Source organism: Rhodoferax sp., from assembly GCF_018780565.1.
In the GTDB taxonomy this organism is placed as follows: domain Bacteria; phylum Pseudomonadota; class Gammaproteobacteria; order Burkholderiales; family Burkholderiaceae_C; genus Rhodoferax.
The window spans coordinates 509935-625277 of sequence record NZ_JADMJN010000002.1; the positions used below are offsets into that span (position 1 = coordinate 509935).

A 115343-nucleotide genomic window follows, 5' to 3' on the forward strand; every position below is an offset into this window, starting at 1 on the left:
TCCAGCAAAATCTGGTGGGCGTGAGCATTAATCCGCTGATGAAGGACCTGGTTAACAAGGATCTTCTGGAAGGACGCGGCAATGTACAAGTGGACCTGAGCAGCCGGGGCGATACCGTGAGCGCGATGAAGAAGGCTCTTGCGGGCACTGCGTCGCTGAGCCTGAAAGATGGCGCGATCAAGGGCATTAACCTGGCGCAAAGCCTGCGCGACATCAAAGGCAAACTGGGCGGACAGTCCGACTCGACCCAGCAGGCCAAGGCGGGCGAGAAAACCGATTTCTCCGAGTTGACGGCTTCGCTCAAAGTAGCCAACGGTGTGGCGCACAACGACGACCTGGCCATGAAGTCGCCGTTTTTGCGGCTGGCGGGGGCTGGCGATATTGATATTGGCGCGGGCCAGATGAACTACCTGGCCAAGGCCAGTGTGGTGGCCAGCGGTGAGGGGCAGGGCGGCAAAGGCCTGGACCAGTTGAAGGGGTTGACCGTGCCGGTGCGGGTGAGCGGGCCGTTTGAGAGCTTGTCTTACAAGCTCGAATTCAGCAGCATGGTGAGTGACCTTGCCAAAGCCCGGGTGGAAGAGAAGAAGCAGGAGATCAAGACCCAGGCCGAAGACAAGGCCAAAGGGTTTTTGAAAGGCTTGCTGGGTCGCTGATCAGGATTTCTCGGACTTCTGGCGCTCGGCCAGGTGTTTGCGGCAACTGGCGTTGATGACTCGCAACTCGGCCAGCGTCTCGTCGATTTGGGCACGCTTTTTCTCCAGCTCGATGATTTCGGAATCGGTTCGTTCGATCACGAAGCTGAGTTGCTGCACACGGCCTTCGCCCTGATCGCCATATAAATCCAGATAGCGCTTGATCTCTGACAGCGATGAGCCAATGGCTTTGGCGCGCAGGATCAGTGCCAGGCGGGCGCGGTCCCGGCGGGTGTAGACGCGGGCACCGTTGACGCGCCGTGGCGACAACAGGCCTTTGTCTTCATAAAAGCGCAGCGCGCGCAGGGTGATACCGAACTCGCGGCATAACTCGGTAATGCCAAAGAGCTCGGCAGTGTCCACGTCCCGATGGGAGTCGACAAAGGCCTGGGCGTCGCTCACCGCCATCAGATGACGCGCTGCAGGCGCATGGCCACGCTCATGTCGCCAGACACTTTGAGTTTGCCTGCCATGAAGCCAGTAGCAGGCTCCAGATCGCCACTGAGCATGGCGTTCAGATTGTCCAGCGTGATGCCCACGGTGCAATCCACGTCGGTGTTCTCATTGCTCACCGTATTGGGGGTGGACTTGCCGTCGATCACGATCACGCCGTCAGCGCCGCAATCGAATTTCAGGGTAGCGGCCAAACCGCTGTCAGCGCCCACTTTGGTACGGATCGCTTGTGTGCATTCTTCGAGGTTCATATGGATTTCCTTGGGGTAAGAGTGTTGGGAATAAAAAAGGCGTACTCCGGACGACACGGATGCTAACAGCCTTCGATGACGTTAAGCATAGTATAAACACCTATACGATATTAAGTTGACGTTAACGTCACCTTGATTTCTAATGGGGTAACTTTAAACAGAGGACCCGTCCCGATGCCTGCACTCCGTTCCAAGATCAATGTCCGAGCCGATGGATTTGCTGCCAATGCCAAGCGCATGGCTGACCTGCTTGCCGAAGTGCAGCGCCTGGAAGGCCAGGTCATTGCCGAATCTGAATCCAAGCGCGACAAGTTTGAAAAACGCAAGCAACTGCTGCCGCGCGAGCGTTTGGCCCGGCTGCTGGACCGTGGCACGCCGTTTCTGGAAATCAGCCGCCTCGCTGGTTTGAACATGCACGATGACGACGGGAAAAAGTCGGTGTTGGGCGGTGGCTCGATCGTGGGCATTGGCGTGGTGGCAGGCAAGCGCTGCCTGATTTCAGTGAATGACAGCGCGGTCAAGGGCGGTACCGTGGCACCCATGGGCTTGCGCAAAGGTCTGCGCGCGCAGCAGATCGCCCAGGAGAACAAGCTGCCCCTGATTTCCCTGGTGGAGAGTGGCGGCGCCAACCTGATGTACCAGAGCGAAATTTTCATCGAAGGTGGCCGTACGTTTGCCAACCAGGCCCGTATGTCTGCGATGGGGCTGCCGCAAATCGCCGTGGTGCACGGCTCCAGCACGGCCGGTGGGGCGTATTTGCCGGGCCTGTCGGACTATGTGATTCTGGTGCGTGGGCGCTCCAGCATTTACCTGGCCGGCCCGCCGCTGGTGAAGGCGGCGATTGGGGAGGACTGCACCGACGACGAACTGGGCGGTGCTGAGACCCATGCCCAGGTCACCGGTTTGGGCGAGTACCTGACCGAGGACGATGCACACGCGATTGCGATGGCGCGCGAAGTGATGGACAAGCTCAACTGGGATACCGCGCCAGTGGCTGCAAGCCACGCCGAGCCGCTGTTCGACGAGCAGGAGCTGATGGGCATTGTGCCCGCGGACGAGCGCGAGCCCTACGATGTGCGCGAGATCATTGCCCGCCTGGTTGATGGCTCTGATTTCCTGGAGTTCAAGGCGTCTTATGCGCCCGAGATGATGTGCGGCCATGCCCGCGTGCAAGGCCATCTGGTGGGCATTCTGGGCAACAACGGCCCGATCCAGCCGGCCGGTTCGACCAAGGCGGCGCAGTTCATCCAGCTCTGCGACCAGAGCGGCACGCCTTTGGTGTTTTTGCAGAACACCACCGGCTACATGGTGGGTTCGGTGGCCGAGCGCAGCGGCGCCATCAAGCACGGCTCCAAGATGATCCAGGCGGTGGCCAATGCGCGGGTGCCCAAGTTCACCTTCGTGCTGGGCGGCTCCTACGGTGCCGGCAACTACGGCATGTGCGGACGTGGTTTTGATCCGCGCTTCATCTTTGCCTGGCCCACGGCGCGCACTGCGGTGATGGGCGGAGCACAAGCTGCCAAGGTGATGGACATCGTCAACCGGGCCAAGATCGAGCGCATGGGCATGGAGGCCAATGACGAGGCGCTCAAGACCATGTCCGATGGTCTGCGCCTGCGCCTGGACAAGGAGTCCGCCGCCCTGTTTGGCACGGCCCGCTTGTGGGACGACGGCATCATCGACCCGCGCGACACACGCCGCCTGTTGGGCTTGTGCCTGGCTCTGGCCCAAGAGGCCGAGCAACGCAAGCTGCGCCCCAATACCTTTGGCGTCGCCCGCATGTAAGCCCCCACTGTCTAACTATTCAACCTCAAGAGTACACCCATGAAATTCACACCCGAACACGAACAGATTTCCGACACCGTGCGCAAGTTTGTCAAGAATGAAATCAACCCCAACCTGCCCGTGTGGGAAAAGGCTGGCATCTTCCCGGCCCACCAGCTGTTCAAGAAGATGGGCGACCTGGGCCTGCTGGGCATCAAGTACCCCACCGAGTTTGGCGGCATGGGGCTGGACTTCAGCTACTCGATGGTGATGGCCGAGGCCTTGGGCGACTGCGCTGCCGGTGGCGTGCCCATGGCGATTGGCGTGCAGACCGACATGTGCACCCCGGCACTGGCGCGCTTTGGCTCGGATGCTTTGCGTCACGAGTTCCTGGCGCCCAGCATCGCCGGCGACATGGTGGGTTGCGTCGGTGTGAGCGAGGCCGGCGGCGGCTCCGACGTGGCCGCACTCAAGACCACGGCGCGCAAGGATGGCAGCGACTACGTCATCAACGGCTCCAAGATGTGGATCACCAACGGCATGCAGGCCGACTGGTGTTGCCTGCTGGCCAACACCTCCGAAGGATCGGCGCACAAGAACAAGTCGATGATCATCGTGCGCCTGGACAGTCCGGGTGTCACGCGCCAGAAGATCGAGAAGATCGGCATGCATTCCAGCGATACCGCCCAGCTGTTTTTTGACAACGTGCGCGTGCCGCAATCCAACCTGATCGGGCAAGAAGGCATGGGCTTCATGCTGCAGATGCTGCAGTTCCAGGAGGAGCGTCTGTACGGCGCCGCCGGTTGCCTGCGCTCGCTGGACAACCTGATCGACCAGACCATTGACTACACCCGCCAGCGCCAGACTTTTGGCAAGCCGATCCTGCACAACCAGGTGGTGCATTTCCGCCTGGCCGAGTTGCGCACCGAGGTGGAAGCCCTGCGCGCCTTGACCTACCGCGCGGTGGAGTCGTATGTGGGGGGCAAGGATGTGACCAAGCTGGCATCGATGGCCAAGCTCAAGGCCGGTCGTCTGAGCCGCGAGGTGGCGGACAGCTGCCTGCAGTACTGGGGTGGCATGGGCTTCACCGCAGACAACCCGATTTCGCAGTCGTACCGGGATGGTCGCCTGATTTCGATTGGCGGTGGCGCCGATGAAATCATGCTGGGCATCATCTGCAAGCTCGAGGGCACGCTGCCCGGCAAGGCCTGATCGTGGATGCTATGAATTTGGAAGCTATCCGGGCAGATAAGACGGGGGCTGTACTTCATATTACCTTGAACAGGCCGGAGTCCCGCAACGCCATGTCGCTCAAGATGGTGGCCGAGCTGCGCCAGGTGCTGCAAGCCGCACAAGCCAGCGCGGGCAAGCCCGATGCCGTGCGCGTGCTGGTGTTGCGCGGTGCTGGCGGCCATTTCTGCGCCGGGGCTGATCTGAAAGACATGGCCGGCGCACGCATGCGTGCCATGCAAAACAGCGATGGCGCACACGACCCGATCGCTGAAGTGAACGCGGAGTTTGGCCAGTTGTGCGTGGCTTTTGCCCACACGCCGCTGGCGGTGGTGGCGGTGCTGGAGGGCACGGTCATGGGTGGCGGCTTTGGGCTGGCGTGCGTGGCCGACGTGGCCATTGCCAGCGACACGGCGAATTTTCGTCTGCCAGAAACCGCCCTGGGCGTGATCCCCGCACAGATTGCTCCGTTCCTGGTCGAGCGTCTGGGCTATTCGCAGGCCAAGCGTCTCGCAGTAACGGGTGGACGGTTGGACGCGCGCGCCGCGCTGGGCCTTGGCCTGGTGCACGCCGTCAGCAACACCGAAGGCTTGCAGGCCGAACTGGACAAAGTGCTGGCCGATATATTGGCCTGTGCACCGGGGGCGCTGGGTGCCACCAAGGCCCTCATGGCCCGAGCCCGTCTGAGCGCACCACAAGATCTGGTGCTCGACGCTGCCGCCATTTTTTCGCGTGCCGCCCAAGGCCCCGAGGGCCTGGAAGGCATGACCGCGTTCATGCAGAAACGCAAACCAAACTGGGTAACTCAATGACTTCGGCAATGACTTTCTCCAAAATTTTGATCGCCAACCGGGGCGAGATCGCCTGCCGCGTCATCCGCACCGCGCGCAATCTGGGCTACCAGACCGTGGCCGTGTTCGCCGATGCCGACCGCGAGGCACCCCATGTGGCGCTGGCCGATGAAGCCGTGCACATTGGTGCATCCCCTGCGGCAGAGTCCTATTTGCGCTTTGACGCGATCCTGGAGGCAGCCCGCAAGACGGGCGCTGACGCGGTTCACCCCGGCTACGGCTTCCTGAGCGAGAACGCTGCGTTTGCGCAGGCCTGTGTCGATGCGGGGCTGGTGTTCATCGGACCCCCGGCTTCGGCCATTGAAGCCATGGGCGACAAGGCACTGGCCAAGCGCCGCATGATTGACGCCGGCGTGCCGTGTGCCCCGGGTTATCTGGGCGAGCAGCAAGGCGATGCACAACTGATTGAAGAGGCTGAAAAACTGGGCTTTCCGCTGCTGGTGAAAGCGGTGGCCGGTGGTGGTGGGCGCGGCATGCGGCTGGTGCGTCATTTCGCCGAATTGCAGCAGGGCATTGACGGTGCGCGGCGCGAAGCGACCAGCGCTTTCGGGGATGGCACGCTGATGCTGGAGCGGTTGATTGACAACGGCCGCCATATCGAGATTCAGGTGTTTGCAGATGCCCATGGCAATGCCGTGTACCTGGGCGAGCGTGACTGCACCGCACAGCGCCGCCGGCAAAAAGTGATCGAAGAGGCACCGTCACCGGTGGTCACACCCGCCATGCGCGAAGCCATGGGCAAGGACGCGGTGGCTGCTGCTTTGGCCGTGGGTTACCGCGGTGCCGGCACGGTCGAGTTCATTGTCGATGACAAGCTCAAGCACTACTTTCTGGAGATGAACACCCGCCTGCAGGTCGAGCACCCGGTGACCGAGATGATCACAGGCTATGACCTGGTGGAATGGCAATTGCGTGTGGCCGCGGGTGAGCCCTTGCCCGCGAAGCAGTCCGACATTCAGCTTACCGGCCACGCCATCGAGGCACGCTTGTATGTGGAAGACCCCTATGCGGGCTTTGCACCGCAAACCGGCAAGGTGCTGTGGTGGCAGCCTGCGCGCGCGCTGCATGCGGGGGTCCGCATTGACGATGGCATTGTGCAAGGCAGTGTGATCTCGCCTTTTTATGATCCGATGGTGGCCAAGGTGATCGTGCACGGGCGCGACCGCAATGACGCGATTCGCCGCTTGCGTGCGGCCCTGGCCAACACGCCGCTGCTCGGTTTGCGCAACAACGGCCGCTTCTTGTCAGACCTGGTGGACCACCCGGCCTTTCGCAATGCCGGGATGACCACCACCATGATCGACCAGTGGATGGAGCAGGGCGAGCCTCTGTTGCAGGCCGCAGTGCCCAGTGACGATGTATGGCGTGTGGCCGCCATGGCCATGGCCATGCGCCACGGCAATAGCTGGCGATCGGACAGTGTGGCCGCATTCGACATGAACGTGCAGTGCGGCGACCTGGTGCGCAGTGTGCGTGCGCGCCCCGACCGGCTGGGTGGCATTTCGCTCATTCTGGACGGCGTGGCGGTGCAGGCCCGGGTGTTGACCTTTACCGAGGGTGTGCTGCGCTTTGAAATCCATGGTGTCGTTCAGTCAGCGGTGGTGGTCGCCAGCGGCACCGAAGTGCACATGGCGCTCAATGGCCACAGCTTTGTGTTTTCCGAGGTATCGGCCTTCCCCAATGCCGATGCCTTGAAGGACGCCAGCCGCGCCCGCTCGCCGGTGGCGGGCAAGGTCACCCAGATTCTGGTGGCCGCCGGTGACGCGGTGCAGGATGGGCAAGCCATGGTCTGCGTCGAAGCCATGAAGATGGAAATGTGGCTCACGGCGGAGGCCATAGGCACGGTCCAGGCGGTGAACGCCAAGGTGGGCGATCAGGTGGAATCTGGTGCTCTGCTGATAGAACTTGAAATCGAACTGAAAACAACCAAGGATGCATGATGGAAAAAGCAATACTGACCTGCGCGCTGACCGGCGTGCTGACCAATCCCAAGCAGCACCCCGTGCCGGTCACCCCGGCACAAATGGCGGCCGAGGCACGGGATGCGTTCAATGCAGGCGCATCCATCATGCACGTGCATGTGCGCAACCAGGAAGAGGGCATGGGCCATATGCCCTCGTGGGACCCGGAGGTGATGGCCTCGGTGGTTGATGCCATTCGCGAAGCCTGCCCCGGCGTCATCATCAACCTGACCACCGGCGTGGTGGGCAAGGATGTATCGGGCCCCCTGGCCTGTATTCGCCGCGTCAAACCGGAAATTGCGGCTTGCAATGCCGGCAGCCTGAACTACCTGAAACTCAAGGAAGACGGCAGCTGGGCCTGGCCACCCATGGTGTTCGACAACCCGGTGTCCAAAGTGCAGCAGTTTCTGGATGTGATGGGCGAGTGCGGCACTCACCCCGAATTTGAATGCTTTGATGTCGGCATCGTGCGCTCCGTCACCATGTATTTGAAGAACGGCATGCTCAAACCCGAGATGGGCCGCCCTGAATACAATTTGGTGATGGGCGTCGCCTCCGGCATGCCGTGCGATGCCGATTTGCTGGCCTTGCTGCCGCAGTGGATGGCGCCCAGCAGCGTCTGGCAAGCCACGCTGATTGGCCGTCAGGAAATCTGGCCGGTGCACCAAAAGACGGCGGATCTGGGGGGCATGTTGCGCACCGGTCTGGAAGACACGTTTTACCTGCCCAGCGGTGAGCGGGCCAAAGGCAATGGCGAGTTGATCACGGCCCTGGCCCAATGTGCACGCAACGCTGGCCGCTCAATCGCCAGTCCGGCTGAAGCGCGCACCTTGTTGGGTTTGCATTGACGGGCAGGAATCAAAATCTTTTCTGAATTTTCTGAAGACTGCGAGCTTGGTGCTATAATTTAAAGCTTAGCGGCTGTAGCTCAGTTGGATAGAGTACTTGGCTACGAACCAAGGGGTCGTGGGTTCAATTCCTGCCAGCCGCACCAAAAGTAAAGGCCTGTAACTGTAAAGTTACAGGCCTTTTTCTTGTCTACCGTCCAGGGCGTAGTTGCGCAAGCTATTTGACGAAATCGTCATGAACAAGGCGTTCACCAAAGAAGTTGACGATGCGGACGATGATGATCCGCAGCTTCCCGCATTGCCGTCTGGCGGGAAAAATTACATCACGCCACAAGGCTACGCCCGCATCCGCGCCGAACTGCTGGAGCTGATTGACAACGAGCGCCCCAAAATTGTTGAAATCGTCCATTGGGCGGCCAGCAACGGCGACCGGTCCGAGAATGGGGACTACATCTACGGCAAACGGCGCTTGCGCGAGATTGACCGACGAATCCGCTTCCTGACCAAGCGACTGGAAATCATGGAAGTCACCGATCCGGCGGTTCACCACGGCAGCGAGCAGATATTCTTTGGCGCCACCGTTGTTTATGTGGATGACAAGGACGTGCAGCGTACCGTCACGATTCTGGGTATTGACGAGGCTGACAGTTCAAAAGGGCAGGTCAGCTGGGTTTCGCCAATCGCCCGGACATTGCTCAAGGCACGGACCGGCGATGTACTCCAGTTGGTGACGCCTGCTGGCATCGTCGAAATCGAGGTGATGGATGTTCAGTATCCGTCGCCTGCGGATGGGTCGACTCACTGATTGATTTTGGTCCGATGTGCTTCGAGGACGGAGGGTGTCCGCCGCAGATTACGCAGTGCTGTTTCAACATGATTGCGGTCGCGCACTGCAATAACAAACCGTAAATCGGTGGCATCCTGGGCGGATTCGTCTGCCATATCGATGTGGGTGATGTCTGCTTCGGCCGCTGCCAATGCCGAGGCGACGCGGGCCAGTACGCCCTTGCCGTTGCTTACCGTCACCACGACCTCGGTTTCAAAGGTGCGAACCGGCTCATCCGACCATTCCACGCTGATGAAGCGTTCACTATCCTTGCTTTTGAGCTTGCGCGCAACAGGGCAATCGTGTGCATGCACGATCAAGCCTTCGCCGCGGCCCAGGTAGCCCACGATGGTGTCTCCAGGGACTGGTCGACAGCAGCTTGCAAACCGGACCGATGCGTTTTCGCTGCCGTCCAGTGTGACGCCTCCTTGTGCCACCGATTCGCTGGCTGCGTAACGCTCGCGCGTCAGAAGCAGGGCGTCCGGTCTTTCTCCGCTGTCAATCAGCAGTGTCAGCAGACGCTTGGCGACAATGCTGGCAATCCGCTTGCCCAGGCCAATATCGGTTAAAAGTTCGGATCGGCTCTTGTTGCCGCTAAAACGCAATAACTTTTCCCAAATTGCCTGATTTTTTCCAGCTTCGTCTGGCAGCTTGTCAATTCCCTCGGCCCGAAGTGCCTGTGCCAGCATCTGCTCGCCGAGTCTCTCCGACTCGGCATGCGCCCGCGTTTTCAGGTGGTGGCGAATTTTGGAGCGTGCGCGTGCGGTGCGCACAAAACTGAGCCAAGCTGGATTGGGCGTGGACACTGGCGCCGTCACAATCTCGATGACGTCGCCATTTTTGAGTTCGGTGCGCAGTGGTACCTGTTGACCATTGATTTTGGCAGCGAGCGTGCGATCCCCGATGTTGCTGTGAATGGCGTAAGCGAAGTCGACTACCGTGGCACCTCGCGGCAACGCCATGATCCGGCTTTTCGGTGTGAAGACGTACACCGCATCCGGAAATAAATCCACCTTGACGTGGTCCCAAAATTCGGCGGCATCACGCGTCTCGTCCTGGATGTCCAGCAGTGACTGCAGCCATTTTGAGCCTAAACGGTCGCCATTTGTTGCTTCCTGTGGGTTATTGACCTTATAAAGCCAATGAGCGGCAACCCCGGATTCTGCAACGATGTGCATGGCCTCGGTACGGACCTGGAATTCCACGTTCACGCCAGAGGGGCCAACCAGGGTTGTGTGCAGAGACTGGTAGCCGTTGAGTTTGCCAATGGCAATGTGATCCTTGAACTTGCCCGGCACCGGTTTGTAGAGTTGATGCAGGGTGCCCAGGGCCGTGTAGCAATCCAGCACGGTAGGCACAATGACCCTGAGTCCATAAATGTCGGTAACCTGGGCGAAACTCAAGTGTTTTTCATCCATCTTCTTGTAAATGGAGTACAAGGTCTTTTCGCGCCCGTCAATTTTCACCTTCATGCCATTGCTGGCGAAAGCAGCTTCGACTTCTCGTTGTACTTTCTGAATCAGATCCCTGCGTCTGCTGCGGGCCTTTGCCACTGCTTTGGACAAAACGGCATAGCGCCATGGGCGCAAGTGACGAAATGCCAGGTTCTGCAGTTCGCGGTAGGTCTGGTTCAAGCCTAGGCGGTGCGCAATCGGCGCGTAGATGTCCAGGGTTTCAGAGGCAATGCGCGTCCATTTGGTCTGTGGTACATCGGACAGCGTACGCATATTGTGTGTTCGGTCCGCGAGTTTGATCAAAATCACGCGCACGTCACGCGCCATGGCCAAAAGCATTTTTCGAAACGATTCGGCCTGATTTTCTTCGCGGGTATTGAATTGCAGCTTGTCGAGCTTGGTCAGCCCATCCACCAGTTCAGCCACTGGAGAGCCGAAGCGCTCGATCAGCTCGATCTTGGTAACGCCACAGTCTTCCATGGCGTCGTGCAACAGTGCGGCCATAAGGGCCTGTGCATCCAGTTTCCATTCCGCACATTGGGCGGCAACAGCGATCGGGTGGGTGATGTAGGGCTCGCCATTGTTGCGAAGCTGCCCCAAGTGTGCTTCATCGGCAAATCGGTAGGCTTGGCGTACCTGTTCCAGATCGACTGGCGACAGATAGTCCAGAATAGCCGTCAGATTGGCGAAGCTGGCAGCTGCTGCATTGACTGCGGCCGGGCTCGGCACGGTCGCCGTTTGACGATGACCGACCGCACTTATGCCATTGCCCGATGAAGATTTAATTGCTGTACCCACCCATTTAATATAACGTGCGTCTGTCGATTTGCCAGAGGGCAATAAAAAAGCACCGCAAGCGGTGCTTTTTCCAGTGCTGGCAAGTACTTAAAGTGGTACTTTTTTCAGCATTTCCAGGCCAATCTTGCCAGCTGCTATTTCACGCAGGGCGGTGACGGCGGGTTTGTTCTTGCTTTCAACTTTGGGTGAGTGACCTTGGCTCAGCATGCGCGCACGGTAAGTAGCGGCCAACACGAGTTGGAAGCGATTGGGAATCTGCTGAAGGCAGTCTTCGACGGTAATACGAGCCATGAAATTCTCCGAAAGACCAAAGGGGAGGCACTAAGGAATGGAAAGTGCTTTGAAGGTCTCAGCCCTGGCGCGCCGTTGCGCTAAAAACTTGAGACGCTGAGAATGAACGATCGCTTTCAGGTCAAAAAGCGCGCGGTCAAACAACTCGTTGATTATAACGAAGTCAAAATGATGTACCTGGGCGACCTCGATGGCTGCATTTTTCAACCGCAATTCAATGACTTCCGGCGAATCTTCCCCGCGGCGCTCCAGCCGTGAGCGCAACTCTTCCCAACTCGGTGGCAAGATGAAAATGCTGATGGCGTTGGCAAAGATTTTCTTGATCTGGATGGCACCCTGAAAGTCGATTTCAAGAATGACGTCAGCACCTTGTGCCATACGATCTTCAATCGCTCTTTTCGAAGTGCCGTAGCGGTGGTTGTGGACATGGGCCCATTCCACAAAGGCATCGGCCTTCACCATGGCGTCGAATTCCTGCTCGGACACGAAGAAGTACTCCCGTCCGTGTTTTTCCTGCCCTCTAGGCGCTCGCGTGGTGTGTGAAACCGACGGCTGCACATGGGAGTCAAGTTCCAGCAAGGCCTTGACCAGGCTGGATTTGCCGGCTCCGCTGGGGGCCGCAACGACGAACAAATTTCCGGGATAGTCCATGAAGAGACGGCTCTAGGCGGTGATTGAGGGGCGCCCTATTCTATGTTCTGCACCTGCTCGCGCATTTGCTCGATCAGTACTTTCATGTCCACCGAAATGTGGGTCAGCTCCAGCGCTGCCGATTTCGAGCCCATGGTGTTGGCTTCCCGGTGCAGTTCCTGGATCAGGAAATCAAGCCGCTTGCCGAGCTCGCCCCCCTTTTTGATCAGGCGTTCAAGCTCATCCAGATGGGAATTGAGGCGTGTGATTTCCTCTGCAACGTCAATGCGGATGGCAAACGCGGTGGCTTCGGTCAGGGCCCGGTCCTGGGCCGCTTCCGGCAAGGTGGCGCCATCGCTCAGGTCCATGGCCTCTTTCCAGCGATCCAGAAAGCGCTGGCGCTGCTGCGCAACCAGCTGGGGCACCAATGGCACCGCCTGTGCCGCCAGCGTGCGCAACTGGCCGATGTGTTCCGTCAGCATGCTGGCCAGGCGGGCGCCTTCACGCTGACGCGCTGACAGCAGTTCCTTCAAGGCTGTTTCGGCCAGCGGGAGGATCTCCTCGCGCCAGTCCTGGGTAGATGTTTGCTCGTTGGCCGCAAGGCGGATCACGTCGGCCACGCTCAATGGGGCTGCGTTGGGAAGCCAGGCTTTCACGTTGTCCTGCACGGCATTCAAACGCTGCAACAGTCTCGTGCTCGGATCCTGCACTGTGTTCTGGGTGTTGGATTCGATGGCGGCGCGCACTTCAACCTTGCCACGTTTGAGTCGTCCAACCAGAAGCTCCCTCAACGCGGGCTCAAACTGCCGAAGCTCCTCCGGGAGCCGGAAGGAGAGATCCAGAAACCGGCTGTTGACAGACCGTATTTCCAGTCCCAGATGGCTCGCTGGCGCGCTTTTGGATTCGGTGTCGGAAACGGATTTGGCTGTGCTGTGCTGCGCACTGGCATAGCCGGTCATACTGTAAACTGGCATCTCGGCTCTTTGATCAATGGAATGGGCCTGAGAATAACCCGGTTCAGGCAGATCAGACGAGAGCTCATCCGAAAATTATGTCAAAGGTCAAACCCGCACCGCTCCCTCCAGACACCATGATTGGTGGCTACCGCGTCATCCGCAAGGTGGCTGCTGGAGGATTTGGCGTGGTGTATCTGGCGATTGATCCGGAAGGGCAGCAGGTTGCAGTCAAGGAGTATCTGCCTTCCTCCCTGGCATCGCGTGCCCCGGGTGCGCTGCTGCCTCAGGTGCAACCCGAGAAGCTGTCGTTGTACCGCTTGGGTCTGAAGAGCTTCTTTGAGGAGGGGCGTTCACTGGCCCAGATTTCACACCCCTCCGTGGTGAGTGTGATGAACTTCTTCCGGGAGAACGAGACGGTTTACATGGTGATGAATTACCTGGAGGGTGCGTCCCTGCAGGACTTCATCATCACGGCCAGGGATCTCAAGCAGGCGAAGGTGTTCCGGGAGTCCACCATCCGTTCCCTGTTCGACGAAATTCTGCGTGGTTTGCGAATCGTTCACCAGCACCGTATGCTGCATCTGGATATCAAGCCGGCCAATATTTTTATCACCGACGACAACAAGTCGGTGCTGATCGACTTCGGTGCGGCGCGTGAGGTCCTGAGCAAAGAAGGCAATTTCATCCGGCCGATGTACACCCCCGGTTTTGCCGCGCCCGAAATGTACCGGCGGGATGCCTCGATGGGCCCCTGGACCGACATTTATGCCATCGGGGCCTGTATTTATGCCTGCATGCAGGGCTATCCGCCCAACGAGGCCCCGCAGCGACTTGAAAACGACCGGATTGCCATCGCACTGGCGCGTCTGAGGGGGGTCTATTCCGACAACCTGATCGAGGTGGTGGAGTGGTGCATGTCGCTGGATCCGCTGTCCAGACCACAGTCGGTTTTTGCCCTGCAAAAAGAGCTTAGCCGTGAAGGTGAGCGTCGCTACACCAAGCTCAGCGTGACTGAGAAAGTTCGCCTCCAGTTTGACACCATGGTGTCGGACACCAAAAAAACCGCCCAAAAAGCGACCGGTATCGGCGGAAAAATTAAATGAAATTCTCTGTTTTTCAGGTGAGTCGCAAGGGCGGACGGGAAAAGAACGAAGATCGCATGGGGTATTCCTACACCCGCGGATCGGGCATTTTCATACTGGCCGATGGCATGGGTGGACATCCCGAAGGGGAAGTTGCGGCGCAGCTTGCCTTGCAGGCCATCTCCGCCATGTTTCAAAAAGAGGCCCGGCCGGAAGTACCCGACGTCAACGTGTTTCTGGAGGCCGCCTTGATGGCTGCCCACCGACAGATCCTGCGGTATGCAATTGAAAAAGGCATGCTGGATACGCCTCGCACCACCATCGTGGCTGCGGTGGTGCAGGCCGGGGCCGTGTCCTGGATTCACTGCGGCGATTCCCGGCTTTATCTGGTTCGTCAAGGTGAGCTGCTGGCACGAACCCGTGATCATTCTTTTATCGAGCAGCACCAGAGTACCGGTTCAACGGCCAAGTTGCCGGACCGTTTCAATCGCAACGTTCTGTTCACCTGCCTCGGTTCGCCGACCAAGCCGGTATTCGACTTGACAGGGCCTGTCGTACTGCAGCAGGGCGACAAAGTCATGCTGTGTTCAGACGGTCTGTGGGGGACCCTGAACGATGCAGACATTACCTATGACCTGAGCCACAAGCCGGTGGGTGAAGCCGTTCCCGATCTGGTGGAAAAAGCCTTGCGCAAGGCCGGTGACAGCAGCGACAACGTCACCATGATCGCGCTGGAATGGGAGACCCCCGAGGGCTTTGAAACCACACGGGGCAGTATCTCCACCGACACCATCAGCGACGGTGTGTTCGCGTCCACGGTGCAGGCCGGCTGGCTGGACTCCGGCATGGAAGATCTGGATGACGCCGCCATTGAGCGCTCGATCGCTGAAATCAACGAGGCTATTCGCCGCTCTGCCGCCAAGAAGGGCTGAGGCAGCGATCGGATTCCCGGTATTCGGGAGCGGGCGCAAAGCTCGCTCCATCAAAAACATTATTTGCGAGAACGCACCATGAGTGAATTTTTTAGAAGCGGCGCGCGTGCTGTGGATCAACTGCGACCAGTCCGTATCACACGGGCTTACACCATCCATGCAGAGGGTTCGGTGCTGATTGAGTTTGGGCACACCAAGGTCTTGTGCACGGCATCGGTCGAAGAAAAAGTACCGGGCCACAAAAAGGGCAGCGGTGAGGGCTGGGTAACGGCCGAATACGGCATGCTGCCGCGCGCCACACACACCCGCAGCGACCGCGAGGCTGCGCGTGGCAAGCAGAGTGGGCGCACCCAGGAAATCCAGCGCCTCATTGGCCGCTCCATGCGCGCCGTGTTTGATCTCACCAAGTTGGGCGAGCGCACGATCCACCTTGACTGTGATGTGTTGCAGGCGGACGGTGGCACCCGCACTGCCGCCATTACCGGTGCTTTTGTGGCCGCGCAGGATGCGGTAGCCAAGCTGATGGCGCAAGGCAAGTTGCAGACGTCGCCGATTCGCGACCATGTGGCCGCCATTTCGGTAGGCATCGTGCAGGGCACGCCTTTGCTGGACCTGGAGTACACCGAGGACGCGGCTTGCGATACCGACATGAACGTGGTGATGACCGGGGCGGGCCATTTCGTTGAAGTCCAGGGAACCGCCGAGGGTGCCGCGTTTTCCCGCCAGGAAATGAATGCCTTGCTGGCACTGGCCGAAAAGGGCATCGGTGACCTGGTTGTGCTGCAGAAGAATTCACTATCAAATGCATAGCAATTCAAGCTTGTACGACAAAGGCAAGGGCCTGATTTCATGAAGATTGTTCTGGCATCCAATAACAAGGGCAAGCTGGCCGAGCTGCGCGCCATGTTTGCGCCGCTCGGGCTGGAGCTGGTTGCGCAAGGTGAACTTGGCATTCCCGAGGCCGCCGAGCCTTTTCATACGTTTGTTGAAAATGCGCTGGCCAAGGCCCGCCATGCGGCGGCGCACAGCGGCTTGCCCGCGCTGGCTGACGACGCGGGTTTGTGCGTTGACGCCTTTGGGGGCTTGCCAGGCGTTGATACGGCCTACTACGCCACGCAGTTCGGGTACGACAAGGGCGACGACAACAATGTGCGAGCCCTTCTGGAACAAATGCGCGATGTCGACAATCGCCGCGCGGCGCTGGTGAGTACGCTGGTGGCGGTGCGCTCGGCGCAGGATCCGGAGCCGCTGATTGCGGCTGGCCGCGTGGTGGGCGAGATCAGTCGCGAGCCGATGGGCAGCAACGGATTTGGTTTCGATCCGGTGATGTACATCCCCGAGTTCGGCAAGACCTTTGCGCAGCTGCCCGTGGAGGTTAAAAATGCCAACAGCCACCGCGGTCGGGCTGCGCGTGCGATGCTTGAGCTGATCCGTGAGCGGTGGCTGTAAGGCCTTTGGTATTGACCATGATTCCCATCGCACCTGCATCGCCCGCACCGCAGCCATCCACACCCCGGGATGTACAGCACTACATGCGCCCCGGCCTGTTGCAGCTGGCCGCGCTGCCACCGCTGTCACTTTATGTGCATCTTCCCTGGTGCCTCAAGAAGTGCCCGTATTGCGACTTCAATTCCCATGAGATGCGCGCTGCCGACATGCCTGAGCAGCGCTACCTGGATGCCGTCATGGCAGACCTGGAGGCGGCCTTGCCGCTGGTCTGGGGGCGCACGGTGCACAGCATTTTTATCGGTGGTGGCACGCCCAGCCTTTTCTCGCCCGAGGCCATTGACCGGCTGATTGGTGGCATCCGTGCCCGCCTGCGGCTGGAGCCCGATTGCGAGATCACGCTGGAGGCCAATCCCGGCACCTTTGAGCGGGATCGTTTCCGGGCTTTCAGATCAGCGGGTGTGACGCGCCTGTCCATCGGGGTCCAGAGCTTCAACGACGCGTACCTGAAGGCGCTGGGCCGGGTGCACGATCGCGCGCAGGCGCTGGCGGCGGTGGAGGAGGCGGCGCAGGCCTTTGACACTTTCAACCTGGACATCATGTACGCACTGCCGGGTCAGACCCTGGCTGACCTGAAAGAGGACATGGCTACCGCCCTGGCTCTGGCGCCACCCCATATTTCGATCTACCACCTCACCATAGAGCCCAACACTTATTTCGCCAAGTACCCGCCCGTGATCCCGGAGGAGGATACGGCATACGACATGCTGGACCTCATCACCGATATGACGGGCGAGGCGGGACTGTACCGCTATGAAGTGTCTGCCTACGCGCGTGATGGGCACCGATGTTTTCACAACCTGAATTACTGGCAGTTCGGCGACTATCTGGGCTTGGGTGCTGGAGCCCACAGTAAGCTCAGTTTTGCCCACCGCGTGGTGCGTCAGGTGCGTTTTCGGGACCCCAAGCTGTACATGGAAAAAGCGCTGGCCGGCTATGGCGTGGCGCAGGACGACGAAGTCAGCCGTGCTGATTTGCCGTTTGAGTTCATGCTCAATGCCCTGCGTTTGAAAGACGGTTTTTCCCTGCAGCAGTTCCATGAGCGCACCGGCCTGGCGATCAATGCCATCCAGCAGGGGCTGGATGAGGCAGAACGCAAAGGCTTGATCGAGCGTGACTTTGGTCGAATCAAGCCCAGCCTACGGGGTTTTGACTTTCTGAACGACCTGCAGGCCCTGTTTTTACCGCCGTCCCGCTGAATCTCCCGGGCACCGGGATTCTGCTCGCGCTATAGTCTGGCGAACTGGAGAGGGTCTGGACCATGTTCTCTGTCTATGGTGTGTCGGGGCAATTGTTTCGCGGGTCGATGGAGCAGCTGCGTCAGATCGGCGGTGTCGGTGCGGCTGCGCGCACCCAGGCAATCCAGCCGGTTGGTCGCGATGGGCAGGATGCGCGTGACAACATTTTTGCTGCTTTCACGCGGCAGGCCCCGAGCGACGAGGCGCATCGCACTGCGTTGACGGCGTATGCGCAAACCCAAAAAGTGGTGCTGCCGCGCCATCCGCTGCGTCAGGTTGATGCGCTGATGAGCCGTGATGTGATCACCTTACCCGACACCGTCACCGTTCTGGAAGCCTGGCAGCTGCTGGCGCGGCATGGCGTGGGCCAGGCTCCGGTGGTGAATCAGGCTGGCACTTTGGTGGGTTTGCTGTCTCGCGCGGATTTGCTGCGCCCGGATCGCCTCCCGACGCCTGACACCAATGTATTGGTATGGCGAGCCCTGCTGGCGCAAAGCGTTTCGGACATCATGTGGACGCCTGTGCCCAGTGTTGCTCCGGACACGGATATCCGCCGCGTGGCGCATGTTTTGCTGGATACGGGCCTGCCCGGGCTGCCTGTTGTGGATGAGCAGGGTCTGGTGACCGGTTTTGTGTCTCGATCGGACATTCTGCGTGCCGTGGTGACAGACCCGCCGCTGGACCTCTGGGGCTAGGGGCGGTTTTTCGGTGATTTTTCAGGCGGCTCGGGCAGCAATTCGGCCGGCATGGTGTTGTCGTACGTGGTGTCCGGCGCATCTTTGGGTGGCGCGATGGAGTCTTCCCACAGGCCCCAAGCGGTATCGGTATTCGATTCGACGGCTTCAGGTATCGGTATCGGATCGTTCACCGAATACAAATGAATGGTTGTTGAAGGCTTGCGCTCAGTTGGCGGAATTTTTGAAACTTCCTTGACCATGTGACCTCCACTCCTGTTTCGAATTGACTTTTTGCGGTGCACTTTCTTCCTCACCACCGAAGATCGGAGATGGCACGCACAAGATCGATTTTAAAGCGCAAATTGTTCTTTGGGGTATTTGCCATTCAGCGGCCTTCGGATGGCCTTTGGTCATGCTGAACATTGACTTTCATGAATAATGCGCCTGTTGACTTGCTTGCGCGCTGGTCCACGGATGTTCTTACGCACAATGACATTGACTACAAGGGATCGCATGACCATTCAAACGCAGCAGGCACCGGCCATCCGGCTGGAAACCCATTTCCAGAATCGTGTCCTGCGCTGTTTCGTTGACCGGCCCGCCAATATCAATCAGATGTTAACGGCGGCGGCAAGCCGGCGGCCCGCCGCCGAGGCGCTGGTCTGTGGTGAGCGGCGCCTGTCCTGGGCGGCGATGCAGGAGCAGGTCATGCGCGCCGCTGGCGGGCTGATGGCGCTGGGTGTGCAACCCGGCGAGCGTGTAGCGCTGCTGCTAGGCAACGGGATCGAGTTCGTGATTGCGACCTTTGCAATCCAGGCGGTGGGGGGTATTGTTGTCCCCTTGAGCATTCGCGATCAGACCCCGGGCCTGACCTACATCCTGCAGCACTGCGGAGCATCGGTGCTGGTGTCCGATGCGGTGCTGCAGCCGCTGTGGCCAGCACAGAAGGATGTGCCGGCCATCAGAGACATTCTTCTGGTTGGTGCTGCGCCGGGTCATGCCAACGGATTTGAACAATTGCTGGCCAGCGAGCCGCTGCCTGAATGCGTTGCGGTGCACGAGGATGATGTTGCCATCATCATGTACACATCTGGCACCACAGGCTTTCCCAAAGGTGCGATGCTGACGCATCTCAATGTGGTGCACTCGGTGTTGCACTTTGCACAGGGCTTGTCGCTGAGTGCCGAAGAGCGTGGCGCTGTGGCAGTGCCATTGAGCCACGTTACCGGGCTGGTCGGACTGATGATGGTGACCCTGGGCCTGGGTGGTACGCTGTTGATTGTCCCGTCCTTCAAGGCGGCCGAGTTTTTACCACTGGTTGCACGCGAACGCATGAGCTTCACCATCATGGTGCCGGCGATGTACAACCTGTGCCTGTTGCAGACTGATTTTGCGAAACACGATCTGTCAGCTTGGCGTGTGGGTGGTTTCGGTGGTGCACCTATGCCGCCGGCCACCATTGACCGGCTGGTGCAGCAGTTGCCGGCCTTGCGTCTGTCCAACTGCTACGGAGCGACCGAAACCGCTTCGCCAGCCACCGCCATGCCGCCCGACCTGACTCGGACCCATCTGGACAGCGTTGGTCTGCCGCTGATCTGCGCCGAGGTGGCGGTGATGGACGAGGCGGGCCGGGAGCTACCGCGTGGCGAGGTGGGCGAGTTGTGGATCAAGGGCCCCATGGTGGTCAGTGGCTACTGGAACAACCCGCAGGCGACAGCTGACAATTTCATCGGTGGCTACTGGCGCAGTGGTGATGTCGGCCGCGTAGACCCCGAAGGTTTTGTGTACGTGATGGACCGGCGCAAGGACATGTTGAATCGCGGTGGCTACAAGATATTCAGTGTTGAAGTCGAGAACGTGCTGTGCCAGCATCCCGATGTGCTGGAGGCCGCCGTGGTGGCCAAGAGTTGCCCGGTGCTGGGTGAACGGGTGCATGTCTTCGTGGCCGCGCGTGAGGGCCGCACGCTGGATGCCGAGGTGCTGCGCCATTTCTGCGCCACACGCCTGTCTGACTACAAAGTGCCCGAGAGCTACACGCTGAGTACCGAACCCCTGCCGCGCAATGCCAATGGCAAAGTCATCAAGCTGGAACTGCGCCAACGTCTTTCGGCCGAGCTGGCCGCCGGACCTGGTGGCTGAGTTGTGGGTGGATCAATGAAAAACGGGCCGTGAAGGCCCGTTTTTCATTGTCGTTTTGGCGGAAGCGGTGAGATTCGAACTCACGGACGGTTTCCCGTCGCCGGTTTTCAAGACCGGTGCAATCGACCACTCTGCCACGCTTCCCAAGCCCAATATTCTAACCGGCTTGCAGCATGCCCCGGGTTTCGATGAAGGCAATCACCTCGGCCAGCCCGGTCTGGGTCTTCAGATTGGTCATGACAAAGGGTTTCAGGCCCTTGGGGCCGGTGCGCATGCGGGTGGTGTCTGCCGCCATGACCGCCAGGTCGGCACCCACGTAGGGGGCAAGGTCAGTTTTGTTGATGACAAACAGGTCGCTCTTGGTGATGCCGGGGCCGCCTTTGCGGGGAATTTTTTCGCCGGCAGCAACGTCAATCACGTAAATCGTCAGGTCGCTGAGTTCGGGGCTGAACGTGGCCGCCAGGTTGTCGCCGCCGCTCTCTACAAACACGATATCGGCGTTCGGGTGCTCAACCAGCATACGGTCAATGGCTTCCAGATTGATGGAGCAGTCTTCGCGGATGGCGGTGTGCGGGCAGCCGCCGGTTTCCACGCCCATGATGCGGTCGGCGGGCAGTGCGCCGCTCACCGTCAGCAGGCGTTGGTCTTCCTTGGTGTAGATGTCGTTGGTGATGGCCACCAGGTCATACTTTTCGCGCATGGCTTTGCACAGCATTTCCAGCAGCGTGGTTTTGCCAGAGCCCACGGGACCGCCGATGCCCACGCGCAGGGGAGGTAGTTTTTTGGTGCGGCTGGCAATGTGGTGCAGGGTCATGATCGGAACAGTCGTGAGTATTGAACTTCATGCTGGGCACTCAGGATGGCCAGCATGGGGGAAAAGGCCTGGCGCTCGCTCTCCCTCATGGCCAGGGCGTGCGCCACAGCAGCAGGAATTTCAGCGGTCAGGGCCGACAGGATGCGTTGCCCGGCGCTCTGCCCCAGTGGCACTGACTTGATGGCCGCCTGCACCATGTTTTCAGCCCAGCCGAAAGCGTAGGTCAGCAAACAATCGTGCAGGGTAGCCTGGCAGGCGCTGGCCGCCAGGGCAAAAGCCACGGGGTAGGTGGGCTGCAGGACCGCTAGCACTTGGATTTGCTCTGGCCTGGCGGTGGTGTGGTTGCGCAGCCACTCCAGCAGGGAGCGACCCATTTGTTCGGCCTGTGCCCGCAATTCGCTGCTTTCGCGGGTTTGCAGCACCCAGGCGTTGAGTTCCTGAATACGGTCATGGTCACCCCGCTGCCAGGCCGGCACGGCCTTGGCCAGAACCGCCAGATCGCTGCGCGCCAAACTCAGGTGCAACTGATCCAGCAGCCAGTCAGATGCTTCTGATTCTGTAGCTACATGTCCTTTATCCACGGAGGATTCAAGGCATTCCGAGTAAGAAAATCCGCCAATGGGAAGGGCTGGTGAGGCCAGCCACATGAGCTGCATCAGGCTGGTGCCGCTGCGTACCTCGGGCTCAGTGCGACGTCGGCGAATACCGCTGCGCAGATTGCGTTGCATGGCGCCGGGGTGATGCATCAGTGGGAGTGACCGTGACCGTGGGCGTGGGCGTGGTCGTGACTGTGGCCAGAGGACGCGTAAGCGCCACCCTCCGGCTCAAACGCCTCAGTGGCTTCACGCACGGTCAAGTGCATGGCGCGCAGCATATCGGCCAGCACATGGTCGGGCTCGATTTTCAGATGATCGGGTTTGAGTTCGATAGGCACATGCCGGTTGCCCAGGTGGTAGGCGGCGCGGATCAGGTCGAATGAACTGCCGTGTTCGGTGCAGGCCGTGATCACCAGCACCGGCTGTGCAGCAGCCAGCACCTTGATCAGTGAGCCGTCTTCGGCAACCAGCACATCGCCACCACGCACCACGGTACCACGCGGCAGGAAGATGCCCAGGGTACGCCCCATCGAGTCGGTGGCGTCAAAGCGGCTTTTCTGGCGCACGTCCCAGTCCAGTTCGATGCTGGATGCGCGTTTGACCAGCACCGGGGCCAGTCCGGCGCCTTGCGACATGAGTTTGGAGATTTGGAGCATCAGAACAAAAAGTAACGTTGTGTCAGGGGCAGACTGACAGCGGGCTCGCAGGTCAGCAACTGGCCGTCGGCACGCACGGTGTAAGTCTGGGCGTCGATTTCCATTTTAGGCAGGTAGCTGTTGTGCACCATGTGCTGCTTGCGCACGCCCCGGATGTTCTTGACCGCACTCAGTGGTTTGGCCAAACCAAAGCGCTCTTTGATGCCGGCGTTCAGCCCCGCCTGCGATACAAAGGTCAGCGAGCCCCGCGCCAGTGCGCCACCGTAGGCGCCAAACATGGGGCGGTAATGCACCGGTTGCGGCGTGGGGATGGAGGCGTTAGGGTCGCCCATGGCGGCCATGGCGATGAAGCCACCTTTCAGAATCAGAGCCGGTTTGACACCAAAGAAAGCCGGCTTCCAGACCACGAGATCAGCCCACTTGCCGACCTCAATGCTGCCGACCTCATGGCTGATGCCGTGGGCAAGGGCCGGGTTGATGGTGTACTTGGCCACATAACGCTTGACGCGGAAGTTGTCGTTGCGGGCGTTGTCTTCGGAAAGCTTGCCACGCTGCGCTTTCATCTTGTGAGCCGTCTGCCAGGTGCGAAGGATCACCTCGCCAACGCGCCCCATGGCCTGGCTGTCGCTGCTCATCATGCTGATGGCGCCCATGTCGTGAAGCACGTCTTCGGCGGCAATGGTTTCCTTGCGGATGCGGCTTTCGGCAAACGCCAGGTCTTCGGCAATGGCCGGGTCCAGGTGATGGCACACCATGAGCATGTCCACGTGCTCGTCAAGCGTATTCACCGTGTAGGGCATGGTGGGGTTGGTGGAACTGGGCAGGAAGTTGTCATGCCCCACCACCCGCAAAATATCAGGCGCGTGACCACCGCCCGCGCCTTCGGTGTGGAAGGCACACAGTGTGCGGCCCTTGGTGGCCGCAATCGTGTTTTCCACAAAGCCTGACTCGTTGAGCGTGTCAGAGTGGATGGCGACCTGCACGTCAGCCACTTCCGCCACGTCCAGACAGTTACTGATGGCTGCTGGCGTGGTGCCCCAGTCTTCGTGAAGCTTGAGGCCGATCACGCCCGCATTGACCTGCTCGTGCAATGCGCCGGGCAGGCTGGCATTGCCTTTGCCGAGAAACCCCAGGTTCATGGGGAAGGCGTCGGCGGCCTGCAGCATGCGCTCGATGTTCCAGGGTCCGGGCGTGCAGGTGGTGGCAAAGGTGCCGGTGGCCGGGCCGGTGCCGCCGCCCAGCATGGTGGTGACACCGCTGGCCAGAGCCTCTTCGATTTGCTGCGGGCAGATGAAATGGATGTGCGAGTCGATGCCCCCCGCTGTGACAATGTTGCCTTCGCAGCTGATGACTTCGGTGCCGGGGCCGATGACGATGTCCACGCCGGGTTGGGTGTCGGGGTTGCCGGCCTTGCCGATGGCCACGATACGTCCGCCCTTGAGGCCAATGTCCGCCTTAACGATGCCCCAGTGGTCCAGAATCAGCGCGTTGGTCATCACGCAGTCCACTGCGCCTGCGGCCTGCGGGCCGGTGCCCGAGCCATCGCGGGTGCGCTGGGATTGCGCCATGCCGTCGCGAATGGTCTTCCCGCCACCGAATTTGACTTCTTCGCCGTACCCGCCAGCAGCCAGGGTGAAGTCTTGCTCCACCTCGATCAGCAGGTCGGTATCAGCGAGTCGTACGCGGTCGCCCGTGGTGGGGCCAAAAATCTCGGCGTAGGCGCGTCGTCCAATCGTTGCCATGTCAAAGCGCTCCCTTGACGCTTGCGTCAATATGTCCGTTGGTGAGGCCGCGAAATCCGTAGACGGCGCGGTCGCCTGAATAGTCCACGAGTTCCACCGTGCGTTGCTGTCCCGGCTCGAACCGCACGGCCGAACCTGATGCAATGTTCAGGCGCATGCCCAGGGCCATGGCCCGGTCAAAGCCGAGAGCGCCGTTGGTCTCGGCAAAGTGATAGTGGGAGCCCACCTGGATCGGGCGGTCTGCGGTGTTTTTGACCACCAGCGTCAGGGTGCGTCGCCCGGGATTGAGGGCGTGTTCGCCCTCATCGGTGATGATTTCGCCGGGGGTCATGACCGTCTCACTTGCCGTTGTGCGACAGCCAGATGGCCAGCGCAATCATGCCGCCCACCGTCACAAAGCCCCATACGTCCGTGGCGTGCCAATGGGTGTCTGTCATCCCATGCCCGTCATGGGAAAATGCGGTACTGGCCCCCGTCGTTACTGCGACAGTAGCTATCATTTTAAGAGCATTTTTGATTTTCATGATGTGGATGGTGAGGGGTGGATGAAGGGGGATTTCAGACGATCGGCTGGTGCACCGTCACCAGCTTGGTGCCATCGGGAAAGGTGGCTTCTACCTGGATGTCGGGAATCATCTCGGCAATGCCGTCCATCACGTCGGCGCGGGTCAGGATGGTGCGGCCCTCGCTCATGAGCTGGGCCACGGTCTTGCCGTCACGCGCGCCTTCCATCACGGCGGCACTGATCAGTGCCAGTGCTTCCGGATAGTTGAGCTTGAGGCCGCGCGCTTTGCGACGCTCGGCCAGCAAGCCGGCGGTGAAAATCAGCAGCTTGTCTTTTTCGCGGGGTGTGAGTTCCATACGCTCATCCATGCAAATCCCGTGCCGTGGCATGAAACCTGCACCATAAAGGTGTGACTTCAGATGCCAAACCACCGTCCCCACCCGAAGCGGTCCAGCGCATCACGCTGGTCCGGCGTGATTACAACGCCTGGGTGGCGAGTGAAACCATGGAAGATTACGCACTGCGTTTCGCTCCGCAGCGTTTTCGCAAATGGTCTGAGTGGCGGGTGGCCAACACCGCATTCGGCGCGGCGTCCTTCCTGATTCTGGAAGCCGTGGGTGCCACGCTGCTGGTGCAGTACGGCTTTACCAACGCGTTTTGGGCCATCCTGGCCACCGGGCTGATTATTTTTCTGGCCGGCCTGCCCATTAGCATCTACGCGGCCCGCTACGGGGTGGATATGGATTTGCTCACTCGTGGCGCGGGTTTTGGCTACATCGGCTCCACGCTTACCTCGCTCATCTACGCCTCGTTCACATTCATCTTCTTTGCGCTGGAGGCCGCTGTCATGGCCTATGCGCTGGAGCTTGCCCTGGGCATTCCCCCAAGCTGGGGCTACCTGCTGTGTGCCCTGGTGGTGATTCCCCTGGTGACCTTTGGCGTGTCGACCATCAGTCGCCTGCAAGTGTGGACCCAGCCGCTTTGGCTGCTCATGCTGGTGGTGCCCTATGTGTATGTCTTTGTGCTCGATCCCGGTGCGTTCTCGGGCGTTGTGCACTACAAAGGGGAAAGAGGTGTTGATCCGGGCTTCAGTTTGCCCTTGTTTGGTGCAGCGCTGACCGTCGGCATTGCCCTGATGACGCAAATGGGCGAGCAGGCTGATTTCCTGCGCTTCATGCCCGTCAAGACGGCCTCCAACAAGGCGCGCTGGTGGTTGGGGGTGCTGGTGGGGGGGCCGGGCTGGGTCGTGCTGGGCGTGCTCAAGATGCTCGGCGGCGCTTTGCTGGCGTTCCTGGCCATCAGTCACGCCGTGCCCACGGATCGGGCGGTGGACCCGAATCAGATGTACCTGGCGGCCTATGAGTATGTGTTTCCCAAATATGGCTGGGCCGTGGCCGCCACTGCGCTGTTCGTGGTGATCTCCCAGGTCAAGATCAACGTGACCAATGCCTATGCCGGGTCGCTGGCCTGGTCCAACTTTTTCTCGCGGCTCACGCACAGCCATCCGGGCCGGGTGGTGTGGGTGGTGTTCAACACCCTGATTGCTTTCATGTTGATGGAGATGAATGTGTTCCAGGCGCTGGGGGATGTGCTGGGTTTGTATTCCAACATTGCCATTGCCTGGATGATGGCGGTGGTGGCAGACCTGGTCATCAACAAGCCGCTGGGTCTGTCGCCGCCGGGCATCGAGTTCAAGCGTGCCCATTTGTACGACATCAATCCTGTGGGTGTGGGGGCCATGGCGCTCGCATCCGTGCTGTCGGTCACAGCGCATCTGGGACTGTTTGGTGCCACGGCGCAGGCTTTTTCGGCGCTGATTGCACTGGGTACGGCCTTCGTCACCTCGCCGTTGATTGCTTGGGCCACCAAAGGCAAGTACTACATCGCACGAACCAGCGAAGTGAAGGTCAAGTACTGTGTGATTTGCGAGCGTGAGTACGAAGGGCCTGACATGGCGCACTGCCCGGCTTACCAGGGCCCCATCTGCTCGCTGTGCTGTACGCTGGATGCCCGCTGTGGCGATCTTTGCAAGCCACACGCCAACCTGGCCTCGCAGTGGACGTCCACTTTGCGCTGGCTGCTGCCCAGACCCTGCTGGCCGTATCTGGATACCGGGTTGGGTTATTTCCTGCTGCTGATGCTGGTGATTGGGCCGCTGCTCGCCAGTGTGTTCGGTCTGCTGTATCACCAGGAGCTCAACGCGCTGGTGCGCACGGTTGCAGATTTTGAAATGTTGCAGGCCCCCCAGTCCGCGCTGCGTTCGGGCTTTCTCAAGGCCTACATGGCTTTGCTGGTGATTGCCGGGCTCGTGGCATGGTGGGTGGTTCTGGCGCACAAGAGCCGCCAGGTGGCCCAGGAGGAATCAAACCGCCAAACCAATTTGCTGATGCATGAGATCGAGTCGCACCGCCAGACCGACCAGGCCTTGCAGTCCGCCAAGCTGGTGGCAGAGCAGGCCAGAAAAGCCGCCGACCACGCCAACCAGGCCAAGAGCCGCTACATCAGTGCCATCAGCCACGAATTGCGCACGCCACTCAACAGCATCCTGGGTTATGCGCAGTTGATGGGGGAAGACGCCTCCATTCCGGCGCATCGCAAGCAGGCGGTCAGCGTCATCAAGCGCGGGGGGGAGCATTTGCTCTCGCTGATCGAAGGCACGCTGGATATCGCCCACATCGAGAGCGGCAAGCTCACCCTCAATGTGCGCCCGATGCCCTTCGCCGAATTTGTGCAGGAGATCGCCAGCATGTTTGAGCTTGAAGCCCATGCCAAGGGCCTGGTCTTTCACTATGCCGAGGAAGGTTCCCTGCCGGCCGTGGTGCGCGCCGACGAAAAGCGGGTGCGTCAGATCCTGATCAACCTGCTGGGCAACGCCATCAAGTTCACGACGCAGGGGCAGGTGACGTTTCGCATTCGTTACGCGCGCGAGATGGCCGCCATCGAGATTGAAGACACCGGGCCGGGTCTTTCCACCCAGGAGCACGAGCGAATTTTTGAGCCCTTTACGCGGGCCAACACGCCAGGTACCACGGCGCCGGGCTCGGGTCTGGGATTGACCATTGCCAAAATGCTCACCGACCTGATGGGTGGGCAACTGAGCGTGACCGGCACACCGGGCGTGGGCTCGGTGTTCAAGGTGAAGCTGTTTTTGCCCGAGGTGCATGTGGCGTCCGGTCCCTTGTCGGGGCGCTCGCCGGCTTCTGCACGCCCGTCCCGCCACGGCTATGCCGGCGTGCGCCGGCGCGTGCTGGTGGTGGACAACGAGGAGGCCGACCGTGAGCTGCTGGTGAACCTGTTGCAGCCGCTTGGCTTTGAGCTGCGAACCGCGGCCAGCGGCCATGATTGCCTGGACTTGATCGCCAGCGGCTACCAGCCCGACGTCATCTTCATGGACCTGGCCATGCCCGGCATTGATGGCTGGGAGACGATCCGCCGTTTGCGCGTGCTGGCGCCCGCTCGAGCGCAGGCGGTGGCCATCGTATCGGCCAATGCATTTGACAAGGGCCTGGAGAATGATGTGGGCATTCCGGGTGAGGACTTCATCTTGAAGCCGGTACGCCACTCCGAACTTCTGGATTGGCTGACGCTGCGACTGTCGCTTGTCTGGACGGAAACCGCCCGCCCCGCGGCAGCTGTCGATGCGCCGGTGATGGATCTGGTGCTGCCAGCCAAGTCCCACCTGGATGGCTTGCGCGAGCTGGTGAGTCTGGGCTATTACCGGGGCATCATGAACAAGCTGGACGAAATTGAAGCGGCGCAGCCGACAAGCGCAGCCTTTGTGGCGCAGATGCGCGGCCTGGCGCGTCAGTTTCAATTTGAAGCCATGGGCCAGCAATTGAGCGAGAAGTCCAATGAAAACTGAGTCGTCGAATCCGCAACTGGACCAGACCTTGGACCGCGCCAACAGCGACGTCGTGCTGATTGTGGATGACGTGCCCGACAACCTGTCGGTGCTGCATGACGCGCTGGACGAGTCGGGCTATACGGTGCTGGTGGCCACCCATGGCGAGGCGGCGCTGCAGCGCGCTGCACAGGCCTTGCCGGACATTGTGTTGCTGGACGCCATGATGCCCGGCATGGATGGCTTTGAAGTCGCCCGGCGCCTCAAGGCCTCGCCCGCCACGGCGCACATTCCCATCATCTTCATGACCGGCCTGACCGAGACTGAGTACCTGGTGGCAGCGCTGGAATCCGGCGGTGTGGACTACGTGACCAAGCCCATCAAACCCAAGGAAGTCCTGGCGCGTATCAGTGTGCACCTGCAGGGTGCTCGTGAAAAGCGCCAGGCCCGCAACGCGCTGGATGCCTTTGGCTATGCCAGCATCACCGTGCGGGTGAGCGATGGCCGCCTGATGTGGCAAACCCCGCTGGCGCGTGAACTCCTGTTGCGCTACTACGGGACCGAGGCCCCGCACATGCCCGAGCTGGTGCTCAAGTGGCTGCGCCGCCATGTGGTGGAGGCCGCCGCGCTGGCCGAGCCTCCGCGCCTGAGCATCGAGCAGGGCTCCAAGCGATTGACGTTTCGGCTGCACCAGCAAATTGGCGACAGTGAGGGTGGCGGTGACTGGCTCATCATCATGCGCGAGGAGTCGGACGAGAGCGTCATTGAGGCCATCGCCTTGAGCTTCAAGCTCACCCCGCGTGAGGCCGAGGTTTTGTACTGGGTGGTCAAGGGCAAGATCAACCGCGACATCGGCGATATTCTGGGCTCAAGCCCCATGACCGTGAAAAAGCATCTGGAGCGCGTGTTCGCCAAACTCGGGGTAGAGACGCGAACGGCCGCTGCGGGCATGGCCATGAGCCGCATCCGGCAGCTGCATCCGCAGTTCGAGGGCTGACGTCGGTCAGCTCATCTCACCTGGCTGGGTCGGGGCAAAGCCGCTGCTGCGATGGTCGTAGTCTGAGGTGGGCAGGTCAAACTTTCTGGCGGGTGACCCGGCGGTTGGGCCCGTGGCTTTGGCTGTCCAGAATTCCGGCTCGGGCATGGCCATGGCCGGATAGCTGCCTTCCGGCGCGTAGCTCCAGTAAAACACATACCTGGCGCGATGGGTACCCGCGTCGAATCGGGCCAGACCCTGGCCCAGAAGTTGTTGCAGAGCGGGGGCATAGCGCATCAGGTTCTCATTGCCCTCCCTGATGGTCAACTGGACGAGGTGCGAGTCCTTCTCGCCATCGGCTGCTGGTGTGACGGTTTTCAAGGCGATCCACGTGACGGGGATCCCGTTTTTTTGAAGCGTGTCGCGCAGCACGGTTCGAACCAGTTCGCGCCGGGTGGTCATTTGCTGGGCGTCACTTTCGGCGACGCTGTCGGGTGGCAAGGTGCTCGGACCTTCCCGTGTGGTTTTCCTGGACTTGCCGAAACCCAAAAACTCGAACATGCCGCGCCATCCCCATAAGTTGCCACGAGGTGGCTCAGAAGCTTCCTAGGATATCGGGATGGCGCTTTTTGTCAAACAGCCGTCAAGCAGGCACAGCCTCCAGCGCGTGCATGGTAATGGCCACGCCGCCCAGTACCGCATTGCCTGACAGGGGGTCGCGCAATTGATCGTCCAGCAAGGCGTTGAGGTTGGCACCCGGGCGCTGGGCGGCCAACTGCAGCTGTGTGCCGGGCAGGTTGTGCCCCCAGCCGTGCGGCAAGCTCACCACGCCGGGCATCATTTCGTCGCTGATCTGCACCTGGGCTTGCAGGCTGCGTGGGCCGTTGGCAATGTGGGCCATGGCGCCATCCTGCAGGTTCAGGCGCTTGGCGTCGATGGGGTGAATCAGCGCGGTGCAGCGAAACGGTCCTTTTGCCAGCACGGGCAGGTTGTGCATCCAGCTGTTGTTGGTGCGCACATCGCGGCGCCCGATGATCATCAGCCCGGGCGCCGGGCGCGCCAGATCGGCGGCGGGGCGCTGCATGTCTGCCAGCAGGCTTGGTGGTGCCAATTCGATCTTGCCGCTGGGGGTGCGCAGCATTTCAGGGACGCGGGCTTTGAGTTCGCCCAGGTCAATGCCGCCAGTGGCGTTGGAGGCCATCACCTTGGCCAGCGTCAAGCCTTCAGGCCGTGTGCCAAAGCCGTCGCCATAGGGGCCGGTGCGCAGGGCCACTTCAAGCGTGCGGTGCGGGCCGCGCAGGCCACGGGTGGCCTGGATGATGGCCTCGGCCTGATTGCCAAACATGCGCTGTGCATCCTCGGCAAACTGGGCATCGTCCAGGGCGTTGGCGTCCACGCCTGCTCCTTGACCGCGCACAATGGCTGCCAGCTTGAGCATGGTTTGCCATTCTTCGGGCTGGTCTGCTTCGCGCGGCAGGATGGGCGGGCTGTAGCGTGCGTGGTTGCGCCACGAGAGCTGTGGAAAGGCCACGTCGTAATGAAAGTCTTCCAGGGGTGACACGCCGGGCAGGATCACGTCCGCATGGCGCGTGGTCTCGTTCAGGTAGATGTCCATGCTGACCATGAAATCGAGTTTGTCCAGGGCCGCCGCCAGGCGCGGACCATTGGGTGAGGAGAGCACCGGGTTGGTGGCGACCGTGAACAGGGCACGGACCTGGCCGGTGCCGGGGGTCTCGATTTCTTCGGCCAGGCAGGTGATGGGCAATTCGCCATAGACCTCGGGTGCGCCACTGACCCGTGCCGTGTGGCGCCCGGTGACGACGCCTTTGCCGGTGCCTGGCTTGCCGCTGGTGTTGGCGCCAAAGGCCGCAGACTTGGGGAACATGGCGCCGCCCGGCGCATCCAGATGGCCGGTGAGTACGTTGAGCACATCCACGAGCCAGCTGGCCAGCGTGCCGTATTCCTGGGTGCAAGTGCCTATGCGTGCGTACACCGCGGCGCGCTCGGTGGTGGCGAGGTCGCGCGCCAGTTGGCGGATGGTGTCGGCTGTCATGCCGCAGCGCTCGGCCACCACCTCGGGTGTGAATGGGGCCACCGACTGCTCCACGGCCTCCACGCCCTGTACCCAGTCGGCCACGGTGCCCAGGCGCACCAGCTTCTCTGTGAACAGCGTGTGCACCATGGCGGCCAGCAAAAACACGTCTGCGCCCGGGCGGATGAAATGGTGCGCATCGGCCATGGCAGCGGTTTCGGTACGGCGTGGGTCAATCACCACCAGCTTGCCGCCGCGCCCCTGCATGGCCTTGGCCTTGCCCTTGAAATCCGGCACGGTCCACATGCTGCCGTTGCTGGCCAGGGGGTTGGCCCCCAGCACCAGCAGCAGGTCAGTGCGCGCAATATCGGGCACCGCCACCGACAGCCAGTGGCCGAACATCAGGCCGCTGGCGAGCTGCTTGGGCATCTGGTCCAGGGTCGAGGCAGAAAATACATTGCGCGTGCCCAGGGCACGCGCCAGTTTGCCAAAATAGGTCAGCAGTCCGATCTTGTGGGCTGATGGATTGCCGACCGCCACGGCCGTGGCATCACGTCCATGGGCCGCGATCAGTGGCGGCAGGCGGCGCTCAATCTCTGCAAAGGCCTCATCCCAGCTGGCTTGTACAAACACGCCATCGCGCTTGATGAGCGGCGTGCGCAGCCGGTCGGGATCCTCGTGCAGGTCTTTCAGCGCCACGCCCTTGGGGCAGATATAACCCTCGCTGAACACATCCTGCGCGTGGCCCCGGATACTGATCACCTGTTGGTCACGGACTTTGATTTCCAGTCCGCAGCAGGCTTCGCACAAGGGGCAAATACGGTGATGGGTTGTTTCAAGCATGGCGTTCTCGCAGAATGGATGGAAGACTTTGCCGATTTATGCCTGGGTGAGCATCGATTGTCGAGCACGCACGCGACAAGGCCGCCATGTGCTGCACCATTGTGCCGGTTGCGTGTAGTGTCAAAATCACAACATGCAAGCCCCCCCTTCAAACCCTGATCAGCCGCCCAATCCGCCATCCAGCCCGCCAGCCAGCCAAGCCCGCAACCCCTTGCACGGCCTGACGCTGGAAGCCATCGTGACGGCCTTGGTCGCGCACTACGGCTGGGCCGGCTTGGGTGAACGCATACCGGTACGCTGCTTTACCAGCGACCCCAGCATCGCCTCCAGCCTGAAGTTCCTGCGCAAAACGCCCTGGGCCCGCGAGAAGGTGGAAGGCCTGTATCTTTTCATGTTGCGCGACGCCCGTCGCAAAGGCCCATGAAGCCCCAAGCTCATCACCGCGCCGACCTCGTTCGCATCGCCAGCCGGGCCATGGTCGAGCGCGGGCTCGAACCCGAGTTTTCCGAGCGTGTCGAGCAACAATTGGCCACGATCACTGGCCCCCAGGTGGAAGCCGGCGCCGAGATACAGGATCTCACCCATCTGCTCTGGTGCTCCATTGACAACGATGATTCGCTGGATCTGGACCAGCTGACGGTGTGCGAGCCACTGCCCCTGGGCGCGGTTAGGTTGTGGGTGGCCATTGCCGATGTGGATGCGCTGGTGAAGAAGGGCACCGCCATTGACGAGCACGCCCTCATCAACACCACGTCGGTCTACACCTCTGCGCGCATCTTCCCGATGCTGCCCGAGCGTTTATCCACCGATCTGAGTTCGCTTAACGCCAATGAAGACCGGTTGGCGCTGGTGACCGAGATGGTGTTCAACGCAGACGCGTCGCTGGCAGGCTCCACGGTCTACCGCGCCAAGGTGCGCAACAAGGCCAAGCTGGCCTACGACGCTGTCAGCGCCTGGATCGATGGCGCAGGTCCATTGCCACCCGTTGCGGCATCCGTGGCAGGCATGGATGCGCAATTGCGCACCCAGGACGCCGTGGCCCAGCAACTGCGTGCGCGCCGCCGTCAGGAAGGCTCGCTGGAACTGGAAACTTTTCAGCCCCGGGCCGTATTTGAGGGTGAGAAGGTGGTCGACATTCGTCAGCAAGTGCAAAACCGTGCGCGCCAGTTGATCGAGGAGGTGATGATCGCCACCAACGGTTGCACGGCACGCTACCTGGCCTCCCACGGCGGTGCTTCGCTGCGGCGCGTGGTACGTTCACCCGAACGCTGGCTGCGGATTGTGGGCGTTGCCAAGGAGTACGGTGAAACGCTGCCCGAGGAGCCTGATTCCAAAGCCCTCGAAGCTTTTTTAGCCAGGCAGCACCAGGCGGACCCGGTGCGTTTTCCTGATCTGTCGCTGGTCATCGTCAAGCTCATGGGGCGCGGCGAGTATGTGGTGGAAACACAGGGGGGCATGCCGATCGGCCATTTTGGCCTGGCGGTGCGTGACTACACCCATTCCACCGCACCCAACCGGCGCTTTCCCGATCTGATCACCTCGCGCTTGTTGAAGGCGGCGCTGGCCGACCAGCCGCCGCCTTACTCGAACGCCGAGCTGGCCGAGCTGGCGCTGCACTGCACGCAGCAGGAAGATGCCGCACAAAAAGTGGAGCGGCGGCTGCGCAAGTCGGAGGCCGCACTGTTGCTTGAGTCGCAGATTGGCCGCAGCTTTGACGCCATCGTGACGGGCAGCGCCGCCGATGGCGTTTGGGTCAGGGTGTTCTCGCCGCCAGCCGAGGGCAAACTGGTGGGTGGCGGTTCCGACCTCAAGGTCGGAGAAAAAGTGCGCGTCAAGCTTCTTGCCACGAACGTGGAGCGTGGGTTTATCGACTTTGGCATGGTTGCGCATTTCGCCAGCAAGGCGGCCTAATCACCCGCTGTTTGTTTTGCATCAAAGTTCGGCTGGACTTTGGGAATAGCATCTGGCCCGTCGGGTCAGTGTTTTCACTTTGAGGAGAGAGCTATGAACATGACTCACTATATGGAGTTGCTGGCGGTCAATCAGCCCTGGAATTTATTGATTTACATGGCCATTCCCGTGGTGCTTGCAGAGACTTTGGCCATCACGGAGTTGTACCTGCTATTTACCCGGAACTGGTCTGGCGCAATTCACGCCGTGAATCGCTTTGTTGGCATTGCCGTGGGACTGTATTTCTGTGGGGTCATTGCGTATCTGACAATCAATGCCGTAGTGCCCATCACAAAAGCGGGCGAATGGCGTTCCATCATTGATGTGGTTGCGGTTGGTTGCTACCTGATCGGAGGTTTGCCTTTGATCTGCATCGCCTTGCAGGAGTTGGGGTTGATCAACCGCGGCGCAAGCCAGAACCAGAAGATCAAGGTTCATGCGGTGTGCGTAGCCTTGTTCCTGGTATTTGGTCATATTGCCATGATCGCCGGGATGCTGGACCCGGCGCTATTCGGCTATGTGCCCGGTGCAGCGAACGCGATGCCGGTGCATCACTAGCCGTCAAGAGCTTCAGAGTTGGCCAGGCGCGGTACGGACTAGTCGGTGCTGAGCAGTGCAAAATCTATGGCGCCTTCCCGGCTCATGGCTCTTCCGGCCATGACTTCCTGCTCAAACTGGGGTTTGTCCAGTGCAGCACGGGCTGCGTCGACCGCGTCCTCGTAGGCTTTTTGAACCCGGCCGGAGAGTTCGATCGGTGCGGTGCGAATTTCGGTATCGAGACTGCCCACCCGGCCCAGGACGCCGGCCAAGCGTGCCGCACTGCGCCAATGGCTGCAGGCCGCGAATGCGATCAACAACTGCGCGAGACCCCGCGTAACACCCGGTGACGTCGGGTAGTTGCGATGCAGTGGCAGGCTTTGCCGGAACAGTTCCAGTGCACCCGCCGGGTCGCCCTGGCGCAGTGCCAGGAAACCTTGTTGCGCCAGACTGCCGGCGATGTCGAACATCGACTCCACGGCACGGTAGTGCGCCAGACTGTCAATGAGCAGTTCACGGGCCCGTTCGAAATGACCAAGCCGGATGGCGATGGTGCCCAGCAACGCGCGGCCGTGCCCGACGTAGAGCCGATCACCGCCAATTTTCGCCATCTCTGTTTCACACTCTGCCACCATGGCCTCGGCCGAAGCGTCCCGTCCCATGATCGCCTCGTAGCCGGCAAAGCAGATCAGCGCCTGCGCCAGCAGGAAGGCCTGACGCCATGGGTCCTGGATACGGCGGCCGTGTTGCATGCTTTCCTCAAACAGCAGGCGGGTCGCCGGGTTGCGCTGCCGCGTGTCGATGTAGCCCATCCACATAAGTCCCCAGGCCAGCCCCTCGTCGAAGGCGAGAGGGCGCGATGCTTCAACGCAGGCCTCACACAGCCGACGACCCAGTGAAGTGTCGAAATTGGTGGCGAGCATGGCCGCACCATAGAACGAGCGCGCACAGTGGAGGGACGGAGTGCGCCCGTCGCGCAGGGCGGCGGCGGCCAGGCGCTCCTGCCAGCCGGTCATTTCCTTCCAGTGCATGTTCTTGTACCAAAAGCGTGTCAGCGAACTGAACAGGCGCAATCCCAGCTCGGGCTCGCCGGTCGTCAGGGACCATTGCAGTGCCAGTCGGAAGTTGTCCAGCTCGGATTCGGCGCGCGCATGCCACTCCAACTGCTCGGGCCGTGTGAGCATGGGCCGTATGACTTCCGCGAGTTCGACGAAGTGGTCCAGGTGGCGGCGTCGCACAGTCTCCAGCTCGTCGGCCATCAGCAGCTTTTCCAATCCGTACTGGCGGATTGTTTCGAGCAACCGGTAGCGCGGTTGGGCGGCATGCCCGTCCAGCACGACGAGTGATTTTTCGACCAGAAGCGTCAGCAGGTCTACCACGTCCTCGCGCGCGATCGGGCTGGCGCTGCACACCACCTCGGCTGCCCCGATCGTCCAGCCGCCCGCAAATTGTGACAAACGTCGCAGCAGCACGCGCTCCGGCTCACTTAGCAGCTCGTGGCTCCAGTCGATCAGCGAACGCAGTGTCTGGTGGCGCTGCAGTGCCGTGCGCCGGCGGTGTGTCAGCAGCGTGAACCGGTCGTGCAGGCGTTCGGCCACCTGTTCAACCGTCATGGAGCTGACTCGCGCCGCCGCAAGTTCCAGGGCCAACGGAATTCCGTCCAGCCGGTGACAGATCATCGCCACTGCGGCCATGCTCTTGGTCGTCACCTGGAACGTGGGCAGGACCGCCTGCGCGCGCGCCACAAACAGCCGGATGGCGGGGTAGTCGAGCAAGTCATGGACCGAGGCGGTGGTATCGGGTGGGGCCGTGCGCAGGGAGGGCAGTCGCCACGCCACCTCACCCGCAACCTTCAGTGCCTCGCGGCTGGTGGTCAGGGTGCGTGTGCTGGCGCTGGCGCGAAGCACCTGCTCGGCGAAAGCCGAGCAGCACTCGATCAGGTGTTCGCAGTTATCCAGGATCAGGAGCAGGCTTCGGTGGCGCAAGTAGTCCAGCAAGGTGTCCAGGAGAGGGCGCGAGGGCTCCTCGTGTACGTTCAGCGCGCTGGCCACCGTACGGATCAACAGTGACGGATCGGCTATCGGTGCCAGCTCCACGAAGCAGACGCCGTCGGGAAAATCGGCTTCCACGCGATCCGCCACCTCCAGGGCCATGCGGGTCTTGCCCACCCCTCCTGCGCCGACGAGCGACAGCAGGTGTGTATCGACCAGCAGCCGCAGAACCGCATCCAGATCGGCTTCGCGCCCGATCAGCAAAGGCTTGTTCGCCGGGCGCTGGTCAGCCCCTCCTGGTGCACGCTGAGCTGGCAGTTCAGTCGCTCGGCCGAGTGGCGCGCCGTCGACCTTGTACAACTCCGCACCGAAGCGGTAGCCGCGCCCCGGCACTGTCAGTACCAGCGCGTTGCCCAGAAGCTTGCGCAGGCTGGAAACGTGCTGGCGCAGGTTGTTCTCGTCAACAACAAGACCCGGCCAGACACGCGCGAGCAACTCGTCGTGCGACAGGAGCCGGTCACGGTGCTCGATCAGCACCCACAAGAGGTCGAACGCCCGCCCACCCAGCGCGACCGGCTCGCCGTCAGCGAGCAACAGCCGCTGTGCCGGACGCAGTTCGTAGCGTTCGAAGCGGTAGCAGGGGTTTGTCGAAGTGTTCATTGACGAAGATCGATTATGGGGTATCGGGCCCCGGATTCACAACGATTCACAACCGCGTTATGGCGTCAACGTGCAGCCTGACAGACACTGAATGCACCCCAACCAAGCAGAAAGAGGAGACCTCCCATGAATGCCCCAACCGACCTGAACGCCCTGAAAACCCGCCAGCAAGCGGCCTGGGCCAGCGGCGACTACGCCGTCATCGGCACGACACTGCAGATCGTCGGCGAACAGCTGGCCGAAGCCTGCGATCTCAAGACCGACGAGCTGGTGCTCGATGTTGCCGCCGGCAACGGCAATGCCACGCTGGCTGCAGCGAGGCGTGGCTGTCGCGTGACCTCTACCGACTATGTGTCCGCGCTGCTGGAGCGCGGCGCCGAGCGTGCCCGCAGCGAACGACTGCATGCGACGTTTGAGGTCGCCGACGCCGAGGCGTTGCCTTACGCCGACGCGAGCTTCGATGTCGTCCTTTCGACATTCGGCGTGATGTTCTCGCCCGACCAGGCCAAGGCCGCCGCCGAGCTTGCCCGCGTATGCCGACCGGGTGGCCGCATCGGCCTGGCGAACTGGACACCCGAGGGATTCATCGGCCAGGTGTTCAAAACCCTGGGACGGCATCTGCCGCCACCCGCCGGCGTGCAGCCGCCCTCCCGCTGGGGCGTGGAGGCCAACCTGCACACCTTGTTTGGCAACGCCGCAGGAGCTATCTCAGTCAGGCCTAGCATCTTCAATTTTCGTTACCGTTCGGCCGCGCACTTCATCGACGTGTTTCGCACCTGGTACGGGCCTATCCACAAGGCCTTTGCCGCGCTGCCGGCAGCGGGCGCACAGGATCTTGAGCGTGACCTGACGGACTTGTTGAACAGCATGAATCGGGCGTCGGGTGGCTCTCTGGTTGTTCCCAGTGAGTACCTGGAAGTCGTGGTTACCCGGAGCTGATGATCATGTCGACCGCCAACGCATCCATTCGCCCGGCCCTGCCGACGCCTAGCCTGTTTTTTCGGGAAGCCGGTGATGGCCCCGGCGTCGTGTGCATTCACTGCAATGGGAGTAGCTCGGCCCAATGGCGCGGGCTGACGGACCGCCTGGCATCGCGTCACCGTGTGCTGGCCCCGGATACTCATGGCGCAGGCAAGGGGCCGTCATGGCCCACAAGCCACCCGCTCTCCTTGCGCGACGAGCTTGTGTTGCTCGAGCCGGCGTTCGCGCGCGCTGGCAATCGGTTTGCGCTGGTGGGGCACTCTTACGGTGCGGCGGTGGCACTGATGGCGGCACTGCAGTTTCCCGATCGTGTGAGCGCGCTGGTGCTTTACGAACCAACGCTGTTTTCCCTGGTGGATGCCGCATCACCGCCACCCAATGATGCCGACGGTATCCGCCGAACCGTGGAGACGGCCAGCGCCGCCGTGGCCGCGGGCGACCTGAACAGGGCGGCGGAGTTGTTCATCGACTATTGGATGGGTGCCGGCGCGTGGCAGGCGAAGCCTGAGGCCCAGCGCGGAGCCATCGCATCGGCCGTGATCAATGTGCAGGGTTGGGGGCAGGCGCTCTTCGGAGAGACAACACGGCTAGCTGCCTTCCGTCGCCTGACGATGCCTGTTTTGCTCATGCTGGGTCGCGAGACAAGGCCATCTGCCAGAGCCGTGAGCGGGCTGCTGGGGCAGACCTTGCCGAATGTAGAAACGCTGACGCTCGATGGCTTGGGCCATATGGGGCCCATCACACACCCGGAAGTCGTCAATTCGGCGATTGACGACTTCTTCCGCCGAGTCAATGCCGACAAGAGCCCGGGCCCCGGCACCGGATCTGCCGGCGCTGCTCAAAATTCACGCCACTGAGTAACGGGGGGGGGCGGGCGGGCGAAAGCCCCGCCGGGTTGTAAAACAGTTGGCACATTCTTTGCGTTAGATCTTGTATACAAGATTGGATGCTTTGAAATGGTGCATACACAATTCCCCGCTGCCGGCCTGGCGCCACAAGCCTGGATATCGCAGTTTTCCGAGCCACTGGTCCTCAATGCCGCTGGCCCTCTTGCGGGCATGCGCTTCGCGGTCAAGGACAATATGGACGCCAGGGGCCTGCCGACCACGGCTGCCTGCCCGGCTTTTGGCCACATGCCCGAGGCGCATGCCAGCGTGGTGCAAAAGCTGCTCCAGGCTGGTGCGTCTCTGTTAGGCAAGACCAACCTGGATCAGTTCGCCTGCGGGCTCAATGGCACACGCTCTCCCTATGGCGCTGTGCCCAATGCCTTCCATGCGGACTATGTGTCTGGCGGTTCCAGCTCGGGCTCGGCCTACGTGGTGGCGACGGGGCAGGCGGATTTTTCTCTGGGCACCGATACCGCCGGCTCGGGACGCGTGCCGGCCGGCTTGAACAACATCGTGGGCTTCAAGCCCAGCAAAGGCTTGATCAGCACGCGTGGCGTGTTGCCGGCGGCGCAAAGCGTGGATTGCATCTCGATCTTTGCGCGCACGGTGGATGTTGCCGCCAGAGTGCTGCAGGCCGCCATGGGGCATGACCCGCTGGACCCTTACTCACGCAAGCTCAAGCTTTTGAGCACGCCTTGGTCGGGACGCTTTCGCTTTGGTGTGCCGTCCATCCTGGAGTTCTTTGGCGATGCTGCATCCGAAGCCGCGTTTGCCCAGGCGCTTGCACGGCTCAAGGAGATGGGCGGAACGCCTGTGACCATTGATTACACGCCGCTGGCCCAGGCTGCTTCGCTCTTGTATGAGAGTGCATTGGTGGCAGAACGCTATGCCGCCATTCGTGCCTTTTTTGACGCGCATGAAGACCAGGTGATGGAGCCCGTGCGAAGCATCATTGCCAAAGGCCGGGACTACAGTGCTGCCGATCTGTACGAGGCGCAGACCCGGCTGGCGGCGCTCAATCAGCAGGTTGCTGCCATGTGGGAGGGCATTGACTTCCTGCTGGTGCCAACAGCACCCACGCACTACACCATTGCGCAGATGCAGGCGGACCCTGTTTTGCTCAATCGCAACCTGGGCGCGTACACCAATTTTGTCAACCTGCTGGACTATGCCGCCATTTCGGTGCCCAGCTCGATCCGTGCCGACGGTTTGCCATTTGGCATTACCTTCATTGGTCCTTGCGCAAGTGATTGGCAGTTGGCCGAAATCGGGCAGCGCTATCACCATGCCTGCGGACTGACGCAAGGCGCCTTGGGCACACCCATGCCAGCGCCGCAGCCCTTGCCCGGCATTGCTAAGGAAAGCTCTCGCATGCGCTTGGCAGTGGTCGGTGCACATCTCTCAGGCATGCCGCTGAACGGCCAGCTGATCGAGCGCGGCGCCCGCTTGCTCAAGTCCACCACCACCGCCACGCGCTATCGCTTGTATGCATTGCCGGGAACAGTCCCCCCCAAGCCTGGCCTGCGCAGAGTGGCCGACGCAGGTGCCGCCATCGCACTGGAGGTGTGGGAGATGCCGCAGGAGCATGTTGGAAGCTTTCTTGCGCTCATCCCTGCGCCATTGGGGTTGGGCAATGTGGAGTTGGCCGACGGTAGCTGGGTGACCGGCTTCATCTGCGAAGGCCATGCCCTGGACAGTGCGCAAGACGTGACGCCACATGGTGGCTGGCGTGCCTACATCGGCTCGCTATCCAAATGAAATGAAACGCCCGAAAAATTACCTACTCAACCCGAAAGGAAAATACCATGACTGACTCGAACAACGCCACGCCCATCAGCGCCACCTCTGCAAACACCGACGGCACCTCCCGCCGGCAGGTATTGCAGCGCGCTGGTCTGGCACTGGGCGCCCTGGCAATGCCTGCCCTGGTACGCGCTCAAAGTGGCCCCAAAATTCGCGTGGGGTACTGGCCCATCGCTGCCGGACTGCCGTTTTACGCCGCTGTGGAACTGGGCTACTTCAAAGAGGCCGGGCTGAACGTCGAAGTGGTGCGCTTCGCTGGCGCCCAGCAGATCATGGAAGGCATGCTGGCCGACCGGGTCGACGGCAGTGCCAATGGCACGGGCTCGGCCAACATTGCGGTGGGTGAAATCGCCGCGCCCGGTTCTTTCAAAATCTTTTGCTCCAACCCGAGCAATGTGAAGAATGTTCTGGATGAAATCATCGTGCCGATTGGCAGCACGGCCAAAACCATTGCCGATCTCAAGGGCAAGCGTGTGGGCTCCGGCCCCGGTATCCAAAACGTGACCCTGGCCAAAACCGTCCTGGAGCGCGCCGGCGCGACCGGGGCCACCGTGGTTGAGCTGCCCATCGGTCAACACGTTGCCGCATTGGCGGCGGGTCAGCTGGACGGCTGCTACACCCTGGAGCCCACCGGCACCATTGGCCGCTTGAACGGCACCACCCGCGTGCTGGAAGCCGGCGTGATCTCCAAGTATGTACTGGGCGACCCGATGGCTCCCTGGTTTGGTGGCTCCGCCTCACTCACGGCCAGCTTCATCAAGGCCAATCCAGAGGCCGCCAAGAAATACATCACAGCCTACGGCAAAGGTGTGGCTTATGTGCGCAGCAAGCCGGCCGAGGCGCGTCAGTTCCTCAAGGGCTACACCGCCATTGAAGGCGCACTGACCAGTGAGGTGCCGCTGGCGGCCTACACCATGTACAACGAGTTCACACCGGCTGACATCGGGCACTTCCAGAAATTCTTTGACCTGTTCTCGGAAAAAGGCGTTTTCTCGTCGCGCCTGAAGGTCGACTCCATGCTCTACAAGGGATAAGCATCATGGCTGCATCCACCACCACTGAAGCGCCGGTTGCGGGCACGCCCTGGGCGCCACCCCAAGCTGCGCCGCAGGCCAGCGTACCGCGCAAGCCGTCCTGGGACCGGGCGCTTCCCTTTATCGGCCCGGTTCTGCTGTTCATTGTCTGGGACGTGGTGGTGCGCTTTGGCTTCATCAAGCCAATTCTGCTGCCGCCGCCCGCGGACACGGTCACTTCCCTGATCAATGGACTGGCAGGCGGGCCTCTTCTGAAGGATTTTGTCGTGACGCTGTGGCGAACCTTCCAGGCCTTCATGATTGCCGCCGTTGTGGGCGTGCCGCTCGGTGTGGTGTTGGGTAGCAATGAGAAAGCGTATCGCTCGGTCGAGTTCCTGGTGGACTTCTTTCGCTCGACACCGTCGTCAGCGCTGATTCCGCTTTTTCTCATGATCTTCGGCGTTTCGGATATCAACAAGGTGGCGATCGCCGCTTTTGGTGCGCTGCTGATTGTGGTGTTCAACAGCGCCTACGGCGTGATCAACGCCCGCAAGCAACGCGTGATGGCGGCCAAGGTGATGGGGGCCTCGAGGTGGCAGACCTTCAAGGACGTGCTCATCTGGGAGAGCTTGCAGCCCAGCTTTGTCGGGCTGCGCTCCGCAGTCTCGATGGCGCTAGTGATCGTGATCGTGGCGGAGATGTTCATTGGCTCGGACAGTGGCCTGGGCAACCGCATCATCAATTCGCAGCAGGTGATGAATGTGCGAGACATGTACGCCTCCATCCTGGCCGCGGGTGCCATGGGCTACACGCTGAATGTTCTTTTTCTCATGGCCGAGCGCCGCATTGTTCACTGGAGTGGAAGATGACTGAAGTACGCAATGGGCCGGTGTACGCCGATGTCCCCGCACCGATATTCAAGCCGGGACCGGCTGGCACCCACATCACCATCCGCGGGCTGACCAAATACTTTGCCGGTTGGCCGCTGTATGAGAACTTTGACCTGGACATCCCGAAGCACAAGATTGTGTCGGTGTTTGGGCCCAACGGCTGCGGCAAGTCCACCTTGATCAACATGATTGCCGGGCTGGTGCCGATCGACTCCGGCGAGATTCTGTTCGACGGCAAGTCGCTCAAGGACACCAAGATTGGCTACGTATTCCAGAACTACCGAGAGGCCATGTTCCCCTGGATGCGCACCATCGACAACATTGCCTACCCGCTCAAGCTGGAGGGCAAGTCCAAGGCCGAGGTGGACCGCCGCATGGCCGAGTTGGTGGCTTCGTTTGACGTGAAGTTTGATCTGAACCGCTATCCCTATGAGCTGTCGGGCGGCCAGCAGCAAACCGCCTCCATCATGCGGGCCCTGGCCCCCAACCCCGAGGTGCTGTTTCTGGACGAGCCGTTCTCTGCGCTGGACTTTGAGATGACACTGTTCATTCGCGAAAAGCTGCAAGAGGTCTTCATGCAAACCGGCACCACCATGCTGCTGGTGTCGCATGACCTGGAAGAAGCGGTGTACCTGGCCGACGAAGTGCTGCTGCTCACCAAGCGCCCGACCCGGGTGGCAGAGATTTTGCGCTACGGCGACCCGCGACCCCGCACGGTGGAGACGCTGAGTGAACCCAGTTTCATTCGCACCAAGAAACAAAGTCTGGAAATCTTCCAGAGAGAGGTTCGGCGATGACCGATGCTGACATCCTGGCCTATGTGCGAGCCAGCGCAGCCTTGCAAGGCCTGGCGCTTGACGAGGCGCGTGCTCTGCGCGTGGCGCAACACATGGCCCGCACGGCCCATCTGGCGCAGCTGCTGGACGGTGTGGCCATGGAGCCGCATGATGAACTGGCCGAAATATTCAGGCCTTTGGGCACTGAGCCTCCGTCAATAAACACTTTATAGCTATGAATAAAATAGCATTTCGAGGCATGACCGGGATTGACCTGGCGCGGGCAATCGCCACCGGGGAGGCCAGTGCGGCGGAGGTCGTCGAGGCCTGCATCGCCCACATCGACGCCAGCGATGGACGCATCAATGCGTTCACTGGCAAGAGTTACCGGCGCGCCAGGCAAGAGGCTGCGGCCGTCGATGCTCGACGTGCTCGGGGAGATGCGTTGCCACCTCTCGCGGGTGTGCCCTATGCGGTCAAAAACCTGTTTGACATGGAAGGTGAAGTGACCCTGGCGGGCTCGACGGTGAACCGCACCCATGCGCCGGCCGCTCAGGATGCCTTTCTGGTGGCGCAGATGAAGGCCGCCGGTGCCGTGTTGGTGGGCGCGCTGAACATGGATGAATACGCCTATGGCTTCACCACCGAGAACACGCACTACGGACCGGTCCGCAATCCGCATGATCTGAGCCGGATTGCCGGTGGCTCCTCGGGCGGTTCAGGCGCAGCCGTGGCTGCAGGCCAGGTGCCGATCACTCTGGGCTCAGACACCAACGGCTCGATCCGCGTGCCTTCGTCGCTGTGCGGCGTCTGGGGATTGAAGCCCACGTTCGGTCGACTGTCGCGCCGTGGCTCCTACCCCTTCGTTCACAGCATCGACCATCTCGGTCCGTTTGCCGACAGTGTGCAGAGCCTGGCACTGGCCTATGAGGTACTGCAAGGTCCCGACCCGCTGGATCCCGGTTGCCACGTGACGCAGATTCAATCCGTGGGTTCGCTGGCGCGTGGGGTTGAGGGGCTGCGCGTGGGTTTGCTGGGGGGCTACTTCCATGAGAACGCCACACCGCCGGCTCGCGAAGTGGCCATGCTTGCGGCCAAGGCGCTGGGGGCCGTGGACCTGGTCGAGTGGCCCGATGCGGCGCTGGGCAGGGCGGCGGCCTTCATTGTCTCCGCCAGCGAAGGCGGCAGCCTGCACCTGCCAGATTTGCGCACCCGGGCCGACGAGTTCGAACCGTTGTCGGTGGACCGTTTCATCTCCGGCGCTCTGCAACCGGCCTCCTGGTACTTGCGCGCGCAGCGTTTTCGCCGAATCTACCGGGATCGGGTCAATGCCTTGTTTCAGCAATGGGATGTGCTGCTGGCCCCGGCCACACCGGTCAGTGCCCCGGTGATCGGCACCGAATGGCTGGACATCAATGGCCAGCAACAGCCTTGCCGACCCTCTCTGGGCTTGCTCACGCAACCTATTTCTTTTGCGGGCTGCCCGGTGGTCGCTGCACCGATGTGGCCCACCGGCACGGGCGGCATGCCCATTGCGGTGCAGATCATCGCGGCGCCCTGGCGCGAAGACCTGGCCTTGCGTGCTGCATCCGCCTTGCAGCGGGCCGGGGTGGCGCATCTCAAACCTGTGGAGCTTTAGCATGGACATCAATATTCCCGAGGTGCTGGCCGAAGTCGTGCACCAATCCGATCGATATGAGCAGGCCCTCGTCACCAACGACGTGGCGGTGCTTGACGAACTGTTCTGGCGCAGTCCGCACACGCTGCGCTATGGCGCCACAGAAAATCTGTATGGCTATGACGCCATCTGTGAATTTCGCGCAGCGCGTCCGGCGCAAGGCCTGCAGCGCCAGGTCCTGCGCACGGTGATCACCACCTACGGGCGCGACATGGCCACCGTCAACATCGAGTTCCAGCGCATGGGTAGCGACCGCACCGGGCGCCAGAGCCAGACCTGGGCGCGCACGGAGCAGGGCTGGCGCGTGGTGGCTGCGCATGTGAGTTTGCTCACGATGCCACAGTCCTGAAATCCGGCACACATATTGCATCCATTCTTGAATACAAGATGGGTTTCTGCAAATCTGCACCATCTTGACGCAATTCATCCACTGTCCTGATCCTCGGAGAACCTAACATGAGCCTGAGTAAATTGAACCGTCGTGACACCCTCAAATCCCTGGCTGCGATCGGCGCCGCGGGTACGCTGGGTGCCTGGAGCCAACACGCGCTGGCTCAAAAGCCATTAACGGTTGGCATCATCTACGTGGGCCCACGCGATGACTACGGCTACAACCAGGCACAGGCGCAGGCGGCCGCCGAAATCAAGAAGATGCCCGGCGTGAAAGTGGTGGAAGAAGAAAACGTGCCAGAGACCGCCGCCGTCCAGAAAACCATGACCGGCATGATCATGCAGGACGGCGCCGCCTTGGTGATACCGACCTCTTATGGTTACTTCGATCCGCACATTCTGGCCCTTGCGCCCAAGCACCCCACGGTGCGTTTCGGTCACTGCGGTGGCTTGTGGACCGAAGGCAAGCATCCCAAGAATGTGGGCAGCTTCTTTGGCTACATCGACGAATGCCAGTACCTCAATGGCGTGATTGCCGGGCACATGAGCAAGAGCGGCAAGATCGGTTTTGTGGCGGCCAAGCCGATCCCTCAAGTGCTGCGCAACATCAACGCCTTTCTGCTGGGTGCGCGCTCGGTCAAGCCGGGCATTACCTGCAGCGTGATCTTTACCGGTGAGTGGTCCATGGCCATCAAGGAGGCCGAGGCCACCAACAGTCTGGCCGACCAGGGGGTGGATGTGTTCACCATGCACGTGGATGGCCCCAAGGTGATTGTGGAGACGGCGGCCAAGCGCGGCAAAATGGTCTGTGGTTACCACGCCAGCCAAGCCAAACTCGCACCTCAGGCTTACCTGACCGGTGCCGAGTGGAACTGGACCACCGCCTACAAAACCCTGATCGAAGCCGCACAGTCGGGCAAGCCGCATCCCAACTTCATCCGTGGCGGTTTGAAAGACGGTTACGTGAAAACGTCGCCTTATGGTGCCATGGTGAGCGATGCCGCCAAGAAAGACGCAGAGGGCATCAAGGCCAAGATGATGTCAGGCACCTTCGATATTTTCAAGGGCCCGATCAAGGACAACAAAGGCAACGTCGTCATTGCCGCGGGCAAGAGCTACAAGCAAACGGATCTTGCGCTGGAAGGCATGAACTACCTGGTTGAAGGCGTGATCGGCTCCGTCTAAAGCAGCCCCCATCGGCCACCAGCCACCATGCGCGACACCCTGAACGACTTCGGCCTGCCGGTGCTTGCCATCGCTGCGGCGCTGGGGGTGTTTGGTGTGTTCGTGAGTTTTTCGGGGGTCAACCCGGTCGATGTCTGGGTCTTGTTGTTCAAGGGTGCCTTTGGTGACTGGTTTTCCTGGCAGAACACCTTGCAGCGTGCAGCACCGCTGATGCTCACTGCGCTGTGTGTGGCAGTGCCTGCGCGTGCCGGGCTGGTGATCATTGGCGGGGAGGGCGCGCTGGTGCTGGGCGGGCTGGCCTGCGCTACCGTGGCCTACGCCGTGCCCTTGCCCGATGGGCTGGCTGGAACGGTCGTCATTTGCGCAGCAGGTGCCGTGGTCGGGGCCTTGTGGGTTGCGCTGGCGGGCTGGCTGCGCCAGTACCGCGGTATCAATGAGACGATCAGCAGCTTGCTGCTGGCCTATATCGCCCTGGGCCTGTTCAAACATCTGGTGGAAGGCCCGCTGCGTGATCCGGCGAGCCTGAACAAGCCCTCGACGCCGGCCGTTGCAGAGGCGCTGCGCATAGGTGGCATCGCGGGCTCCGATGTGCACTGGGGCTTGGTGCTGGGTGTGCTGGCCTGCACCGCGCTGGCGGCATGGATGCGCTGGACCGCATCGGGCTTTTCTGTGCGCGTGGTGGGGGGCAATCCGCGTACGGCCCAACTGGTGGGCTTGCCTGCATCGCGCCTGATCCTGATGGCCTGTGCCCTGGGCGGCGCCTGCGCAGGGCTGGCAGGCGCTGTGGAAGTGGCCGCTGTGCACACCAGCGCCAACACTTCTTTGATTGCGTTTTATGGCTATGCGGGCATTCTGGTGTCCTTCATGGCGCGGCACCATCCGCTGGCCATCATTCCGGTGGCGATTTTGTTTGGCGGCTTTGGTGCCGCCGGCAGCCTGCTGCAACGCAGGCTGGGCCTGCCCGATGCCTCGGTGCTGGTGCTGCAGGGCATTGCGTTTGTGATGATTCTGGCCAGCGAGGCCCTGCGTGATGTGAACTGGAAAGCGTTGGCCACCAAGCTCACCCGCCCGGCCGGGCCGACCAGCGCCCAAATGGCCATGGGAGACAAGCTGCTATGACTGCGGACCAATGGCTTGCCCTGTTTTCCGGCATTGTGGGCGGGGCCCTGCGGGTCGGCACGCCGTTTTTGTTTGTGAGTCTGGGCGAATGTTTGACCGAGAAATCGGGCCGCATCAACTTGGGGCTCGAAGGGGTGCTGGTGTTGTCGGCCATGGCGGCCTTTGGTGGCGCCTACCTGGGGGGCTCGGCATGGATCGGTGTGCTGGCCGCCGTGCTGGCCGGTGGCCTGCTGGCTGCGCTGCATGGCGCCTTGTGTTCGCTGGCGCGCGTGAACGACATTGCCACCGGCATCGCCCTGATGCTGCTGGGCACCGGGCTGGCCTTCTACCTGGGCAAGCCCCTGATCCAGCCGCAGGCACCGCAGCTGCCCGCCATCGAGCTGGGGCTGTGGAGTGATTCTTCGGCTGTGCGCTCGGCGCTACAGATCAACATCCTGCTGCCGCTGGGCCTGCTGCTGGCGGTGCTGATGGGATGGGCGTTCAAGTACACCCGCCACGGCTTGCTGGTGCGCATGGTGGGTGACTCGGCCCATGCCGCGCGGGCACTGGGCTACTCGGTGGTGGGCGTTCGCATGGCGGCCACCACGCTGGGCGGCATGGTGGCCGGCCTGGGTGGGGCATCGCTGACGCTGTTCTACCCGGGTAGCTGGAACGAGGGCATCTCCAGCGGCCAGGGCTTGATTGCCGTGGCTCTGGTGATCTTTGCACGCTGGAGCCCTTTGCGCTGTGTCGCAGCCGCGGCCCTGTTCGGTGGTGCGGGGGCTATTGGCCCGGCGCTGCAGTCGGCCGGTATCGGCTGGGGCTACCACCTGTTCAACACCGTTCCCTACGCGCTCACGCTGCTGATCCTGGTGCTGACCTGCAAGCCCGGCAGCGTGGCCCGGGGCAGTCCGGGTGAGTTGTCTGCGAACCGGTAAACCAATGCTCAAGGAATTTCGAATGCCTCGCCATGTCAATGCCAACCCCTATGCCTGGCCCTGGAACGGTGATCTGCGCCCGGACAACACAGCGCTGATTGTCATCGACATGCAGACCGACTTTTGCGGGGTCGGCGGTTATGTGGACAAGATGGGTTACGACATCTCGCTGACCCGCGCACCGATTGCACCGCTCATGACGCTGATGGCCGCCCTGCGCGCGGCGGGCTACCCGGTCATGCACACCCGCGAGGGGCATCGCCCTGACTTGTCGGACCTGCCGGCCAACAAGCGCTGGCGCTCCCGGCAGATTGGGACCGATGGTGTGGGCATTGGCGACGCCGGACCTTGCGGGCGCATTCTGGTGCGGGGCGAGCCGGGCTGGGAAATCATCCCCGAACTGGCGCCCTGGCCTGGCGAGGTGGTGATCGACAAGCCCGGCAAGGGCTCGTTTTATGCAACAGATCTGGAACTGGTGCTGCGCACCCGCGGCATCAGCAATCTGATACTGGCCGGCATCACCACCGATGTGTGTGTGCACACCACGATGCGCGATGCCAACGACAGGGGCTTTGAGTGCCTGCTGCTGTCCGACTGCACCGCCGCCACAGACCCTGGCAACCACCTGGCGGCACTGAAGATGGTCACCATGCAGGGCGGCGTATTTGGCGCGCATGCCCCCTCTGCTGCAGTCATTCAGGCGCTGGCTGACAAGGCCTGAACCATGCCCTCCGCCGCGCTCATTCCTCCCCCCAGGCCGGCCACCGGTGCACTGGCGCTGGAGACCTACCTGCTGACCAAACGCTTTGGCAGTTTCACGGCAATGGATAAGGTGAGCATGAAGGTAGAGCCCGGCACCGTGCATGCCCTGCTGGGTGAAAACGGTGCGGGCAAGAGCACGCTGGTGAAGTGTGTGGCGGGTTTCCAGCAGGCCGAAGAAGGCAGCATTCTGATTGATGGCCGGGAGCAGACCATCGCCAACCCGGTGGTGGCACGCGCCTTGGGTATTGGCATGGTGTACCAGCACTTCACCCTGGCACCCGGGATGACGGTGGCCGAGAACCTGCTGCTTGCTGCGGACCGGGTGCCGCAGGTGATTGACTGGCGGACCAAGCGTGCCGAGCTTCAGGCGTTTCTGGCCACCACGCCCTTCCAGCTGGATCTGGATGCGTGTCCGTCGGAACTGGCCGCTGGCGAAAAACAGAAGCTGGAACTGCTCAAGCAGTTGTACCTGAAACCACGCTTGCTGATACTGGACGAGCCCACCTCGGTCCTCACGCCGCAAGAGGCTGATGAAGTGCTTGGCCATGTGCGCGCGTTTGCGCGCAGCGGGCAGTGCACGGTGATCATCATCACCCACAAGTTTCGCGAGGTCACGGCTTACGCGGATACGGTCACGGTGTTGCGGCGCGGCAAGGCTGTACACCATGGCCGTGTGGCCGACACAACCCCCGCGCTACTGGCTCAGGCCATGATGGGCGTGGCACCTCAAGGCGCCGGAGATTCAGATGAAAATGTGCTTCCAGCCAGCGCAGAATATAAGCAAATAGCTACAAATAAAGTAGCAACGTCGCGTCAACCGGCCTTGCTGGTCAGCAGCCTCAAAGCCATGGGAGACCGCGGCACGCTGGCGCTGCATGGTGTGGATCTTGCGGTGGCGTGCGGCGAGATTCTGGGTGTGGCCGGGGTCTCGGGCAATGGGCAGCGTGAGTTGGTGGAGGCACTGGTGGGACAGCGTCCGCGGTTGTCAGGCCAGGTCAGTGTCATGGGGGTGCCTTATGCGGCCACCCGTGCGGAAAACCACCACCTCAAGGTGCGCAGCCTGCCAGAGGAACCCCTGCACAACGCCTGTGTGGGAGCACTCAGCGTGGCTGAGAACATGGCCCTTCGCGACTTTGACCAGGCGCCGCTGGTGCGCGCTGGTGTGCTGCGGTTTGGCGCATGGCGCCAGCGCGCGCGCGCCTGGATTGCCGAGTACGGCATCAAGACCCAGGGTGAGAACGCCCCGATTGCCAGCCTGTCGGGTGGCAACGTGCAGCGGGCCGTGCTGGCACGCGAGCTTGCGGGCGAGATCAATGTGCTGATTGCCGCCAACCCGGTCTTTGGTCTGGACTTTGCAGCGGTGGACGAGATCCACCAAAGGCTGCGCCAGGTGCGAGGCCAGGGCGCGGGCGTGTTGCTCATCAGTGAAGACCTGGATGAACTGCTGGAACTCTCTGACCGCATTGTCGTGATGAGCGAAGGCCGCATCGTGTTTGAAACCCGCACAGCGCAGGCGGACCGCAAGGTGTTGGGCGCCCACATGGGGGGCGGCACCCATCACGACAAAGCAAACCATCAAGAAGAGGCGCCAGCATGACTCAGACAGCGATCACCCTGGCTGCACAGCCATTTGACTTCTCTTGCGACTTAGCCAGCACCGCGCTGGTCATCATTGACATGCAACGCGACTTCATCGAACCCGGTGGCTTTGGCGAGACCCTGGGCAACGATGTCTCGCTGCTGTCGGCCATCGTACCGGCCTGCCAGGCGGTGCTGTCAGCATGGCGTGCGGCCGGCGGCCTGGTGGTGCACACCCGCGAGTCGCACCGGGTAGACCTGTCGGACTGTCCGCCCGCCAAGCGCAACCGGGGCAACCCGCGCCTGCGGATTGGCGACACAGGCCCGATGGGCCGCATTTTGGTGGCGGGTGAACCAGGTAACCAGATCATCCCGGCGCTGTCTCCCATGCCTGGCGAAATTGTGATCGACAAGCCGGGCAAAGGTGCCTTTTACGCCACACCGCTTCATGTGACGCTTCGCAAAAAAGGTGTGACGCATTTGATCTTCATGGGTGTGACGACCGAGGTGTGCGTACAGACCTCGATGCGCGAGGCCAATGACCGTGGCTACGATTGCCTGCTATTGACGGACTGCACCGAGAGCTACTTCCCGCAGTTCAAGGCGGCCACCGTGGACATGATTCACGCCCAGGGCGGCATCGTGGGCTGGACATCACCCAGCCAGGGTTTGCTGTCGGCCCTGACGCCCGGCCCGGCCTGAGGCACGCTGGTAGAGTTCGTGACTATGCAAACCTCAAGCCGACCGCCCGCTACTGCCAAAGTGCCCGCTGCAGCGCGTCGCTCACGCGCTGACGAAGTCTACGAGCAGCTCAAACGCGATATCGCCGAATTCAGTCTGGTGCCCGGGGACCGGTTCACGGAAAACGAAATCAGCGAACGCCTGGGCGTATCGCGCACACCCGTGCGCCAGGCCCTGGTGCGGCTGCAGCAGGAAGGTTATGTAGAGGTGCTGTTTCGCAGTGGCTGGCGGGTGCTGCCGTTTGACTTTGCCAAGTTTGAACAGCTTTACGACTTGCGCATGGTGCTGGAGACAGCCGCGGCGCACCGGCTGTGTGAAGACGCACCCAGCAGCCAGACCCCGCCGCACCGCGCCATGCTGGATGAACTGGCGGCCATCTGGCTGGTGCCGGTGGTTCGCAGAAGCACCGACACCGCGCAGGTCAGCCAGTGGGACGAATCCTTTCATTGCGCGCTGGTGGAGGCCGCAGGCAATGCCGAGATGGCCCGGGTGCACCGCGATGTGACCGAGCGCATCCGCATCATTCGCAGTCTTGACTTCACCAAGCAGGCGCGCATTGAAGCCACCTACGAGGAACATGCCAAGATTCTCAAGGCCATTCGCGCCAAGCGTGGCGACCAGGCGGCGATGCTGCTGCGCGCCCACATTGAAACCAGCCAGGCCGAGGTGCGAAAAATCACCCTGCACCAGGTTCATCTGGCACGCCAGGCCGGACGCTGAGCCGCCGACGCCCCGGCGCGGGGATTCAAGGCATGAGGTTCTCAGTAGAATCAGCCAAAAACTGCCGGGTTTCACGGCGCATTCAACGGGAGAGAAGATATGCCGATTTCAAGGGAATGCAGGCTGCATACGGGCTGTGGCGGAAGCAGTCATCCAAGTCCGGTTGCGGTGTATTGGGATACACCTCAAGCTGCACGGTGTACATCACGTTAGCTCTACTTGGGATGCTCGTATGAATCGTGCTCTTGTCATTCTTATATTTATCGCAATGGCTGGCGCAGCCCTCGGCGCAGATACTGAGGTTGCCCCTAAGGTCGTAACGATCTCGCTAAATGAAGATGTAATTTCTTTGGTAAAAGGCGCGATTTGGGTTGGCGGCATTTTTCTGGCAATTTTTGCCTTTATAGGGGTCGCATTTTTTGGTTGGGACGTACGTAAGGCGCGTTCAGTGATATCAGAAGCACAAAAAGAAATTCAAGACAGCATGGAAGTGATGAGAAAAGATGCTGCCGCGCTTAAGGAACTGAAAGAACGGTTGGAGCAAACGGGCGCAAAAGTTCAAGAGGACATTGAAAAAATTCAGCCGCCTCCCGCTCTTGTCCAAGGAACGCGCAGCAATATCGACCTTATCCGTGAAATTCTCAGAACGAGTGATTACACTTGGACGACTATTGGCAGAGTTATGAAACGAACTGGGTTAGATCGAGCAACGGCTCTCCAAGAAATTCGTGCAGCTCCTGATATTGAAATTTCTTTTGGTAAGGAAAGTCAAGATCAAATATTTCGCTTTAAGGAATCGAGCTAACTCCTCGTATATGGACTCCCCCACAAGCGCAAGAGACTGACTGATGTTTTGGCTGTTGGGGATGCGCCTGCAGTCGTATATCCGGCATCTAAAGTGGACTCTCTTAACGTCCGTGCCGACATGGAATCTGCGTCACCGGTGCGCCAGTCGGTACGAACGGCAGGCAAGCTGCCGGAAGAGTTATCGGCGTCTATCGGTGTGGGGTGAACCCGGTTGGCCATTGAATGGTCGATCAATCTCGTCGCAACGCGTGACGGCTGTTCTGGATGTTGGCGGTCAAGCTGGCATCACAAAACCCTCCCTGTTGATCTTCTTGCCAAGGCGCACGGTGGGTTCACCAAACGGTTCTTTGTCCCTGAGCGTGGCATAGCAAATGCGCGCCAGCTTGTTGGCCAGCGCGCACGCCGCCTTGTTGTCATTACCTCTTGCCTGCACATCCAGCGCCCAGCGCCGCACCCCGCAGACCTCACGTCCGGCGTTGTCCGCCAGCTTGGCCGCGCGCAATACGCTCCTGGCGCCATGCGTGAGCAGCATGCGCAGATAGCGATCCCCTTTCTTGGAGATGCGCCCCAGGTAGCGGTTGTTGCCCGAGCTGTACTCCTTGGGCGTCAGTCCAAATCAACTGGAGAAATGCCTGGCATCTTTGAAGTGACTCACATCACCCGATGTGGCTGCCACCATCGCAGTAGCTGTTAACAGGCCGATGCCTGGGATCGACAGCAGAGTGGTGCAGGCTGGATTGAGCCTGGCTAATGCTGCAAGTTCGCGCTCCAGCTGTGCGACCCGACCTTCGAGCAATCGAATCTCTTCAATCAGCAACTTGGCTGTGCCACGGATCAAATCTGGCACTGCCGTACCCGGATCGGCCAACACCCGGCTGATCGCTTCAATGCCGGTGCGTGCACCCACGGGGATGGCGATGCCAAATTCGCGGCAGAAGCCACGCAGCGCGTTGATGCGTGAGGTGCGCGTACCCATCCAAAGGCTACGGATACGGTGCATGCCCTGAAGTGCTTGTTGCTCTACAGACTTCACGCGTACCGGGCGCATGTCAGATGCACGGGCCGCTTCCAACAACGCAGCGGCATCTGCTTCATCGGTCTTGTTGCGCTTGACGTAAGCACGGATGTATTGGGTCGGCAACAGGCGCACCTCAATGCCTAGGCCATTGAGCCAGCGACCCCAATGGTGTGCCGAACCGCACGCTTCCATGATGACCAGATTGACATCCCGGTTGGCAAACCAGCGCTCGAACTGGGTGCGTGTGAGGCGCTGGGTTTCTACAATACGCCAATGTTCGTCGGCAACGGCGAGTTGAAATACGGACTTTGCAAGATCGACGGCAACGGTAGTAGCATTCATGTCGGACTCCTTTCGTTTAAAGAACTGTTCCCCACGCCAATGAAGACCAGTACGCAAATATTGCGCAAGAAGACGGGGGAGTCCATCCCATCAATCGACACGGACGTCCTATCGGCGGGTTTCGCCCGCCTACTGGCCGCCGGTCATTTCCGACGATAGGCCCCGGAATGCCACACCTGCGGCTGATCGCCCTCTTTAGCCTTGTGTGTGCGCACGGGGCGCTGGTCGTGCTGGGTCCACTGCTGCCCGAGAGCGTGGCGCCGGTGGTCGCGGGCACCATCTACTTGCCACTCTGGCCTTTAAGTTCCATCGGGCTGCCGGTTTTCGGACGAGCGGAGTCAGGTGGTTGGCCGGGGCCGAGCATGCTGGGCTGGCTCTTCGTGGCGGTGATCTGGTCCGCGCTCTGGTGGACAGTGCTTGCAGCCATAGCCAAAATTCGCACATGGCGTTGGCGGTAAGCTCGCAGGTTCATGCAAGCCCTGCTCGACACCATCGCAACGATGGAACCTTCCACCGATGCCCAGCGGCTTTTTCACGGCCGGGGCGGACTTCATCCCGGCTGCGAGCACCTGGCGCTGGATGTTTTTCCGCCGGTTTTTGTGCTGACCAGTTTTCAATCGATGGACGATGAGGCGCTGGCCATTGTCCAGTCCGCATTGGCCTCGCGCTGGCAGCAGATCGCACCGGGCCAGCCACTCAACTGGGTGTACCAGTGCAGAGCAGAGCGGCAGACCGAAACCCGGCTGATGTCTGGCGCGGTACCTGATCCGCATGAGGTCAGTGAAAACGGAACGCGCTTTCGGGTGCATGTGCTCAAGGGCCAGAACCACGGCTTGTTTCTTGATATGGCCGAGGGGCGGCGCTGGGTGCGCACGCATGTGGCAACGCATCCGGGGCTCAGGGTGCTCAACCTGTTCGCCTACACCTGTGCGTTTTCTGTAGTTGCACTGCAGGCCGGTGCGCGGCATGTGGTCAATGTCGATATGAGCCACGGGGCCATGGGCATCGGACAGCAAAATCACCAGCTCAACGGCATCACTTCCGGCGCCAGCTTTTTGGCGCACGACATTTTTACCAGCTGGGGGAAGATCTCGCGCGCGGGTCCCTATGACTTGATCATTCTGGACCCGCCGAGTTATCAGAAGGGTAGCTTCGTTGCCACCAAGGATTACGCGCGCCTGCTGCGCCGTTTGCCGGACTTGCTGATGCCTGGCGGGTATGCGCTCATCTGCCTGAACGCCCCGGAATTGGGAAGCGTCTTTGTGCACGATCAGATGCGTGAGCTGGCCCCCGAGGTGAGGTTTGTCGAGCGCATAGCCAATCCAGCGGTGTTTGCCGACGTGTCGGATGAGCGTGCGCTGAAGGTGCTTCTCTACAAACAATGATGTTGCGTTTTTGGGGAAAGGCCCTTACCCTTGCCAAAAAATGCATGGCATCGTACGCGAGCCTGTCACCAGCTTCAGGAGCCATCATGCAGACAAAGCCGATCAAGGGCCTTCGCCATTTTTCACGCATTCCGTTCAGTGCGGAAGCGATGTTGCACCTGCATGACCGCGTGTTCAGCGTGCAGCTGGTTGACATTGCGCTCAAGGGCGCGCTGGTGCAGGCTGCAACGCCCCTGGCACTGGTACCCCAGGAACAGTGTCGCCTGGTGTTGCCCCTGACCGACGGCGGTGACCCGATCGAGATGGCAGGACGGATTGTTCATTTGAACGATCTGTTGATTGGCATCGAATGCCAGGACATTGATGTGAGCAGCCTGACCCAGTTGCGCCGCCTCGTTGAATTGAACATGGGCGACGCAGGGTTGATGAACCGGGAGCTGCTGCAGCTGTTTGCAGGCCGATAGCGATCGGACGGCGCGAGCCATCACATCTGCCCGGCCGGTTCAGAACACGCTGCCCGAGGCCAGTGCCGCAGCCGCGGCGCGCGTTTCGACGCCGAGCTTTTCAAACACGTGTTCCAGGTGCTTGTTCACCGTGCGATGACTCATGCCGAGAATGTCGCCGATGTCGCGGTTGGTCTTGCCTTTGGCAAGCCATGACAGCACCTCGGTTTCGCGTGGCGTCAGGGCCGCGTTGGTCAGGCGGGACGGCGCGCTTGCGTGGGCAGCGTGCTGTTCCAGAAGCAGCATGGTCTCGCCAATGCCCACGCGCCCCATGTTGCGTACCGAAAGCTGGAAGCCATCGAGCGTCAGCAGCGACTGTGCCGCATCCACGTCCAGCGCTGTAGAGACCGAATCAGGCAGACGCCCATCTTGCGTTGCGCCGTCGATCATCTGGAGCCACAGCGCGGCTTGGGGGGAGCGCCAGGCGACCCGGCCCCTGGCATCAACCAGCACCACGCCGAAGCCGGCAACATCCACCGCGTCGCGGGCCAGTCGGGTCATGCGCGCGTTGCGGGTATGGGTATGCAGGCGGGCCACGACCTCCTGCGCGCGCAGCGGCTTGACGACATAGTCCACCCCGCCGCAGGCGAACCCTTCCAGCACATGCGGTGTTTCGGACAGGCCGGTCATGAAGATCACGGGAATGTGTGCCCATGCCGGATTCGCCTTGATTTGCCGGCAAGTGTCAAAGCCTGACAGGCCCGGCATCACGCCGTCCATCAGAATGGCGTCGGGCACGACCAGTTCAAGCCTTTGCAATGCGGCGTCGCCGTCCCGGGCCACCAGCACGGTGTAGCCTTCATTCTCCAGTGTGTCGCACAGCATGCCCAGGCTGCTGGGAGCGTCATCCACCACCAGCACAACGGGGCGTTGTGACTCAGGTGTCGCCAGCATTCTCCGCCTCCGTCAAATAGTCCAACAGGGATTCAAGCTCGTAGCGGCTGACGAAGGCGCGCAGCGTTGTGCAGACCGCATGCAGCGTCGGGTCGTCCGTGACGAAGCGGTCCAGGGCGCGGTGCACGCCATGCACGTGGCCCAGGCGTACCAGCCGGATGAGTTCAGCGCGGGCCTCTTCTGGCAAGCCGGCGCTGTTGTCCGCAGGGTTGACCGGGGTCGCTACCGGCAGCACGCCCGAGGTCACCCATTCCAGTCCGATATGGCGTTGCAAGGCATCCATCAGCTCGGATTCCAGCACTGGCTTGCCGACAAACGCCTGGCATCCGGCGGCCTTCAGGCGTGCTGGCTGGTTCTCAAAGACGTTGGCCGACACCAGAATAATGGGCAGGGTGTAGCCCTGCTTGCGGATCTCGCGCGCTGTTTCCCACCCATCCAGGTCATCCATGCTGATGTCCAGCAGGATGGCATCGGGCAAGTGGTCTTTGAGACTGCCGATGCATTCGGTACCGCTGGCCGCTTCATGCACTGTGAAACCCACGGGCGCCAGCATGCCTGCCAGCATCTGGCGCTGCACCGGCTGGTCGTCCACCACCAGCAGCGTTCTGCGCTTGCCAAAAAAGCCGGCGATCTGGTGCGGTGGGTCAGCCTGAGGGCCGGGGTCGTCAATTTCCCGCAGGTACAGGCGAACGCTGAAGGTGCTGCCCTGGCCGGGCGTGCTGTGCAGTGACAGGTCGCCCCCCATCAGCGAGGTGAGCAGCGCGGTGATGGTCAGGCCCAGGCCGGTGCCCGGCTCGCCCCGCCTGCGGCCGGCCGCGCCGCGCTCGAAAGGCAGAAAGATGCGTTGCTGATCCTGCGTCGCGATGCCGATGCCGGTATCCACCACATCAAAGCGGATCACGTCGCTGCGGCAGTCCACATGCAGGGTGACGCTGCCCCTGTCGGTGAAGCGAACCGCGTTGCTCAGCAAATTGATGATGATCTGGCGCAGTCGCTTGGCATCGGCCTGCACCCAGGCGGGCATGCGGCCGCTGTGGGTGTAATTGAAGGCAACATGTTTGGCCTCGGCCTGGGGGCGCACCATGTTGACCAGACCTTCCAGAAAATCGGGCAACGAGAGGTGGCTTGGCTCCAGCCGCAACCGGCCGGCTTCGATGCGGGCCAGGTCCAGCAGGCCGTCCACCAGCGCCAGCATGTGCTCGCCACTGCGCTGAATGGTTTGCAGGGCGTCGCGTGGCGTCGGGAGCGATGATTCACCCTTCAGCAGGATTTGCGAGTAGCCCAGAATGCTGTTGAGCGGTGTGCGCAACTCATGGGTCATGCCGGCCACGTAGCGGGTCTTGGCCTGGTTGGCCGACTCTGCCAGCTCTTTGGCGGTTTGCAGTGCCGCATCGGTGCGTCGATGGGCCTCGATCTCACGGGACAGCAGCTGGTTTTGCCGGTTCGATTCGTCTTGTGCCATGCGCCGGCTTTCGCTGCCCAGAACCACCCACCAGCTGCACACGGCAACAATCAGCAGCAGCATGGCGAACACTTTCACGAAGGCGGACCGCAGCATGGCCTCTGCATCGGCCAGCAGGGGAAAAGCGGTCTCCTGGGAATAGACCATGCCCATCACGGTGGCAAGCAGTGCGCACAATGAAAGTGTGACGATCAAATAGTGGCCGGCCCGGAAATTGACGCGGCGTGACAGGGCATTCGGAAGCAGCGCACTGAGAAAGTGCTCGGCCTGTTCGGCCGCGCGCGAGCCGGTCTTGCAGCGGTCATGGCACCGGGACTCCAGTGTGCAGCACAGCGAGCAGATGGGGGCGCCATAGACCGGGCAGCCCGCCATGTCTTCGGCTTCGAAAGAGTTTTCACACACATGGCATTTCACCATTTGGCCCGGGGCGCCCATGGCTTCGGGCTGGCGGGCAATGTAGTAGCGTCCTTGGGTGACCCATGCCAGAAATGGCGACAACACCAGTGCCGTGAACAAGGCGATGAAAGGGGAGAAGGCCTCGGCCAGCGGGCCCATGGCGCCGGAGTAGGCGACGACGGCAAGCACTGCGGCAATCAGCATGGAACCCAGGCCAACCGGGTTGACATCGTACAAGTGGGCCCGTTTGAACTCGATGCCGCGCGGGCTCAAGCCCAGGGGCTTGTTGATGACCAGATCCGCGACCAGGGCACCCACCCATGCAATGGCGACATTGCTGTAGAGGCCCAGCACTTTTTCCAGCGCAGAAAATACGCCCAGAGTCATCAGCATCAGGGCAATGGCGACATTGAATACCAGCCACACCACCCGCCCCGGGTGGCTGTGGGTAAGGCGCGCAAAGAAGTTCGACCACGCGAGTGAACCCGCGTAGGCATTGGTGAGGTTGATCTTGAGTTGGGACAGCACGACGAACAGGACCGTGGCCGCCAGCACCCAGGCCGGGTCGGTAAACACGTAGGCGAACCCGGCCAGGTACATCTGGGTGGGCTCCACGGCCTTACTGACGGGCAATTCGTGTTGCAGCGCCAGAAACGCCAGAAAGGCCCCGCCCAGCATCTTGAGCATGCCCAGCACAATCCAGCCCGGGCCGGCCATCAGCACGGCGCCCCACCAGCGTTTGCGGTTGGCATGTGTTTTTTCGGGCAGAAAGCGCAAAAAGTCCACTTGCTCACCAATCTGCACCACAAGAGAGAATGCCACCGTCGCGGCTGCACCAAACATGAGCGGATTGAAGTCGCTGCTGCCCGAGGTGTGGCCGACCAGCCCGGTGAAATCAGAAAAAGCCTGGGGATTCTTCCACAGGACGGCAAGGTAGGGCAGCAGCAGCAACAGGCCCCACACCGGCTGCGTCCACATCTGCAGTTTGGAGATCAGGGTAATGCCCCGTACGACAAAAGGCACGATCACCAAGGCGCTGATGACATAGCACCAGGCAATGGGGATGGCGAGGTACATCTGCAGCGCCAGCGCCATGATGGCCGCTTCCAGCGCAAAGAAGATGAACGTGAAGCTGGCATAGATCAGGGACGTGATGGTGGAGCCCAGGTAGCCAAAGCCAGCGCCTCGGGTCAGCAAGTCCATGTCCACGCCATAGCGGGCAGCGTAGTAGCTGATGGGCAAACCGGTCAGAAACGTGACCAGCCCGACCATCAGAATCGCCCACACCGCATTCGTGAAGCCGTAGTTGAGCGCAATGGCGCCGCCAATGGCCTCCAGCGCCAGGAACGACACGGCACCAAAGGCGGTATTGGCCACCCGCCATTCTGACCACTTGCGAAAGCCGCGTGGCGTGTAGCGCAGGGCGTAGTCTTCAATCGACTCGTCGGCGACCCAGGAGTTGTACTCGCGGCGGATTCGAAATATTTTTTGCGTGGCAAGGGTCAATGGGCTCTCCCGGGGGGACAGGCATTAAGCGCAAGAACCGTGCCCGGCACTTTCGGCATCAGGCACGCAGCTTGACTACGTTGATTGACGTATTGGGCGAATGCGTCGTTGTGCAGATGATTCATCTCACCAAACGCAATTTCTTCCATCTTTTTTCATCAACCGCAGGAGCTCACCATGTCAAACGACCATCGCGATACACCTTCATCCAACAGCCGGCGTCGCCTCATGCAGGGCATGGCCGCGCTGCCCCTGGCCTCACTTCCCATGTGGGCCATGTCTCAGGCTTCGCAGTTCCCCACTGCCAAGGTCAATACGACCAAACTGGCCGTCACCGATACCGAAGTCACCGTGGGCCAGTTGCATTCGTCCAGCGGCACCATGGCGATCTCCGAAACGGGCTCCATCCAGGCCGAGCAACTCGCCATCGATCAGATCAACGCCATGGGTGGCGTGCTGGGGCGCAAGATCAAGGTGATCAAGGAAGACGGCGCATCCGACTGGCCCACATTCGCTGAAAAAAGCAAAAAATTGCTGGTCAACGACAAGGTGGCCGCGGTGTTTGGCTGCTGGACCTCGGCCTCGCGCAAGGCTGTGCTGCCGATTTTCGAAAAAGAAAATGGCATGTTGTACTACCCGACTTTCTACGAAGGCCTGGAGCAGAGCAAGAACGTGATCTACACCGGCCAGGAAGCCACGCAGCAGATCCTGTACGGCCTGGATTGGGCATCCAAAGAGAAGAAGGCCAAGACCTTCTTCCTGGTGGGGTCCGACTACATCTGGCCCCGTACGTCGATGAAGATCGGGCGCAAGCACATCGAAGGTCACCTGCCAGCGGGCAGCAAGGTGGTGGGGGAGGAATACTACCCGCTGGGCAGTACCAACTTCAACTCGCTGATCAACAAGATCAAGGTTGCCAAGCCCGACTGCATTTTCATTGCCGTGGTCGGTGGCTCCAACGTTGCGTTCTACAAGCAGCTCAAGGCCGCAGGCGTTACCGCCAAGACGCAGTTCCTGCTGACCATCTCGGTGACCGAAGACGAGGTACTGGGCATTGGCGGCGAGAACATGGAAGGCTTCTATGCCTCCATGAAGTATTTCCAGTCGCTGGACAACGCCAACAACAAGGCCTTTGTGTCCGCCTTCAAGGCCAAGTACGGCAAGGACGCGGTGATTGGCGACGTGACCCAAGCCGGCTACCTGGGCCCCTGGCTCTGGAAGGCTACGGTAGAGAAGGCGGGCAGTTTCGATGTGGACAAGATCGCCGCTGCATCCGCTGGCATTGAGCTCAAGACCGCACCGGAAGGCTACGTCAAGCTGCACGAGAACCACCACCTGTGGAGCAAGGCGCGCATTGGACAGGCGCAGGCCAATGGACAGTTCAAGGTGGTTGCTGAATCGACGGCACTGATCGAGCCCAATCCCTTCCCCAAGGGCTACCAATAGAGGGCTGATTCCCGACCGGCTTGCATCTGCTTCAGCGCAGGCGCAAGCCGGGCAGGGATGTCACGAGCCAAGACACTTTTCACACCATCCGTTTCGGAGCCCATCATGTCACCTTCTGAAATGCTCAACATTGGCCTCATGCAGGGCTTTGCCGGCTTGAGCCTGTTTTCCGTCCTGTTGCTGATGGGACTGGGCCTGGCCATTATTTTTGGACAGATGGGCGTGATCAACATGGCGCATGGCGAGTTCATGACCATTGGCGCCTACACCATTTACCTGTTTTCCAATCTGGCCGAGGCTTACGCGCCCAAGCTGGTGCAGGCCTATTTCCCTTTCGCCATTGCTGCAGCCTTCCTGTTTGCATTTGCTGTTGGCTGGCTGGCCGAGTGGGCCTTTATCCGCCATCTCTACAAGCGACCGCTTGATACCCTGCTGGCCACCTGGGGGCTTTCGCTGGGCATGCAGCAGATCTTCAGAACGACCTTTGGTGCCAAAGAGGTGAGCCCGACCTTGCCGGATTGGTTGATGGGCTCCTGGGCTCCCGCGCCAGGCCTGGATATTCCGATCAACGGCATGTTCGTCATGGCGCTCACGCTGCTGGTGACCGGCGGCGTGTTGATCGCGCTTTACAAGTCACGCTGGGGCCTGCGGGTGCGCGCCACGGTGGCGAACCGCGTCATGGCCAATGCCATTGGCATCAACACCAGCAAGACCGACCGGCTGACATTTGCCATTGGCTGCGGCATTGCCGGTGTCGCGGGTGCGGCCTTCACCACCATTGGCTCCACCGGCCCGACCAGCGGTTCGCTCTACATCGTGGATGCCTTCCTGGTGGTGACCTTTGGCGGCGCGGCAAGCCTGTTGGGCACCGTTGTGTCGGCTTTCGGCATTGCGCAAACGCAATCCATTGCGGAGTTCTTTATCACCGGCTCCATGGCCAAAGTGCTCACGCTGATGCTGGTCGTGACCATCCTGATGCTGCGTCCCCAGGGGCTGTTTGCATCCAAGGTGCGCCGCTGATCCCCGTCACGCAATCGATATCAAAAACCGGAGTATCAAATGAACAGTATCAAGCAATGGGTGGAAAGAAACACCATGGGCAGCGTCTTGTTGCTGGCAGCGGTTTTGCTGGTAGCGTTTCCCCTGGCTCTGGATTTGTTTCGCCTGAATCTGGTCGGCAAGTACCTGAGCTACGCGTTCGTGGCCCTGGGCCTGGTGATGCTGTGGGGCTATGGCGGTGTGCTGAGCCTGGGGCAGGGCGTTTTCTTTGGTCTGGGCGGCTATGCCATGGCCATGTTTCTCAAGCTCGAAGCCAGTGACCCCATCACCACCAAGATCCAGTCCACACCCGGTATTCCGGATTTCATGGACTGGAACCAGATCACGGCGTTGCCGCTGTGGTGGGAGCCCTTCCGCTCTTTTCCGCTGACGCTGCTGATCATTGTTGTGGTGCCCACGCTGCTGGCCTTCATCATCGGCTACGCCATGTTCAAGCGTCGGGTGGGCGGAGTGTACTTTGCCATCATAACCCAGGCGGTGGCCTTGATTCTCACGGTGCTGATTGTGGGCCAGCAGGGCTATACCGGCGGCGTCAACGGCATGACCGACCTGAAGACCATCCTGGGCTGGGATACCCGCACCGACAGTGCCAAGTACATCCTCTACTTCGTCACAGTGGGTCTGTTGCTGGGCTCGATCGTACTGTGCGCCTGGATTCAAAAGAGCAAGCTGGGCACCTTGTTGTTGGCCATGCGTGACAAGGAGGACCGGGTGCGCTTCTCCGGCTACGACGTGGCGATGTTCCGGGTGTTCACCTTCTGCTTTGCAGCGCTGTTGTCGGCAGTTGGCGGTGCCATGTTCACGCTGCAAGTCGGTTTCATGTCGCCTTCTCTGGTGGGTATCGTGCCCTCGATCGAGATGGTGATCTTTGCCGCGGTGGGCGGACGCATGTCGCTGGTGGGCGCGGTGTATGGCACCTTGCTGGTGAACTTCGGCAAGACCTATTTCTCCGAGACCTTTCCGGATCTGTGGCTGTTCCTCATGGCGGCCATGTTTCTGGGCGTGGTCCTGGCATTCCCTGACGGCCTGGCTGGCGTTTACAACAACCGCGTCAAGCCCTGGGTGGCCAAGCGCTGGGCGGCCCGCCGCAAACCCGTGGTGGTGGCGAAGGCTGCGAGTGAGGCACCCAACTTGCCTGCAGGCTTGAGCAAGCAGAACACCTGAAACAACGCAAAGGAGATCTGCCATGAAAAAAACCGATTTCGTATTGACGGTCGAGGACTTGACGGTGTCCTTCGACGGCTTCAAGGCCATTGACAAGCTCAACCTGTATGTGGACCAGAATGAACTGCGCGTCATCATTGGTCCGAATGGCGCTGGCAAGACCACTCTGCTGGATTTGATTTGCGGCAGAACCCGGGCCAGTGCCGGCAGCATCAAGTTCAAAAACGATGAGATGACCACGCTGCCCGAGTACCAGATTGTTCGATCCGGCATTGGCCGCAAGTTCCAGACACCATCCATTTATGAAAACCTGAGCGTTTTCCAGAACCTGGAAGTTTCATTCCCGCGCGGACGTGATGTGTTCGGTGCCCTGTTTTTCAAGTGCACCGAGGAGGTCAAGTCACGCGTGCAGTCCGTGGCCGAGGAGATCGGGCTGGCCGATCAGCTTGAAGTGGAAGCCGGTTTGCTGTCGCACGGTCAAAAGCAGTGGCTGGAGATTGGCATGCTGCTGATGCAGGACCCGGAACTGCTGATGCTCGATGAGCCTATTGCCGGTATGAGTGTGCGCGAGCGCGAGCTGACCGCTGAGTTGCTCAAGCGCATCTGCAAGGGGCGCGCCATGATCGTGATTGAGCACGACATGGAGTTCGTCAAGCGCATCGCAGACAAGGTCACCGTCATGCACCAGGGAAAAATCCTGGCTGAGGGTTCGATGGAAAAAGTACAAGCCGATCCGCGTGTGATCGATGTGTATCTGGGCCACTGAGGAGAACACCATGCTGAATGTCACCAACCTTCATGTCAGTTACGGGCAGAGCGAAGCACTGCACGGCATTTCGTTCACGGCAAACAAGAACGAAACCGTGGCCATCATGGGTCGCAATGGCATGGGTAAGACCACGCTGTTCAAGTCGCTCATCGGCATCCTGCCGCTCAAATCGGGAACGATTAACGTTGATGACAAGGACATCTCCAGGGACGAGAGCTACAAGCGCGTGGCCAAGGGCGTGGCTTATGTGCCCCAGGGCCGCATGATCTTCCCGACGCTCACAGTCGAAGAAAACATCCAGACCGGTCTTGAGAATGCTCGTCACAAGCAGATTCCAGACGAAATCTACGCGCTGTTCCCGGTGCTGTTCGAGATGCGTGGTCGCAAGGGCGGCAACCTTTCTGGGGGGCAGCAGCAACAGTTGGCCATTGCCCGCGCCTTGGTGACCAATCCCAAAGTCCTGCTGCTGGATGAGCCCACCGAGGGAATTCAGCCATCCATCATCAAGGACATCGCCAAGGCGCTCAACGAAATCCGCAAGATGCGGGAGATCACCATCATCGTGTCAGAGCAGGTCTTGAGCTTTGCCATGGAAGTGGCGGACCGCTTGTTTGTCATCGAGGGCGGCCATCTGGTGCATGAGAGCACGCGCGCCGACACCGACACGGCGCGCATCAAGCAGTTCCTATCGGTTTGAACGATTTTTTGTTTTCTTACTACTTACTCCAGGAGAAATGACATGACAGACACATTGATCAAAGTTGACCTCACCAAGTCCCCGACTGAAAACGAGAACATTCACAACCGTTGGCACCCGGACATCCCGATGGCATGCTGGGTCAATCCGGGTGATGACTTCATCCTGGAAACCTTCGACTGGACCGGTGGCTTCATCAAGAACAACGACAGCGCTGATGACGTGCGCGATATAGACCTGAGCACGGTGCATTACCTGTCGGGTCCAGTAGGGGTGAAGGGGGCGGAGCCCGGCGACCTGCTGGTGGTCGACCTGCTGGATATTGGTGCCAAGCAGGACAGCCTGTGGGGCTTCAATGGGTTCTTCAGCAAAAAGAATGGCGGAGGCTTTCTGACGGAGCACTTTCCTGAGGCGCAGAAATCGATCTGGGACTTCAAGGGTATGTTCACCAGCTCGCGTCATATTCCGGGTGTGAATTTTGCGGGACTGATTCACCCAGGCCTCATTGGGTGCCTGCCTGACAAGAAAATGCTCGACATATGGAATACACGTGAGCAGAACCTGATCGACACCGACCCAAGCGCCGGCCTGGCCAATCCACCCTCGGCCGGCACCGCCCACATGGGCAAGATGACTGGCGAAGCCCGCGCCAAGGCAGCGGCAGAGGGCGCGCGCACCGTACCTCCGCGCGAACACGGCGGCAACTGCGACATCAAGGATTTGTCGCGTGGCTCCAAAGTGTTCTTCCCGGTGTATGTGGACGGCGCGGGTCTTTCCGTGGGCGATCTTCACTTCAGCCAGGGTGATGGCGAGATCACCTTCTGCGGTGCCATCGAGATGGCGGGCTGGGTACACATGAAGGTGACCCTGATCAAAGGTGGCATGGCCAAGTACGGCATCAAGAACCCGATCTTCAAGCCCAGCGTTATTACGCCGGCTTACAACGACTATCTGATCTTCGAAGGCATCTCGGTCGACGAGACGGGCAAGCAGTACTACCTGGATGTGAATGTGGCATACCGCCAAGCCTGTCTCAACGCCATCGAGTACCTGAAGAAGTTTGGTTACTCCGGTGCTCAGGCCTATTCCATTCTGGGCACTGCGCCGGTTCAGGGCCATATCAGCGGGGTGGTGGATGTGCCCAACGCCTGTGCCACGCTGTGGCTGCCCACGCAGATCTTCGAGTTCGACATCAACCCGAACGCGTTTGGACCAGTGAAGCACATCGACGGCAAGATCGACATGCCTTTGTCGCACGATCTGATCTGAAAAAAAATACGGAGGCGATTCCTATGCCAACCTATGACTACGCTTGCCCCCAGTGCGGGGGCTTTGACGCCTTTCGTACGCTGGCTGCACGCAATGAGGCCGCTGCCTGCCCCGACTGCGGCAGCGCCTCTTTGCGCGTCTTTGCCACCGCTCCGCGTCTGGCCTTGATGGAAGGCAGCACGCGCCGGGCCATGGACGCCAACGAGCGCGCTCGGCATGAGCCCAAGCGCTCAGGCGACTATGCACGCCTCAAGCACCCGGCGGGCTGCGGTTGTTGCTCCACTGCCAAACGTGGAGCCACGGTAACCGCGCCCAACGGCAACAAGGCATTCCCGAGCAAGCGGCCCTGGATGATCAGCCATTGAGCGAACGATCCCCGCTCAAGGTCGGGGCTGAGTCGCGGCTGTGCGCGATGAAGTCTTCTTTTCTCGCGGGCTTGGACTGACGGCTTGGGTCCTGGGCGCTTTGGCGGCGCGCAACAGGCTCTGGAATTCGCGGTTGAAGAGCTCGGCAATCACTTCGGGGTCGGGCACCAGGCGGGCATCGGCACCGATGGTCAGTGACGCCTTGCCGTGGTAGCTCATGATGCTGATGGCCATGCCCAGCTCGTTGCCAGGATGCGGTGCCCAGGCAATCATGCGGTCAATCGGGACACCGGTCAGGTAGAGCACGTCGCGCGGCCCCATCACGTTGGTCATCACGATGCTGGCCTTGCTGCCGAACAGTTCGTTCGCGAAGTCTTCCAGAGCCTTGGGCCCCCGCCCAAAGATTTCAAACAGGACTTTGATGGCCGTGGCCTCCGGTGAGCGTTTGAGCTCGTCCATCCGCTTCTTTGTGACGGCCAGTCGCTGGGTCGCACGGGCGCTGGTCACGGCCAGATCCAGAATCACCAGACCAAACTCGTTGCCAAGGGCCGCAGCCCTCTCCGGTGGCCGCAGGTCAACGGGCACCATCGCGCGCACTGTCGTGTGGTTCACATCGACTCCACGCTTTCTGAGATAGCTGCGCAAGGCGCCGGTCATGCATGCCACCAGCACGTCGTTCACCTTGGCCCCATGTCGTGCACCGATCGTCTTGACGTCCTTGATGGTGACTGGCTTGGACCATGCTACCCGCTTGCGCAGGCCGAACTCGCCCTTGAGTGGCGACTGTGGGTCAGGCCAGCGCAACAGTTCGCGCACCAACATGCCAGCCCCGGCTGCGACCACGGCAGCCTTCTCGATGACCTGGCCCGGATGCGTGACGACTTCAACAGCCGTGTCGGCCATCGCCAGCAGGCGTTCTGCCGCTGTCGGTTCGCTGGACGGGATGCTGTGCGGCACGTCCGACTGGGGTGCGCCACCTGGCGCAGTGTCGAACAGCTCCCGGGCAACGGTCATCATGGCAGTTCCGTCGGCAACGCAGTGGTGGCAACGCATGATCAGTGCACTGCCACCCGCGACATCATCCACCACATGCACATGCCACAGTGGCTGCTGGTGGTCCAGCGGGGTGCTTGCAAGGTCGCTGATCAAGGATCGCAGTGCGGTTTCGTCATGGGGCGACGCCAGCGCAATGTGGTGCATATGCTGGTTGATGTCGAAGTTCGGCATGTCTTCCCAGTGTGGGGTTGCCAGGGGGAAGCCCTTTTCGACCACACGCTGGCGAAAGCGCTCGAAGCGAAGCAGGCGAGATCGGTAGACCTCCCGGACCTCATCAAAGTCAAGTTTTTTCCTGGTTAACAGGGCGCCTGTGACCATGGCCAAATTCGCGGGACCATCCATGTGGTACCAGGCCGCATCGACAGGGCTCATTGGATAGCTCGTCATGGCTTGTCTCTCAATGCCGCCACAAGGTGCCCCGCAGCGGGGCGGCGTCCGACCGCGGTTTCATTCCTGTTGCCATGCTAGGGCGGCCATGCGGCCCTCAGTTGCGAAATGTCAATGCACTGGAACCTGCGCGACCGCGCAGGCATGGGGAGGGCTGGCAGTAAACCGGCCGGGAATGACATTTCTCAAATCGACTGAGTTGGCGAGACCTACTATTCCTCGCCATGGCTTTGCAGTCAGCATCGCCTTGGGGAAAGATGATTCATGAAAAGAAAAGCCCTGATTCTCACGCTGGTTGCCGCTGGTCTCATCGCTGCCGTGACCTCGGCCGCCTTCAATTTGCATTCGCCCGGCTGGTTCGTCAAGGAACGCCCGGTCAGCAGGGCAGAGGGCGATGTGACGGGACCTGCGTCGACGCCAGCTCCGCCGCCTGTGCCGGCCTTGCCAGTGCCCCCCGGCACGATGCCCAACTACCGGGCGATCGTGGAGCAGTCGGGTCCTGCTGTGGTTGGTGTGAACGTGGCGGGCTTGCGCAAACTCGGGCCTGATGAATTTCCCTTTGATCCCAACGATCCGTTTTTCCGGTTTTTCCGCGGCTTGCCCGGCTTCCAGTGGCGCCTGCCCGGTCAAACCCCGGGCGGCAGCATGCCGTTTCGCAGCCAGGGCTCAGGCTTCATCATCAGCACCGATGGACTGATACTGACCAATGCGCATGTGGTGCGTGAGGCGAAGGAGGTCGTCGTCAAGCTCAGTGATCGCAGTGAGTACCGGGCCAAGGTGCTGGGTGCCGACACGGCCACTGATGTGGCGGTGTTGCGCATCACTGCGAAAAATCTTCCCGTGGTGCGATTGGGAGACGCACAGCGATTGCAGGTGGGCGATCCGGTGCTGGCCATCGGTTCTCCATTTGGCTTTGAGCAGACGGCGACGCAGGGCATTGTCAGCGCCAAGGGGCGCTCATTGCCAGGGGATGCGGCAGTGCCGTTTATCCAGACTGACGCCGCGGTCAATCCGGGCAATTCAGGTGGCCCCTTGTTTGATGGCAGCGGTGCAGTGGTGGGTATCAATGCCCAGATCTATTCGCAGTCCGGTGGCTATCAGGGCCTGTCTTTTGCGATCCCGATCAATGTCGCGCTCAAGGTCAAGGACCAGATCGTCGCGACCGGGCGGGCAGCCCATGCCCGGCTCGGTGTTTCAGTCCAGGATATGAACCAGGCACTGGCCGAATCCTTTGGACTGAGTCGGCCCGATGGCGCCTTGATTGTCAGCGTGGCGCCCGACAGCGCAGCAGCCACCGCCGGCCTGATGCCCGGCGATGTCGTCAGCGAGGTCAATGGCGAGCCCATTGTTCGATCCGGAGATTTGAGCAGCCGAATCAGCCTGGCCACGCCCGGTGAGACGGTGCGCCTGAAGGTCTGGCGCGACCGGGCATTTCGCGAGTTGTCAGTCAAGCTCGGTCGCGCGGAAGATGATGGTGCAACGCAGACTCAACGCGAATCAGAGCCGCAACCTGGACAACTCGGACTCGCTCTGCGGCCGCTCTCCCGGGATGAGCAGGCGAAGTTGAAGGTGTCCGGTGGGCTGCTCGTTGAAGGCGCAACAGGTGCAGCGGCGCGTGCAGGCCTGATGCCGGGTGACGTGTTGCTGGCGATCAACGGCATGGCCTTGAAGTCGGTCGATCAGGTGCGTGGCGCAATGGATAAAAAACCCAGGAGTGTGGCGCTGCTGGTGCTGCGCGACGGCGGGCGAATTTTCATACCAGTGGAGTTAGGGCAATGACGACGATGACAAATCTTGTGGATTCCGATCGAGGCGTGTTGCCCCGCTTTTTGGCGGGTCTGCGCCTTCAAAATGGCATACCTTTGCGACTGACGCTGTGGAATGGGCTGCACCACGATCTGGGCCAGGAGCCTCAAGTCACTGTTCGTTTGAACGGGCCGGGGGCATTGCGCTACTTCTTGCCACCGAGCCTGGACAACTTGGCCGAGGGTTACGTGAATGGTCACTTCGATGTGCAGGGCAGCGCAAAAGACATTGTGGAAGTGGCCTCCAGGCTGGCTCACACGGGTGTGCCGATGCGTGGCAGGTTTGGCCGCATGTTCAATGCAGGTCGCCATGACAGGGCGAAGGACGCTCAGGCCATCAAGCACCATTACGATGTGTCCAACGACTTCTATCGGCTGTGGCTGGACCCGGATCTGGTCTATTCATGTGCCTACTTTCCCTCAGCCACTGAGACATTGGAGCAGGCCCAGGTGGCGAAGCTCGATCACATTCTGACCAAACTCATGCTCCAGCCCGGCGAGCGTCTGCTGGATATCGGTTGTGGTTGGGGCGCTCTGGCCATTCGGGCTGCGCAAAAATTCGGAGCGCACGTGGTGGGAGTGACCTTGTCAAACAATCAATGCGAACTGGCCCGTGAGCGCATCGCACAAGCTGGCCTGTGCGCTCAGGTGGAGATTCGCCTGCAGGACTATCGCGATATCGACGTGAGCGATGGCCTGTTCGACAAGATCACGTCCATCGGCATGTTCGAGCATGTGGGTCTGAACCATCTGCCCGCCTATTTCGCCAAAATCAATGCCTTGCTCAAACCGAGTGGCCTGGTGCTCAACCATGGCATCACCTCCACCGACCCCGATAGTGGCGGGTCCCCTCTGGGCGCTGCCAGTTTCATAGAGAAGTATGTCTTTCCGAATGGGGAGCTACCGCACATCAGTCTGGCGCTGAAATCAATGCAAACGGCTGGCCTGGAGGCATTGGATGTGGAGTGTCTGCGTCGCCACTACGCGCGAACGCTGTTGCATTGGTCGGAGAATTATGAAGATCAAGGCCGGGAAATACGCAATCTGGTGGACGATACGACGTACCGCGTCTGGCGCATTTACCTGGCGGGATGCGCGCACGCTTTCAATCAGAACTGGGTGTCTTTGCATCAAGTTCTGGCATGTAAGGCTGGAGCTGACGAGCAGCTCAATCCCACCCCATGGTCGCGTGCCTATATGTATGCCTGAATGCGCCCCAATTGAGAATTCGCAATGGTCGTTCTGCCGTGGGAACTATAGTGAAAGCGTACTTGCTGACAAGCGTGGGAACGTTTTGACACAGTACGGAGCTGGGGGAATCAAGAAATTGGTTCAAGTCTTGGTGTTTGACATCAAGACGGACGGGAACGTCCCCAGACGTGTCAGCCTGACGAACTGACCCGGGGTTCCTGCCACAACCGCCAGCCCCTGAAAAGGCTGGCGGGTCTGTTTCAAGAGTCCCTGCACATGCCCGACACCGAAGCCAAGCTCAAGTTTCTGCAGTCGCCGAAGAGCTATGGCAATTCCAATCAAAACGTGCAATGCGTTGAAACGCATATGTCATGGGTATTCCTGGTGGGGCAGCATGTTTTCAAGTTGAAGAAGCCGGTTTGCTTTCCATTCCTTGACTTCACGACGCTCCAGGCCCGCGAGTTCTACTGCAGGGAGGAAGTCCGTCTCAATTTGCGTATGGCGCCAGATGTTTATCTGGGTGTAATGGCTCTGCAGTGGCAGGATGGCGCTTTTGCCTTGGTTCCTGAAGATCAGTTGCCGGGCAGGGGGGAAACTGTTGACTGGCTGGTGCTGATGAAGCGCCTGCCCTCCCATCGAACACTGGATCAACTCATTGCGGCAAGTCATGTGGCCCCCAGGGATCTGGCGCCGCTGGTGGAGGTACTGGCCCGGTTTTACCGGAGTGCGCCCATCGCAGCGCTGAGCGCCGAAGATTACCTGGCTCGATTTCAATATGAGCAGGCAGCCAATCGCGAGGTCTTGCTCAGACCCCAGTTTCAGCTTCGCCATGCGGGGCGGGCGATTGACTACCTGGGCGTTGCACTTGCGCGGGGCGAGAACTTGCTTCGCGAGCGTGTCGCTGCGCACCGGGTGCTGGAAGGTCACGGCGATCTGCGTCCGGAACACGTCTGCCTTCTGCAGCCTCCTGTGGTCATTGACTGCCTTGAGTTCAATCTTGCGTTGCGTCAGGTTGACCCCTTTGACGAAGTCGCCTACCTGGGCCTGGAGTGCGACATGGCAGGCGCTGCCTGGATTGGTTCGACTGTTGCATCAGGTTTAGCCGCAGCCCTGGACGACCGTCCTGCCGCGGCCCTGATGAACCTCTACACAGCCTACCGCGCCGTGTTGCGCGCGCGCCTTGCCATGGCCCATCTGCTCGATCCCAAGCCACGTGTGCCGCACAAGTGGCTACCCCTGGCCGAGCGATATTTGTCGCGTGCCATTGACGCTATCGACGCCTTCATGTCCATCCTGCCCCATGAGAGGCCCTGATGGCTGTGGCAAACAGAGCTGCCGCAGATGCAATCGTCAATTTGCTGCGCACTGCACTGGTCAGAGGCAACCGGAATGGCGGGACGCTGTCGGTGAGTACAACATGGGCAATGCTGCCGTCTGCCATGGCCTCAGAGGCTGGGCCAGTGAGGAGCCCATGGGCAGCGCATGCAATAACCTTCTGTGCACCGGCCTTCCTGAGGGCCACTGCGCCGCGGCGCATGGTATCGCCGCTGGCAATCAGGTCATCAATCAGGAAGACTGTCATGCCGTCCACGTCCCCGGCGACCAGGTTTTCGCTGGTGACCACGCCGGCGCTACGTCGTTTGTCAAGCATGGCAAACCCAACGGGCTGCCTCAGCTTTTTTTCCAAGGACTCGCGCCACAGTTGTGCACGCTTGACCCCGCCCGGATCGGGCGACGCCACAGCCAACGCGGTATGAGCAGCCCATTCGCAAGCCACGGAGTCGAACGCGCGATGAGCCTCAATATGAATGGTTGGACAACGAAAAGCATTTTGAAATGCAGCCACGTTGTGCGCCTCCAGAACGATCAGCTGTGATGTGCCCACTGCCTCGAACAACTGGGCCACATAGCGCAGGGTGACTGGATCGAAAGGTTTTGTTTGCCTGTCTTTTCGCGCATACGCCAGGTAGGGCACGACGGCTGTGACCCGACTCGCGCCATGCTCCTGCAAGGTGGCAATGAACAGCAGAAGCCGGCTCAGCTTGTCGTGCGGGCTGTACTGCATATCGCCGTACAGGCTGTGGATGACGTAGGCGTCGCTGCCCCGCGGGTCCTGCAGCGGTCGCAGTTTATGTTCGCCATCTTCAAAGCAGCGATCCTCATGGGCCGCCAGGGCCAGCCCCAGGTGTGTCGCCAAAGCCTGAGAAAACAGGGTGTCATTGTCCAGAGAGTAAAGCAGCATTGTTCAGATCCAGTCGGGGGGTTCAAATTTCGTCCCGCTCGCCATTGCCAGTGTCGGAAGACCGCTTGCGTTGCGCTTTGCGAAAAGTCAACCCGTCGGAGACGGCTGTTGGGCAAAGTGGCATTGCAATTTCCAAAGGAGGTGACCCAATGAACCGTCGAAAATCCATAGCTCATTTGCTGGGTTGGGGTTTGTGCGCAGCCGTCGTTCTGCCGCTCGCCCATGCCATCGAGCGTGGGACGGCTGATTCTGCTTTGGCCTACGTCTCGGGTGGCATTGGAGAATCCGAGCAGGCCGCGCTGAGTGCAGAGAAGGGCCGCTACAGCTTTTGGTTGACCACGGCCGCGAAAGGCTCGGGGGCGTACCTCGCGTCGGTGGAGGTCCGGATCCTGAACGCACGCACCCGACAGTCTGTGCTGGAGCACACCATGGATGGTCCCTGGCTTTTTGCCGCCCTGCCTGCAGGGCGCTACGAAGTCGAGGCCAGCTTCCGTGAATCCGCGGGGCAGCCTGCGCAAACCCTCAAGAAGGCGCTGACGATCAGAACAGGTGCTCTGCGACACATCTTTCTCTACTTCAACACCAGTGACGAGGTGGGCAGTGAGAAGTGAGCTGCTTTGCGAGCTTGAATTGCGAATGCGCAAAGTGTCTCTTCAGGCTTTCATTATGCTCACCCATTGCACGGCGCAGGCCGTGAGTTGCTTGGACCATGAATCTATTTACGAGGCATAACATGAAGCATCCAGAAACCGCACCCCGCACTGTGCATGACGCTGCGAAGAAGCAGAAGCGCAATAACTCCGTCGTCAAAAGTCATAGCAGTGCCAACTCAAAAAGCATCGCTTCAAGCATTGAACGCGATGAGCTGATTCGTCAAACGGCGTATACGCTTTACCAGGCGCGAAGCTGTGCCTCTGGCCATGAGCTGGATGATTGGTTGCAGGCCGAAGCTCAGGTTGACCAGATGTTGGCTCGGGGCATTCCGGTGGCGGAGCCTTTGGCCGAAACTGCCTAAGGCGGGGAACAACACCGTATCTGCAGGAGGGTGCCATGTCAACCATCACGCTTAACCTGGAAACTGACTTTGTCGAATTGCCGCAGCCAGTGCTTTCGCCGACTATGTCGCTTCAGCAGGCATTCAAAAGTCGACATAGCGCACGGACATTTTCCGCCGAGCCCCTGTCCATCGAAACGCTTTCGGCGCTGCTTTGGTCCGGCTTTGGTGTCAATCGGCAGGATGAAATGAGTGGGCGAACTGCGCCATCTGCTCACAATTGGCAGGAGATCAGTGTTTTTGCAGTATTGCCGGAAGGTGCTTTTCGCTACGATGCGCGAGAACATCGTCTGATGCTCATCAAGGCTGAAGATCTCCGCGCCGCCACCGGTACCCAGGACTTTGTGGGATCTGCTCCTTTGAATCTGGTCTACGTGGCGGACTTCTCCCGAATGCGCGAGGTACAAGCCGGGGATCAGGCTTTTCTCGCCGGCGCCGATACCGGATTTATTGCGCAAAACGTCTATCTCTACTGCGCCAGTGCGGGGCTGGCAACGGTCGTGCGCGCGCTCATTGACCGTCGTCGCTTGGCCACGGCACTTGGGTTGTCCAAAACGGAGCGCATTACGCTGGCACAGAGCGTCGGGTCGATGAGGGTTAGCTGATCCCCTACATTCATCTGATTTGCTTCGCTGCGTCAAGGGCTTGAAGCTTTTCATATAACTCACGTTCCTGGTGGGTCAGGTCTTCCGGTACCCGCACCTTGATGCGCAGATACAGGTCACCGTGAGAGCCCTTTCCGTAGGCGGGCAAGCCCTTCTTTTTCAGACGCAACATGGCATCAGGCTGTGTGCCTGGTGGCACAACGACACTGACCGTGCTGTCCAGGGTCGGCACCGTCAGATGGGTGCCCAGCACGGCATCCGTCACCGCGATGACTTCCTGGCGCAACAGGTCTGCGCCGACCCGTTCAAAGCGCTCATCCGGTTTGGTCCTTATCACGGCATACAAATCGCCGGGAACACCGCCTGCATCGGGGCTGGGCATGCCTTTGCCGGGGACACGCAGTACCAATCCGTCCTCCACTCCGAGCGGTATTTTCACCACCAGCGACTCGGCCTGCTCCACTGCGCCACTTCCCGCGCACTGCGTGCAGGGGTGGGCCAGTGTCTTTCCGCGCCCGCCGCAGGCCGGGCAGACAGTGATGTGCTGGATGAGCACATGCTGTGCCTGCTCGCGCCGGCTGTGTGTGATGCGTCCGCTTCCTGCGCAGGCTTCGCAGGCGGGGGATACCGCGCCGCCTTCCTCGCCCGAACCACGGCACGCAGGGCAGGTGGTGGGTCGGGTCAGGCGAATCTCCTCTTCTCCGCCATGCGCGACGCGCTCCAGTGACACATAGACATCGACTTCCATGTTGGCGCCACGTTTGGGCCCGTGGCTGCGGGGATGAAAGAAGCCTTCGAAAGGGTTTGCGCCACCCCAGTCAAAGTTCAGTCCGCTGAAGATATCTTCGAAGTTGATGCCACCAAACAGGTCTTCCCGATTGAAGTTGGCCACGCCGGCAAATCCACGGGCATCATAGTCTGCGCGCTTTTCAGGATCCGACAGAATGGCGTAGGCCTCCGCAATTTCCTTGAACTTCTCCTCGGCGCCAGGTTCCTTGTTCCGGTCAGGATGGAACTTCAGGGCGAGTGTGCGAAACGCGTCCTTGATCGCTTTGGGGGCGGCCTCCTTGGTCAGGCCGAGCACCTCGTAATAGTCCCGTTGAGCAGACACGGCAGTTTAATATTTCCGGTTTTTTCTCTTCTTTTCAGAATGGCGTGCGAACGACTTGCGCAATGCGCTCAGTTCGGCAATCCGCACGGCGACCCGTTGATTGACGCTTTTGTCCGGGTAGTGACCTCGGGCATCCACTTCTCCCGCCGGCATGCTGGTCAGGAGCGCAATGGCTTGATCCACGTGGTCAACGGCACGGACATGGAATTTTCCAGCCTCTGCGGCGGCGATCACATCCCGGCGCAACATCAGGTGTTTCACGTTGGCCGATGGAATGATGACACCCTGGCTGCCTGTCAATCCTCGCGCCATGCAGATGTCAAAGAAGCCTTCAATTTTTTCATTCACTGCACCAATGGCCTGCACCTGCCCCAACTGGTTGACCGATCCGGTGACAGCAAGCGACTGCAGCACGGGCGTGTTGGCCAGGTGGGACAGCAGTACACACAACTCGGCCAGGGATGCGCTGTCGCCTTCGACTTGCCCATAGGATTGCTCGAACACCAGACTCGCTGATAGCGCCAGGGGTTGATCGCGTGCGTAGCGCGTTGCCAGAAAGGAGGCCAGAATCAGAACTCCCTTGGAGTGAATGGCTCCTGACAGTTTGACTTCGCGCTCGACATTGATCATTTCACCTTCACCCAGGCGGCTGGTGGCGGTGATGCGAGTGGGCTGGGCGAAGGCAAAGCCTCCAAGTTCCAGCACAGACAGGCCGTTGATTTGTCCGACCACAGATCCCTGGGTATCGATCAGCAGAGTGCCACGCAAAATTGCGTCGTGGAGCTGGACGCGCAAGCGATCCTGTCGACGGATCTGGGCGTCTATGGCTTTCTGCACGTGGCGGGCTACCACCACGGTGGTGCCATCTTCGCGCGCCCAGTAGTCCGATTCCTGCAGCAGATCCGCCATGCTGCGCATGTGGGTGGAGAGTCGCTCGGCATCGCCAGCCAGCCGGGCGCTGTGCTCAATGACTCTGGCCACGGCACTGCGGTCAAGCGGCAGCAAATTGTCCTTGGCACACAGGGTGGCCATCAGGCGGGCGTACAGCAGATGAGTGTCGCCACTGCGCTCAATGCGGTCCTCAAAGTCCGCAGCGACCTTGAACAGCTCTGCGAAGTCCGGGTCGAGCTGCTGCAGCAAGTAGTAGAACAGCCGATCTCCGAAAAGAACGATCTTGACATCCAGGGAAATCGGTTCGGGCTCCAGAGAAACGGTGCTCACCAGGCTGTACATTTGCCCCAGAGACTCAATGCGGATTTCCCGCGCCTGCAGTGCGCGCTTGAGGCCATCCCATGCAAATGGTTGCATCAGTACTTTGCGAACGTCCAACAGCAAGTAGCCACCGTTGGCCCGGTGTAGCGCACCAGGCTTGATGAGTGTGAAGTCTGTCACCAACGCCCCCAACTGGGCGACATGTTCCACGCGCCCTATCAGGTTGCTGTAAGTCGGGTTGTCTTCGCTGACGACGGGTGAACCTGCCTGCTTGCCGTTGCTGACCAGTACGTTTACCTGATAGCGGTGGAAGGTCTTGCGTGTGACGATCGTCAAGCCCGATAGCTCGGTGGATTCCTCCTCCTTGCGAAAATCGTCGGCATTCTCGACCATGTCCTGCTGCACCGCATCGAGGTATTTCTGTATGGCTGTCAGATCGGAAAATCGGGCACGTATGTCTGCCATTACATGGGTGATGACCGACAGTGTGGTTTCGCGATTGAGCTGCTTGAGACGTTCACTGCGTTCCTTCCACCATTGCGGCACGTGAGCAAGTATTTTTTCCAGGCGTTCCTGCAGTTCGGCAATTGCGGCGGTGATCTGCTGCTTCTCCTGGGGCGGCAGCTTTTCATACTCCCCCGGTTGAAGTACTTCTTGATTGCGGGTGGGGGCAAAGACAAAGCCGCCCGGCGTGCGCAGAAGGGCTATTTGTTGCTTGACAGCGTCATCGCCCAAGGATTTGAAGGCATCTTCCTGCTGCTTGCTGAATTCCTCTTGAATGGCTTGCGCCTTGGCCCTGTATTCATCGCTTTCAAACAAGGCAGGTATTGCCGAGCGCAGATAGTCCACTACCTGCACCATTTGCTCACGCAATTCTTTGCCGCGCCCGGTGGGAAGGCTGACGGCTTGGGGTTTGTGCGGTTGACTGAAGTTGTTGAGGTAGCACCAGTCCTCCGGTTCTCTTTCCTGCGCCACACGGCTCGCGAGAATCTGGCTCACCATGCTGCGCTTGCCCATGCCTGCGGGGCCGAGCACATACACGTTGTAGCCCTGGCGGCGAATGCCGGCGCCGAATCGCACCGCCTCCATGGCACGCATTTGGCCAATCAGCTCGCTCAGACCGTCCAGCTCTGCAGTGGTCTGGAAGCTGAATTGCTCAGGATCGCAGGCTTGCGTAAGCTGCTTCGGCGCCAAAGCAGGCGGCGATGGCTGTGGGCCGAATGAGGTCATATTCAATGGCTTTCACGGTACTCGGCGTCCACAACCTTGCCGTGTTGCCCCGGCCCACTGGCGTGGACTCCTTGGCTGGCGGTGCCCGGGCCGGGGGGTGTTTGGGGCCCTTGCCAGGGGGTTTCGGAATAGGGCTCCCCCTTTTGTGTCTGACTCGATTGCGTGTAGAGCACGACGCCAGCTTCCTTCAGAATTTTCTTGAGTGCGTCGGCACGTTGAGAGGCCAGACTGACTTCCTTCCTGAGCAGGGCGTCCTTGGTCTCGCGCAAGGCCTGCTCAATGCGCTTTTGCAGATCGTCAGTCAGTTTGCTGGAAAAATTGGCAAGCATTTTCTCCGCTTCATAACAGGTGGCATCGGCAGCGTTGAGCTTCTCCGCGTCCTCGCGCCGTTTCTTGTCTGCCTCGGCATAGCGCTCTGCATCCTCCACCATCCGCTTTTTCTCAGTCTCTGAGAGCCGGGTCGAAGATGAAATGTTGATGGATTGGGACTTGCCGCTGGCGAGATCGCGCGCCGCAACGCTGAGGATGCCGTTGGAGTCGATGTCAAACGTCACTTCAATCTTGGGCACGCCTCGTGGAGCGGGTGGCAAGCCTTCCAGGACAAATTCGCCCAGGCTGGTGTTGTCGTCTGCCATGGGCCGCTCGCCTTGAAACACATGAATGGTCACACTGGTTTGCATATCCGCTGCCGTCGTGAATGTTTCAGTGCGTTTCACGGGAACCGGTGTATTGCGGGCGATCAGCGATGTGGCAATGCCACCCAGAGTCTCAACCCCAAGCGTAAGCGGGGTGACATCGACCAGAACAATGCCCCCGACCTCGCCCGCCAGCACGCCAGCCTGGATCGCCGCCCCCGCAGCAACGCACTCCATTGGATCGACGCCCATCTCGGCCTTGTGGCCGAACATACTCTCGAAATAGGAACGCACGGCAGGCATGCGGGTGGGGCCGCCGACAAAAACCACCCGGTCGATGTTTTCCGGCTTGATCGCTGCATCGCGCAGAGCCTGTTCGACGGGGCCTTTACAGCGGTCAATGACCGGATGCACCAGACGTTCCAACTCGGTGCGATTGAGGTCCAGTTCGAGATGACGGGCCTCCCCCTGCACTGCAGCCAGATAGGGCAGGCTGATATGGGTATTGATACTGGCGGTCAGGTCAATCTTGGCGCCTTCTGCGGCCTCCATCAAACGCGCGGCGGCCTTGGCATCGTTGCGCACATCGACCCCTGTGGCCATCTGGAAGCGCTGCGTCAAGTGTTCAAAGATAGCCTGATTCATGTCGGTTCCACCCAATTGGGTGTCGCCACTGGTGGCCTTGACCTCAAACACCCCTTTCCCGAATTCCATGATGGTGACATCAAGCGTGCCTCCGCCCAGATCAATCACGGCAATTCGCAGCTCTTCCCCCAGCCGGTCTAAGCCGTAAGCCAGGGCGGCCGCAGTGGGTTCGTTGACAAGACGGATCACATCCAATCCCGCAATTCGGCATGCATCCTTGGTGGCAGACCGTTGGTTGTCATCAAAATAGGCGGGCACTGTAACGACCGCCTTTTGTACCGGTTCACCAAGAAAGGCTTCAGCGTCACGTTTGATTTTCTGCAGCAGGAAGGCGGACAGTTGCTCGGGCGAGTACTCCTGGCCCCGCAATGTCACCTTCTCGCGTTTGCCCATCTTGCGCTTGAATGCCGTGATCGTGCCTTCGGGGTTGGCTGTTGCCTGGCGTCGGGCGGGCTCGCCCACCAGGATCTGGCCGTCAGCCGTCAGAGCCACATAGCTGGGGAATGCCTTGCCGCCTACGCTCAGGCCTTCAGCGCTGGGAATGATGACAGGGCGTCCGCCACGTAGCACAGCGGCCGCCGAATTGGAGGTGCCAAGGTCAATGCCGATGATGTTCATGACCGGCCCCAGTGTCAGGACACGGGAATCGATTTGGCGCGGTCTGCGCCCTCCTTCGGCAGGCGCACGGTCAACACGCCGTTTCGAAAGCTGGCCTCTGCCTCCTCCACGTTCACGTTGCGCGGCAGCGCAATGGAGCGTTGAAACATCCCATAGGCGCGCTCCATCACGTGGTAGGTGCTGTCATTGGTTTCGCGCTGAAAGCGCTTTTCGCCACTGAGGTGGAGCATGTTGCCTTCGATGACGATCTTGCAGTCGTCCTTGTCCAGACCCGGCACCTCCAGCCTCACCACCACGTCCTTGCGTGTCTCCTCCAACTCCCCGGCCAGCAAGCCCCAGCGTGGCAGCATTGCAAGTTCGCTGCTTCCCTTCTGCTCCTCGTCCTTGCGGTGGGTGAAATGCGTCAGGGCGTCGCTGCTGCGGCTGAGGAGTTCGCGCCATCCTTCAGAGAGACTTTCCCAAGCGCGACCGATTTCACGGCCAATGTTCTTCCCAGTTTGCTTCAATGAGTTCAGCATGGTCATGTTCCGTCAGTAAGTTTGAATGAGCTCATGCTCACTCTACGGTGCTTACCCTCTGGCACCTTGATATTTCACAAGCGCCTTGCCTATCCTGCTCTGCGAATGGTTGTGCAGAAGTGTTCGCCGTCCCGACGCCCAAGGTCGAAGGTGGACTGCACGGCGGTCTCGTCGGTGTAATCCCATGCCCCTGCCGGTATCGGCTGTGATGGCTGAACATAGGTGCGTCCCGGGACATCGGGAATTGAGGGGAATTGCCGGGTGAGAAGGATCAGACTGCACCCCTGTTCCTGCGCCAGATCTTCGGCGGGCACATTGCTGACGAGCCCTCCATCCAACAAAATCATGCCGTCACTTCGGACCTGTGGCGTCAACGGTGGTACGCAGGAGGACGCAATCACCAGATCGGCGAGTGCTTCGGGAGTCTCACATTCCCGAACCGAACGGTACAGGGGCTTGAACCCAATGCGGCTTCCGGTCGAGGAGTGAATTGTCCCGCGCCCCCATATGTCCACGCCAAGCGCCAGAGCACCCAGGAGCAGGGCCATCCGCGGAGACGCCCATCCCGGCGGACGGGAAATGAGAACGTTGATTTCCGGACCTTGGTGCAGGCGTGAGAGTGCGCGCTCGTCGATGCTGCTCAGAATGGCACTTCGGTACATCCCGCCATGCGGGAAGACCGGCTCTTCGCGGAGAAGATTGCGCAGATAAAGATTGCGCGCATTGTTGGCAAGTGCTTGTTTGTAACCGGTGAAGCCGTGTTCAAAAGTGCCCGCAAACAAGGCACAGGCGATAGCCGAACCCGCGCTGACAGCCCGTACTCGCCTGGGTCGCAACTCCAGGGCGGGCGCTACGACCGACCAGAAGCCCGCCTGCCAGAAGCAGCGGTTACCACCCCCGGCGAAAACGACATTGTCGAAATTGGCGCTTGATCGTTCCACGTGTGCAGTGGGTCGCGCTTAGGGCTTCAGGCGCTCGCAGGCATCACGCCGGGGTTGCATCAAGGAAGCATTTCCCTTGTCCTTGGCCCGCGCTGCCATCAGCTCATGGTGTTGATCCAGATACGATTTGCATTCTTCATAGGACTTCATGGCCCGCATTTTTTTGCGATGCTCGTTGCGCTCGGCCCAACTCATCATCGCCCACCCGGGTGTGACATCCTTGCCCCACCATGCGGCTGATCTGCGACCCTTTGTTTCGCCCCGCTGCCCTGCTGGTGCCGATGCAGCAACCGTGGGGCGTGGCGCAGCAGCGTCTGCGCCTGCACCCGGACCAGGTTGTGCTGCTGCTGTGCCGCCAAGCAAGACGATCGGGAGCAGGATTACCCAAGTTCCCAAAAATTGGCTGAGATGTGTCATGTCGCCCTCCAGAAGATATGCGTAGAGCATGGTTTGTACTTGGGTGGCGGGACACCTCATTGTGAAATGTCAATAACTTGTTGTCGCCGATCTTGAGCGGACTCTGGCCTAAGATGCACGCATGTTCAAAACCCTCAATAGATGGCCATGAAAGCCCTTGATCTCACCGTGCAACCTGTCCTCTCTGTAGAGGGTTTGTGCTTTCGCTATCCAGAGCGCGAGTTGTTCAAGAACTGGTCGGGGTGCATTCGACCGGGCCTCACGCTGTTGCTGGGCGGTGATGGCAGCGGCAAGACCAGCCTGTTGCGCTTGCTGGCGGGTGCACTGTCAGCCGATGCGGGCGAGTTGCAGGTTCACAGTACGCGATTGCGCGATGACCCCGCTGCTTACCGCCAGCAAGTGTTTTGGGTCGATCCGCGTTCAGAGGCTTTCGAGCAGATTTCACCGGTGGCGTATTTCCAGTCCCTGCATGACATTTACCCGAAGTTTGACAAGCAGCGGCTGGGCGAGCTGAGTACCGGCCTGTCTCTGACTGAGCATATGGAGAAGCCAATGTACATGCTCTCGACCGGGTCCAAGCGCAAGGTCTGGCTGGCAGCAGCCTTTGCATCCGGTGCAAGCGTTACCTTGCTGGATGATCCCTTTGCTGCGCTGGACAAGCCTTCCATTCGCTTTGTACGGGAACTGCTGGCAGGTGCGGCGCGTGATCCCTCGCGCGCCTGTTTGCTGGCCCATTACGAGGCGCCGGGCGATGTTCCGCTGACCGCGGTGATCAAGCTCGACATTTGAAGCAACATTGACGCAGACAATAGACCCCATGAATTCCAAACAAATGTTTCTCAAAAAGATATTGCCAATGCTTGTGCTGTCCGGCGCCAGCAGTCTGGTGCTCGGCCAGGTTTGGCCTGCGGCCAAGCCGATTCGCCTGATCGTCGCCTACCCCAGCGGTGGCGTCAGCGACATCGTCGCCCGAGCGCTGGGTGAGCGCCTTGCCGTGCAATTGGCTACCCCCGTGCTGGTTGACAACCGAGCCGGCGCCAGCGGCAGCATTGGCGTTGATGCTGTGGCCAAGGCCGCGCCCGATGGGTACACCCTGGGCTTTGCGGCGGTGAGTCCTCTGGTGCTCAATCCGCATTTGAGCAAATCGCCTTTTGACCCCCTGAAAGATGTGACGCCCATTGCCAGTGTCATGTATTCGCCGGTGTTGCTGTTGGCGACGTCAGCCACACCCGCCAGGGACTTTCGCGACTTGCTCGTGGCGGCACAGAGTCGGCCGGGCGCTGTGCGTTGGGCGACCTCGGGTCCTGCCTCGCTGGGTCACCTCATGCTGGTGCAGTTGGCAGCAGGTGCCAAGATCGATGTCACGCATGTGCCTTACAAAGGTGGTGGGCAGCAAATCACCGATGCACTCAGTGGCCAGTTCGAGGTCCTGTCCGTTAATACCGGGCCGGCGGTGATGCAGCATATCAAGGCTGGCAAGCTGCGTGCGTTGGCAGTGGGTGCCCCGTCACGTCTGGATGCAATGCCCCAAGTGCCGACGCTGGCCGAGCTGGGTTTTGCGCAGGCTAACCTGAACTCGCTGTTCGGTGTGTTTGCGCCGGCTGGCGTGCCCCAGCCGATACTGGACCGGCTCAACACCGAGATCAACAAGGTACTGGCATTGCCGGATTTTCGCGCCCGTTTGATTGCCAGTGACAACGTGCCGACTGGCGGGAGTGCGGCGGATTTTTCAAGGCAGATCGCCAGCGAGTTCGAGAGCAACGCGCGCATCATCAAGACGGCGGGCATCAAAGCTGAGTAGGCGGGTGAATGTGCACTGAGTTGCGGGGGCATCGCAATCGCTTGCACCATTGATGACCGTTATGCACCAATCTCGTTAGATAAGGGGTAATTACCTATTGCATTTACCTGAATCTCTGGTTTTTGTTTGGCATGAATGATGCTTGAGAGGTGACATCGCAACAGGGAGTCATCGTGCATCAAACATCAAAACGCGCGGCACTGAGCAACCCGGATACTGGGTTTCCACCTCGCTTGTCCCAAGCCTTCACACACAATACGGCTCTCAGTGCGCTGGAAGAGGCCGCTTCCTTTGGCCGATGGTGGTTTGATTGCGAGACATCGCAGATGGTTTTGTCTGCCTTGGCTGCGTCTTACTTGAATGTTGAGACTTTGTGCCACGACCGGTTGGACGGTTGCTTCATCTCTGTCGTGCTGGATGACTTGCTGCCGCTGATTTCGCAGCTGTCAAGCAAGCCCCTGCAGTCTGGTGGATTCGAATTTCGCGTGATCAGCCCGTTGGACGGTCTGCGCTGGCTGCGCATGACGCACATGCCCGCCGATCCCGACAACCCGGGCTTGTTGAGTGGCATCCTGGTTGACATCACACCCATCAAGCATGCCATGATGCGTGAGCGACTGGGTTTTGAGTTGACGGAATTTCTGGTGGGCTCCCATAGTCTGGGCGACGCCATCACCAATGTCATCCAGTTGATCTGCAGAAATCTGGGTTGGGACTGGGGTGCCTATTGGGCCATGGAGCAGTCCCCGCAAGGCGCCTCGCGGCTTGTGTGCAAGCACTTTTGGCATCGTCCCGAGCTGGATCTTGGCTCGCTTGGCATGGAAAGCGTCACTTCCTCTCTGGCGCCGGGCGAGGGCTTGGTTGGCAGCGTTTGGGAAAGCGGGCAGCCCGACTGGGTGGAAGACATGGCAAATGACCTGCGTTTTTCGCAACGCACGAATGACCGCGAGTGCCGCTTGTGGTCGGGCTATGTTTTTCCAGTCACCTATGTCTCGGCGGATGGCCATCAGCACAATCCAGGCGTTCTGGAGTTCTATAGCTGTCTTTCGCGGCAGCCCGAGGCTCAACTGCCAAAGCTCTCGGCCACCATAGGTGCGCTTATTGCGCAGATGGCGAAGAGGCTGGACCAACAGGCCACCATTCTTTACCTGGCGCAGGTCGACGGGCTCACGGGGCTTGTCAATCGCAGCCATTTTTATGAGTTGTTGACTCAGGCTTGCACCGCTTCGGAGAAGGCCAACACCTCATTTGGATTGGTGTTCATTGACCTTGATCGCTTTAAACCTATCAACGATGCTTTCGGTCATGAGGCGGGCAACGTTGTGTTGCACGAATTTGCACGGCGTCTGCGCGCTCTGGCCCCCGCCGGCGCCAGTGTGGGCCGGCTGGGTGGCGATGAATTCGCATTGCTTCTTCCGGGTCAATCCCAGGAGGATATCGCGACCCTGGTTGAGCAGGTCTTGCAGGCGGCGCGATTGCCATTTGCCTATGAAGGCGTGGAGCTCACGGTTTCTGCCAGTGTCGGTGTGAGTACATTTCCCCAAGGCGGAAAGACCTGTCCCGCGCTGCTCCAAAGCGCCGATGCGGCGATGTACCGCATCAAGAACAACGGCCGTAACGGGTGCCACTTCTTTTCCCTCAGCAGTCCCAACGCATTGGCCCTGCACCGATCGTCGATCGCCCAGCGTCTGGCGCTGGAGACAGAGCTTCACCATGCCCTGCAGGGGGATGAACTGTTCCTGGCGTATCAGCCAATTTTCAACATCCGCAATCAAACGCTGGAAGCCGTGGAGGCGCTGGTTCGGTGGAAGCGCCCCGATGGCACCCTGGTGCCCCCGGATGTTTTCATTCCCATTGCAGAGCAAAGTCACCTCATTGTGCAACTTGGAAAATGGGTGGTTTCTCAGGCCTGCCGTGATCTGGCCATACTGCGTGCGGCCAATTTTCAGACCCTCAAAATTCATGTCAACATGGCGGCCTCGGAGTTCACCAGCAGCACCTTGCCGGATGAGCTGTGCGCTCAGGTCGCCGCGTATGACCTGGACCCGAGCAGTCTGACGCTGGAGCTCACGGAGGGCATGCTGATGAAGTCGCCTGATCAGGTGATTCCTGTCATGCGTGCATTGCGGCGGCTTGGTTTTGGCATCAGTCTGGACGACTTCGGCATGGGGCATTCTTCGCTGGCGCTGCTCAAGAACCTGCCGATTTCTTCCCTCAAGATTGACCGTTCCTTTGTCAGCGATCTGACTCAGCAGCGCAATGACCGGGCGATCGTGAAAACCATCATTGATCTTGGCTGTCAGATGGATCTTGAGGTCATCGCCGAAGGCGTCGAAGCAGCGCCACAGCTGGCGATTCTTCAACAATCCGGCTGCATTCTGATTCAGGGCTATCTGATTGATCGTCCTCTGGCGATCGCCGAGCTGCTGGCCAAGTACCCCGCAGAGCGTCAGCCGCACGAGTTGCATGCGAATTGATCGAGTTTTACAACAGGGAGAAAATCATGTACTTACCCATTTCTGATCGCCCCAGGCTTGCTGCACCTGCGCCCCCGGCAGATCCTTCCGGGGAAGAGTTTGCCACCTACATCAACTTGTCGGGTCGGCGGCGGTTTACCTCGCAGCGGGTCGTGCTCTATGCGGTCCTGGCAGCCAAGCAAGATCCCTTGGCGGTGGACATTGCCACACAGGCGCTCAAGCTGTTTCGGGACGCACACGCCTGCCTGATGAAGGCATGCAATGGCGCGTCAGGTCAGTTCACCGCCGTCCTGCGGGATGCGTACTTCGGGCCTCCGCTGGGCCATGAAAAGATTCTGGCGTTCATCGACCTGGCCGAGCGTGTGTTGAATGCCATTGAGTCAGGCTGGCGCCACCAGGCTTCGCTGTTGCTGGATGAACTGATAGAAAGCGCAACCCCCTTGCTGGCCACGCTCAACAGCCTCACTGCCATTTACGAAGAACAGGCTCGCTGCCATGCCAAGAAAGTTGAGCACCAATTGCTTGAGGCCATGGGCGATATCAAAACCATTTCCAAGCATGCACAGGTGGTGGCAATGAATGCGCGCATTGTGGCTGCACGAGCGGGCAGTGCCGGGCGGGAATTCGCGGTTGTCGCCACCGAGCTGATCTCGATTACCAGCCACATCGAGACCATCCTGGATACGGCGATGGTCAAACCGGCATAGCCTCACCCGACCCGTCACTCAGTTCAAGGGGCGAACGAAAAGCGGATTGAAAGCCTTGTTCTGAATGTCTGCCAGGGCAGGTGACTGACCTGCCCACAAGACCAAGACCGGTCCTGGCAGGTCCAGCGTGCGCTCCAGGCTGCGGCACAGGTGGTGGCGATCATCGTCCTCCATCCCCGGCAGTTCGACAAATAGCAGGTAGCAGCGCCGGCAGGAAAACTCGCGAAGGGTTTTGCGCACCAGCCATGCGCGTGCCACGGGCTTGCAGCGTGCCATGTCGGACTGGAATTCACCGGCTTCGAAATCATTCAGGTCGTGGCGTGTGATGGACTGGAAGAAGGGCGTTTGCGTCAACTCCGCCCACGCGCGGCCTTCTGCTTCCTCGGCCTGCTTGAGCCTTGCACGCCAGAGCCTGAGCCCTGGCTCATGCAGAGTGCCATCGGTTGCAGGCTGCTCCAGCAGGCTTACTGCCGCTTGGCACGCCCACCAACGGTTGGCCACGCTGTGGTCAAACAGCTGGTCCAGACAGTCGAGGTGTCGCGGCGGGTCGGTGCCTTTGAGACACTGCGCCAGGCCCCGCAGGCCGCCGGCATGGGTGGGTGTGATCCGCAAGGCCTGCTCATAGCAGTCGTTCACCTCGGCGTCGGGGTCAAGGCGTCTGCGGAGGTCGCCCAGTTCGACCATTTCATCGGCATTGTTGTGCTCCATGCTGGCAGCCAGCTGGTCGATGCGAGCGCGCACGCGGCCCAGATAAGCGTGGTGCTGTGTCCAGCCGGAGGCATTGTCCTGGCACCATTGCCGGTCGAAGTGGTTGAGCCATTTGGCACTGCTGGCGCCCAGTAGGTCCAGTGCAGGGCGGCTGGACCAGACCGGCAGATGTTGGCTCACCTCCAGCGCCTGCAGCCGATCGCGCAGCACAGGGTGCGTGTCGTCTGCGTCACTGATTTCCCCCAGCGTCTGGTGCAGGGTTTCCCGGGCGAAGTCTTCGGGAAGAGGCGTGGTCAGCAGCGTGCGCATAGCGCTGAACGGACCCACGGGCACGGCATGGGTCGCGGCAATGCGCCAGTGCAGCGGCCAGAATTTGCGGGAAATCCAGACCCCCTTGATGGCGATTTCGGTCAGCGCGGCCGCAGCAACCTCCTTTCCCAGGAGCTGGCCTGCGATCCTGTCCGCTTCATACTCGTCCTGACGCGCCAGCGCGAAGGTTCTGGCCAGAAAGCGCGGGAAATACCAGCGCAGGAAGGCCTGCGTGGCCACCGCCGCCGGTCCTTCATCATGGCGCAGCCCTTGCTCAAGCCGGGTCCAACTCAACCGGGTACGGTAAATCCATGCCGCAAACTGGCCATGGTCGCTGCGCAGGTGGCCATACTCATGAGCCATCACCGCGAGGAAACGCGGCCGGTCCAGCGCCAGCAGCAAAGGCAGGCCGATCGTCAGGTAATTGACTGCGCCGCCAAACAGGCCATAGCGCGGCAGTTGGGAAATACTGGCGTTAAAACTGCTGTCCAGCAGCACATGGTGCAGGGGCGGGCCTTTGATCTTCCTTCGAATTTGTTCCAGCGCCTCGAACAGTGCCGGTGCCTCGGCGGGCGACAGTGCGACACCCTGTGGCGCATCCAGACGGCACCACAAGGCGCGGCTGCTGGTCCACAGCAGACCCGCAGCCGCAACGAGCAGCCAGATGTAGCCGGCTTTGAATTCCCCCTGACCGATGGCGTTCACCGTTCCAGCCAGAAGGGCCAACGCCAGTGCCAGGCAGCCGAGCACCCAGAAGTAGCCCACTGCCGCAAAGACAGCCACGCTGCGGCGGTAGGCGCGGCTGTTGTCGGCACTGGCGTGCTCACTCAGGCGCACAAGATGGATGAAGTCTGCTCTTTTCATTGGCACTCCCCGGTCTGTTGGCTATCTTAGCCATGAATAGGCCGTCTGCGTGGTTCAAAGCGGCGCAGGCTGGGCGCCAACCCTCATACGCCACTCGGCGTATTTTCACTTTTCCCGTGCGTCCCTACAGTCAAGCCATCGTTTTGCAAAAGCCGGCCCCGGAAGGCTCAGCACAACGAAATGGTTTCTTTTTACCTACCGGAGTAGCACACATGCAACGTCGTTTTACCCTCAAGGCACTCACCGCTGCCGTCGCACTGTCTGGCTTGACTGCCATGCCAGCGTTTGCAGCCGACACCATCAAGGTCGGCATTCTGCACAGCCTCTCGGGCACCATGGCCATTTCTGAAACGGTGTTGAAAGACACCGTGTTGATGGCCATTGACGAGATCAATGCCAAGGGTGGCTTGTTGGGCAAGAAGCTGGAACCGGTCGTGGTCGACCCCGCTTCCAACTGGCCTCTATTTGCTGAAAAAACCAAGCAACTGCTCACGCAGGACAAGGTTGATGTGATCTTTGGTTGCTGGACTTCCGTTTCGCGCAAGTCCGTGCTGCCAGTGGTCGAGGAACTCAATGGCCTTTTGTTCTATCCCGTGCAGTATGAGGGCGAGGAGCTGTCCAAAAACGTGTTCTACACCGGTGCAGCGCCGAACCAGCAGGCTATTCCTGCGGTGGATTACCTGATGAGCAAAGACGGTGGCGCGGCCAAGCGCTGGGTGCTGCTGGGCACCGACTATGTGTACCCCCGCACCACCAACAAGATCTTGCGCGCCTACCTGAAATCCAAGGGCGTAGCCGATAAAGACATCGACGAAAAATACACCCCGTTTGGTCACTCGGACTACCAGACCATTGTGGCTGACATCAAGAAGTTCTCCGCGGGTGGCAAGACTGCGGTGGTGTCGACCATCAATGGTGACTCCAATGTTCCCTTCTACAAAGAGCTGGGCAACGCCGGTCTGAAGGCCAAGGACGTGCCTGTGGTCGCGTTCTCGGTGGGTGAGGAAGAGTTGCGCGGCGTGGACACCAAGCCGCTGGTCGGACACCTGGCCGCCTGGAACTACTTCCAGTCGATCAAGAATCCTGCGAACGACGAGTTCATCAAGAAGTGGTCCGCCTATGCCAAAGCCAAGAACATTGCCGGTCACAAAGACAAGGCCTTGACCAACGACCCGATGGAGGCGACTTACATCGGCATCAACATGTGGAAGCAGGCGGTTGAAAAAGCCAAGTCCACCGATGTCGACAAGGTGATTGCTGCCATGGCGGGCCAGACCTTCAAGGCGCCCAGCGGCATCGTGAGCAAGATGGACGAGAAGAACCACCACCTGCACAAGTCGGTGTTCATTGGCGAGATCAAGGCCGACGGACAGTTCAACGTGGTGTGGAAGACACCCGGTCCGGTGAAAGCCAAGCCATGGTCGCCGTACATCGAAGGCAACGACAAGAAGCCTGATGAGCCGGTCAAGAAATAAGGGTTAATGCTGCTACACGGCCCGGGGTGGGGTTGAACGACCTCGCCCCGGGTTTTTCGTTTCAATGAAAACAAAATTTTTCAGAGAGTTTGTCAATGCTTAGCCGACTGATCCGATGGATGGCGATTGCTATATTGTTTATGGCGGGTAGTGCCTATTCGCTGACGGCTGATGAGGTAAGAGCCCTTAGTCTTGGCGACAGTGATGCGCGTATTGAGGCTTTGAACAAGGCCGTGGCAATGGCTGATGACAAGACGGCCGCTTTTCTGCAGGCCTTGTCTGAAGATGCGGTCAAGGTGGCGGGTGACAAAGTGATGGTCATTCGGGACGGCAAGGGTTTTGACCCTGTGACGGGCGCAGAGGTCAGCGTTCCCGAGGGTGCCGAAGACGTGATGAACAACAACCGCATGCGTGGCGAGCTGGACTCCGCACTGGCTGCGCTCAAGCTTTTTGCCAAAGACGAGAAGACCCGCATCGCTGCCATCAAGCAGTTGCAAAGCGATGCGGATGAAACCAAGTTGCCATTGATAGAAAAAGCGTTTGCGGCAGAAAGCAATGCGCAAATCAAGGAGCAGCTGGGCATGGTGCGTGCAGCGGCCTTGCTCAATAGTACCGATAAAACCAGGCGCCTGGAGGCGGCGAAGCTGCTGAGCACCAGCACGCAGGCCAACACCAAAACCGTGCTGCTGGCGCGGCTGGCGCAAGAGACCGAGCCGGACGTCAAGGCAGCGCTGCAAAACACATTGCGCCAAGTGGAGGCCTCGCTGGCCTGGGGGGACCGGCTGGGTGCGATTTTCAGTGGTATCAGCCTGGGGTCCATCCTTTTGCTGGTAGCGCTTGGCCTGGCCATCACTTATGGACTGATGGGCGTGATCAACATGGCCCACGGTGAACTGATGATGATTGGCGCCTATGCCACGTATGTGGTTCAGGGCCTGTTCCAAAAATACCTGCCGGGCGCGTTTGACTGGTACTTGCTGGCCTCGGTGCCGGTGGCCTTCATGGCCTCGGCCTTGATGGGTGCTGCACTGGAGCGCAGTGTGATCCGCTTCCTGTACGGCCGGCCACTGGAAACCTTGCTGGCCACCTGGGGCATCAGCCTGATGTTGATGCAGGGGGTGCGTACCCTGTTTGGTGCGCAAAATGTGGGGGTGGAGAACCCCTCGTGGATGAGCGGCGGGGTGCAGGTGCTCGGCAATTTGTCTCTGCCCTACAACCGGCTGGTGATCGTGGGCTTTGCGATTTTTGTGCTGGCAGGCGTGGCGTGGGTGATTGGCAAGACGCGTCTGGGCCTGTTTGTGCGTGGCGTCACGCAGAACCGTCCGATGGCCTCGTGCATGGGGGTGAACACTGCCCGCATTGACACCTACGCCTTTGCGCTGGGCTCGGGTATTGCCGGGCTGGCCGGCTGCGCCTTGAGCCAGGTGGGCAATGTGGGGCCAGACCTGGGGCAAGGCTACATCGTGGACTCTTTCATGGTGGTGGTACTGGGCGGCGTCGGTCAACTGGCAGGCACCGTCTATGCGGCGCTGGGCCTGGGCGTGCTGAACAAGTTCCTGGAGGGCTGGGCCGGCGCGGTGCTGGCCAAGATTGCCGTGCTGGTGTTCATCATCATCTTTATTCAGAAGCGTCCCCAAGGCATTTTTGCCATGAAGGGCCGGAGCGCCGAAGCATGACTACCTTTGCACTGCCTGCCAAAAGCCCCATGTTGACCGGCAAGGGCTGGACGGCTTTCATGGCTGCCCTGATCGTGGTCTGTGCCGTGGCCCCGGCGCTGAATCTGCTGGTGCCTTCGGACAGCGTGTTTCACATGAGCGACTATGCCGTGGGGCTCGTCGGAAAAATCATGTGCTATGCCATTTGCGCCCTGGCCATGGACCTGATCTGGGGCTACACCGGCATCCTGAGCCTGGGCCATGGTGTGTTCTTTGCGCTGGGTGGCTATGCCATGGGCATGTACCTGATGCGTCAGATCGGCACCGACGGCAATTACAAGAGCAACCTGCCGGACTTCATGGTGTTTCTGGACTGGAAGACCTTGCCGTGGCACTGGTCCTTGAGCGACAGCTTTGTGGCCACCCTGTTCCTGGTGGTGGCAGTGCCTGGCCTGGTGGCCTTTGTGTTTGGCTACTTTGCCTTCCGCTCGCGTATCAAAGGTGTGTACTTCTCCATCATCACGCAGGCCATGACGTTTGCCGCCATGCTGCTGTTCTTTCGCAACGAAACCGGCTTTGGCGGCAACAACGGCTTCACGGATTTCAAACGCATCCTGAACATTCCCATTGCCACACCAGGCATGCGCATGACGCTGTTCGTCATGACCGGGGTCACGTTGCTGGGCTTCTTTCTGCTGGCGCGCTGGCTGGTCAATGCCAAGTTTGGCCGCGTGCTGCAAGCGGTGCGTGATGCTGAAACCCGGGTCATGTTCTCCGGCTACAACCCGCTGGGCTACAAGCTCACGATCTGGACGATCTCGGCCATGATGTGCGGCGTGGCCGGCGCCCTGTATGTGCCGCAGGTGGGCATCATCAATCCCAGCGAGATGAGCCCGGCCAACTCAATCGAGATTGCCATTTGGGCCGCCGTCGGCGGTCGTGCCACCCTGATTGGTCCGATCGTTGGCGCCTTCATCGTCAACGGGGCCAAGAGCTGGTTGACGGTGGCCTATCCCGAGTATTGGCTGTACTTTCTGGGGGCGCTTTTCATTGGTGTAACGCTGTTCCTGCCACATGGGATGGTGGGGCTGGTGAAGAAGCTGCGGGGGAACAGGAAATGACACCAGATCTGCTGGAGCAAGGGGCCCGTCGCGTCGAGGCGCGCATGGCAGCGATGGCGGCCAGGACGGGGCAAACAGAGTCCGGTGGACGTGCCGCGGGATTCTCGCGTTTGCACACGCCGGGCGAAGTGGATGTGACCCACGGTCGCATTCTGTATCTGGACGAGGTGAGCGTCAGTTTTGATGGTTTCAAGGCCATCAACAAGCTCTCGCTGGACATTGCCCCGGGCGAATTGCGCTGCATCATCGGTCCCAATGGTGCGGGAAAGACCACCATGATGGACATCATCACCGGCAAGACGCGTCCCGATGAGGGGAGCGTCTTTTTTGGCAGCACGATTGACCTCTTGCGCTACACAGAGCCCGAAATTGCCCAGCTCGGTATCGGGCGCAAGTTTCAAAAGCCCACCGTTTTTGAACAGCTGACAGTGTTCGAAAACCTGGAGCTGGCCCTCAAGACCAACAAGGCGGTTGCTGCCTCGATGTTTTTCCGTCTGGATTCAGCCCAGAGTGACCGCCTGCTTGATGTGCTGCATACCATTCACCTTGCCGAGAGCGTGGGTGCCCAGGCGGGAACGCTGAGCCATGGCCAAAAGCAGTGGCTCGAGATTGGCATGCTGCTGATGCAGGACCCCAAACTGCTGTTGCTGGATGAGCCGGTTGCCGGCATGACGGATGAGGAAACCGAGCGCACCGCCGAGTTGTTTCTGTCGCTCAAGGGCAAGCATTCGCTGATGGTGGTGGAGCATGACATGAGCTTCATCAACACCATCTCGGACATCGTGACCGTGCTGTGCGATGGGTCGGTGCTGGCTCAGGGAACGCTGGCTCAAGTGCAGGCCGATGAGCGGGTGATCGAAGTGTATTTGGGCCGATGAGACTGGACCTGTATGAGTAACCCTGTTTTAAATGTTCAGAACGTCAACCAGTACTACGGCGGCTCGCACATCCTGCGCGATGTGAGCCTGAAAGCGACGCTGGGCAAAGTGACCGTGATTCTGGGGCGCAACGGCGTGGGCAAGACCACCCTGCTGAAAAGCCTGATGGGCCTGGTACCGATCAGGACCGGCAGCATGGAGCTGGATGGAAAACCGATCCATAACGCGACACCTTATGAGCGCGCCCGGTCCGGCATTGGCTTCGTGCCGCAGGGGCGGGAAATCTTTGCACGGCTCACCGTGGAGGAAAACTTGCGCATGGGCCTGGCCTACAAAACTGCCAGCACGCCGATACCGCCTGAGCTGTTTGATTTGTTCCCGGTTCTCAAGCAGATGCTGCACCGCCGTGGTGGCGATCTTTCGGGTGGACAGCAGCAACAGCTGGCCATTGCCAGGGCGCTTGCGGCGGGTCCCAAGCTGCTGATTCTGGATGAGCCAACCGAGGGTATTCAGCCCAGCATCATCAAGGACATTGGCCGGGTCATCCGTATGCTGGCCGATCGCGGCAACATGGCGATTGTGCTGGTGGAGCAGTACTACGACTTTGCCCGGGAGTTGGCAGATGACTATGTGGTGATGGAGCGCGGCTCGGTCCTGGCCAGCGGGCTGGGCCGGGATATGGAAGTTAACGGCGTGCGCCAGATGGTCGCGATTTGAGCGTCACGGAACCGCGAGTCAGGTGATGGCGTTGGGGGTCTTGGCCGTGGGTCCGCCCGTGCGCAGGGTCAGACCGCCTGCCTGGCGTTTTTGCTCCCCCAGTGACGCTCTGGCCGTGCTGGTGGCAAAACGGCTGCGCAAGTCCTGCACCATTTCAATCAGGCTTTGTGCATCCGGAATTTTGGCCGCGTAGCGATTGAGTACCAGGTAAGCGGTTTCGATCAGCTTGCCGTTGAGTGTGGAGCTGCCGTGAAAGATGAGATTTTTCACGGCGGCCTTGGGATCGCCCCCCATGCTCAGTGACATTGCGTGTTCACTCAGCTTCAGAACCTGCGCCTGCGCAGCCCTGATACGCTCTGCATAAGGTGCATGTATGGCGGCAGATCCGGCCAGCAGTTCAGTCAGTGCGCGGTTGGTGCAAAAACGCATGCCCAGGGCCTCCACAACCGAGTCCACTTCGTCAAGTTGAATGGCCTTGTCGGCCAGTTGGGCCAGCAGCGCCAGCAGGTTGGCTGCTGACTCAAAATCAAATTCGGGAGATTTCACGTTTTTGATCATCGCCCGCACGGCGTCCAGCGCCTGTGCAAATTGGTGCAGTTGAATCAGGGCGAGAGCATCCACGATGTCTGACAAGCGCTGGTGCCTTTTGCTGTCCGGGTTTCTTTCGATCAGGCGGACAAAATCGTCATGGCAGCGCTGCAAACCTTTGCGGTCGTTGCTTTCCAGGCGGGCAAAAGCCAGCAGCACCAGCGTCTGGCAGTCGAACATTTTGGAGTCCAGGCCGAGCCGGGTGGTTCGGTCGAGAATCTTTTCCGCCTCTTTGCGGTCACCAGAGTAATAGGTCATCATGCCCAGGTTCTGCAGCCGGCTGATGGAGGCTGGCGTGAGCTCGCTGGCCATTTTGTAAGTTGCCATGGCTTTGTCGAACTTGCCCAGGTCAAACTGGGCACGCCCCATCACATCGTAGGCATCGGCGTAGCTGGGGTCTTCGCTGATCAGGTTCTCCAGCGTGCTGACCGCCACCGAGGTCTGGCCCGTGTCCAGCAAGGACCGTGCAACCCCCAGTTTGGCCCAGGGCAAGGTTTTGGCCGCTACGACAGCTTCATAAAGCGTCTGGGCCTCAGCGGCCTTGCCAATGCGCAGCAGCAGTTCGGCACCGACCCGGGCCGCATACAGCCAGAACAGGCCTCGGGTTTCAAAGCGATGCAGGCACAAATTGGCGGCGCCTTCAAAGTCTTCAATTTCGATGGCCGCGAATATTTCGGACAGTGAAATTTTGCGGATGCGAGCTTGCCGCAAGCGATCACCCAGTTGGGTGGCTTTGTGGGGCTTGAGCAGGTAGCCGTCCAAGGCGGACTCGGCTGCCTCCGCAACCTTGGCGTAGGTCGCTTCACCCGTGACCATGATGAAAACGGTCGAAAAGGGCAGCAGCTGGTTGCGCCGCAGATCGTCCAGCAAATCCTGCCCGGACGAGGATTCGCCTGAAAAATGATGCTCGCACAACACGACATCAAATGTCCGGTATTCCAGCTGGCGACGGGCATCCGCCAGCCGCGCGCACTGAACCACCGTGCCCATACCGAAATCACGCAATTGGGACACCAGAATGGAGCGTGAAGTCGGGTTACTGTCAATAACCAGTGCCTGCGAGGCAGAGAGGTCGTCTTCAGGCAGTGCCATCAAAAACGTTCTGTCTGCCGGGCCGCACCGTGGGCCGTTTGGAAAATAAGATCACCCCGCATCATTTTGATATCAAAATAATAGCACTACATAGACCAAATACGAGGGCTGGAGGCGGATATGTTCCAAAAATGGTGCCGCCAGGCAGTCCAGATCCCACGAAGCAGCTCGGCGGCGGGTTCCACCACGGGTGCGAGCACCCGCACCACGATCACCTGTTCATTGGGGCTGGTGGCTCCTGCCATGGGTCGCAACGCGTGTGTGTCAATCAATGCGCGGGCCAGGTCCAGTGCCCGTTCACGCCGTGTCCGGTCGAGTTTGCTGCCTGACACAAAAAACAGGGAGGCCACGCACCGCTGACCTGCCAGACCCAGTGGGCTGTCCATCAGACGCTGGTCATCGGCCTTGATCAGTCCGCGCTCCAGCCACACGCCGGGTACCTCGATATGCTGCAACAGGCTGCCGGCGTCAAACGGTTGATGGGCGTTGGGCAGACCCAGGGCACTGATGTCCCAGCCGATGAACTCGGCTTGCGGTGCCAGGTCCAGCGTGAGGTGGTTCTCGGCAATGCAGTGGTTGTAGCAAATGGTTTCCAGGGGAAGCCATTCAAGGCGTGCCTGGTCTGACAGCGTGATGTGGGTGCGTTGCAACGCCGGTTCACCGTGTGAGCGGTAGAACCGGGTCGCGCCCGGTGTGGTGATGAGGCCGTGGGAGCCGTCGCCACCCTTGATGCGGATGTCCAGCGTATCTCCGCCCACAAGGCCGCCAGGTGGGTGCACCAGGACGTTGTGGCAGATGGCATCGCCTTCCGGATAAAGGCTTTGCAGCACGCGCAAAGGCCCCTTGTGCAGAAAGTGGGCCACGGTGCGTTGACCCTGCCACGCATAGTCAATCTCCAGGGACGCGTGCCAGGCCATGCTTGGATCGTCGGACTACTTGCCGTGCGCTGCGTTGGCCACTGCCAGTGCGGTCATGTTGACCACCCGACGGACCGTGGAAGACGGTGTCAGCACATGCGCCGATGCGGCGGCGCCCAGCAGGATGGGCCCCACCGTGACCCCGTGCCCGCCAGTGACCTTGAGCACATTGAACAAAATGTTGGCAGCGTCCAGATTGGGGCAGATCAGGATGTTGGCCTCGCCATGAAGCTTGTTGTCCATCAGGGCAGCGTGGCGCATGTTCTCTGACAAGGCCGCGTCGCCGTTGAGCTCCCCATCGCATTCCACATCGGGTGCCAGCTGGCAAAAAATCTCATGGGCTTCACGCATCTTGAGCGCCGATTTCCGGTTGGATGAACCATACATCGAGTGCGAAAGAAACGCGACCTTGGGCGGCAAGCCGAAGCGCCTTACCTCGTCGGATGCCATCAGGGCAATGCTGGCCAACTGCTGTGCGTCGGGGTCTTCATTGACAAAGGTGTCGGCAATGAACAGGGTTCGGTCATCAAGCATCAGGGCATTCACCGTGGCCAGTCCGGAGGCGTCCGGGCGAACGCCGATGAGGTCGCGAATATGGTCCAGGTGCACATCAAAGCGCCCCACCAGTCCGCACAGCATGGCGTCGGCATCGCCCAGTTTGACCATCAACGCTGCGATGGTGGTGTTGGAGCGGCGCACCGCCGCCTTGGCCGCGTCAATGGACACGCCGCGCCGTCCCATCTGGTGGTGGTAGGTTTCCCAGTACTGGCGAAAGCGGGGGTCGTCTTCCGGGTTGACGCATTCCACATCGACGCCGAGCCTGATACGCAGACCGGCTTTGAGCAGACGTGCCTCAATGACGGCGGGGCGGCCAATCAGGATCGGGTAGGCCAGACCTTCATCCACTGCGACCTGGGCGGCACGCAGCACGCGCTCGTCTTCGCCTTCGGCATAGGCCACGCGCTTGGCAGTTTGGGCCACAGCTTTGGCGGCCGTGAAAACCGGACGCATGAACATGCCGGTCTGGTAAACGAAACGCGACAGTTGTTGACGGTAGGCTTCCATGTCATGGATGGGCCGCACTGCCACGCCGGATTCTTCGGCTGCCTTGGCCACGGCGGGCGCAATGCGCAGGATCAGCCGGGAATCAAACGGGGTGGGGATCAGGTAGTCCGGTCCAAATACCAATTCTTTGCCGGCATAGGCGGTGGCCACTTCTTCGCTGATGTCGGCCTTGGCCAGATCGGCAATTTGCCGCACGCAGGCCAGCTTCATGGCCTCGGTGATTTTGGTGGCGCCACAGTCCAGCGCGCCGCGAAAGATGTAGGGGAAGCACAGGACGTTGTTGACCTGGTTGGGGTAGTCGGAACGGCCCGTGGCAATGATGCAGTCTGGCCGCACGGCCTTGGCCAGCTCGGGGCGGATTTCCGGTTCGGGGTTGGCCAGCGCCAGGATGATGGGCTTGGGGGCCATCGTCTTGACCATGTCCTGCGTCAGCACGCCAGCGGCAGAACAGCCAAGGAACACATCGGCGCCGTCGACCACATCGGCCAGGGTGCGCAAAGCAGTCTTTTGTGCATAAGGCGCCTTGGATTCATCAAAGCCACCGGGGCGGCCTTCGTGAATCACGCCTTTGGAGTCGCAGACATAGACGTTTTCGCGGCGCACGCCCAGGCCAACCATCACGTCCAGGCAGGCAAGGGCGGCCGCCCCCGCGCCAGAGACGGCGACTTTGACGTCCTCAATCCTTTTGCCCACCAGCTCAAGTCCGTTGAGCAGTGCTGCACTGGAGATGATGGCGGTGCCATGCTGGTCGTCATGAAACACCGGAATATTCATGCGCTCGCGCAATTTTTTCTCGATGTAGAAGCACTCGGGCGCCTTGATGTCTTCCAGATTGACGCCACCCAGCGTGGGTTCCATGGCGGCGATCATCTCCACCAGTTTGTCGGGGTCGCGTTCGGCCAACTCGATGTCAAAAACATCAACGCCCGCAAACTTCTTGAACAGGCAGCCCTTGCCCTCCATCACAGGCTTGGCCGCCAGCGGCCCGATATCGCCCAGGCCCAGCACCGCCGTACCGTTGGTGATGACGCCCACGAGATTGCCGCGCGAGGTGTACTCTGCGGCCAGGGACGGGTCGGCCTCGATGTCGAGGCAGGGGTAGGCGACTCCTGGCGAATAGGCCAGAGACAGATCGCGCTGGTTGGACAGCGGCTTGGTGGGTGTGACCGAAATTTTCCCGCGCGTTGGTGTGCGGTGATATTCACGAGCCGCGTCGCGAAGGGCATTTTCTGCGGGCGATAGTTCTTTGGACATTCATGTCTCCAATATGGGTTTTCCAGGCACCAAGCGGCTGAGGCTTTGCAAAGCCTGCGGATGGTCGCGTTATGCGTAGCCTGGGTGACTTCGAGTGATTCCTGATCTTGGTGATCGTGGTCGCATTTTATATACAGCCGCCAGGGGCTTTGGACCGGCAAGACGGGGGCAAGCCCACCGTGCGTGCATGCACGGTGGGCTTGTGAGAGGCAGGCGACGGCGCGCAGCGGCTACATCTGACCTTCCGTCAGGGTATCGAGCTGAAATCTGCCGCTGCTATGCCATAGCCAGGTGTCGGTGTAGGTTACGCGGCCCATGCGGGTGGGTGCCGGAAATGGCGCCGCCAGACGCACGGTGCGCTCGATCTCGGCGACCACTTCGGGCGCATGGCTTGGAGCCCGCATCCATTGGGTGCCAGTGACGCGGCCTTTGCCGTCGACTTCAACCTGCAGTACGCCGATCGCGTAAAGCATGGGGGGCATCTTCCCTTTGAAAATTCGATTGGCATTCTTTCCGTAGAGATGGGTAGCCGCATCGCGCCGGTAGTCGCGGGGATTGGTGGCTGCAGATGCCGTGCCACTGATGTCGGGCGCAGGGAGCTGGCTGGCGGCTGGGGGGGCGGCAGGAGCCGGGGTCGGCGCGGAGGGTGCAGGTGCAGGCGCAGAGGTGCAGCCTGCCATCACGGCAATGAATCCGGCCCAGGCAGCCAGCAGAAGCGTGTGACAGAGTTTGGGCGATAGGTGCATGTGGCGTCTCCGAACGGGGTATTTGGGGTTTGGTGATTGGCAGTGCGCGCGGTGTGAATTGGCACTCAGACCCCTACTTTGCCCGAAAAGTACAGCCTTGTGCAGATTTGCGGGTTTCAAAAGGTAATGGTTTGTCAGCATTCACCGGGGGCTGCGTTACCGGTAGCTCAGTCAACACGCGCGCCAGAAGCTTGCACCAACTTTTCGTATTTGGCACGCTCCTTCTTCATGAACGCACCAAATTCGTCCGGCGTTGTCGGGACCGGCTCGGCCAGCAAGGCGGCAAAACGGGCTTTGGTCTCGGGTGCCTGAAGTGCGGCCACAAAGGCCTGATTGAGTCGGGCCACGACCTCTTTGGGTGTGCCCGCAGGCGCCACCAGCCCCCACCAGGTGTCAATGGCAAAACCTTTTAAAGTGTCTGCCACGGATGGTACGTCGGGCAGGGCGCTGGCCCGTGTCAGGGTCGTGACTGCGATGGCCTTGAGCTTGCCGGATCGAACGTTGGGCGCGGCCGTTGCCAGATTGTCAAAGTTGAAGTCCACCTGGCCGCCGAGCAAGGCCAATTGCGCCGGGTTGCCGCCGTTGTAGGGAATGTGGACGGCGAAGATGCCGGCTTCCTTCTTGAACATTTCACCGGCGAGGTGCCCTGCGCTGCCGTTGCCGCCGCTGCCGTAGTTGAGTTTGGCCGGGTTGGCTTTAGCATAGACAATCAGGTCACTGACGCTGTTGATTTTCAGGCGCTGTGCGACCTCAGCGTTCAGGACCAGCACATTGGGCACCCGCAGCATCTGGGTGATCGGGGCAAAATCGGTTGCCGCGTTGTAGGGCATCCTGGCGTAAAGCCAGGGGTTTACCGCGTGGGTGGCCGTGGCCGCGATGCCGATGGTGAGCCCATCCGGCGCTGCTTTGGCCACTGCATCTGCGCCAATATTGCCGCCCGCACCGGGGCGGTTCTCGATGATGACGGGCCCCAAGTTGTCTCGGACCCGCTCCGCCAGGGCGCGCGCGGTCAGGTCGATGGGGCCACCCGCAGCGTAGGGCACGATCAGGCGGATGGGTTTGCCTTGGGCTTGCACCCCTGGCGCGACGACGGTGCTGAGAATGGCAACGACGGTGAGAAGGAGTTTGGTGTGGCGCATGAGGCTATTGTGCTCAATTTCAGGCCTTTGTCCCGTTAACAATCCTTTACAAGTCTTTGCATGGGGTTTGTCGTTCGTGTGTGGCGAGGCCTGCGTTGCATAGCCATGGGATTTCCCCATGCCTTAGCAACCCTGGAGTTCAAGATGAAGATTCAAACCCTGATTGCCGCGCTGATCCTTGCGGCTGGCGGCACCGCTTTCGCGCAAACCACCCCAAGCCCAGCGCCCACGGTGAAAGACCCCACTGCGACCCCGGGGCTGGACAAGCGGCAGGCGGAACAGCAAAAACGCATTGACCAGGGCGTAGCTTCCGGTCAACTCAATGACAAGGAAGCAGCTCGCCTGCGCGCCAGAGAAACCAAGCTGGAAGCCGACAAACAGGCCGCCAAAGCGGACGGCAAAGTGACCGCACCGGAACGCAAGAAGCTTCATCGTGAGGCGCATCGGGACAGCAAGGCCATTCACCGGCAAAAACACGATCGTCAAAACACGGCGCCGGCCAGGTAAAACAGGTGTCAAAAACGGCCAACGAGCATCTCAGCCCTTGGCCGATTCGCGCGCCTTGTCCGCTTCGGTCGTGAAAGAATCCGCGTAAAACTCGTCCTCTGGCAACCCGGCCTGGGTGATGTAGGCGGCCCGGGCGGAGTCCACCACAATCGGGGCGCCACAGGCGTACACCTGATGCTTGGACAGATCGGGGAAGTCCTCCAGGACCGCCTGATGCACATAGCCCGTGCGGCCGCTCCAGGCGTCTTCCGCCAGGGCGTCTGACACAACCGGCACATAACGCAGATGGGGCATCTCGGCGGACTTGGCTTTGACCCACTCATCCATGTACAAGTCTGACGGCCGGCGACCGCCCCAGTACAGGGTGATGGAACGCGTAATGCCTTTGAACTGCATGTGTTCAATGAGTGCCTTGATGGGAGCGAAACCCGTTCCAGAAGCCAACAGAATAATAGGTTTCTGACTGTCTTCACGTAAAAAGAAGCTGCCATAGGGGCCTTCGACGCGCAGGATTTCCTTTTCCTTCATGGCGGTGAACACATGGTCTGTGAACTTGCCACCGGGCATGTGCCGAATATGGAGCTCCAGTCCACCGCCTGTTGCTAGCGTATGGGGTGCATTGGCCATGGAGTAGCTGCGCCGGGCACCATCGCGCAGGATGAACTCCACATACTGGCCGGCGTGGTAAGTGAAGCTGTCGTTGGCGGGCAGTTGCAGCTTGATCAACATGACGTCGACAGACTTCTTCTCCATCAAGCTGACACGTGTAGGCATTTTCTTGATGGGAAATGCGCCTTCCTGGGTCACCTGGCGCGATTCAAGCACCACGTCGCTTTGCGCCACGCTGCAGCAGGTGAGGACAAAGCCAGCGGCCTCTTCCTCGTCACTCAGGGCTTTGCTCTGGTGCGGGCCGTGTACGACAACGCCAGTCAGCTTTTTGCATTTGCATGACCCACAGGCGCCATCTTTGCAACCGTAAGGCATGCCAATACCCTGGCGTATGGCCGCAGCAAGAATCCCTTCACCGGGCTTGCTTGTAAAGGATCGGCCACTGGGTTGTACGGTGATCTGGAAGCCTGGGGTCCCGGTTTCGCTGCTGCTCATGTTTTCTGTATCCTTGGGCCGTGTTGCATTGTTAAGGGTCTCCGATTTTGCCTTCAAACCAAAGCCCCTCTTCGAGTTTGTATGCCACCCGCCCAGGCGCCTTGCCCGCCCGCTTTCGCAGAACCCGGGTTTTGATCGTGGGTTGTGGTGATGTGGGCCTGCGGGTTGCGCAGGCCCTGAAGGGCCGGGTTCGCCTGATCGCCCTGACCTCCAGCGTTGATCGCACGCAGGCGCTGAGGACGCGTGGCATAACGCCGCTGGTCGGTAATCTGGATTCCCCCGGGTCGCTGCGCCGCCTGGCGGGATTGGGACAACGTGTACTTCATTTGGCACCCCCGCCGGGCGAAGGATGGGGCGACCCGCGTACGCTTGCCTTGACCCGAGCCCTGCGTTTGCGCAGCCCGCCTGTGGTACTTGTTTATGGCTCCACCAGTGGCGTCTACGGTGACTGTCAGGGTGATTTTGCTATGGAAACAAGAGCGCCAAGCCCAGATACGCCGAGGGCCAGGCGTCGAATTTATGCGGAAAATTCGGTTCGTTTCTTTGGTCGTTCGGCTCAGGTACGCAGCAGTATCCTGCGCATTCCAGGCATCTACGCGCCAGATCGGGAGGGGGGTACACCACGGGCGCGCCTGCTCAAAGGTACTCCCGTGCTGCAGGAGGCCGATGACGTCTACACCAACCATATTCATGCCGACGATCTGGCCCGCGCCTGCGTTGCGGCGCTTTGGCGAGGCAAGCCGCAGCGTGTCTACAACGTGAACGACGACACGTGCCTGAAGATGGGTGACTACTTTGATCTGGCCGCTGATTTGTACGGATTGCCACGCCCGCCCCGCGTGGCGCGAAACACGGCCAGGGATCAGCTGCCTTTGATGTTGTTGAGCTTCATGAGCGAGTCGCGTCGCATGGACAACGCGCGTTTGAAACGAGAGCTGCGACTGCAATTGCGCTATGCCACAGTGGACGCTGGATTGCTGTCGCCATGGCGCCTGGATGGCGATTAGTTGTGTGTGTTGCGTCGCAGCATTGAATTCGATTGACGCGTGATTTTCTGAATCGCACAATGCGATTGTCGGACAAAGAGCCGGCGGAAATAAATAGAAGACGCGAGGAGACAAATCTGGAAGCCACGGCCAAGGCGGTAACACGCCTTAAAGCATCAACGGTATCGGACCGCCGCGCGCGGGTGGTAGAGCCGCGCACGGCGCGGTCGCCTGCTGCCAAGGCGGCACCTTCATGTGTGGCCGGGACTGAAACCGCAGGCATGTTCAGGCAAATTCGTCTGGAACCTGCGTACAAGGCGGTGTCGGCTGAAATCGAGCGCAGCATTCTCGAAGGTGCTCTCAAACCTGGGGAACCTTTGCCCACGGAGCAGGCTCTGGCCGAGCATTTTGGCGTGCACCGTTCGACGGTGCGTGAGGCCATTCGGCAGGTTGAACAAGAGGGTTTGCTGCAAAGACGCGAAGGTCGCCGCTTGTTTGTCACCTTGCCCGGCCTTTACGATATGGCGCCGCGAGCTGCACGTCTGCTGCTGCTGCAGCAGACGACCTTTCATGAGTTGTGGCAAGTTGCGGTAATCGTCGAGCCGCTCGCGGCGCGGCTTGCGGCGGAACATGCCGATGCGATGGATCTGCAGGCGCTGACCGCCAACACGGACATGACGGCCGAATTGACCGAAAGCGGTGGCCGCACATTGGATGAAAACGCCCGCCTGGTTCAGTTGGACGTAGAGTTTCATGCCCTTGTGGGACGTGCCAGTCACAATCCTGCGCTGATTCTGGCGAGAGAGCCCATCAGTCTGCTCTACAACCCCACCTTGTTGCGAATCCATATGCAATTACCGCAGTCCAAGGCGCGCAATCTGGCAGCCCACCGTGCGATCTTGAAGGCGCTGCAGCAGCGGGATGCCGTTGCTGCAGAAGACTGGACCCGCAAACACATGGTTGATTTTCAGCGGGGCTTCGAATTGGCCGCGCTGGACATGAGCGCACCCATCACACTTAACCCGTAGTTCTTTCCCATCAACCCCAGGAGACAAGCATGAGAGAAACAGCGAAGAAGTCAGTTTTGCCGCGTCGGCGCACAGTGGCGTTGGCTGCAATGAGCGTCGCGCTTGCGTGCGCTACACAGATGACGCAGGCCCAGGAGACCTTCAAGGTCGGCATCGTCAGCTTCCTTTCGGGCCAGGCAGCGGAGAGCTTCGGCATTCCCGCGGTCAACGGTGCCAAGGTTCTGGTCGAGGCCTTCAACAAGGGCGAAGGCCCGGCTCCCTACAACAAGCCCGGTTTTGGTGGCCTGAAGATCGAACCCATCTACGTCGATGAAAACGGCGGCGCCACCAAACAAGTCCAGGAACTGCGCAACCTGTACGACCGCGAAAAGGTTGATGCCGTGGTTGGCTATGTGGGTTCGGGTGACTGTCTGGCAGTTGCTCCGGTGGCCGAAGAAATGAAGAAATTTCTGATCCTGTACGACTGTGGCACACCACGTATTTTTGAAGACGGCAAGTACAACTACGTCTTCCGTACTGCAGCCCATGCCACCATGGATAACGTCGCTTTGGCGCGCTACCTGAAGGCGCGTAACGCCAAGGCTGACACTTACAACATGATCAACCAGGACTACGCCTGGGGTCAGGACTCGCGCAAGGACTTCATGCTGTCCATGGCGAAGTTGTACCCGAATTCCAAGGCTGGCGAAGACCAGTTGCCTAAATTTGGTGCAGGTCAATATGGCACCGAAATTTCGGCGCTGATGGCCAAGCCAGCCGATGTCACCCATTCAAGTTTGTGGGGCGGTGACTTGCAGGCCTTTATCCTGCAGGCCGGTCCACGAGGCTTGTTCAAGCGCTCGCAGGTTGTGCTGTCGGCGGCCGACCACGTGTTGCCTGGGCTGGGCGAGAAGATGCCTGACGGTGCGATCATTGGCGCACGCGGTGCCTACGGTCTCTTGGCGCCAAAGTCGGCTCTCAACGACTGGTGGTGGAGCATCTATCAAAAGGCTTATACCGTCTACCCGGTTCAGGCTCCTAACCGCATGGCGCAAGCCCTGATGGGTCTGAAGCTGGCAGTTGAAAAAGCCATGGCCGCCAATGGCGGTAAGAAGCCGACAACCGAGCAACTTGCCGCCGCTATGACCGGTCTGGAATGGGATTCCGCGGCAGGCCGCATCCGCATGGCCCTGGGCTCTGGTCACCAGGCGATTCAGGACACGGCGATTGGCCGGACCCGCTATGACGCGGCGAAAAAGATGGTGATGCTGGACGATATTCAGCGCTTCCCCGCCGAATGCGTGAACCCGCCGGCCACCATGAAGTCAGAGGACTGGATCAAGGCCGGCTTTCCTGGTGCCAAGTGCAACTGATGCGCTGAGCTTGCCTGCGCCGCCCCTTCTGGGGGTGAGCAGGCGGGACCCGCCACAGCGCGGGTCCCTTGTCACTTATCTGGATCATCTTTCAAATGAACAACGCCATTACCATTCTCATTGACGGCTTGACCTATGCCTCCTGGCTTTTTATCGTCTCGCTGGGACTGACGCTGGTATTCGGCGTGTTGAAGATATTGAATATTGCGCATGGCAGCTTCTATGCCCTGGGTGCCTATGCCGCAGCCAGTTTCGTGGGCTGGGTCAGCGTACTCAAAGTCAGCCCACCGCTGACGGTGCTGCTCATGCTGGTGACTTTGTTTGTCGCCGCGCTGGCGGTCGCAGCGCTGGTTGCGCCGCTGACCGAACGAGGGTTGCTTCGATTTTTCTATGGTCGCGACGAAGTGCTGCTGGTGCTCGTGACCTATGCCATGTTCCTGATTCTTGAAGACGTTACCAAGCTGATCTGGGGGGCCAACCCCTACTATGTGTCCGAGCCCTATGCCATGTTTGGCAACATCGAAATCGGGACGCAAATCTATGTCGGCTACGACTTCATGCTGGTTGGCTTGGCGGTCCTGATTGGGTTGGCAGTGTGGTGGGGACTGAACCGCACGCGCCTGGGCAAGCTGGTGCTGGTGGTCATTCACAGCGAAGAGGTTGCCTCCAGCATGGGTATCAACGTATCCCGTATATACATGCTGACCTTCACAGTTGGTATTTTTCTTGCTGCAGTGGGTGGGGCCTTCACCGCACCCATGATTTCGGTTCAACCGGGCGTTTCGGTGGGCGTGATCATTGTCTCGTTTGCCGTTGTGATCATCGGTGGTTTGGGCAGCATTGAAGGTGCCGCCATCGGTGCCTTGATTGTGGGTCTCGCTCGTGCGTTTGCCGTCCATGTGGTGCCGTCAGCTGAGTTGTTTTCCATTTACATCGTGATGGCGGTGGTGTTGGTGTTCCGTCCGGAAGGCCTTTTCCAGCGTATCCAGGCGCGCAAGATTTGATATGAGCGAATCCCTTTTACATTCCCCCTTGCGGTCCGCTCCACGTGCAAGCGCCCGTTCGCGCCTGCTGCTGGCGGGTCTTGGCTTTACCCTCTTGCTGCTGGTCGCGGGTTGGTTCATGCCCAAGTGGCTGACCTTCCTCCTGACCATGGCCGCTTCCCATGGGCTGGTGTCCCTGGGCATTGTGCTGCTGATGCGTGGTGGCGTCGTCTCCTTTGGACAGGGGTTGGTGTTTGCCGTGGGTGGTTATGCCGCAGCCCTCGGCTTTGCGCGGCTTGGCCTGACCGATGCGGTGGGTCTGACCCTGATGGGCGGTGCGGCTGCGGTGCTGGTCGCCGCTCCTTTTGCACCGCTGCTTTCGCGTTACCGCGGCATCTTTTTTGCCATGCTGACGCTGGCCATGTCCATGGTCGCTTATGGGGTGTTGGTCAAGACGGAGATGCTCGGCGGCTCAGATGGCTTCAACATGGGGCGGGCTACTTTGTTTGGACAAATGTTGCCTGATGCGTACGTGGGGTATGTGCTGTACGCGGTGACTATTGTCTTTAGCGCGGCTCTGGCACTTCTGGCGCGGGTTTACATGGATTCGACCCGCGGGCTTGTGACCCTGGCCGTGCGGGAAAACGAACTTCGCGTTGAATACCTCGGCGGATCAGTTCGACGTGCCATGGGAATCAATTTTGTGATGGCCGCTTTTGCCGGCGGAACGGGTGGGGCCTTGACGGTGATGTCGCTTGGGCACATTGATCCCAATTTTTCCTATTGGACCAGCTCAGGTGAATTTGTTTTTGTGGCCATACTGGGTGGTTGGCAGAGCGTGCTCGCGGTGTTCGTTGCGTCCACCGTGCTGGAGGTCGTGCGCTCCTTTTCCAGCCTGTATTTCCCCAATACCTGGCAACTGGCGCTGGGTCTTTTCCTGTTGCTGGTGATCCGCTTTCTCCCGCGGGGTATAGGCTCGCTCTGGGTTGATCGCGGCTGGTGGTCGGATGAAGGGGAAAAGAAATGAATGCCCAAGTTGCCCATTCAGGGGATTCAATGATGCTGAGCGCTTGCGGCATCGAAAAGCGTTTTGGTGCGGTCATCGCGGCCAGTGACATCAATGTGACAGTTGCCCGTGGACAGCGGGTCAGCCTGATCGGCAGCAATGGCGCCGGCAAGACCACATTTGTCAACATGATCACCGGGTATCTCAAGCCGGATGCCGGCAGCATCGTGCTGGACGGCACTGACATTACCCAGATGTCACCGCGTGCGATCACCCGGCTCGGCGTGGCCCGCTCTTTCCAGATCCCGCAGCTGTTTCCCGAGTTGACAGTGATTGACAACATGCTGGTAGCGACTGCCTGCCACGGCAATCGTTTGTCGTTTTGGCAACCGGCCCACCGGCCCGATGCCATAGTTCGTGCCGACGACTTGCTGCAGCGCTTCAAGCTGGCCGATTACCGCCAGCGCCGAGTCGCTGAACTCCCGGGCGGTGTTCGCAAGTTGCTCGATATCGCCATGTCCATGACGGGAAGCCCCAAGCTGCTGCTGCTCGATGAACCCACCAGCGGTGTCTCGGCTGAAGAGAAGTTTCCGATGATGGACACGATCATGACTGCACTGGGCGGTGAACCGGTCACAGTCCTTTTTGTCGAACACGATATGGACATCATCGAACGCTATTCCGAGCGGGTGCTCGCCTTTTACAGTGGCCGCATCATCGCTGATGATGTGCCGCAGAAGGCGCTTGCAACCGATGACGTTCGCCGTTATGTAACCGGCACCTTGCGACAGGAATGACCCATGCTGAGTATTGAATCAATTCATGTTGCGATCGAGTCGGTGCAAGTGCTGCGCGGCTTGTCTTTGACGGTTGCCGATGGCACGATGGTCGGCCTGGTCGGGCGCAATGGCGCTGGCAAGACCACGCTGATGCGCTCGGTCATGGGCCACCTGACGCCTTCTCAGGGGCGGATTGTTTTCGACGGCATGGATCTCGCAGCCATGACGCGTCATGCACGGGCTGAACATGGCATTGGGTACATGCCGGAGGATCGTGGATTGACACCTGAGTTGACGGTGGAGGAAAACATTCTGGTGCCGGTATGGGCTACGGCCAAGCTCAAGCCGACGGAGCGCCTGGAGTTCGTTTATGGGGTCTTGCCTGAACTCAAGGCCATGCGCGAGCGCCGCGCTCTGCTGCTGTCTGGCGGCCAGCAAAAGCTGGTGGCCTTGGCACGGGCGCTTGCCATTGGCACGAGACTGCTCCTGCTGGACGAGCCATTTGAAGGCGTCGCTCCGGCTTTGTCCATGCGTTTGGGTGAGGTCATTGGTGGCTTGCGCGGCGGCCAGCTGTCGGTTCTGATTTCGCAATCTGATTTGAACCATTCCCGCAGCCTGGTGGATGCCGAGTTTGTGATCGAACGCGGTGCTAACATGTCAGCCCCCGCCGCTACTGCGGCCTGAATAGCAGAAGAGACAAGCACATCGCGAATGGAAACCATGCATCCTTTACCCGATGGCCTGATCATCATCGCCAAGCGCGAGTGTCCCACTTGCATTCTGGTCGAGCCACTTGTCCGCGAGCTGGCCCAGGGAGCCAAGCCACTGACGGTTTACATCCAGGATGACCCGGCCTACGCCGCTGGCGTCGTAAACGCCATCTTCGATGAAACCCTTGAGCATTCCTACCGTCTGAATACAGAGATTGTTCCTACTTTGATCCGGGTTGAAGCAGGGCAGGAAGTTGAACGCACCTACGGCTGGCATCGCGGGGACTGGCAGCGTATTTCCGGCCATCCGGAGCTGGGCCGCAGTCTGCCCGAGCTGCGTCCAGGTTGTGGTTCCAAAACATTGGACCCAGGGACCGCAGAAGAGTTGGAAATCCGCTTCGGCAAAGTCAAATTTTCATCGCGTCAAGTCGAACTTGGCGAGGGTGAAGATTTGATGGAAGCCTGTTTTGAGCGGGGCTGGACGGATGGCTTGCCAGTGGTACCGCCGACTCAGGCACGCGTGCTGCGGATGCTGGCCGGTACCACGCGGCAAGCTGATGAATTGCTCGGCATGATGCCGCCTGATCTGGCCCCCTGTACGGTGGAGAAGGTGGCAATCAACGCGGTCATGGCTGGCTGCAAGCCGGAGTACATGCCGATTGTGCTGGCTGCTGTCGAGGCCGCGCTGATTGATGAATTCGGCATGCATGGTGTGTTGTGCACCACCATGTTTTGTGGGCCGCTGGTGATTGTCAACGGGCCAATGGCAAAGGCTGTTGGAATGAATTCCGGCGTCAACGCGCTGGGACAAGGTAATCGCGCCAATGCGTCCATCGGGCGCGCTCTTCAATTGGTCATTCGCAACATTGGTGGCGGTCGCCCGGGTGAGTTGGACCGGGCCGCACTGGGGACGCCCGGGAAATACAGTTTCTGTTTTGCCGAGGCGCAAGACAGCCCGTGGGAATCACTTGCTGTTGAGCGTGGTTTTTCGCCTGCTGCATCCACGGTGACGCTCTTTGCCGCCGAAGGTGTGCAAGGCATCGTCGATCAAAAATCCCGTACACCTGAGTCTCTTGCGCGCAGCTTTGCGCTGTGCCTGCGCGCGGTCGATCATCCCAAGCTGGCCATGGCTGGCGACGCGCTGCTTGTGGTGTCGCCGGAACACAGTCGTGTGTTCATTGATGCCGGTTGGTCAAAGGCGCGTCTGCGCCAAGAGCTTGAAAGTTTGCTGCTGTTGCCCGGTGACGAAATGATTGTGGGTGCCGGCGGCATCGCTGAAGGGCTTCCGGCCAGCTTTGCGGGTACCTCTGTGCCAAAATTTCGTCCTGGTGGCCTACTTATCGTTCGGGCCGGTGGTACTGCCGGTCTGTTTTCGGCCGTCATTGCTGGATGGGCCGCTTCGGGTCTTACCGGTTCTACCCCAGTTTCCAAGGAGATCACAACGTGAGTCTGTCCCATATTCTTCTCGATCCGACGGCGGAGCGGGCGTCAGCGGTGCGTGCCCTGCAGGCGCGCCCGGTGGCGCTCAATGGCCTGATCGTCGGCATTCTGGATATTTCAAAAGCGCGTGGCAATGTGTTTCTGGATCGCATCGCTGAGCAGCTTGCTGCCCGCGGCATCAGCGTGAAACGTTATCGCAAGCCGACCTTTACACGTGTCGCGCCGATTCCGCTGAAGCAGCAGATCGCTGCCGAATGCAATGTAGTGATTGAAGGTTTGGCTGACTGAGGGTCCTGTACGTCGTGCTGTATGCATGACATTGCAGATCTCGAAGGTCGAGGCATTCCGGGAGTCGGTATTGCATCCACTGAATTCGTGCAGGCAGCCGCTTTGCAATCCAAGGTGCTGGGTATTGATCCAGCGCTGGTGTTCGTGCGCCATCCTATCCAGGATCGTACGGATGATGAGCTGCGTACGCTGGCAGATGAATCGATGGAGCAGATCATCCGCTCAATTACTGCGGCTTGATCCGAGCGCGTGCCGCCAATGGAGGGCGGCATGATCGCAGCGCAGGGCCACAGCCTTATGCGTTTGCCCGCCGTCGATCGAGTGCTCGGCTGGCCAGCCGTTGCTGCACTGATCGATGCCCATGGCCGTGCCTTGGTGGTGCAGGCCGTCCGTGATGAATTGGCTTCCGTGCGTGGGCAATCGGCGGAATTTTCCGAGGTATCCCTTGTGCACAGCGTCGATGCGCGGGTAACAGCGCTTGTAGCCCCGTCACTGCGTAAGGTTTTCAACTTGACCGGTACCGTCCTGCATACCAATCTGGGTCGTGCACCGCTGCCACCACAAGCGATTGAAGCCATGGTGCGGGTTGCCTCGGGCGCGTCCAACCTTGAATTCGATCTGGCCACCGGCAAGCGCGGCGACCGCGATGTCCATGTGGAGGAGTGGTTGTGCCGTCTCACCGGCGCCGAAGCGGCAACTGTGGTCAACAACAATGCCGCAGCCGTATTGCTGACCCTCAATAGCCTGGCCCTGCGCAAGGAAGTTATCGTCTCCCGTGGTGAACTGATTGAGATTGGTGGTGCATTTCGTCTGCCCGATATCATGGCGCGCGCCGGCTGCAAGTTGCGCGAAGTTGGCACGACCAACCGCACGCATCTGCGTGATTTTTCACAGGCAATCGTTGCAAAGACGGCGCTGGTGTTGAAGGTACATGCCAGCAACTACAGCATTCAGGGGTTTACAGCAGAAGCGGATGCCCGTGAACTGGGTCTCCTGTGCAAGGCACAGGGTTTGCCTTTCGTGGTTGATCTTGGCAGCGGCACCCTGGTGGATCTCGCGCGCTTCGGTTTGCCGCATGAACCAACGCCGATGGAAACATTGTCCGAAGGCGCTGATCTCGTCACGTTCAGTGGCGACAAATTGCTGGGCGGTCCACAGGCGGGCATCATCGTGGGGCGGTCGGATCTGGTAGCGGCAATCAAGAAGAATCCAATGAAGCGTGCGATGCGCTGCGACAAGTTGACGATCGCTGCGCTGGGCGAGGTTCTGCGTCTATATGCCGATCCGCAACGTTTGGTCCAGCACATACCCACTCTACGTTTGTTGGCCCGCCCGCAGGTGGAAATTGACGCCATGGCTCGTCGCCTGGAGCCTGTGCTTGCAAAATGGTTGGGTGAGCGCGCACATGTGTCGGTTGTCGCGGTACAAAGCCAGATTGGCAGTGGATCGTTGCCTGTTGATTTGCTCCCGAGTTGTGCGCTCAGTATCACACCAGTGGGTGCCAAGCGTGCATCCGGGCGTGCCCTTGATCAGTTGGCGGCCCATTTTCGTAACCTTGGCACGCCGGTGATTGGACGAATTGCAGACGGTGTCTTTCTGCTCGACTTGCGTTGTCTGGAGGACGAAGCCGGTTTTCTTGGTATGTTCACCTTGCCTCTTGCATGATCGTCGCCACTGCAGGCCATGTTGATCATGGAAAAACAACCTTGGTCAAAGCGCTGACTGGCGCTGATACG

Annotated in this window: 105 protein-coding genes, 2 tRNA genes and 2 pseudogenes (2 of these 109 only partly in view); 73 read left to right on the forward strand and 36 right to left on the reverse strand. The window is 60.3% G+C overall.

The annotated features are described in order from the left end of the window. Positions 1–653, forward strand: the end of a protein-coding gene (locus tag IV109_RS02890; RefSeq protein ID WP_296691793.1) for an AsmA family protein. It extends 1417 nt beyond the left edge of the window; only the last 653 of its 2070 coding nucleotides appear in the window; the start codon falls outside the window, past its left edge; its stop codon occupies positions 651–653. On the opposite strand, the gene IV109_RS02895 is transcribed toward IV109_RS02890, so the two are convergent. Next, positions 654–1100, reverse strand: a complete 447-nt coding sequence (locus IV109_RS02895; protein WP_296691797.1) for a MerR family DNA-binding transcriptional regulator — start codon at positions 1098–1100, stop codon at positions 654–656. Next, positions 1100–1396 (reverse strand): SCP2 sterol-binding domain-containing protein, encoded by a 297-nt coding sequence (locus IV109_RS02900; RefSeq protein WP_296691802.1) that lies wholly within the window; start codon positions 1394–1396, stop codon positions 1100–1102. The genes IV109_RS02895 and IV109_RS02900 overlap by 1 nt, the downstream gene beginning before the upstream one ends. Positions 1397–1570: 174 nt before the next feature. Between IV109_RS02900 and IV109_RS02905 the strand changes: the two genes are divergently transcribed. The 7 genes from IV109_RS02905 (at position 1571) to greB (ending at position 8855) form a co-directional block, all read left to right on the forward strand. Beyond that, positions 1571–3181, forward strand: coding sequence for a carboxyl transferase domain-containing protein (locus IV109_RS02905; protein ID WP_296691807.1), 1611 nt, complete (start codon positions 1571–1573; stop codon positions 3179–3181). Positions 3182–3220: 39 nt separating this feature from the next. Next, positions 3221–4372, forward strand: coding sequence for an acyl-CoA dehydrogenase family protein (locus IV109_RS02910; protein ID WP_296691811.1), 1152 nt, complete (start codon positions 3221–3223; stop codon positions 4370–4372). A gap of 11 nt (positions 4373–4383) precedes the next feature. Further along, a complete protein-coding gene (locus IV109_RS02915; protein ID WP_296691815.1) occupies positions 4384–5202 on the forward strand; it encodes an enoyl-CoA hydratase-related protein in 819 nt (272 codons plus the stop codon). 8 nt (positions 5203–5210) lie between these two features. Then, positions 5211–7181: a biotin carboxylase N-terminal domain-containing protein gene (locus IV109_RS02920; protein WP_296691819.1), complete on the forward strand. Its 1971-nt coding sequence runs from the start codon at positions 5211–5213 to the stop codon at positions 7179–7181. Further along, entirely contained in the window at positions 7178–8050 is an 873-nt protein-coding gene (locus IV109_RS02925) for a 3-keto-5-aminohexanoate cleavage protein (RefSeq protein WP_296691823.1), read from the forward strand. Before IV109_RS02920 ends, IV109_RS02925 begins: the two co-directional genes overlap by 4 nt. A 69-nt stretch (positions 8051–8119) precedes the next feature. Continuing rightward, positions 8120–8196 (forward strand) — tRNA-Arg (locus IV109_RS02930). Positions 8197–8285: 89 nt separating this feature from the next. Further along, positions 8286–8855, forward strand: coding sequence for a transcription elongation factor GreB (gene greB / locus IV109_RS02935; RefSeq protein WP_296691826.1), 570 nt, complete (start codon positions 8286–8288; stop codon positions 8853–8855). Here greB and IV109_RS02940 read toward each other — a convergent pair. The 4 genes from IV109_RS02940 to IV109_RS02955 form a co-directional block, all read right to left on the reverse strand. Beyond that, positions 8849–11059: a bifunctional (p)ppGpp synthetase/guanosine-3',5'-bis(diphosphate) 3'-pyrophosphohydrolase gene (locus IV109_RS02940; RefSeq protein ID WP_296691830.1), complete on the reverse strand. Its 2211-nt coding sequence runs from the start codon at positions 11057–11059 to the stop codon at positions 8849–8851. The genes greB and IV109_RS02940 overlap by 7 nt on opposite strands. 156 nt (positions 11060–11215) lie before the next feature. Next, the gene (gene rpoZ / locus IV109_RS02945; protein ID WP_296691833.1) at positions 11216–11419 is read right to left on the reverse strand and encodes a DNA-directed RNA polymerase subunit omega; all 204 of its coding nucleotides are present in this window, start codon (positions 11417–11419) and stop codon (positions 11216–11218) included. Positions 11420–11449: 30 nt separating this feature from the next. Further along, complete coding sequence (gene gmk / locus IV109_RS02950; RefSeq protein ID WP_296691835.1) at positions 11450–12070, reverse strand: guanylate kinase; 621 nt, start codon at positions 12068–12070, stop codon at positions 11450–11452. A gap of 35 nt (positions 12071–12105) precedes the next feature. Further along, complete coding sequence (locus IV109_RS02955; RefSeq protein WP_296691839.1) at positions 12106–13023, reverse strand: YicC/YloC family endoribonuclease; 918 nt, start codon at positions 13021–13023, stop codon at positions 12106–12108. Positions 13024–13100: 77 nt separating this feature from the next. Here IV109_RS02955 and IV109_RS02960 point away from each other — a divergent pair, with 77 nt between their 5' ends. The 6 genes from IV109_RS02960 (at position 13101) to IV109_RS02985 (ending at position 18458) form a co-directional block, all read left to right on the forward strand. Continuing rightward, positions 13101–14108, forward strand: coding sequence for a serine/threonine-protein kinase (locus IV109_RS02960; protein ID WP_296691844.1), 1008 nt, complete (start codon positions 13101–13103; stop codon positions 14106–14108). Next, a complete protein-coding gene (locus IV109_RS02965; protein ID WP_296691848.1) occupies positions 14105–15019 on the forward strand; it encodes a PP2C family serine/threonine-protein phosphatase in 915 nt (304 codons plus the stop codon). The genes IV109_RS02960 and IV109_RS02965 overlap by 4 nt, the downstream gene beginning before the upstream one ends. Before the next feature lie 78 nt (positions 15020–15097). Further along, a complete protein-coding gene (gene rph, locus IV109_RS02970; protein ID WP_296691850.1) occupies positions 15098–15829 on the forward strand; it encodes a ribonuclease PH in 732 nt (243 codons plus the stop codon). A gap of 39 nt (positions 15830–15868) precedes the next feature. Beyond that, positions 15869–16468 (forward strand): RdgB/HAM1 family non-canonical purine NTP pyrophosphatase, encoded by a 600-nt coding sequence (gene rdgB / locus IV109_RS02975; RefSeq protein WP_296691853.1) that lies wholly within the window; start codon positions 15869–15871, stop codon positions 16466–16468. A gap of 17 nt (positions 16469–16485) precedes the next feature. Further along, the gene (gene hemW, locus IV109_RS02980; protein ID WP_296691856.1) at positions 16486–17724 is read left to right on the forward strand and encodes a radical SAM family heme chaperone HemW; all 1239 of its coding nucleotides are present in this window, start codon (positions 16486–16488) and stop codon (positions 17722–17724) included. A gap of 62 nt (positions 17725–17786) precedes the next feature. Next, a complete protein-coding gene (locus tag IV109_RS02985) occupies positions 17787–18458 on the forward strand; it encodes a CBS domain-containing protein (RefSeq protein ID WP_296691859.1) in 672 nt (223 codons plus the stop codon). Here IV109_RS02985 and IV109_RS02990 read toward each other — a convergent pair. Then, positions 18455–18700: a hypothetical protein gene (locus IV109_RS02990; protein ID WP_296691862.1), complete on the reverse strand. Its 246-nt coding sequence runs from the start codon at positions 18698–18700 to the stop codon at positions 18455–18457. The two genes, IV109_RS02985 and IV109_RS02990, sit on opposite strands and share 4 nt — an antisense overlap. A 253-nt stretch (positions 18701–18953) precedes the next feature. On the opposite strand from IV109_RS02990, the gene IV109_RS02995 reads away from it, so the two are divergent. Beyond that, on the forward strand, positions 18954–20579 hold the full coding sequence (locus tag IV109_RS02995) for an AMP-binding protein (RefSeq protein ID WP_296691865.1): 1626 nt from the start codon (positions 18954–18956) through the stop codon (positions 20577–20579). A 56-nt stretch (positions 20580–20635) separates the two neighbouring features. Here IV109_RS02995 and IV109_RS03000 read toward each other — a convergent pair. The 7 genes and pseudogenes from IV109_RS03000 to ureA all read right to left on the reverse strand — a co-directional run bounded on the left by IV109_RS03000 (position 20636) and on the right by ureA (position 25248). Then, positions 20636–20723: transfer RNA gene (locus IV109_RS03000), tRNA-Ser, on the reverse strand. Positions 20724–20736: 13 nt separating this feature from the next. Further along, complete coding sequence (gene ureG, locus IV109_RS03005; protein ID WP_296691867.1) at positions 20737–21393, reverse strand: urease accessory protein UreG; 657 nt, start codon at positions 21391–21393, stop codon at positions 20737–20739. Next, the gene (locus IV109_RS03010) at positions 21390–22049 is read right to left on the reverse strand and encodes an urease accessory UreF family protein (RefSeq protein WP_296692502.1); all 660 of its coding nucleotides are present in this window, start codon (positions 22047–22049) and stop codon (positions 21390–21392) included. Before IV109_RS03010 ends, ureG begins: the two co-directional genes overlap by 4 nt. Before the next feature lie 92 nt (positions 22050–22141). Continuing rightward, positions 22142–22645, reverse strand: a pseudogene (gene ureE, locus IV109_RS03015) (urease accessory protein UreE); the annotation flags it as partial. Continuing rightward, a complete protein-coding gene (gene ureC / locus IV109_RS03020; protein WP_296691870.1) occupies positions 22645–24387 on the reverse strand; it encodes an urease subunit alpha in 1743 nt (580 codons plus the stop codon). The pseudogene ureE and the gene ureC, both read right to left, overlap by 1 nt. A 1-nt stretch (position 24388) precedes the next feature. Then, on the reverse strand, positions 24389–24718 hold the full coding sequence (locus tag IV109_RS03025) for an urease subunit beta (protein WP_296691873.1): 330 nt from the start codon (positions 24716–24718) through the stop codon (positions 24389–24391). Between the two features lie 227 nt (positions 24719–24945). Continuing rightward, positions 24946–25248, reverse strand: a complete 303-nt coding sequence (gene ureA, locus IV109_RS03030) for an urease subunit gamma (RefSeq protein WP_114973678.1) — start codon at positions 25246–25248, stop codon at positions 24946–24948. Between the two features lie 38 nt (positions 25249–25286). Here ureA and IV109_RS03035 point away from each other — a divergent pair, with 38 nt between their 5' ends. Both IV109_RS03035 and IV109_RS03040 read left to right on the forward strand, forming a co-directional pair. Next, complete coding sequence (locus IV109_RS03035; RefSeq protein WP_296692505.1) at positions 25287–28754, forward strand: ATP-binding protein; 3468 nt, start codon at positions 25287–25289, stop codon at positions 28752–28754. Further along, entirely contained in the window at positions 28744–29730 is a 987-nt protein-coding gene (locus IV109_RS03040) for a response regulator (RefSeq protein ID WP_296691879.1), read from the forward strand. The genes IV109_RS03035 and IV109_RS03040 overlap by 11 nt, the downstream gene beginning before the upstream one ends. 6 nt (positions 29731–29736) lie before the next feature. Here the strand turns inward: IV109_RS03040 and IV109_RS03045 are convergent, their stop codons facing one another. Together IV109_RS03045 and IV109_RS03050 are read right to left on the reverse strand one after the other, a co-directional pair. Beyond that, the gene (locus IV109_RS03045) at positions 29737–30270 is read right to left on the reverse strand and encodes a hypothetical protein (protein ID WP_296691882.1); all 534 of its coding nucleotides are present in this window, start codon (positions 30268–30270) and stop codon (positions 29737–29739) included. A gap of 82 nt (positions 30271–30352) precedes the next feature. Continuing rightward, complete coding sequence (locus IV109_RS03050; RefSeq protein WP_296691885.1) at positions 30353–32584, reverse strand: molybdopterin-dependent oxidoreductase; 2232 nt, start codon at positions 32582–32584, stop codon at positions 30353–30355. Positions 32585–32717: 133 nt separating this feature from the next. Between IV109_RS03050 and IV109_RS03055 the strand changes: the two genes are divergently transcribed. The 3 genes from IV109_RS03055 (at position 32718) to IV109_RS03065 (ending at position 35092) form a co-directional block, all read left to right on the forward strand. Next, complete coding sequence (locus tag IV109_RS03055) at positions 32718–33008, forward strand: VF530 family protein (protein ID WP_296691888.1); 291 nt, start codon at positions 32718–32720, stop codon at positions 33006–33008. After that, entirely contained in the window at positions 33005–34495 is a 1491-nt protein-coding gene (locus tag IV109_RS03060) for an RNB domain-containing ribonuclease (protein WP_296691891.1), read from the forward strand. Before IV109_RS03055 ends, IV109_RS03060 begins: the two co-directional genes overlap by 4 nt. 93 nt (positions 34496–34588) lie before the next feature. Continuing rightward, positions 34589–35092, forward strand: coding sequence for a DUF6803 family protein (locus IV109_RS03065; RefSeq protein ID WP_296691894.1), 504 nt, complete (start codon positions 34589–34591; stop codon positions 35090–35092). 38 nt (positions 35093–35130) lie between these two features. Here IV109_RS03065 and IV109_RS03070 read toward each other — a convergent pair whose 3' ends face one another. Continuing rightward, positions 35131–37722 (reverse strand): winged helix-turn-helix domain-containing protein, encoded by a 2592-nt coding sequence (locus IV109_RS03070; RefSeq protein ID WP_296691898.1) that lies wholly within the window; start codon positions 37720–37722, stop codon positions 35131–35133. Positions 37723–37848: 126 nt separating this feature from the next. Here IV109_RS03070 and IV109_RS03075 point away from each other — a divergent pair, with 126 nt between their 5' ends. The 17 genes from IV109_RS03075 (at position 37849) to IV109_RS03155 (ending at position 53967) form a co-directional block, all read left to right on the forward strand. Then, positions 37849–38661, forward strand: coding sequence for a class I SAM-dependent methyltransferase (locus IV109_RS03075; RefSeq protein WP_296691902.1), 813 nt, complete (start codon positions 37849–37851; stop codon positions 38659–38661). Between the two features lie 5 nt (positions 38662–38666). Next, positions 38667–39560: an alpha/beta hydrolase gene (locus IV109_RS03080; RefSeq protein WP_296691905.1), complete on the forward strand. Its 894-nt coding sequence runs from the start codon at positions 38667–38669 to the stop codon at positions 39558–39560. Positions 39561–39659: 99 nt separating this feature from the next. Further along, entirely contained in the window at positions 39660–41348 is a 1689-nt protein-coding gene (atzF, locus tag IV109_RS03085) for an allophanate hydrolase (protein WP_296691909.1), read from the forward strand. Positions 41349–41395: 47 nt separating this feature from the next. Further along, complete coding sequence (locus IV109_RS03090) at positions 41396–42427, forward strand: ABC transporter substrate-binding protein (RefSeq protein WP_296691912.1); 1032 nt, start codon at positions 41396–41398, stop codon at positions 42425–42427. A 5-nt stretch (positions 42428–42432) separates the two neighbouring features. Beyond that, a complete protein-coding gene (locus IV109_RS03095) occupies positions 42433–43275 on the forward strand; it encodes an ABC transporter permease (RefSeq protein ID WP_296691916.1) in 843 nt (280 codons plus the stop codon). Further along, positions 43272–44093 (forward strand): ABC transporter ATP-binding protein, encoded by an 822-nt coding sequence (locus tag IV109_RS03100; protein ID WP_296691919.1) that lies wholly within the window; start codon positions 43272–43274, stop codon positions 44091–44093. Before IV109_RS03095 ends, IV109_RS03100 begins: the two co-directional genes overlap by 4 nt. Further along, the gene (locus tag IV109_RS03105) at positions 44090–44305 is read left to right on the forward strand and encodes a DUF4089 domain-containing protein (protein WP_296691922.1); all 216 of its coding nucleotides are present in this window, start codon (positions 44090–44092) and stop codon (positions 44303–44305) included. The genes IV109_RS03100 and IV109_RS03105 overlap by 4 nt, the downstream gene beginning before the upstream one ends. A 2-nt stretch (positions 44306–44307) precedes the next feature. Further along, positions 44308–45711 (forward strand): AtzE family amidohydrolase, encoded by a 1404-nt coding sequence (locus IV109_RS03110; protein WP_366834221.1) that lies wholly within the window; start codon positions 44308–44310, stop codon positions 45709–45711. 1 nt (position 45712) lies between these two features. After that, positions 45713–46099, forward strand: a complete 387-nt coding sequence (hpxZ, locus tag IV109_RS03115) for an oxalurate catabolism protein HpxZ (protein ID WP_296691927.1) — start codon at positions 45713–45715, stop codon at positions 46097–46099. Positions 46100–46206: 107 nt separating this feature from the next. Further along, positions 46207–47325: a BMP family ABC transporter substrate-binding protein gene (locus IV109_RS03120; protein WP_296691930.1), complete on the forward strand. Its 1119-nt coding sequence runs from the start codon at positions 46207–46209 to the stop codon at positions 47323–47325. 27 nt (positions 47326–47352) lie between these two features. Further along, the gene (locus IV109_RS03125) at positions 47353–48444 is read left to right on the forward strand and encodes an ABC transporter permease (protein WP_296691933.1); all 1092 of its coding nucleotides are present in this window, start codon (positions 47353–47355) and stop codon (positions 48442–48444) included. Further along, on the forward strand, positions 48441–49361 hold the full coding sequence (locus IV109_RS03130) for an ABC transporter permease (RefSeq protein WP_296691935.1): 921 nt from the start codon (positions 48441–48443) through the stop codon (positions 49359–49361). Before IV109_RS03125 ends, IV109_RS03130 begins: the two co-directional genes overlap by 4 nt. A 22-nt stretch (positions 49362–49383) precedes the next feature. After that, positions 49384–50082 carry an isochorismatase family cysteine hydrolase gene (locus tag IV109_RS03135; protein WP_296691938.1) on the forward strand — a complete coding sequence of 233 codons (699 nt, stop codon included), beginning with the start codon at positions 49384–49386 and terminating at the stop codon, positions 50080–50082. Between the two features lie 3 nt (positions 50083–50085). Continuing rightward, entirely contained in the window at positions 50086–51720 is a 1635-nt protein-coding gene (locus IV109_RS03140; RefSeq protein WP_296691942.1) for an ABC transporter ATP-binding protein, read from the forward strand. Next, positions 51717–52403, forward strand: a complete 687-nt coding sequence (locus IV109_RS03145; RefSeq protein ID WP_296691945.1) for an isochorismatase family cysteine hydrolase — start codon at positions 51717–51719, stop codon at positions 52401–52403. Before IV109_RS03140 ends, IV109_RS03145 begins: the two co-directional genes overlap by 4 nt. A 24-nt stretch (positions 52404–52427) precedes the next feature. Continuing rightward, on the forward strand, positions 52428–53162 hold the full coding sequence (locus IV109_RS03150; protein ID WP_296691950.1) for a GntR family transcriptional regulator: 735 nt from the start codon (positions 52428–52430) through the stop codon (positions 53160–53162). A 232-nt stretch (positions 53163–53394) separates the two neighbouring features. Next, positions 53395–53967, forward strand: a complete 573-nt coding sequence (locus IV109_RS03155) for a hypothetical protein (protein WP_296691954.1) — start codon at positions 53395–53397, stop codon at positions 53965–53967. Positions 53968–54243: 276 nt separating this feature from the next. Here IV109_RS03155 and IV109_RS03160 read toward each other — a convergent pair. Together IV109_RS03160 and IV109_RS03165 are read right to left on the reverse strand one after the other, a co-directional pair. Then, positions 54244–55329, reverse strand: a pseudogene (locus tag IV109_RS03160) (IS110 family transposase). 280 nt (positions 55330–55609) lie between these two features. Beyond that, the gene (locus IV109_RS03165; protein ID WP_296691955.1) at positions 55610–55801 is read right to left on the reverse strand and encodes a hypothetical protein; all 192 of its coding nucleotides are present in this window, start codon (positions 55799–55801) and stop codon (positions 55610–55612) included. Here IV109_RS03165 and IV109_RS03170 point away from each other — a divergent pair. Both IV109_RS03170 and IV109_RS03175 read left to right on the forward strand, forming a co-directional pair. After that, entirely contained in the window at positions 55800–56714 is a 915-nt protein-coding gene (locus tag IV109_RS03170) for a class I SAM-dependent methyltransferase (protein ID WP_296691959.1), read from the forward strand. The genes IV109_RS03165 and IV109_RS03170 overlap by 2 nt on opposite strands. Positions 56715–56800: 86 nt before the next feature. Further along, the gene (locus IV109_RS03175) at positions 56801–57178 is read left to right on the forward strand and encodes a PilZ domain-containing protein (protein WP_296691964.1); all 378 of its coding nucleotides are present in this window, start codon (positions 56801–56803) and stop codon (positions 57176–57178) included. A 39-nt stretch (positions 57179–57217) separates the two neighbouring features. Here the strand turns inward: IV109_RS03175 and IV109_RS03180 are convergent, their stop codons facing one another. Together IV109_RS03180 and IV109_RS03185 are read right to left on the reverse strand one after the other, a co-directional pair. Further along, positions 57218–58111, reverse strand: a complete 894-nt coding sequence (locus IV109_RS03180; protein ID WP_296691967.1) for a response regulator transcription factor — start codon at positions 58109–58111, stop codon at positions 57218–57220. After that, a complete protein-coding gene (locus tag IV109_RS03185; RefSeq protein ID WP_296691969.1) occupies positions 58095–61475 on the reverse strand; it encodes an ATP-binding protein in 3381 nt (1126 codons plus the stop codon). Before IV109_RS03185 ends, IV109_RS03180 begins: the two co-directional genes overlap by 17 nt. 177 nt (positions 61476–61652) lie before the next feature. Here IV109_RS03185 and urtA (IV109_RS03190) point away from each other — a divergent pair, with 177 nt between their 5' ends. The 7 genes from urtA (IV109_RS03190) to IV109_RS03220 all read left to right on the forward strand — a co-directional run bounded on the left by urtA (IV109_RS03190) (position 61653) and on the right by IV109_RS03220 (position 68244). Next, a complete protein-coding gene (gene urtA, locus IV109_RS03190; protein ID WP_296691972.1) occupies positions 61653–62921 on the forward strand; it encodes an urea ABC transporter substrate-binding protein in 1269 nt (422 codons plus the stop codon). 105 nt (positions 62922–63026) lie between these two features. Beyond that, entirely contained in the window at positions 63027–63941 is a 915-nt protein-coding gene (urtB, locus tag IV109_RS03195; RefSeq protein ID WP_296691975.1) for an urea ABC transporter permease subunit UrtB, read from the forward strand. A gap of 39 nt (positions 63942–63980) precedes the next feature. Next, positions 63981–65144, forward strand: a complete 1164-nt coding sequence (gene urtC / locus IV109_RS03200) for an urea ABC transporter permease subunit UrtC (protein WP_296691978.1) — start codon at positions 63981–63983, stop codon at positions 65142–65144. Positions 65145–65166: 22 nt separating this feature from the next. Next, positions 65167–65910, forward strand: coding sequence for an urea ABC transporter ATP-binding protein UrtD (gene urtD, locus IV109_RS03205; RefSeq protein WP_296691983.1), 744 nt, complete (start codon positions 65167–65169; stop codon positions 65908–65910). Between the two features lie 10 nt (positions 65911–65920). Then, a complete protein-coding gene (gene urtE / locus IV109_RS03210; RefSeq protein ID WP_296691988.1) occupies positions 65921–66610 on the forward strand; it encodes an urea ABC transporter ATP-binding subunit UrtE in 690 nt (229 codons plus the stop codon). Between the two features lie 42 nt (positions 66611–66652). Then, positions 66653–67879, forward strand: coding sequence for a formamidase (gene fmdA / locus IV109_RS03215; RefSeq protein ID WP_296691993.1), 1227 nt, complete (start codon positions 66653–66655; stop codon positions 67877–67879). Positions 67880–67902: 23 nt separating this feature from the next. Beyond that, a complete protein-coding gene (locus tag IV109_RS03220; protein ID WP_296691997.1) occupies positions 67903–68244 on the forward strand; it encodes a zinc ribbon domain-containing protein in 342 nt (113 codons plus the stop codon). 15 nt (positions 68245–68259) lie between these two features. On the opposite strand, the gene IV109_RS03225 is transcribed toward IV109_RS03220, so the two are convergent. Beyond that, the gene (locus IV109_RS03225; protein ID WP_296692001.1) at positions 68260–69687 is read right to left on the reverse strand and encodes a wax ester/triacylglycerol synthase family O-acyltransferase; all 1428 of its coding nucleotides are present in this window, start codon (positions 69685–69687) and stop codon (positions 68260–68262) included. A 264-nt stretch (positions 69688–69951) separates the two neighbouring features. Between IV109_RS03225 and IV109_RS03230 the strand changes: the two genes are divergently transcribed. The 3 genes from IV109_RS03230 to IV109_RS03240 all read left to right on the forward strand — a co-directional run bounded on the left by IV109_RS03230 (position 69952) and on the right by IV109_RS03240 (position 73997). Continuing rightward, the gene (locus tag IV109_RS03230; protein WP_296692006.1) at positions 69952–71466 is read left to right on the forward strand and encodes a Do family serine endopeptidase; all 1515 of its coding nucleotides are present in this window, start codon (positions 69952–69954) and stop codon (positions 71464–71466) included. 5 nt (positions 71467–71471) lie between these two features. Beyond that, a complete protein-coding gene (locus tag IV109_RS03235; protein ID WP_296692510.1) occupies positions 71472–72701 on the forward strand; it encodes a cyclopropane-fatty-acyl-phospholipid synthase family protein in 1230 nt (409 codons plus the stop codon). A 258-nt stretch (positions 72702–72959) separates the two neighbouring features. Then, positions 72960–73997: a hypothetical protein gene (locus IV109_RS03240; protein ID WP_296692008.1), complete on the forward strand. Its 1038-nt coding sequence runs from the start codon at positions 72960–72962 to the stop codon at positions 73995–73997. Here IV109_RS03240 and prs read toward each other — a convergent pair. Continuing rightward, complete coding sequence (gene prs / locus IV109_RS03245; protein ID WP_296692011.1) at positions 73966–74925, reverse strand: ribose-phosphate diphosphokinase; 960 nt, start codon at positions 74923–74925, stop codon at positions 73966–73968. The two genes, IV109_RS03240 and prs, sit on opposite strands and share 32 nt — an antisense overlap. Positions 74926–75074: 149 nt before the next feature. Between prs and IV109_RS03250 the strand changes: the two genes are divergently transcribed. From IV109_RS03250 to IV109_RS03260, 3 genes are all read left to right on the forward strand, one after another. Then, entirely contained in the window at positions 75075–75536 is a 462-nt protein-coding gene (locus tag IV109_RS03250; RefSeq protein WP_296692014.1) for a hypothetical protein, read from the forward strand. Between the two features lie 122 nt (positions 75537–75658). Continuing rightward, positions 75659–75940, forward strand: a complete 282-nt coding sequence (locus IV109_RS03255; RefSeq protein ID WP_296692017.1) for a DUF2934 domain-containing protein — start codon at positions 75659–75661, stop codon at positions 75938–75940. Between the two features lie 35 nt (positions 75941–75975). Then, entirely contained in the window at positions 75976–76584 is a 609-nt protein-coding gene (locus tag IV109_RS03260; protein ID WP_296692021.1) for a SagB/ThcOx family dehydrogenase, read from the forward strand. Between the two features lie 10 nt (positions 76585–76594). On the opposite strand, the gene IV109_RS03265 is transcribed toward IV109_RS03260, so the two are convergent. The 6 genes from IV109_RS03265 to IV109_RS03290 all read right to left on the reverse strand — a co-directional run bounded on the left by IV109_RS03265 (position 76595) and on the right by IV109_RS03290 (position 83941). Beyond that, on the reverse strand, positions 76595–77695 hold the full coding sequence (locus tag IV109_RS03265) for a DnaJ C-terminal domain-containing protein (protein WP_296692024.1): 1101 nt from the start codon (positions 77693–77695) through the stop codon (positions 76595–76597). Between the two features lie 6 nt (positions 77696–77701). Then, positions 77702–80137, reverse strand: a complete 2436-nt coding sequence (locus IV109_RS03270) for a Lon protease family protein (RefSeq protein WP_296692029.1) — start codon at positions 80135–80137, stop codon at positions 77702–77704. A 2-nt stretch (positions 80138–80139) separates the two neighbouring features. Further along, entirely contained in the window at positions 80140–82035 is a 1896-nt protein-coding gene (dnaK, locus tag IV109_RS03275) for a molecular chaperone DnaK (RefSeq protein WP_296692032.1), read from the reverse strand. 14 nt (positions 82036–82049) lie between these two features. Further along, positions 82050–82553 carry an Hsp20/alpha crystallin family protein gene (locus IV109_RS03280; protein WP_296692034.1) on the reverse strand — a complete coding sequence of 168 codons (504 nt, stop codon included), beginning with the start codon at positions 82551–82553 and terminating at the stop codon, positions 82050–82052. A gap of 89 nt (positions 82554–82642) precedes the next feature. After that, positions 82643–83494: a patatin-like phospholipase family protein gene (locus IV109_RS03285; RefSeq protein WP_296692038.1), complete on the reverse strand. Its 852-nt coding sequence runs from the start codon at positions 83492–83494 to the stop codon at positions 82643–82645. A gap of 18 nt (positions 83495–83512) precedes the next feature. Then, on the reverse strand, positions 83513–83941 hold the full coding sequence (locus IV109_RS03290) for a hypothetical protein (RefSeq protein ID WP_296692040.1): 429 nt from the start codon (positions 83939–83941) through the stop codon (positions 83513–83515). Positions 83942–84058: 117 nt separating this feature from the next. Here IV109_RS03290 and IV109_RS03295 point away from each other — a divergent pair, with 117 nt between their 5' ends. The 4 genes from IV109_RS03295 to IV109_RS03310 all read left to right on the forward strand — a co-directional run bounded on the left by IV109_RS03295 (position 84059) and on the right by IV109_RS03310 (position 88896). Beyond that, positions 84059–84700, forward strand: a complete 642-nt coding sequence (locus IV109_RS03295) for an ATP-binding cassette domain-containing protein (protein ID WP_296692043.1) — start codon at positions 84059–84061, stop codon at positions 84698–84700. Positions 84701–84767: 67 nt separating this feature from the next. Continuing rightward, positions 84768–85712, forward strand: a complete 945-nt coding sequence (locus IV109_RS03300; RefSeq protein WP_296692513.1) for a tripartite tricarboxylate transporter substrate binding protein — start codon at positions 84768–84770, stop codon at positions 85710–85712. 173 nt (positions 85713–85885) lie between these two features. Beyond that, positions 85886–88189, forward strand: coding sequence for an EAL domain-containing protein (locus tag IV109_RS03305; protein ID WP_296692046.1), 2304 nt, complete (start codon positions 85886–85888; stop codon positions 88187–88189). 26 nt (positions 88190–88215) lie between these two features. Beyond that, positions 88216–88896, forward strand: a complete 681-nt coding sequence (locus IV109_RS03310) for a methyl-accepting chemotaxis protein (protein WP_296692050.1) — start codon at positions 88216–88218, stop codon at positions 88894–88896. 18 nt (positions 88897–88914) lie between these two features. Here the strand turns inward: IV109_RS03310 and IV109_RS03315 are convergent, their stop codons facing one another. Next, the gene (locus tag IV109_RS03315; protein WP_296692053.1) at positions 88915–90777 is read right to left on the reverse strand and encodes a M48 family metallopeptidase; all 1863 of its coding nucleotides are present in this window, start codon (positions 90775–90777) and stop codon (positions 88915–88917) included. Between the two features lie 212 nt (positions 90778–90989). Between IV109_RS03315 and urtA (IV109_RS03320) the strand changes: the two genes are divergently transcribed. The 5 genes from urtA (IV109_RS03320) to urtE (IV109_RS03340) all read left to right on the forward strand — a co-directional run bounded on the left by urtA (IV109_RS03320) (position 90990) and on the right by urtE (IV109_RS03340) (position 96623). Further along, entirely contained in the window at positions 90990–92252 is a 1263-nt protein-coding gene (urtA, locus tag IV109_RS03320; protein ID WP_296692056.1) for an urea ABC transporter substrate-binding protein, read from the forward strand. Between the two features lie 95 nt (positions 92253–92347). Beyond that, positions 92348–93928, forward strand: coding sequence for an urea ABC transporter permease subunit UrtB (gene urtB, locus IV109_RS03325; RefSeq protein ID WP_296692062.1), 1581 nt, complete (start codon positions 92348–92350; stop codon positions 93926–93928). Continuing rightward, entirely contained in the window at positions 93925–95028 is a 1104-nt protein-coding gene (gene urtC / locus IV109_RS03330; RefSeq protein ID WP_296692065.1) for an urea ABC transporter permease subunit UrtC, read from the forward strand. Before urtB (IV109_RS03325) ends, urtC (IV109_RS03330) begins: the two co-directional genes overlap by 4 nt. After that, positions 95025–95906 (forward strand): urea ABC transporter ATP-binding protein UrtD, encoded by an 882-nt coding sequence (urtD, locus tag IV109_RS03335; RefSeq protein ID WP_296692067.1) that lies wholly within the window; start codon positions 95025–95027, stop codon positions 95904–95906. The genes urtC (IV109_RS03330) and urtD (IV109_RS03335) overlap by 4 nt, the downstream gene beginning before the upstream one ends. Before the next feature lie 12 nt (positions 95907–95918). Continuing rightward, positions 95919–96623, forward strand: a complete 705-nt coding sequence (gene urtE / locus IV109_RS03340; RefSeq protein ID WP_296692070.1) for an urea ABC transporter ATP-binding subunit UrtE — start codon at positions 95919–95921, stop codon at positions 96621–96623. A gap of 18 nt (positions 96624–96641) precedes the next feature. On the opposite strand, the gene IV109_RS03345 is transcribed toward urtE (IV109_RS03340), so the two are convergent. The 5 genes from IV109_RS03345 to IV109_RS03365 form a co-directional block, all read right to left on the reverse strand. After that, a complete protein-coding gene (locus IV109_RS03345) occupies positions 96642–98303 on the reverse strand; it encodes a response regulator (protein WP_296692072.1) in 1662 nt (553 codons plus the stop codon). An 86-nt stretch (positions 98304–98389) separates the two neighbouring features. Further along, positions 98390–99220, reverse strand: coding sequence for an urease accessory protein UreD (locus tag IV109_RS03350; RefSeq protein ID WP_296692075.1), 831 nt, complete (start codon positions 99218–99220; stop codon positions 98390–98392). A 15-nt stretch (positions 99221–99235) separates the two neighbouring features. Next, entirely contained in the window at positions 99236–101539 is a 2304-nt protein-coding gene (locus IV109_RS03355; RefSeq protein WP_296692078.1) for an NADP-dependent malic enzyme, read from the reverse strand. 230 nt (positions 101540–101769) lie between these two features. Further along, complete coding sequence (locus IV109_RS03360) at positions 101770–102285, reverse strand: hypothetical protein (protein ID WP_296692081.1); 516 nt, start codon at positions 102283–102285, stop codon at positions 101770–101772. Between the two features lie 167 nt (positions 102286–102452). After that, a complete protein-coding gene (locus IV109_RS03365) occupies positions 102453–103424 on the reverse strand; it encodes a tripartite tricarboxylate transporter substrate binding protein (RefSeq protein WP_296692083.1) in 972 nt (323 codons plus the stop codon). A gap of 105 nt (positions 103425–103529) precedes the next feature. Here IV109_RS03365 and IV109_RS03370 point away from each other — a divergent pair, with 105 nt between their 5' ends. Continuing rightward, on the forward strand, positions 103530–103931 hold the full coding sequence (locus tag IV109_RS03370) for a hypothetical protein (RefSeq protein ID WP_296692085.1): 402 nt from the start codon (positions 103530–103532) through the stop codon (positions 103929–103931). 30 nt (positions 103932–103961) lie between these two features. Here IV109_RS03370 and IV109_RS03375 read toward each other — a convergent pair whose 3' ends face one another. Then, positions 103962–105035, reverse strand: a complete 1074-nt coding sequence (locus IV109_RS03375; RefSeq protein ID WP_296692087.1) for a CDP-6-deoxy-delta-3,4-glucoseen reductase — start codon at positions 105033–105035, stop codon at positions 103962–103964. Positions 105036–105082: 47 nt separating this feature from the next. Here IV109_RS03375 and IV109_RS03380 point away from each other — a divergent pair, with 47 nt between their 5' ends. The 11 genes from IV109_RS03380 to selB form a co-directional block, all read left to right on the forward strand. Further along, on the forward strand, positions 105083–106042 hold the full coding sequence (locus IV109_RS03380; protein WP_296692090.1) for an SDR family oxidoreductase: 960 nt from the start codon (positions 105083–105085) through the stop codon (positions 106040–106042). A 59-nt stretch (positions 106043–106101) separates the two neighbouring features. Further along, positions 106102–107049: a GntR family transcriptional regulator gene (locus IV109_RS03385; protein ID WP_296692093.1), complete on the forward strand. Its 948-nt coding sequence runs from the start codon at positions 106102–106104 to the stop codon at positions 107047–107049. A gap of 29 nt (positions 107050–107078) precedes the next feature. Further along, positions 107079–108401: an ABC transporter substrate-binding protein gene (locus IV109_RS03390; RefSeq protein ID WP_296692095.1), complete on the forward strand. Its 1323-nt coding sequence runs from the start codon at positions 107079–107081 to the stop codon at positions 108399–108401. 95 nt (positions 108402–108496) lie between these two features. Continuing rightward, positions 108497–109405 (forward strand): branched-chain amino acid ABC transporter permease, encoded by a 909-nt coding sequence (locus tag IV109_RS03395; protein WP_296692098.1) that lies wholly within the window; start codon positions 108497–108499, stop codon positions 109403–109405. Positions 109406–109433: 28 nt separating this feature from the next. After that, positions 109434–110411 carry a branched-chain amino acid ABC transporter permease gene (locus tag IV109_RS03400; protein ID WP_296692101.1) on the forward strand — a complete coding sequence of 326 codons (978 nt, stop codon included), beginning with the start codon at positions 109434–109436 and terminating at the stop codon, positions 110409–110411. Beyond that, complete coding sequence (locus IV109_RS03405) at positions 110408–111187, forward strand: ABC transporter ATP-binding protein (RefSeq protein WP_296692105.1); 780 nt, start codon at positions 110408–110410, stop codon at positions 111185–111187. The genes IV109_RS03400 and IV109_RS03405 overlap by 4 nt, the downstream gene beginning before the upstream one ends. 3 nt (positions 111188–111190) lie before the next feature. Continuing rightward, positions 111191–111853: an ATP-binding cassette domain-containing protein gene (locus IV109_RS03410; protein ID WP_296692108.1), complete on the forward strand. Its 663-nt coding sequence runs from the start codon at positions 111191–111193 to the stop codon at positions 111851–111853. Between the two features lie 36 nt (positions 111854–111889). Then, complete coding sequence (locus IV109_RS03415) at positions 111890–113326, forward strand: hypothetical protein (protein WP_296692113.1); 1437 nt, start codon at positions 111890–111892, stop codon at positions 113324–113326. After that, entirely contained in the window at positions 113323–113847 is a 525-nt protein-coding gene (locus IV109_RS03420) for a UGSC family (seleno)protein (RefSeq protein ID WP_296692115.1), read from the forward strand. The genes IV109_RS03415 and IV109_RS03420 overlap by 4 nt, the downstream gene beginning before the upstream one ends. 30 nt (positions 113848–113877) lie before the next feature. Then, positions 113878–115272 (forward strand): L-seryl-tRNA(Sec) selenium transferase, encoded by a 1395-nt coding sequence (gene selA / locus IV109_RS03425; protein ID WP_296692118.1) that lies wholly within the window; start codon positions 113878–113880, stop codon positions 115270–115272. Continuing rightward, positions 115269–115343 carry the 5' end (the start) of a selenocysteine-specific translation elongation factor gene (selB, locus tag IV109_RS03430; RefSeq protein ID WP_296692121.1) on the forward strand. The gene runs 1824 nt beyond the window's last position, so only the first 75 of its 1899 coding nucleotides appear in the window; it begins with the start codon at positions 115269–115271; its stop codon lies beyond the right edge, outside the window. The genes selA and selB overlap by 4 nt, the downstream gene beginning before the upstream one ends.

Excerpts from the sequence above, each read along its gene's own strand:
- IV109_RS03415 (WP_296692113.1), top strand. The coding sequence starts at position 111,890 with ATGCATCCTTTACCCGATGGCCTGATCATCATCGCCAAGCGCGAGTGT.
- IV109_RS03140 (WP_296691942.1), top strand. The coding sequence starts at position 50,086 with ATGCCCTCCGCCGCGCTCATTCCTCCCCCCAGGCCGGCCACCGGTGCA.
- IV109_RS03155 (WP_296691954.1), top strand. The coding sequence starts at position 53,395 with ATGAATCGTGCTCTTGTCATTCTTATATTTATCGCAATGGCTGGCGCA.
- IV109_RS03105 (WP_296691922.1), top strand. The coding sequence starts at position 44,090 with ATGACCGATGCTGACATCCTGGCCTATGTGCGAGCCAGCGCAGCCTTG.
- IV109_RS03250 (WP_296692014.1), top strand. The coding sequence starts at position 75,075 with ATGAACCGTCGAAAATCCATAGCTCATTTGCTGGGTTGGGGTTTGTGC.
- IV109_RS03255 (WP_296692017.1), top strand. The coding sequence starts at position 75,659 with ATGAAGCATCCAGAAACCGCACCCCGCACTGTGCATGACGCTGCGAAG.
- IV109_RS02965 (WP_296691848.1), top strand. The coding sequence starts at position 14,105 with ATGAAATTCTCTGTTTTTCAGGTGAGTCGCAAGGGCGGACGGGAAAAG.
- urtA (WP_296691972.1), top strand. The coding sequence starts at position 61,653 with ATGTCAAACGACCATCGCGATACACCTTCATCCAACAGCCGGCGTCGC.
- IV109_RS03010 (WP_296692502.1), bottom strand. The coding sequence starts at position 22,049 with ATGCAGCTCATGTGGCTGGCCTCACCAGCCCTTCCCATTGGCGGATTT.
- IV109_RS03110 (WP_366834221.1), top strand. The coding sequence starts at position 44,308 with ATGAATAAAATAGCATTTCGAGGCATGACCGGGATTGACCTGGCGCGG.
- IV109_RS03370 (WP_296692085.1), top strand. The coding sequence starts at position 103,530 with ATGGGATTTCCCCATGCCTTAGCAACCCTGGAGTTCAAGATGAAGATT.
- IV109_RS03130 (WP_296691935.1), top strand. The coding sequence starts at position 48,441 with ATGACTGCGGACCAATGGCTTGCCCTGTTTTCCGGCATTGTGGGCGGG.
- IV109_RS03220 (WP_296691997.1), top strand. The coding sequence starts at position 67,903 with ATGCCAACCTATGACTACGCTTGCCCCCAGTGCGGGGGCTTTGACGCC.
- IV109_RS03095 (WP_296691916.1), top strand. The coding sequence starts at position 42,433 with ATGGCTGCATCCACCACCACTGAAGCGCCGGTTGCGGGCACGCCCTGG.
- IV109_RS03350 (WP_296692075.1), bottom strand. The coding sequence starts at position 99,220 with ATGGCCTGGCACGCGTCCCTGGAGATTGACTATGCGTGGCAGGGTCAA.
- urtA (WP_296692056.1), top strand. The coding sequence starts at position 90,990 with ATGCAACGTCGTTTTACCCTCAAGGCACTCACCGCTGCCGTCGCACTG.
- IV109_RS02955 (WP_296691839.1), bottom strand. The coding sequence starts at position 13,023 with ATGCCAGTTTACAGTATGACCGGCTATGCCAGTGCGCAGCACAGCACA.
- IV109_RS03240 (WP_296692008.1), top strand. The coding sequence starts at position 72,960 with ATGCCCGACACCGAAGCCAAGCTCAAGTTTCTGCAGTCGCCGAAGAGC.
- IV109_RS03365 (WP_296692083.1), bottom strand. The coding sequence starts at position 103,424 with ATGCGCCACACCAAACTCCTTCTCACCGTCGTTGCCATTCTCAGCACC.
- IV109_RS02925 (WP_296691823.1), top strand. The coding sequence starts at position 7,178 with ATGATGGAAAAAGCAATACTGACCTGCGCGCTGACCGGCGTGCTGACC.
- IV109_RS02910 (WP_296691811.1), top strand. The coding sequence starts at position 3,221 with ATGAAATTCACACCCGAACACGAACAGATTTCCGACACCGTGCGCAAG.
- urtE (WP_296691988.1), top strand. The coding sequence starts at position 65,921 with ATGCTGAATGTCACCAACCTTCATGTCAGTTACGGGCAGAGCGAAGCA.
- IV109_RS03260 (WP_296692021.1), top strand. The coding sequence starts at position 75,976 with ATGTCAACCATCACGCTTAACCTGGAAACTGACTTTGTCGAATTGCCG.
- IV109_RS02915 (WP_296691815.1), top strand. The coding sequence starts at position 4,384 with ATGAATTTGGAAGCTATCCGGGCAGATAAGACGGGGGCTGTACTTCAT.
- IV109_RS03145 (WP_296691945.1), top strand. The coding sequence starts at position 51,717 with ATGACTCAGACAGCGATCACCCTGGCTGCACAGCCATTTGACTTCTCT.
- ureA (WP_114973678.1), bottom strand. The coding sequence starts at position 25,248 with ATGGAACTCACACCCCGCGAAAAAGACAAGCTGCTGATTTTCACCGCC.
- rdgB (WP_296691853.1), top strand. The coding sequence starts at position 15,869 with ATGAAGATTGTTCTGGCATCCAATAACAAGGGCAAGCTGGCCGAGCTG.
- rpoZ (WP_296691833.1), bottom strand. The coding sequence starts at position 11,419 with ATGGCTCGTATTACCGTCGAAGACTGCCTTCAGCAGATTCCCAATCGC.
- IV109_RS03090 (WP_296691912.1), top strand. The coding sequence starts at position 41,396 with ATGACTGACTCGAACAACGCCACGCCCATCAGCGCCACCTCTGCAAAC.
- IV109_RS03355 (WP_296692078.1), bottom strand. The coding sequence starts at position 101,539 with ATGTCCAAAGAACTATCGCCCGCAGAAAATGCCCTTCGCGACGCGGCT.
- IV109_RS03315 (WP_296692053.1), bottom strand. The coding sequence starts at position 90,777 with ATGAAAAGAGCAGACTTCATCCATCTTGTGCGCCTGAGTGAGCACGCC.
- IV109_RS02905 (WP_296691807.1), top strand. The coding sequence starts at position 1,571 with ATGCCTGCACTCCGTTCCAAGATCAATGTCCGAGCCGATGGATTTGCT.
- IV109_RS03395 (WP_296692098.1), top strand. The coding sequence starts at position 108,497 with ATGAACAACGCCATTACCATTCTCATTGACGGCTTGACCTATGCCTCC.
- IV109_RS03410 (WP_296692108.1), top strand. The coding sequence starts at position 111,191 with ATGCTGAGTATTGAATCAATTCATGTTGCGATCGAGTCGGTGCAAGTG.
- IV109_RS02990 (WP_296691862.1), bottom strand. The coding sequence starts at position 18,700 with ATGGTCAAGGAAGTTTCAAAAATTCCGCCAACTGAGCGCAAGCCTTCA.
- urtC (WP_296692065.1), top strand. The coding sequence starts at position 93,925 with ATGACTACCTTTGCACTGCCTGCCAAAAGCCCCATGTTGACCGGCAAG.
- IV109_RS03050 (WP_296691885.1), bottom strand. The coding sequence starts at position 32,584 with ATGCTTGAAACAACCCATCACCGTATTTGCCCCTTGTGCGAAGCCTGC.
- IV109_RS03055 (WP_296691888.1), top strand. The coding sequence starts at position 32,718 with ATGCAAGCCCCCCCTTCAAACCCTGATCAGCCGCCCAATCCGCCATCC.
- IV109_RS03375 (WP_296692087.1), bottom strand. The coding sequence starts at position 105,035 with ATGAGCAGCAGCGAAACCGGGACCCCAGGCTTCCAGATCACCGTACAA.
- IV109_RS03170 (WP_296691959.1), top strand. The coding sequence starts at position 55,800 with ATGCAAGCCCTGCTCGACACCATCGCAACGATGGAACCTTCCACCGAT.
- gmk (WP_296691835.1), bottom strand. The coding sequence starts at position 12,070 with ATGGACTATCCCGGAAATTTGTTCGTCGTTGCGGCCCCCAGCGGAGCC.
- ureC (WP_296691870.1), bottom strand. The coding sequence starts at position 24,387 with ATGGCAACGATTGGACGACGCGCCTACGCCGAGATTTTTGGCCCCACC.
- IV109_RS03360 (WP_296692081.1), bottom strand. The coding sequence starts at position 102,285 with ATGCACCTATCGCCCAAACTCTGTCACACGCTTCTGCTGGCTGCCTGG.
- IV109_RS03405 (WP_296692105.1), top strand. The coding sequence starts at position 110,408 with ATGAATGCCCAAGTTGCCCATTCAGGGGATTCAATGATGCTGAGCGCT.
- IV109_RS02900 (WP_296691802.1), bottom strand. The coding sequence starts at position 1,396 with ATGAACCTCGAAGAATGCACACAAGCGATCCGTACCAAAGTGGGCGCT.
- IV109_RS03390 (WP_296692095.1), top strand. The coding sequence starts at position 107,079 with ATGAGAGAAACAGCGAAGAAGTCAGTTTTGCCGCGTCGGCGCACAGTG.
- urtE (WP_296692070.1), top strand. The coding sequence starts at position 95,919 with ATGAGTAACCCTGTTTTAAATGTTCAGAACGTCAACCAGTACTACGGC.
- IV109_RS03280 (WP_296692034.1), bottom strand. The coding sequence starts at position 82,553 with ATGCTGAACTCATTGAAGCAAACTGGGAAGAACATTGGCCGTGAAATC.
- IV109_RS03345 (WP_296692072.1), bottom strand. The coding sequence starts at position 98,303 with ATGGCACTGCCTGAAGACGACCTCTCTGCCTCGCAGGCACTGGTTATT.
- IV109_RS03060 (WP_296691891.1), top strand. The coding sequence starts at position 33,005 with ATGAAGCCCCAAGCTCATCACCGCGCCGACCTCGTTCGCATCGCCAGC.
- urtD (WP_296692067.1), top strand. The coding sequence starts at position 95,025 with ATGACACCAGATCTGCTGGAGCAAGGGGCCCGTCGCGTCGAGGCGCGC.
- IV109_RS03080 (WP_296691905.1), top strand. The coding sequence starts at position 38,667 with ATGTCGACCGCCAACGCATCCATTCGCCCGGCCCTGCCGACGCCTAGC.
- IV109_RS03225 (WP_296692001.1), bottom strand. The coding sequence starts at position 69,687 with ATGACGAGCTATCCAATGAGCCCTGTCGATGCGGCCTGGTACCACATG.
- rph (WP_296691850.1), top strand. The coding sequence starts at position 15,098 with ATGAGTGAATTTTTTAGAAGCGGCGCGCGTGCTGTGGATCAACTGCGA.
- IV109_RS03075 (WP_296691902.1), top strand. The coding sequence starts at position 37,849 with ATGAATGCCCCAACCGACCTGAACGCCCTGAAAACCCGCCAGCAAGCG.
- IV109_RS03135 (WP_296691938.1), top strand. The coding sequence starts at position 49,384 with ATGCCTCGCCATGTCAATGCCAACCCCTATGCCTGGCCCTGGAACGGT.
- IV109_RS03025 (WP_296691873.1), bottom strand. The coding sequence starts at position 24,718 with ATGACCCCCGGCGAAATCATCACCGATGAGGGCGAACACGCCCTCAAT.
- urtD (WP_296691983.1), top strand. The coding sequence starts at position 65,167 with ATGAAAAAAACCGATTTCGTATTGACGGTCGAGGACTTGACGGTGTCC.
- IV109_RS03070 (WP_296691898.1), bottom strand. The coding sequence starts at position 37,722 with ATGAACACTTCGACAAACCCCTGCTACCGCTTCGAACGCTACGAACTG.
- IV109_RS03270 (WP_296692029.1), bottom strand. The coding sequence starts at position 80,137 with ATGACCTCATTCGGCCCACAGCCATCGCCGCCTGCTTTGGCGCCGAAG.
- IV109_RS02995 (WP_296691865.1), top strand. The coding sequence starts at position 18,954 with ATGACCATTCAAACGCAGCAGGCACCGGCCATCCGGCTGGAAACCCAT.
- IV109_RS03180 (WP_296691967.1), bottom strand. The coding sequence starts at position 58,111 with ATGCTGGCGACACCTGAGTCACAACGCCCCGTTGTGCTGGTGGTGGAT.
- hemW (WP_296691856.1), top strand. The coding sequence starts at position 16,486 with ATGATTCCCATCGCACCTGCATCGCCCGCACCGCAGCCATCCACACCC.
- hpxZ (WP_296691927.1), top strand. The coding sequence starts at position 45,713 with ATGGACATCAATATTCCCGAGGTGCTGGCCGAAGTCGTGCACCAATCC.
- IV109_RS03290 (WP_296692040.1), bottom strand. The coding sequence starts at position 83,941 with ATGCTCTACGCATATCTTCTGGAGGGCGACATGACACATCTCAGCCAA.
- dnaK (WP_296692032.1), bottom strand. The coding sequence starts at position 82,035 with ATGAACATCATCGGCATTGACCTTGGCACCTCCAATTCGGCGGCCGCT.
- prs (WP_296692011.1), bottom strand. The coding sequence starts at position 74,925 with ATGCTGCTTTACTCTCTGGACAATGACACCCTGTTTTCTCAGGCTTTG.
- IV109_RS02985 (WP_296691859.1), top strand. The coding sequence starts at position 17,787 with ATGTTCTCTGTCTATGGTGTGTCGGGGCAATTGTTTCGCGGGTCGATG.
- IV109_RS03300 (WP_296692513.1), top strand. The coding sequence starts at position 84,768 with ATGCTTGTGCTGTCCGGCGCCAGCAGTCTGGTGCTCGGCCAGGTTTGG.
- IV109_RS03100 (WP_296691919.1), top strand. The coding sequence starts at position 43,272 with ATGACTGAAGTACGCAATGGGCCGGTGTACGCCGATGTCCCCGCACCG.
- urtB (WP_296691975.1), top strand. The coding sequence starts at position 63,027 with ATGTCACCTTCTGAAATGCTCAACATTGGCCTCATGCAGGGCTTTGCC.
- IV109_RS03045 (WP_296691882.1), bottom strand. The coding sequence starts at position 30,270 with ATGTTCGAGTTTTTGGGTTTCGGCAAGTCCAGGAAAACCACACGGGAA.
- IV109_RS03230 (WP_296692006.1), top strand. The coding sequence starts at position 69,952 with ATGAAAAGAAAAGCCCTGATTCTCACGCTGGTTGCCGCTGGTCTCATC.
- IV109_RS03295 (WP_296692043.1), top strand. The coding sequence starts at position 84,059 with ATGAAAGCCCTTGATCTCACCGTGCAACCTGTCCTCTCTGTAGAGGGT.
- urtC (WP_296691978.1), top strand. The coding sequence starts at position 63,981 with ATGAACAGTATCAAGCAATGGGTGGAAAGAAACACCATGGGCAGCGTC.
- greB (WP_296691826.1), top strand. The coding sequence starts at position 8,286 with ATGAACAAGGCGTTCACCAAAGAAGTTGACGATGCGGACGATGATGAT.
- ureG (WP_296691867.1), bottom strand. The coding sequence starts at position 21,393 with ATGACCCTGCACCACATTGCCAGCCGCACCAAAAAACTACCTCCCCTG.
- IV109_RS02960 (WP_296691844.1), top strand. The coding sequence starts at position 13,101 with ATGTCAAAGGTCAAACCCGCACCGCTCCCTCCAGACACCATGATTGGT.
- IV109_RS03165 (WP_296691955.1), bottom strand. The coding sequence starts at position 55,801 with ATGAACCTGCGAGCTTACCGCCAACGCCATGTGCGAATTTTGGCTATG.
- IV109_RS03040 (WP_296691879.1), top strand. The coding sequence starts at position 28,744 with ATGAAAACTGAGTCGTCGAATCCGCAACTGGACCAGACCTTGGACCGC.
- IV109_RS03125 (WP_296691933.1), top strand. The coding sequence starts at position 47,353 with ATGCGCGACACCCTGAACGACTTCGGCCTGCCGGTGCTTGCCATCGCT.
- urtB (WP_296692062.1), top strand. The coding sequence starts at position 92,348 with ATGCTTAGCCGACTGATCCGATGGATGGCGATTGCTATATTGTTTATG.
- selA (WP_296692118.1), top strand. The coding sequence starts at position 113,878 with ATGATCGCAGCGCAGGGCCACAGCCTTATGCGTTTGCCCGCCGTCGAT.
- IV109_RS03120 (WP_296691930.1), top strand. The coding sequence starts at position 46,207 with ATGAGCCTGAGTAAATTGAACCGTCGTGACACCCTCAAATCCCTGGCT.
- fmdA (WP_296691993.1), top strand. The coding sequence starts at position 66,653 with ATGACAGACACATTGATCAAAGTTGACCTCACCAAGTCCCCGACTGAA.
- IV109_RS03065 (WP_296691894.1), top strand. The coding sequence starts at position 34,589 with ATGAACATGACTCACTATATGGAGTTGCTGGCGGTCAATCAGCCCTGG.
- IV109_RS03385 (WP_296692093.1), top strand. The coding sequence starts at position 106,102 with ATGCGATTGTCGGACAAAGAGCCGGCGGAAATAAATAGAAGACGCGAG.
- IV109_RS03175 (WP_296691964.1), top strand. The coding sequence starts at position 56,801 with ATGCAGACAAAGCCGATCAAGGGCCTTCGCCATTTTTCACGCATTCCG.
- IV109_RS03310 (WP_296692050.1), top strand. The coding sequence starts at position 88,216 with ATGTACTTACCCATTTCTGATCGCCCCAGGCTTGCTGCACCTGCGCCC.
- atzF (WP_296691909.1), top strand. The coding sequence starts at position 39,660 with ATGGTGCATACACAATTCCCCGCTGCCGGCCTGGCGCCACAAGCCTGG.
- IV109_RS02920 (WP_296691819.1), top strand. The coding sequence starts at position 5,211 with ATGACTTTCTCCAAAATTTTGATCGCCAACCGGGGCGAGATCGCCTGC.
- IV109_RS03150 (WP_296691950.1), top strand. The coding sequence starts at position 52,428 with ATGCAAACCTCAAGCCGACCGCCCGCTACTGCCAAAGTGCCCGCTGCA.
- IV109_RS03235 (WP_296692510.1), top strand. The coding sequence starts at position 71,472 with ATGACAAATCTTGTGGATTCCGATCGAGGCGTGTTGCCCCGCTTTTTG.
- IV109_RS02895 (WP_296691797.1), bottom strand. The coding sequence starts at position 1,100 with ATGGCGGTGAGCGACGCCCAGGCCTTTGTCGACTCCCATCGGGACGTG.